The sequence below is a fragment of the Paraglaciecola sp. 25GB23A genome, assembly GCF_040012495.1.
In the GTDB taxonomy this organism is placed as follows: Bacteria; Pseudomonadota; Gammaproteobacteria; order Enterobacterales; family Alteromonadaceae; genus Paraglaciecola.
The window spans coordinates 1-115,343 of the sequence record NZ_JBDYKM010000007.1; the positions used below are offsets into that span (position 1 = coordinate 1).

Genomic DNA, 115,343 nt, shown 5'->3' on the forward strand with positions numbered 1-115,343 from the left:
CTGAAGCACCTCCTACAAAAGGCCTATCTTATTGAGACACCCATGGTAAATATTAAAAGCCTAAAAGCTGAATCGCCACCGAAGGCTGGGCTACAAAGAGACTGCGTGCACCGGGCAACGAAGATTAGATAATGTTTAGCTGGATCTTTTACCAAACAAAAAAGCCAATCTAATGATTGGCTTTTTTAATATTTAACAACTGCGATATTTAGGCATCAAAGGGGTGACGCAATATGATTGTTTCTTTGCGATCAGGGCCGGTTGAAATGATATCAATCGGGATGCCAGTGATTTCTTCTAAGCGTTTGACATAGTTTTTAGCCGCTTGCGGTAACTTGTCATAATCTGTTACGCCGAAAGAGTTTTCACTCCAGCCTGGCATTTCTTCATAGATGGGCGTGATGAGATCATAACCATCGGCAGCCATGGGCGGTACGTCTTTAACTGTGCCATCTGCCTGTTTATAGGCAATACAGATTTTTAGCGTTTCTAGGCCGTCTAATACGTCTAACTTGGTCAAACAGAAACCAGTAATCGAGTTAATTTGCACGGCGCGTTTCATTGCAACCGCATCAAACCAACCAGTGCGACGTTTGCGGCCAGTAGTGGCGCCAAACTCGTGGCCTTTTACACCTAAATGTTCGCCGACTTCGCAATCTAGTTCGGTAGGGAAAGGGCCTGAGCCTACACGGGTGGTATAAGCTTTAACTATGCCTAGCACATAATCCAGATGCAGAGGACCAAAACCAGCACCAGTGGCCACGCCACCAACTGTCGTATTTGACGATGTTACGTACGGATAAGTACCGTGATCGATGTCTAATAATGTGCCTTGGGCACCTTCAAACATAATGCAATCACCGCGTAAACGCGCTTGGTCAAGTATATCCGTAACATCAACCACCATAGCTTTTAATATATCGGCTACTGCTAGGGCGTTGGCTAAGACTTTCTCATAACTGACCGCTTCAACTTTGTAATAGTTGGTCAGTACAAAGTTATGGTACTCAAGAATGTCTTTGAGTTTGACGGCAAAGTCTTTTGCATTGAACAAATCGCCAACACGTAAACCACGACGAGATACTTTATCTTCGTATGCTGGGCCGATACCGCGACCTGTGGTGCCGATAGGCTTGTTACCACGGGCTTTTTCACGGGCTAAGTCGAGCTCTACGTGATAAGGCAAAATCAATGGGCAAGCTTCACTGATACGTAAACGTTCTTTAACCGGAACGCCCTTAGCTTCTAGCATTGCGGTTTCTTTTAATAAGGCTTCTGGGCTCAAAACCACGCCATTACCAATAACGCAGGTAACGTTTTCACGCAAAATACCAGATGGAATTAGATGTAATACGGTTTTTTCACCGTCAATTACTAAGGTGTGGCCCGCATTGTGTCCGCCTTGATAACGAACTACATAGCTTGCTTGATCGGTGAGTAAATCAACAACCTTACCTTTACCCTCATCACCCCATTGGGTGCCGAGTACAACAACATTTTTAGCCATGGATAGTAGGGAGTCAGAAAAATTAGGCGGGGATTCTAACAAAAAACAAGCAGTATCTAAATAGCAAAATCGAGGGAATTAGACGTAAAAATAACAAATCAGCCAAGAAGGTAATATAGGCAAACTACACCTATGGTTACCAGTGCCCCACCCATAGTGCGTAATTGGTTTGAGGGCTGCTGTGATAGTTGTTGAATAAACTGTTGCCACTTGTTGGGAAACAACATGGGACCTAATCCCTCAACAATTAAAACCAGTGCAAAAGCAGTGAGTAATGTATGGGCCAAGAGAGAAAACCTGTTGATGAAACGAATTTATGGTCACAGTGTACTCATATTTCTTAGATTAAAGAAAGATTGAAAAATTTCACACCCCTCTTTTGAGGATTAAATTGGTAAGCCTCCGTCCTGCCTAATAACAGAGCCATGTTGTCTTCGATTGACTTAATCTTCATTTGAGCATCGGTTATTTCCCCTTGGGCTTAGCAAAATTATGCATCACTCACTTAGAGAAAGGTCCATATAGTCTTGGGGTGAATGGGCAATTTCACTTAGTGAATAATAAATTGGGTAATGTTACACATTGGCACGACAGGTTAAGCTGCTTGATTAAATGAAAATAATTGTTAAGCGTTAATAGAGCGCGGTGAATTATGGGAAAGTGTGATGAAACAAAGCTTTAGTTTTTTTCGAAGTGGTGTCTTTGCTGTGATAATTAGTCTGTTTATGCAACAGGCTCAGGCTAACTTGGCAGATTTTCAAGGTGAAGATGGTTATCGCTTGTGGCTTAAATATGAGCTAGTAGACAACGTTCAGTTGCGAGCAAACTACACTAAACATCTGAGTACTGTTTATCTTGATACCAGCAGTGGTACCGGTAAAGTGATTCAGCAAGAGTTGCAACTGGCCTTACCAGCTTTATTGGGCACAGAAGTGCGTTTTACCGCTAAGCGAAGCCAAGCCAGTTTAGTGATCGCCCTGACGCCAACATTAAAAGTCGATCCGCTTAACGAAGGTTTTGCGATTAAAACCCAGCAAGGCCTTATCCGTATTTCAGCAGAAAATCCTGTGGGTTTGTTATATGGCACCTTTCATTTGCTAAGGCTTATGCAAACCGAACAGTCACTGGCTAAGCTCGACGTTGAGCAAAGCCCAAAAATTCAATTGCGCATGCTCAATCACTGGGATGATCTCGACCGCCATACTGAGCGGGGTTTTGCTGGCGAATCGATCTTTGATTGGCACAAACTACCGGATTATAAAGAGCAACGTTATTACGACTACGCCCGCGCAAATGCGTCTATTGGCATCAATGGTGTTGTACCTATTAACGTCAACTCTAATGCACTAATTTTAAGTCCGGCCTATTTGCACAAGGTGCAAGCCCTGGCTGATATCTTCCGCCCCTACGGCATCAAAGTGTATCTATCGATTAAGTTTAGTTCACCCCAACAACTTGATGGTTTACCTACCTCTGACCCCCTCGACCCTGATGTACAGCTGTGGTGGCAAAATAAGGCCGCGGAGATTTATCAACTTATCCCTGATTTTGGTGGCTTTTTAGTTAAGGCCAATTCCGAAGGACAGCCAGGACCAGGTGATTATGGCCGCACTCACGACCTAGGTGCAAATATGCTAGCCAAGGCTTTAAAACCCTATGGTGGCAATGTCCTATGGCGCGCTTTTGTGTATGCCCACGATTCAGAGTATGAACGCTCATTGCAGGCCTATAGCGAATTTGTGCCGCTTGATGGCAAGTTTGATAGTAATGTGAGTGTGCAAGTGAAAAACGGCCCTATTGATTTTCAACCGCGGGAGCCTTTTAGTCCACTCTTTGGTGCTATGCCAAAAACCTCTTTGGCGATGGAATTTCAAGTTACCCAAGAATACTTAGGTTTTAGTACTCATCTTGCCTATTTAGGCACGATGTATAAAGAAGTCCTCGATGCTGATACTCACACCCAGGATAAGGGGTCAACAGTCGCCAAAGTCATTGATGGTAGTTTGTCTAAAGCCCCACTGACAGTTATGGCAGGTGTTGCCAATATTGGTACTGACCGCAACTGGACAGGTCATATCTTTGGCCAAGCCAACTGGTACGTATTAGGTCGCTTAGCTTGGGATCATAACTTAGGTGCTGAGCAAATTGCTCAAGAATGGGTGGCCATGACCTTAACTCACGACGCTAAAGCCAGTGAGAAAATTGTGGCACTTATGATGCGGTCGCGAGAAAATATCGTGAATTACATGACCCCACTAGGCTTGCATCATTTAATGGATACCGGTCATCACTATGGCCCAGGACCATGGGTTGACAACTTAGGCCGAGCAGACTGGAACCCTACCTATTATCACCGCGCCGACGAGAATGGCATTGGTCTAGACCGTACCTCTAAGGGCACCAATGCGGTGTCGCAATATGCCCCTTACTGGCAAGCTATTTTTAATGATCCGCAAAAGACACCTGATAATTTACTATTATGGTTTCATCATCTGCCGTGGGACTACAAGATGCGTTCAGGTAAAACCTTGTGGTTGGAGCTAGTGGAACATTATTACTCCGGGGCGGCTGCAGTTGAGGCTATGCAAAACCAATGGCTGGCGCTGAAAAACAAAATTGAGCCCAACCAATTTAATCAAGTACGTATGGCTTTGGCAATTCAAGTAAAGGAGGCCAAGTGGTGGCGAGATGCTTGTATCTTATATTTCCAAACTTACTCAAAATTACCGATCCCTAAGGGATTCGAGCAGCCAAAGCATAGTTTGGAATATTACCAGTCATTGACATTCCCTTACGCACCAGGACAGGGGTGAAAAAGAGTACGTTTTGCCTGCTTGTTGGCTTTAATCATTTTCCATTTGCTTTATAGTAGAACTAATTTACTTCAATGTGTGTTGCAAGGATGCTATATGTTTAAAAAAGTAATATTTGGGAGCTTGTTAATCAGTTCTTTCAATTCAGTGGCAAACGTATCACTAGATCCTAACTTTACTTTGATGCAAGAGCGTGCGGGATTGAAGTTATTTGAACAGGGTAAATACCAAGAAGCTTTTGAAAAGTTGAGCGAACTTGCTGCATGGGGATATAAAGACTCCCAATATGTTTTAGCATTTCTGTTTTTTAAAGGCCAACATGTTGAGCAGTCTACTTTGATTGGTATGGGCTGGTTAGCGATGGCAGCTGAATCGGGGATAGAAGACTGGGTAAACTTGTTCGACAAGCTTTATTCAGCCGCTAGCAAGTCAGAGAAATTACGAATTGATAAAATAGTCGAAGATTACACAGCTAAATATGGCATGCAAGTACAGCGTGTTACCTGCAGTAAAACCCAAAAGCCCCCTTCCAAAAAGATAGTTATCGCTTGTGTGAAAGGTGATTATTTTGTTCACGATTATGCTATTGATCTAAACGAACAGACATTGTCCCTCTGAACAATATTCTGGACTGCTAAGCAATACCTTCATGCTGGCAATGTATTTTGGGCCGCTTAAATCATCTAGCTCACGCCCTTAGAAGTGCGTTTTTTGATTGAATAAAAACAGCAACAAGTACCCAAGGGCTCTCATCGCTGCATTTTTACCTATAACGCCAGTAACTTGGTTTTGACCTTTGCTTGGTAGGCGCTGTCATTCAGCAATACCGGGTCATACTCAGGACAATGTTTAATATCATCCTCACTTAAATGGCTGCTGATATTTTGCTCCAACCAGTTAATTGCGTCGATGTGTTTAGGGGCAATAAGTACCTTTTTACCACCGGGCAGAATCTGGTGTGTATCAACCACTATCAAAGGAATTTCCCAGTTTTCTGTATCTAAAATTACGTCGTGAATTTGACCAAAAGATCCGTCACTTGCCTTGATTGTGTAGCCTTGTAACTCATCAATAGATCTTAAATGATTACTTTTTGGCTTATCGGTTAGATCGGTTTTTTCTAACTCTTCTATCGCTATTGTTGGATTAATTTGCGAAAGGGCAGTGGGATGAGCGTATTCACCCCAAGCACCGGGTCCAGTCCAGTAATAGCCGTAACCAAAGTATTTATAATATAACTCTTCATAGGCACGTGACACGGTTTGATGTTCGTCAATTGAGGGGCTCTCTTTAACCTTCTTTTTAGTTAAATTCACCTCAATTTTTTCTTCTTCCATATCGATGTGGCGTAATGAAATAGGGGAAATCAGTACCTTTTCTCCGAGCGGTAACCATTTATGCGTGTCGACATACATATACCTCACCGTCCAAGCGCGGTCGTCAAATAGAAAATCTTTGTTGATACCAATATCACCATCCGTTGCGGCAATGGTAAATCGTTTAATATCGCGTAAACCTGCATACATAATTATTCTCCAAGGTCCGTTGTGTTGACTCTCTTTTCATTAATAACTGCAGCAAATTATAGACCAGTTACTGAAAGTCATTGTAAATAGGGCGTTCACTCAGACAGCAATGAATGAGTCCGTTCAGTAAAGTAAAAATTACCTACCTCAATGTAATATTTTCAAGTTAATCAAAAACGAGTATCTACCCTTATGATCCGTATTTACACTAAAACTGATTAAAAATTTAACTAATGATTGTTTTTATTAATTAAAGACATCGCCAAACTTCATTAGCTAGACAGTGGTAAAGGGTCTATAACTAGTCACTACATATTTGCCCAATGGCAATTCTACAGGAGTATAAGTTATGTCTAATGAAGGTAAGTGCCCCTTTAATCATGCCGCAGTAGGTGGCAGCACAAATAAGGATTGGTGGCCTAATCAGTTGCGATTAGATGTTTTGCACCAACATTCGGCTAAGTCAAATCCTATGGGTGAGAAATTTGACTATGCAGACGCTTTTAATCAACTGGATTTTCAAGCTCTAAAAAAAGATCTACATGCCTTGATGACAGATTCCCAAGACTGGTGGCCTGCCGATTTTGGCCACTACGGCCCATTTTTTATTCGCATGGCTTGGCATAGCGCCGGGACTTACCGCACAGGCGATGGGCGCGGAGGAGCGGGACGCGGACAACAACGCTTTGCACCTCTAAATAGCTGGCCTGATAATGTTAATTTAGACAAGGCCCGACGTTTACTTTGGCCAATCAAACAAAAGTACGGAAGTAAAATTTCATGGGCTGACTTGATGATCCTCACCGGTAATGTCGCACTTGAATCTATGGGTTTTAAAACCTTCGGATTTGCCGGTGGCCGAGCCGATACTTGGGAGCCAGAACAGGATGTCTATTGGGGCAGCGAAACTACATGGCTTGATGGTGATAAACGCTATTCCGGGGAACGTGAGCTCGAAGACCCCTTGGCTGCTGTGCAAATGGGACTTATTTATGTTAATCCCGAAGGGCCTGAAGGCAATCCTGATCCTTTGGCTGCTGCCAAAGACATTCGTGAAACATTTGCGCGTATGGCAATGAATGATGAAGAAACTGTCGCGCTGATTGCGGGAGGTCATACTTTTGGTAAAACTCACGGAGCCGGTGATGCGGCTTTAGTTGGCGTCGCGCCAGAAGCAGCTGGGCTGGCTCTGCAGGGGTTTGGGTGGGAAAGCCGTCATGGCACAGGTATAGCCGGCGATCAGATTGGTAGTGGTTTAGAAGTAACATGGACGCAAACTCCTACCCAGTGGAGCAATTACTATTTTGAAAATCTGTTTGCTTATGAATGGGAACTGACAAAAAGTCCAGCTGGAGCCCATCAGTGGCAGCCTAAAAATGGTGCCGGGGCAGGACAAATTCCTGATGCTTTTGATGCTTCAAAACGCAAAGTACCCACTATGTTAACCACTGATTTATCCTTACGTGTCGATCCTGCCTATGAAAAAATATCGCGACGTTTTTATGAAAATCCGCAACAGTTTGCCGATGTGTTTGCTCGTGCGTGGTACAAATTAACCCACCGTGATATGGGGCCAATAAGTCGTTATTTAGGTCCTGAAGTCCCAGAAGAGGAGCTTATTTGGCAAGATCCTATCCCAACTGTTGAGCATCCATTAATTGACCAACAGGATATTCAGGTGCTTAAAGCCAGCATTCTCGACTCAGACTTAAGTGTATCGCAACTTGTCTCAACTGCTTGGGCATCCGCGTCAACTTATCGCGGCTCAGACATGCGTGGCGGCGCCAACGGAGCTCGCATTCGTTTAGCTCCACAAAAAGACTGGGCAGTTAATCAACCCGACCAGCTCGCTAAGGTGCTACAAGTACTTGAAAGCATTCAAGCTAAATTTAATGCAGAACAAACATCTGCTAAACGTGTTTCATTGGCCGATATTATTGTATTGGCAGGCTGTACCGGTGTTGAGGTAGCAGCGCAGAACGCGGGGATTAAAGTGCTAGTGCCTTTTACGCCTGGACGTGCTGATACCACGCAAAAGCAGACCGATATTGAAGCTTTTGAGGTGTTAGAGCCCAAGGTAGATGGCTTTCGCAATTATTCACCCACCAAATATAGCGTTGCGGCCGAAAAACTGCTGGTGGATAGAGCGCAGCTATTAACCTTAAGCGCTCCAGAAATGACAGTATTGATAGGTGGCTTACGGGTATTAAATACCAATGTGGACCAGTCAACTAATGGTGTATTTACTCAACAAGTTGATGCCTTATCGAATGACTTTTTCATTAATCTTTTAGATATGGCAACAAAATGGAGTCCTGTATCGACAGAGGAAGACGAGTTTGTGGGAACAGACCGTAAAACTGGCATAGTTCGCTGGTCAGCCACTCGTGTCGATCTCATCTTCGGCTCTAACTCACATTTGCGCGCCTTAGCCGAGGTCTATGCAGCCAGTGATGCCAAAGAGCGCTTTGTTACCGACTTTGTAAAAGCGTGGGATAAGGTAATGAACTTGGACCGTTTTGATTTGGTTTAATGTTGATTAGTGACTTCATTTGCTTGATTTCTTAAACCCCAAGAAAACTATGTTTTCTTGGGGTTTATTTTTGTTAGTCGTTTTTTTGTACATAAGAAAGTCGATATTAAAATAGCCAATGTTTCTGCATCCTGGCTAATACCAATATCATGATGAGCGTTTTATGGGTAAGATTTGTATCAACATGCATCTTGAAATTTAAACAATTAAACTGAGCTAAAGGACGTTTATGAACTACGTACACATTGTTGCTGCCCTCGCCATTCTTCAGTATTTTTACTTTGGCATTATGGTGGGTCGAGCCAGAGGAAAATATGGTGTGGTTGCGCCGGCCACATCTGGCCATGAAATGTTTGACCGCGCCTTTCGCATACAGATGAATACTCTTGAACAGCTGGTTGGCTTTTTACCCGCCCTGCTCATTGCCAGTGCATATTGGCCCAATGCATACGTTGCGATAATCGGCGCTGTCTATATTGTGGGTCGGTTTATGTATCAAAAAACCTATCTAGCAGACCCCAAAAAACGTGGTCCAGGTTTTGGCTTAACAATATTACCCACCTTCATTTTATTGCTAGCGTCTATCGTCGGTGCAGTGCTGAACTGAGCTTAAGTATCTAGGAGCAGGCTCTGACCCTAAATACTGTTGGGAGATAAAAGGTGAGCGAGAGTGTCGAATGTATTGTAATCGGAGCTGGGGTTGTGGGCTTAGCGATTGCGCGTGAGCTCGCCAATAGAGGTCTCGAGACTATCGTTGTGGAACGTCACAGTGTCATTGGTTCTGAGACAAGTTCACGCAATAGTGAAGTGATCCATGCGGGCATCTATTATCCCTACTCTTCTCTAAAAGCACGTCTTTGTGTGATGGGTAAATCTTTATTGTACGACTACTGTGAGCATAAAAATATTAGCCATAGTCGTTGTGGTAAGTTAATTGTTGCCACGTCTGAAAAGCAGTTATCCATACTTAAAAATATTCAAAGTACAGCAAGGGCTAATGGCGTTAATGATCTAATCTTATTAAGCCAATCACAAAGTCTTGCAATGGAACCTCAATTACGAGCTTTGGGGGCCTTGCACTCTCCTTCTACTGGTATTATCGATAGTCACAGTTTTATGTTAAACCTGCAGGGCGATTTAGAAAGTGCCGGAGGCGTGGTCGCTTTTAACTCGCCGATTCTTTCTGGCGAATATAAAAACACTGAAATGAGCTTGAATATAGGTGGTGAACAGGCAATGACACTGACGGCTAAGTACGTCATAAATTGCGCAGGTTTAAGCGCTCAACATATCGCTCGGCAATTTAGTGGTTTAGCTTTAGCAAACATTCCGCCACTGCATTATGCGAAGGGTAACTATTATGCCTTACAGTGCAAAGCACCATTCAGTCGCTTAATCTACCCTGTGCCAGAGGAGGCGGGTTTAGGCATACATTACACCATGGATCTTGCTGGCTCAGGACGATTTGGCCCGGATGTCCAGTGGATAGACGATATTGATTATGCTGTAGATCCAAAAGGTGCTGAGCTTTTTTATGCACAAATCACTCGCTATTGGCCTGATATTAAACAAGGAGCTTTGATACCGGCATACTCTGGTATTCGGCCCAAACTAAGCAGCCAAGGAGAACCCGCAAAAGACTTTGTTATCCAAGATTATGCCGACCACGGAATAAAAGGTTTGGTGAATCTATTTGGTATAGAGTCACCAGGCTTAACTGCATCACTGGCTATTGCAGAGTATGTCGCCGCTTTGCTATTTGTTGATAACTCAGCCGCTTAATTCCCTAAATCTGACGGGTCAAACGAATCCTAAACAAGGTAGGCTTGAAGCGCTCTAGGCCACTCTAGTACAACAAGCTATACACTTTACGACGGTACTTTGATTTTAATGGGTCGCCGTCTGGTAAGGCATTAATCATATCTAAGGTAAGCTTTTTAGCATCGCCGAAGTTCAAGTCTTTGATAAGTACCGCTAGTGCCAATGCTAAAGCCTCTTCTACTTGATTAGCTTGATGCAGTTGTACGGCGAGTTTTACCTTAAGCTCGAGATTATCGGGATCAGCAGCTAATTGCTCTTGTAAGGCAATAATTTCCGGCGACTCTGCCGCTTGCTCGGCCAATTCAATTTTGCCCAAAATACTTTTATATAAGGCATCTTGATCAACTAAGCCGATGGTAGCTAAGAGGGTTTTAGCTTGACTGACCTGACCTAACTCCACTTGACAGTCAGCGAGAATGAGCTTGATATCAGCGCGCTTATTGTCAAGGTCTGAAGCTTGTTTGGCTAGTGTATAAGCCTGCTGATAGTTGCCTTCACTAATTAACTCATGGGCTTGCATAAGCATTTCGTCTTCTGCTTTTGGCAAGTGCTTACTGAGTAAATCAATGATTTGTGCTTCATTTTGTGGGCCAGCAAAGCCGTCTACAGGTTGGCCTTCTTTAACTAAAATAACCGTCGGTAGTCCACGTACACCAAATTGCTGAACTATTTCTGGTTGCGCCTGACAATCGACTCGCGCATGTAACAAGCTATCAGGATATCTTTTGGCGATGTTAGCTAAGACAGGAGCAATCTCTTGGCTGGGCGCATGGCCTTCAGCCCAAAATTCTATCATCACAAGTTTTTCTTGTGAGTCTTGTACTATAACCTGCTGAAAATTTTCTAAGGTGATGTTTATGCTGGTATTCATTCTTCGTCTCATCAAATTTGCTTGTTGCAATTGTTGGGGCAAGTTGCTGAAAAACAAGTTTGCACACCCGGTTGTGGCGCTGATTCTTAAAGATAACTAGCTGTCTATGTCTGATTTAACCCTTATTCTATGCCATATTGATAGGTGACAAGTGGCTTTTTATGCACAAATCACATTGGTAATGTAATTGATTTGTTGCTAATTTATGTCTCTTTGTAACGGATGCAAAAAAATTATGGAACTGCATGTTCTTAAGTTCGCGAAAATAATAGTATTGAGGCATGATATTGCTGAAGTCGTGATCGATGAAAATATCGTCATGAATCTAGCGATGGTGAACGAGTATCATAATTTTCTAATTAGTCATCTAAGCGCCCCCTTTTCTTTATTGATTAATAAAATCAATGAGTACAGCTATGAGTTTCAAGCCCAACTAGTCATTGGCAATCTGCCACAAATTCATGCTATGGCGGTTGTGAATTATACGCGTAGGTCAGAAATTACCACCCACCTATTAACCACCACAACACCGAGGAAAAAAGAATGGAATATATCTATCTTTAGCCAACGGTCTTTGGCGCTTGAGTGGTTGGAAAATGAGCAAGATAAAATAATCCAACAAAATGCGGTGTTAAGTCCAAACGAACAGATTGAGAGAATGCAATGAGTCAAAAATATGCGAGTTTTTCCGAGTTTTATCCCTACTACTTGTCTGAACATCAAAACCTGAGCTGTCGCCGTTTACATTTTGTTGGTTCATTGCTGATCATCATAGTGAGTCTTTATGCTGTTTTCTCTCAGCAATTGGCTTGGTTATGGCTATTGCCTATACTTGGATACGGTTTTGCTTGGGTGGGGCATTTCTTTTTCGAACATAATAAACCCGCTACATTTACTTATCCTTTTTATAGCTTTTTAGGAGATTGGGTTATGTTTAAAGATATATTGATCGGCCGTATTCGTTTATAGGGATTATGTTTTTAAACACTGGCGTTTCCTTTTATTAACTAAATTTTATCATTCACTCCGCGTAAAACGCCTTTTCTGATGTTGTCAACCGCTTTTGCTTAAAAAAAGTACAAATTTGTTGTGGATCTAGCCTTTCCAAGACGTTCAAAAACTCGTAAACTTGCGCCCCTTTTTGAGCAATGGACGTTTTTTGCACAACTTTGTGATTAGGTAATGATGCAGATTGGTCCTTATGTATTAGACAACAACTTGATTTTAGCACCAATGGCAGGTGTTACAGATCGACCTTTTAGACAACTTTGCAAGCGCCTAGGTGCAGGTTTAGTTGTTTCAGAAATGTTGTCTTCAAATCCGCAGGTATGGGAACGAGATAAGTCCAAACATCGCATGGATCATAGCGGTGAAATTGGAATTAGAGCGGTGCAAATTGCAGGGGCAGATCCTGAATTGATGGCGCAAGCCGCACAACTAAACGTCAGTAATGGCGCGCAAATTGTGGATATCAATATGGGCTGTCCGGCGAAAAAGGTAAATAAAAAATTAGCGGGTTCTGCTTTATTGCAATACCCAGCCTTGGTTGAACAAATTATCAAGGCGGTGGTTAACGCAGTAGATGTGCCGGTTACCTTAAAAATACGTACAGGTTGGGATATTGAGAACCGGAATGGAATCGCAATTGCCAAAATTGCCCAGGACAACGGTATTCAGTCTTTGGCGGTGCATGGTCGCACCCGGGCTTGCATGTATAAAGGCGACGCCGAATACGACACCATTAAGGCCATCAAGCAGGCTGTGTCGATACCGGTGGTTGCTAACGGAGATATCACAGACGTGCACAAAGCCAAGCGCGTACTGGAATATACCCAAGCAGACGCGTTAATGATCGGTCGCGGGGCCCAAGGAAATCCTTGGATATTTCGTGAGATCTTGCACTATCTGCAAACTGGCCAAATGTTAGCTGCTCCCAGTATTGGTGAGGTGAGTAGCATATTGCTAGAGCATGTTGCCAATGTTCATCAGTTTTATGGTGAATATTCGGGAGCGAGAATTGCTCGTAAGCATGTTGGTTGGTATTTAGCTGAGCACGATAAAGAACGAGAGTTCCGTGCAAAGTTCAACACCATTGAAAATGCTTCACAGCAACTAGATGTATTAAACCAGTATTTTGAAACCATGAATATGGCATCAATTTACTTCGACAGATTGGCAGATGAAACTGTAATTTCACAGAATTCGCCTGCTGCTTAATGATGACTAACTAAAAGAGCACGATGTATATGTTCGAACAAAATGTAACTTCTCCGTTTACCACTACGGTAACTACACCTTCACAAACTCAGGCACAAAAACCGCTACGTGATTCAGTTAAGCAAGCGGTCAATAAATATCTAAAGCAATTAGATAACACTAACATCGAAAACTTGTATGAGTTGGTTTTGGCTGAAGTTGAAGCGCCATTATTAGAGGAAATCATGACCTTTACGCGCGGCAATCAAACTCGTGCTTCAACCATGTTGGGCATCAACCGCGGCACATTACGTAAGCTTTTAAAGCAATACGGCATGAACTAAGCAAATTTTCTGTAAAGGAGCACCATAGGGTGCTCTTTTTATTTGTGCTATTGGCTTATAATTCCAGCTTCAAACCCAAGTTTTTCTCAAATCACGCAAAATGTTGCCTTTAATAGTGGACTAAGTATGCAAAACACAACGACCGCAAACCCCATACGTCGCGCTTTGTTAAGCGTCTCTGATAAAACCGGCATTCTTGAATTGGCTCAGTTTCTTGCCTCTCAAGGTGTTGAATTAATTTCAACTGGTGGTACTGCTAAGTTACTTAGCAGTCATGGTTTAAAGGTTATTGAAGCCTCTGATTACACAGGACATCCTGAGATAATGGATGGCCGGGTTAAAACTCTTCACCCCAAAATCCACGGCGGTATCTTGGCCCGTCGTGGACAAGATGATGCAGTCATGGCTGCCAACAATATCCAGCCCATCGATTTAGTTGTGGTGAATTTGTATCCCTTTGCGGCAACCGTTGCGAATGATGATTGTAGCCTAGAGGATGCGATTGAAAATATCGATATCGGTGGTCCAACTATGGTACGCGCTGCGGCTAAAAACCATAATGCGGTGACTATCGTGGTCAATCCCGCCAATTATACCCGAGTGATGGCTGAGATGACTTCAGGGCAAAATTGTGTGAGCCATGCCACTCGATTTGATTTAGCCATTGCGGCCTTTGAACACACTGCTGAATACGACGGTATGATTGCTAACTACTTTGGTGCCATGATTGAATCAAATGAATGTGAAGACGATTGTGGGCATCATCACAGTGAATTCCCGCGTACTTTCAATATGCAGTTAAGTAAAAAGCAGGATTTACGTTATGGTGAAAACAGCCATCAAAACGCTGCATTTTATGTTGAAAATACCATTCAAGAAGCCTCGGTAGCTACCGCGACGCAGTTGCAAGGTAAAGAGTTGTCGTTCAATAATATTGCCGATACTGATGCTGCCTTAGAGTGTGTCAAAGAATTCGCTGAGCCCGCTTGTGTCATTGTTAAACATGCTAATCCTTGTGGTGTCGCCTTAGGTGACAACATTCTTGCGGCCTATAACCGTGCATATCAGACCGATCCTACTTCTGCCTTTGGTGGCATTATTGCTTTTAACCGTGAGCTAGATGCAGCAACCGCGCAAGCCATTGTCGATCGTCAATTTGTGGAAGTGATCATTGCACCGAGTGTTAGTGATGAAGCCATAGCAGTGGTTGCGGCTAAGAAAAATGTACGTCTATTAGCTTGTGGTGATTGGCAAGGCCAGCTCACTGATGGTTATGATTTCAAACGCGTGAACGGTGGCTTGTTAGTGCAAGAACGTGATTTTGGCATGGTTGAAGTAGAAGACTTGCAGGTTGTGACTAAGGTCAAACCCACAGAGGCTCAAGTTAAAGACTTGATGTTTACCTGGAAAGTGGCGAAGTATGTTAAATCGAACGCTATTGTATATTGCAAAGACGGTATGACTGTTGGCGTCGGTGCGGGTCAAATGAGCCGAGTGTACTCAGCCAAAATTGCCGGCATTAAAGCTGCTGATGAAGGTTTAGTTGTGCCAGGTTCAGTCATGGCTTCAGATGCATTCTTCCCTTTCCGCGATGGCATTGATGCCGCCGCGGCGGCCGGTATTTCAGCTATTATCCAGCCTGGTGGTTCTATGCGTGATCAAGAGGTGATTGATGCGGCTGATGAACATGGCATTGCCATGGTCTTTACCGGTATGCGTCACTTCAAACATTAATAAAAAGTTGTATTTGCTAATTTACGGGGTCAATTGACTCCGTTTTTAGTTACGTCTTGAGTTAATAGTCGTTACAATCACAAGTGAACTTTAATAAACCAAATGGTGAAATATGTTGATGCATACTTTAGTACGTTCTATACAAAAATCATTAAAAGTCCTTGTTTGTACCTCCGTTCTTAGTTCCTCTTTTGTTTTTGCTGACGCTTTACAAGATGCTGTAGGTTCTGATGCACGTTCTTCAGCGGAACGTTTACGTGATGAATATCGCCATCCACAACAAACCTTACGTTTTTTCGACATTCAGCCTGATATGGCGGTGGCTGAAATCTCACCAGGTGGTGGTTGGTACAGCAATATATTAGCGCCATTATTAAAAGACCAAGGCACTTATTATGCCGCTCATTTTTACGTGGAAGAAGGCGGTTCTGACTATTACAAGAAGTCGCTAGACGCTTTTAAACAGAAAGTCGCTTCTAATGACAATTTTAGCAAAGTTGCAGTCACTGCATTTCATCCTACTAAAGCCTTAGATTTTGCTCCAGCAGGCAGTCTTGATCGCGTGCTTACGTTTAGAAACGTGCATAACTGGTATATGGGTGATGGCCAAACTGGCATCGACAGCGCATTTGCAAGTTTCTTTACTGCTTTAAAGCCCGGTGGTGTATTAGGCGTGGTTGAGCATTCTTTGCCAGAAACCTATGACGATGAGTTTCAAAAGCAATCAGGTTATATGAAACAGTCTTTTGTTGTTGCTGCTGCGCAAAAAGCCGGTTTTATCCTTATTGCCAGCAGTGATGTGAATGCCAATCCTTTGGATAGCAGCAATCATGAAAAAGGCGTGTGGACTTTACCTCCTAGCTTACGTTTAGGTGATAAAGATCAGGCTAAGTATCTCGCTATCGGTGAGAGCAACCGCATGACTTTAAAATTTATTAAACCTACTACCAAGTAAGAACCACAACACATGAATGTATTAATCATCGGCGGCGGTGGTCGCGAACATGCTTTAGGCTGGAAGGTCGCGCAGTCAGACAAAGTCAAACACGTGTTTATTGCCCCAGGTAATGCGGGTACGGCACTAGAAGCTGGTTTATCTAACGTTAATATTGCGGTAGAAGATATTCAAGGCTTAGTGGAATTTGCTCAGCAAAAGCATATTGAACTGACGATTGTTGGCCCAGAAGTGCCTTTAGTATTAGGGGTGGTTGATGCATTTCAAGCTGCTGGTTTAGCTATCTTTGGGCCTACTCAAGCGGCTGCTCAGCTGGAGGGCTCAAAAGCTTTTACTAAAGACTTTTTAGCGCGCCATGCTATTCCCTCTGCTGATTATCAAAACTTTACTGAGGTTGAACCGGCCCTTGCCTATGTTAGAGGCAAAGGAGCACCTATCGTCATTAAAGCGGATGGTTTAGCGGCGGGTAAAGGTGTCATTGTGGCCATGACTTTAGCCGAAGCCGAAGACGCGATACGCGATATGTTAGCGGGCAATGCGTTTGGTGAAGCGGGCAGCCGCGTGGTGATTGAAGAGTTTTTAGATGGCGAAGAAGCCAGCTTTATCGTAATGGTTGACGGTAAAAATGTCTTAGCTTTTGCTACTAGCCAAGATCATAAACGGGTGGGTAATGGCGATAGTGGTCCCAATACTGGCGGAATGGGGGCGTATTCGCCTGCGCCGGTGGTGAGTCCTGAAATTCACCAACGTGTTATGGAGCAAGTAATTTATCCAACAGTGAAGGGCATGGCTGCTGAGGGTAATACCTATGTGGGCTTTTTGTATGCAGGTTTAATGATCATGGCTGATGGCACGCCTAAAGTGATTGAATACAATTGCCGCTTTGGTGATCCAGAAACTCAACCGATCATGATGCGTTTGCAGTCGGACTTAGTCGTGCTCATCGAACATGCCTTAGCAGGCTCTTTAGATAAAGCCACTGCAGAGTTTGACCCACGCCCAGCAGTAGGTGTGGTACTTGCCGCTGGTGGTTACCCTGGAAGTTATGCTAAAGGTGATATCATAAGCGGTCTTAGTTTAGGCAATAGTGATGCTAAGGTATTCCACGCAGGTACTAAAGACATTGATGGTCAAGTAACAACTAATGGCGGCCGTGTACTATGCGCTACTGCCTTAGGTAACTCAGTCACCGAAGCACAACGTAACGCTTATGAGTTAGTCAAACATATCTCGTGGAATGGCATGTTCTACCGCGATGATATTGCCTATCGAGCTATCGCCCGCGAATCCTAATAAAGTCGTAAATAAAATATAAGTTTTAAAAAAGCGCTTAGGCGCTTTTTTTATTTCATAACAATGAAAATTAGCTTTATTAAGGTCTTTATTCATTATTTGACTACTATGTGTAGTGATAGCCCTATTTCTGAGAGTTGTGTTTTATGGCGCTACAAACCTTAAAAGCCCAAATACGTTCAAAAATGTTTTTTGATCTTGTATTACTTTGCGCCATTTTTATTGGCTCTTTCATATTGCTTTCTTACTTTGATGCGCTTGAATGGCTACTTAAAATATCTCGTCAACATGCCTATATGGACTTAGACGTAGTGGTCAGTGCTTTAGTCGTACTGTGTTTCTTGTTCGGAATATTTTCATATCGGCGCTGGCAAGATGTAAGAAAGCTGTCGCTTTACTGTGAAGAGTTATCCATGATAGATCCGATTACTATGCTGCCTAATCGACGGGTTATTTCGCGTTTATTGGAAGAAGTACGCGAAGGTAAAACCAAGCAAAATTGTTTCCCCTTATCATTGATTTTAATTGATATCGAAGGCTTAAAAGCTATCCAGGCTCAATTTGGCAATGCGGTTGTTGAACAATCTATTCATGAGTTGGTGTATCGCTTTAGCCTCTTGCTGGTTTCCGAGCAATTGATTAGTTACCGTAATACCAGCCAGTGTTTTGTATTTTGTCCTGAATTCGATAGCCTACAGGCTGAAATCTTGTGTCAAAAGCTGACTGAAGTAGAGCTAAAAGGCAGGCAAAACACCTTACAAATGCTGAACATAAAACTTGTTAGCGTCACCTTGAATCAAGCTCAAGAAATTGATTGGGCATTAGAAAAACTAGAAGACTTGTTATACGAAAAGCATTTAAAAGACCAACATCGGCAAGAATAAACAATTCTGTTTTATTATCGGTTGCCCACACCTCTAGCACACTCAAATACATTTTTTTCATTAAGAGGCTAATACTACGCGATTACGACCACTTTCTTTGGCTAAATACAAGGCTTGATCGGCCCGTTTGAGGCAGTCAGAAAAATTTTCATTTTCAAGACTTTGTGCCACACCAACGGAAGCTGTAATCTTATGTTTTAAAAGCTCAGATAAATCATTGCTTAATTTTATGCGTAATTTTTCTGCTAATATTTTGGCCCCTTTTTCATTGGTATTAGGCAGAATAATAACAAACTCTTCTCCCCCCCAACGTGCAGCTAAATCTTTCTGACGTATGACATCCTGCATAATTTTACTACCTTGGGCCAAGACTAAATCGCCTGCATCGTGACCAAGAGTATCATTGAGTCGTTTAAAGTGGTCAAAGTCGATTAACATCACAGTGAAGTGTTCGGAATTTTCCCGTTGTTCAGTATTAATATGTTTGAAGGCTTCCATTAATCCCCGGCGATTAAGGAGCAGGGTTAATGGATCCTGATTGGCTTGTACAGAAAAGGTTTGCATATCTCTACTGTCTTTAATAAAACGAACGTAGGTTAGATAATTCTGACATAGGGCAAATGATAATAATCCCAATCCTGCCATGGAACCTGTGTTGATAATGCGCAAGCTAAACAGGATATCGTTGATCGATAGGGCGAATAGTAGTAACGAGCCAAGTGCCATTAGGCGTGCACCGGTACGACCTCGATATGCGGCTACAAAGATCATACATAAGCCGTAGAGCAATACACATAATGCAAAATACTGAAAATAAAGCATAAATTTAGAAAAGATGACGGGACTGGTAACGATTGTACTGATGCTAAATAAGCCACTTATTACACAGATAAACATAACGGGCCAACGTCGATATTCATTAGGGTAACTTAAATAAAAGTAACTGGTGATCAAAGGGATGGCGAGGTAAAAAGTAAGAAAATTGAGTCTTATCGCTGTATTAAAACTGAGCGAGATGGCCTCGGTGATATACAGTATTTGGCTCGTCTCTACTTCTCGCAAACCCAAGCAAATACAACTGAGTGCCAATAAAAATGGCAGAAGGTCGCTAGGGCGTAAAGCGAAGTGAAACAAACTCAATACCGCCATTGTAAAAAATATTGAAGCAATTGTGACACTTCGGATTATCTTTTTAAGTTGTGCTTGCGACTGTATGTCGGCGCTGGCTAACTTGATCGGAAACCACTGCCCACTCCAGGCCAAATGATAATTTGATACCTGTAATACAATGTCCAGCTGCCCCTCTGGTGCACTGAAAGTTACAATTTTGGGAGAATACTCAGGCCTTGAGTTTTGCATGTTGCTTGCAACTTGGCCTGCTTGATCAATGAGTTGTTGATTAACATATAAACGGTAGGCTGTGCCTATGACAGGAACTGAAAGGGCAAGTAGCTCCTTATTTGGCGCAAGTTCCACTCGCAAGCGATAAGTCGCAAACCCTGCTGCACTCATGGTTTCACCAAAATAAGTTTGGTTTTCCCATGAGGAAGGTGTTTTTAATAGCGTGTGTGGGGCATCAATATCAGTAGCAAAATTATCTGATAACACTAACTGTTGCCAGTAAAATTCCCATTCTCCTGACAGCGGGATCGGCTGACTATTCGTTATGTCTAGTGTCTTTAAATCTAATTTTCCATTGATGGCGACTTTCTGTTCTTGATAAAAAGTTGTATCAACTTCGGCCACCACACTCACTAGCAAAATAAATAAACACAGGCCCAACAAGGCGACTGAGATAAGCGGTAATGTTTTGGTTTTATTGGCCATTTTGGGCCAACTACCCTGAGTGTTGTTTTTACCGCTGGAAATAATTGACTCGTCCTCCAAACTGACTATTAAAAAAATCTAGAAATTAACACGACTATATTTATTACACCAATAGCTTGATTATACAGTCTGGATGATATCAACGCTGATATTTTTGGCTCATCTACTCTTTGCTCTTACCTTTTGGCTCCTCTGACCCAGACCAGACCTTACTAAGCAAATGCATAGCAGTGGCAACGCGGTTAATCGGTCTGATTAAATCGCTAGTATCGGACTGTTGCATATCCAGTTTAATCGCCTCTAAACTTGCGGATATGTGGCCCAATTGTATTACTGCTTGTGTGGTCGGGTCACCGTCAATGCTTAATTGTTTTTTGCCACTAAAAGTACTACAAATATGCTGCCAACGCTGTCGCTGTTGATCTGTCATGACGCCCCGCAATATTGCGAGTTTCAGCAAGTTTTCTTCTGCGCCAGACGTCAGTGTTTGGGCTTCGCCGGTATAGTGATCAGCAATTAACTGCATCAGCTCTGCCTGGTTCATCACAGCTGAGACTTTTTCCGCCATTTTGTTCATGTTGCGATAACTGCCTTGCAGTTTAAAGGGCGGCTCTTGGCGGTAGTCTTCGGCGGTGGCGGCAGATTTGATGTATTCCAAGTTGACGTTGAGAATAACGTCTTGAATCACCAGTAAGTGTTTTAACACACTGACTATTTCATTGATTTCAGCACCGCTATACGCGTGACTCAATTCGTTAGTCGCCACTTGGTCACCTTGTGCCATAGCGATAAATTTATACACGTCTTGCATATCACGCAGCGCTAAAGGCGCTAACACTCCGTTAGAGGTCAAGGCGTTTTCGATATAACTCAGGGCGAACTGCTCTTCTTTGTCGCCGAGTACATCGCCTAGGTTATAAATATCGGCTCGGTTCGCCAGCATGTCGGGCACTTTAAAGACATCGCCTGATTCCGTGTAAGGGTTACCGGCCATCACCACACTAAACTTTTTACCGCGCATATCATAGGTTTTACTCTGGCCTTTCCAAACGCCTTCAATCCGCCGTGTGCCATCACACAGGGCAATAAATTTTTGTAAAAACTCTGGATGAGTATGCTGAATATCATCTAAATACAACATGACATTACTGCCCATTTCTAGCCCAAGATTAAGTTTTTCAAGTTCTTGTTTGGCTGTAGCATTGGGCGCATTGGCAGGGTCAAGAGACATAACATCATGGCCTAATGAGGGACAGTTAATTTTCATAAACACCAAACCTAAGCGGTCAGCCACGTATTCCATTAAAGTCGTTTTACCGTAACCTGGTGGTGAAATAAGCAGCAATAAACCCATTAAATCTGTGCGTTTATTGTCACCTAATGCGCCCATTTGTTTGGCTAAATTATCGCCAATAATGGGTAAGTACACCTCATTGATCAAACGGTTGCGCACAAATGAGCTCAGCGGTTTAGCTTTAAAACTTTCAAGCTGCAGTTCATGTTTACTGCTCGACATCACTTGCTGACGAATGTGATGATATTGTTTAAAGGCCTTGACCTCAACTTGCTGATAGCGAGCTAAACGTTGAATAAACTCATCCAGTGACAAAGATAATAGACCGTTGTGGATAGTATGATGTTCGCTGAGTAAGCCACTTACTTCTACGTCTAAACTTACTTTGCTGCCGCGATTTTCTAACTTGTGCTGGCAAATGATTAGCGCAGCGGCTTCAGGTAAATAATGCTGGGCTTGGGCCAGGGTGCTGTCGCCTAACATGGCGCTAAGCCACGCTTGGCATAAACTCCATTGTTCATTAAGACCTAATACATTGTCTTGTTGGGCATCGGCTTTTTCTATCTGTTGATTAAACTGGCTTATTGCTGTGCCGAAGTCGCGGGTGTGGCCAAGCTCTTCTAAGGCTTTGACAAATTTGCGCTGCAGGGCAGTGGCACTTTGACTGCTAATAAAGGCAAACTTGGCTAAGGCTAGCTCTGCACTCAAATAGTGAGCACTTTGACTTATTTCTCCTGGGGCAAAGGGCAAGCAAAAACGTTGTACAAAAGCAGCAATGTGCAGTGCTAGGTTTTGCTGTAATTGCGTAAAACCTTGCTGGCTATTAAAGGCGTTGGCTAACAGTTGCGCGCTAAAAGCATGACTTTGCCAAATTTGTTGTTGGGCTTGGCTGATATCAGCATAAGCCCAAAACAACATAGCGATAGCCCGTGCCTGTGGGTCAAAACGTAAGAGGTCTGCTTGTTCATGCACACCCAACAAGGCTTGCAGTATTTTAACGACATCATGGTCGTGTACGCCTTTTTGATAACCTTCTTGATAGCGAGAGGTCATATACGAGCGTACTAGTTTTTCCAGCTCACTGGTTTGATTAACCATGGCATAGAGTTGAGGCAAGTTAAGGCCATTTTGTTGCTGTTCGGCATCTTGAATGATACAAAAAGCGAGATATTCAATGCGACTAACCTGTTTGTTTTCTGAGACTAAAGCTTGTTGCCAGTAAGGCTTCAATTCGTTTAATTGGGGATGCTCCAGTTGTTCAAAAAAGTCGGTACCGACTAAGTGTCGATACAAACCATCATCTTTGGGCAATAATGTGAGCTCTAAGCCTTGAGAATTAACGCTGAATTTATGTTTACCTAGCTTGATAACTTTGCCGCCATCTTCAAATATATCTTGCTTGTCTCGTTGACCACGAATGCCTGCTTCTTTAGCCGCCTTAAGTTGGGCTTCAAGATCATCGGCTTTGACTTGATCGTTCAGTGCACGCAGTTGAGCGACCAAATCATTCAATTTCAGAATCATCGGGTCAGAGGCAAAGTAGGTATTAAGCTCGTCAAGTTGGCTAAAACTTAAGGCGCGCTTTTTAACCCCAGTGATGATGCGCTGGGCGGCGCCAAATAGGTTTTGTGCGCGGCGTTGTTGCTCTTCTATTAAACTTTGTTTACGACTTGCAAAGGCGCTGTGTAGCTCTTCGCGTTTATCCATGATGTCACTAAGAAACTGATCATATTCGCTAAATTTAGATTCCAGCTCTTCTAACTGAATACTCAAACGGGATAACTGTTCATCTGCCTTTTCGGGGCTATCAGCCATTGCTAAGGCGCTGCTAATACTTTGGGAAAATAGACGAAATTGCGCGGCAAATTCGGCACTGGCTTCACCCGACCCAAGCTGCTTTAAACGCTGTTTACCTTGGGCTTTGACTTGATTGAGTTTGGCATAGATTTCAGAGATGTCGTCCAGAATTTGGGTGCGCACTGTAGCATCGTCTACTTTCAAACCATTAAGAATATCGGTGAGTAAATCTAGCCCTGCCGATAAGGTGTCCAAGGTTTGATTAATCGGCTTGACATCTACCACTAAGGTGACTTGGGCAATGGTATTCTCTAGGGTAGCGATGTTGTCATGATAGGGCTGCAGTGCTTGGTCGCTGGCTAAAAACGTAACGGTGGTATGACTCAGTTGCTCGAAGTGCTCGGTGACTTCTTTGTCTAATTGCTCTAGACGCTCTTTATCAATATAACGCTGTTCTTTAAGGCTGATTAAATGGCCCCGTTGCTGGCGTAGCGCAGTTAAACAGGCCACGTATTGCTCTGGGGTATGCCAATCACTGACCCGAATGCTATCGACCACTTCTTGTTGTTTTTGCTCAGCTTTAGTAAGAGCGCTATTAGCTTGCTGGCGAATTTGCAGCACTTTTTCAAATTCATCAATCACCAATTCTGCGGTGTTGGTGATGTCTTTAACGATCGCGCCCATTTCGCTAAATACACTTTCGCTTAACCAATAATAACTATCAAACAACAGCCGACAGGTTTTAATTAAATCTTCATACACTTGGCGGCTTGGATTGGGATTAATAATATAGCGATGCACCGCACTGAGTTCAGCAATACCTCTTACTAACTCTTTATTACCTATGCGACCATAAACACTGTCTGTGGTGGGCTGTTTGGCGGCAAACTCAGGACTAAAATACGGGGTTTGCCAAATTTGCATCGGATGCACCCGAGTGGCTTCTTTTTCGGCTTGGAATACCACCATAGTGCCGTCGTCAAATACACTATATCCGTGGGCGTAGATGGGGTTTTGTAACTCTTTGCGGATCAGGTTGTAAGAATACAAACCACTTAAACCGGATTCAGCCTCATGAAAAATGTACAGCACGTCTTCACCATTAGGTGAGCGCACGCTGCGTCTAAATTTAAGACCTTCAATTTCATCGGGAAAAGATTTTGTTTCGCCATTTTGTAAATAATAACCACCGGGGAAAATAATGCCGTGGTCTTCGGGCAATGACACACATGCCAGACCAATAGCATCTATGCGCTTAACTGACTTACTACGAGAGTTAAACACTAAATAGCGATAGTTTTTCTCACGGTAGGGCAATATTTTAAATAAAATAAGGCTGCCCACTTGGGCATATTGAATATCGGCATCGGCTAAACTTTGGGTGCGGTCTTCTACCGGTTCGTTATAAATTCCTAAGCCATCTTCAGTATTGTTTTCAACTTTGATGGTCAGTGAGCCACCGATGGTTTCAACAAACGCCATATCAAGCACGTTGATATGTGGATGCTGACCACTTACATGTTGTTCGCGTTCAGCTTTTTGCCAGGTGAAATCGTGTGATGCTGCTTTTTTTAAGGCACGTTCGCCGCGATTATCAATATAACTGGCGCTGCCATCTTTATTGACACGCCATTGAAATACTCGGGTGTCTTCAAGTTTACGGCCAATCTGAAACACCGCAAACAAGGTTTGCCCTTGGACTTTAAGTTGCAGTAAGCGGGCTTCTTTGTAGTAAACGTATAGTTCGTTAAATTCTTTTTGAAAGTTGCTGTCAGCTAAAAAGGTGCCGGCGGTGTCACGGGGATTTAGCTCAAAACCACTGTCGGTTTTACTTAAACGATACAAACCAAAAACGTCGCTGATCTGCGTTTCTTTTTTTAAGCCGATAAAAACGTTATATCCAAACAGTATACTGTCACCCACCGGCACTATGTCACGGGCGATACAGTTGTTTTCGGTACGCACTCGTACTCGGCCTGATACCTCTAGTTTGGTTTGGCCAAATTCGGCGATACGTTGCTGGTTGTGCTGGTCTAGTTGTTGTTTAAGACTGCTCGCTTGGTGGCTTAAGCGCTGACGAATAACGTCATAAGCGCCTCCCCCGGCGACGGCCTGATCAACTTGAGTTTGCTCTGAAGCCATTATTGATTCCTTGTCAATCAACGGGCGGCTAATGGCCGCCAAATCGAGAGAACACTGTTATTTTTTGGGGTTCAGAGCGCCGCTAATAATGTCTAATAATTGCGGATTTGATTGACCTTCTTTTAATAACTTAGCCACCAGTGCGGTAATCGCGGTGTCTTTGACACTGCCGCTGGCATTGCCAAAACCGGCCACCAATTCTTTGGCATCATCGACAAAACTGGCATCGCCGTTTAAGTGATCTTTAAAAGCCGTTTGCAAGGTTTGGCTTTTGTTCATGGTGCCATCAATGGCTTTACCCACCGAAATAGACTTAACAAAACTGTCTAGGTAGCTGCTATCACCGCTGACAATATCAATTTTAGCGGCTTTAAGGGCAGCAGATAAGACCATGGCTTGTTCTTTAGCAATGTCTACATTAGTGCGGATAGACTCCATGATTTCAGCATGGCTATTATCGAGCTGCATTCTGAACTCTTCATGCGCGCGCTGCTGCTCAGACATAGTACTCATGGCAGCAAACTTCGCTGTCATACCCTCGGCTTCGGCCGCGGCTTTTTTGGCTGTGACTTGGGCTTCAGCGACACCGGTTTTTTCGACTGCATCTGCCATAGCTTCTTGCACGCGAACTTGGGCCATGCCTTCTTGTTCTTTGGCTAGGGCTTGCGCTTCCATTACTCTTGCAGCAGCAAGACCTGCAGCGGCTTCAAGTGCCTCTTTACCTTCGGCTTCTTTACGTTGACCCATAGCGCGTTTTTCAGCTACATCCAAATCAGCGGCAGCATCAATACCTTTTTGTTTGGCAATATGACTGGCCGATTTTTCAGCGGCTTCGGCGGCTTTAATATCTTTGACTAGGGCTTCTTCGGCCTCCGCTTCAGCGGCGATGACTTTGGCTTTTCTGTGGCGTTCGGCGTCTGAGACCATACGCAATTCGTTAATTTCTTCTTCACGCTGAGCCACGGTTTTATCAACTTCGATGCGCGAACGAATCACATCGGCAATTTCACGTTTTTCATGTTCAAGCAGCTTTTCATTGGCAATACGCTGCAATGAGGCTTCTTTTTCACGGTCAATTATTTCTAATTCACGGGCGCGTATCACCCGTTCTTCTTCAATTGCTACGGCACGTAAACGGTTGTTTTGCGCCACTTCTACTTCGCGTTGTTTGTTTTGCTCTTGTACTTCTATTTCTTGGGCGGCGCTTACGCGCGCTTGTTCTGATTTGAGCTTTTCTTCGTGTTGTACGCGCTCAGTTTCGGCCGTTTCGCGGGCAATAACGGTTTCGATTTCGCGTTTTTGTTTGGCTTCGGCATCCGCTTGCTGGCGTTCAAGTTCAAGCACGGCTTCGCGGGTTTCCACGTCTTTGCGCTTTATTTTCATTTCTTCATCACGGCGAAACACGTTAGTTTGAATGTGTTGTTCGGCGGTCAGTTCGGTTATTTTGCGGATACCTTGAGAATCAAGGATGTTGTTCGGATCAAGTTTTTCAATCGGGGTTTGTTCAAGGTAATCAATCGCCACATCTTCAAGCACATAGCCATTTAAATCGGTGCCGATGTTGTCGATAATCATATCGCGAAATTTGTCACGCTTTGCGTATAAGTCTTCAAAATCCAGTGACTTGCCTACGGTTTTTAAGGCCTCTGAAAACTTGGCGCTAAATAAATCTTCTAGCGTGGCAATGTTAGAGGCTCGCTCACAACCAATGGCTTGGGCTACTTTGAGCACATCATCGCGGTTTTTATTGACCTTAACAAAAAAGCCTACCTTAATATCTGCGCGAATATTATCGCGACAGATCAACCCTTCAGAGCCACTGCGGTCTACTTCAATAGCTTTAAGCGAGATATCCATGATTTCCATTTTATGGAATACCGGAATAACCACTGAACCCGTGAAGGTCACCTTGGGTTCTTCGCGCATGGTATTAACGATCATGGCACGACCTTGCTCTACTTTTTTGTAGAGTTTGGCCATCATTAAGATGGCGGCCATAATAAATATAAAAATACCAACTGCGAGTGACAACCAAAAAATTAGGTCGGTGGGCTCAGTCATTGGGTAGCTCCTGCTTCAAGGTTAGATAAGATAATAATTAAGAGACTGATGACATGGCCATCAATTCGGTTTCGCTTACAACAGAATAACAATCTTGTTCAAGCAGGTAGTCAATTAGCACGATTTTGCTGCCTTTGCTCATGGTATTGGGGCTAGCTGAGCGTACCGTTAGCACCATGCCATCAGGTGTAATAGCTTGGCCAAAATGCTCGTTGACGGTCAGGGTTGTTAAGGTGCAAATGGTGCCAATAAGTTCATTTTTTGCAAGGCCTTCATGAGTGGCGAAAAAACGCCGCAAAGGTCTAATACACAAAGCGCTTAGTGGTAGGGCAATTATTATGGCAAAAGCCGCTACTACCGCGCCTTGAGCGGTAGCAGTGAGTACACCGTCAAATAGCGGCGCGGCATATTTACGGGCTAGATAAGTAAAACTAAAGGCGTAGATATCGATGAGCGTGAGAGAAACGGTTAAAGGTACGCCGTTTAAGCCGAGGGTTTCTAGCCAAGACGTGCCGGTCGCGTTGGCATCGCTACCGCTATCACTGTCTGTGCCAAAATCGAGAATATCCAAATCCAATAAACCCGCAAAGGCCATCAACCACAATAAGGTCAGTACAATCAGAGGAATAGTAAATATAACAGTGGGGAAGCTAAATACTTCATTTAAAAAAAGGTCCATTTACACAACTCCATTACAACTTGGCAAAAGATACGACTTATTGAGGCGTACAGAAAATTACTCATTCGTTAGTGTTTTGTCAATCATTCCCTGTCACTAAGTCGCATGTCTTAGCTTATAAAAGCGTAATAATTTACTTACTTAAGTGGTCACCCAGATGAGTAAAATAGTAATTTTATTCGATAAAGGGCCTTAGGGTATTGACCCTTTGCCTTAGCTTGCTTATAACTGATGTCCGTTTCGTGACTAAGAATATTCCATGTCAGTAAAACATCCCATTATTGCGATAACTGGCTCCTCTGGAGCCGGTACCACATCTACTACACATGCTATTCGGCATATTTTCCGTAATTTGTCGGTTAATGCTGCGACAGTAGAGGGAGATAGTTTTCACCGTTTTACTCGTCCAGAAATGGAAGTAGAAATCCGCAAGGCCCAAGAGCAAGGGCGCCATATAAGTTATTTTGGTCCCCGTGCTAACGATTTTGAAATGTTGGAAACCCTGTTTAAAGAATACGGTGAAACAGGCAAAGGTAAACACCGTCAATATTTGCATACTTTTGATGAAGCGGTACCCTTTAACCAAATGCCCGGTACCTTTACTCCGTGGCAAGATTTGCCTGAAAAAACCGATTTATTGTTTTATGAAGGACTGCATGGCGGCGTAGCTAATGAAGATGTGGATGTGGCCAAACACGTAGACCTATTAGTGGGTACTGTGCCGATTGTTAATTTGGAGTGGATCCAAAAAATTGTGCGAGATACCACCGAACGAGGCCACTCCCGTGAAGCGGTCATGAGCAGCATCGTGCGTAGTCTTGACGATTATTTTAAATATATCACCCCGCAGTTTTCTCTTACCCACGTTAATTTTCAGCGGGTGCCAACGGTAGATACCTCAAACCCCTTCAGTGCGCGCGAAATACCCAGCCAAGATGAAAGTTTTGTGGTGGTGCGTTTTCGCCGTGAAATGAAAAATGTAGATTATCCCTACTTACTGCAGATGATCGACGGCTCGTTTATGTCGCGTATCAATACTTTAGTGGTGCCAGGTGGCAAAATGACCCTAGCCATGGAGCTGATTATTACGCCCCTACTGGAAGAAATACTTGATAAAAAGCGTCGAGCCGGCTTCCAAATGGACTGGGTGTCTGAAAAATAAGACTAACAAGTAAAGGGTAAACATGCATAAAACAACTCACTATCGTTGGGGCATTATAGGTTGTGGCGATGTATGTGAAGTCAAAAGTGCGCCTGCTTACCAGCAAGTCGAGGGCTTTGAACTGCTGGCTGTCATGTCGCGTTCATTGGCCAAAGCGCAAGATTTTGCTAAGCGCCATGGCGTGCCTAAGGCCTATGACAATGCGCAAGCTTTGATCAATGACCCTGACATTAATGCCGTTTATATTGCTACCCCGCCTGATAGTCATCATCAATATGCCTTACAAGTCGCGCAAGCCGGTAAAGTGTGTTGTGTAGAAAAGCCCATGGCTTTGGACTTTCAACAATGTGTGGAAATGCAGCAGGCTTTCGAGCAGCAAGGTTTGCCATTGTTTGTGGCTTACTATCGGCGTTCATTACCTACTTTTAGGCAAATTAAACAATGGCTTGTCGATCAAGAAATAGGCCAGGTTAGGCATATTGATTGGCAGTATATAAGGCCTCCCAGCGATATTGATGTGGCCAAAACAGCCAATTGGCGCACGCAAAAAGAGGTGGCCAAGGCCGGCTACTTTGAAGATATCGCCAGTCACGGTATCGATCTCATGACTTTTCTATTGGGCAAGGTGAAACAAGCCCAAGGGGTAGCGAGTAATCAACAAGGTTTGTATTCGGCCTACGACGCCGTTGCGGCCAGTTTACTGTTTGAAAATGGTGTGACGGGTACAGGACATTGGAATTTTGCGGCCAGTAGTCATGTGGATAAAATGCTAATTATCGGACAGCACGGCCAAATTAGCTTTAGTGTTTTTGATGAGACGCCTGCAGAATTAACCACTGCCGAAAAGTGCATCACTCAAGCTATGCTCAAACCTACGCCTATTCAAGGTGACTTTGTGCACGCTATGGCTGACCACTTAGCAGGTAAAGCTGAGCACCCTTCAATGGCACAAAGTGGTGCTCATACTAATTGGGTGATGAACGAGATTTTATCGCAAGCTGTATAAGTAGTTTTAGTCACTAGCGTTATGGTTTATGGGTTTGTTTAATAAGCGGCTAAAAATCAAATTGATCATTTTCGTTTGTTCGCTTAAATGATTCTCTCCGATATTATTGGTGCTGCGTTCGGCTTCAATATTGATATAGCGAATTCCCAGTTTCTGGGCGTAAACGGATAACGAACCATCATCTTCTTCAGGATCACTGACTACTTTGGGGTGTTGCAATACCGCATTCCAACCCGCTTGTTGCAGAATGCTGAAATCAGATTTTTCAGTAACAAAAAATAAATCATCTTCGTCACCCTGCCCCTCATTTACGGCTATGAGAAATTGGGCACCTGCACTGAGTTTATGTTGATAGCGTTTAATAGAAATATCACCGATACCATGATTATTATCCCCTTGATAACCTTGCGTATTGTTATGAATAGCCACCCAAGTTCGCGAAGGGTCGGCGCCTCCTAGTGTTTTTATAATGAGCTGGGCTAACGCTTTCGAGCGGCGCATGGCGCGGTGAAAAACATAAGTATTGGTGCGTAGTTTGGGATTAAGTTTAATGATATTTTTGCGCCTGCCTTGTTCGGTAAAGATGCGATTTGGATCAATCTTTACGCGAAATGGCTCAACATCAATATGTATCAAACGTTTGCCGTCTTGGCGCAAAATAACAAAGACGCCACCATGTTGTTGAATTTTCTGAATAACATAGTCGTTGGCCACATTTTCATTTTCATGAGGGGCAAAAAACGCCCAGTTCGGGTTGGTAGAGGTTTGGCCAATCACTTCAAGCTTGATATTAGCTTGCTCGGGAAGGGCAATAATTTGACTAAAGATGAGAAAAATTAAATTCATGTAGCCTAAGTTTAGGCATAAATAGCCTGATTGTTTGAGCTTAAAATAACAAACAAGAGCCACTCATACAAAAATAATTATTCACGAAGATAATCATTGTTAGAATAATGTAGTTAAAAAGCATGATTGTTTATAACAGTTTGCTAAGTTCGGATTTATCGCTTCTTTTGATAGTGTGATTACGGGCTTAAATGACAAACTTTGTAACAATCCAAATTAGCGTGTTACAGAGGGAAGCTTTTGAAATGCGCGGCTTTAACATATAGTGCAACTATTGTAGTTAAATGGACATGTATTATGGGTCAAGAAACCACCAAAATTCTCGTTGTTGATGATGATATGCGCTTACGTAGCTTACTCGAGCGTTATTTGGTTGAACAAGGATATCAGGTTAGGGCCGCAGCCAACTCTGAGCAGATGGACCGCTATCTCGAACGTGAAAATTTTCATTTGATGGTGCTTGATTTAATGTTACCCGGTGAAGACGGCTTATCAATTTGTCGTCGTTTACGCCAAAAAGATAACCAAATACCTATTATTATGTTGACTGCAAAAGGCGATGAGGTTGACCGTATCATCGGCCTAGAAATGGGGGCAGACGATTACCTACCTAAACCTTTTAATCCACGTGAGTTGTTAGCCAGAGCAAAAGCCGTGCTGCGACGTAAAACGACTGAAGCCCCCGGCGCGCCATCGTTAGAAGAGCAAATTGTAAAATTTGGTAAGTACTCACTTAACCTTGGAACCCGTGAAATGAGTGCAGAAGGTATACCCATGACCTTAACCAGTGGTGAGTTTGCGGTATTAAAGTCCTTAGTCACTCATCCGAGGGAGCCGCTATCTCGCGATAAATTGATGAATCTTGCTCGCGGCCGAGATTACAGCGCGCTTGAGCGTAGTATTGATGTGCAAGTGTCGCGTCTGCGTCGTATGTTAGAAGAAGACCCCGCCAACCCGCGCTATATCCAAACAGTATGGGGTTTAGGTTATGTGTTTGTGCCCGATGGTGGTCAAAGCACCTAACACAAAAGAATTGAGTCAGTGAGACTGCTTCCTAAAAGTGCCTTTGGGCAAACCGTTTTGTTGATCGGTATGTTGTTACTGATCAACCAGATTGTGTCCTATTTGTCGGTTACTTATTATTTTATTCGTCCCAGTTATCAGCAAATTAATAATTTGTTGGCCACCCAAATCAAACTGGTATTTATCGAAGACAGAAATCACTTTGACCCCGAACTGAATAGGCGTTTTTATGCGGCAACCGGTATCCGAGTTTTCACAGAGCGCCAAGCGCTGGCACAAGGCTTAGATCAAGCGATTTATTATCAATTTCTGTCGAGTCAGATGTCACAGCGTTTGGGTGGGGAAGCAGAAGTGCGCATCACCCCCGGTGAGCCTTATTTATTTTGGATTAAACCGCCACAAAACCCTAAATTATGGATCACCATACCTATGATAGGCGTAGGTGAGGCGGATATTTCGCCCCTGACTATTTATCTACTTGTCATTGGTATTCTTAGTGTGGCGGGTGGCTGGATTTTTGTGCGACGCCTCAATCGACCTCTTAAAGCACTGCAAGAAGCAGCATTGCTGGTGGGTAAAGGCAGAGTGCCTGAACCCCTTGAACAAGAAGGCTCGACCGAGTTAATGGCTGTTACCCAAGCCTTTAATCAAATGGCCAAGGGCATTAAACAATTGGAAGATGACAGGGCGCTATTAACCGCCGGTATTTCTCATGATTTACGTACGCCACTCACACGTATTCGCCTTGCCACTGAAATGTTGCCTGACACTCAAGACTGGATCAAAGAAGGCATCGTGCATGATATTGAAGACATGAATGAAATCATTGACCAATTTATTGATTATGTGCGCCAAGATCAGCAAGAAAAACTGCAAGAAGGCGATATCAACGGTCTCATTAATGAAGCAGTGCAGGCGCGAAATATTGAAGAAGACCATAATATTAAATTAAATCTAGCCCCTTTGCCTTGGTGTATGATCCGGCGTGTTGCCTTAAAGCGCGTGTTAGATAATCTCATTGAAAATGCTTTTCGTTATGGTAGTAACGATATTGAAATCACCTCATATTATAATAAAAAAGAACAACTACTGTGTTTTGCCATTCGTGACTTTGGGCCTGGTATTCCAGAACATCAAATGGAGCGTTTGTTTGCGCCTTTTGCCCAAGGAGACGTGGCTCGCGGTAGCTTGGGGTCTGGTTTAGGATTAGCCATTATTAAGCGCATTGTTGAAATGCATTCAGGCAAAGTGGTGCTGTCTAACCACCCACAAGGTGGGCTTGTCGCCACAGTCAGTATTGCTTATCAGCCTGTGGGTTTAAACTAGTACCACAAGAATAAATTGTATCCCTAGCCCCAATCCGCAAACGTAGCATTGTCTTAGCAGCTCATTCAGAAGATCTGGTTTTGCGTCATTAATAACTAAAAAAGACAGTTGATCTTAGTGATGCTCAACTGTCTTTCTAACACATAATCTACCCATGGTACTGTGTATCAATGCCCATAAGTAATTGCTTATGGGCAGGGACATTATTAGCTTTTAAGATCACTGCGACGTAAATCAAGGGTGTAAAGTGGTGGCTGCGAGGCAGGTAGTTCTTGGACCACTGCGACTGAACCAACTAAAGAACTCCTATCTACTAACCTTTCGGCAACCCGTTCTCGACCATCTTTGTCGTTGCTTGCTAAGCCATCATATTTTTCGCCAAGTAACTTCCAGTTTACATAGTCAAAGGCGTGTACCACTTTGTTTGTCGCTTCCTCAATAATTAAAATATTGAGTGGCGAATGCGCCGTGATGTGGGGTTGTAAGCCCCAAAAATTATTAAACAATCTATAACGAATACCTGCTACTGCAGCTTCATTATTGACTTGCTGAAGAGGCAAGCGAATACCATTCACACTGACGATTAAACCAGCAGTTGCTAAGTCTCCCTCGGCTAACATTTCCAAACGGTCAGTTGTACTGTCAACAACTCGGCCTGTACCTTCGTGCTCACCCATTACTGGCCAAGGTTCAATGGCATGGCGCAAGGTCCATTTAATCGCCCCAGTAGTAAATTGAGTAACAAGTGGAAAGCGAAAATCGAGTTGTGCTTCAAAGATATCTTTGTCGAAAGAGAAGCCATGCTGGTTAAGATAGGCAATTACAGCATGCAAATCTTCACGTAAAAAATACGGTAACATAAACTTGTCATGCAAGGCTTCACGCCAGTCAATGAGTGTGGAGGTAAAAGGCTTTTCTGCGAAGCAAGCCGTTAGAGAGCGCAGCAGTACATTAGCCGCCAATAAGGGTTCAGCCTCTGGCACCATCTCAAATGCGCGAAATTCGATTAAACCGCTTCTGCCATTCGAAGTATTGATATTATAAAACTTATCAACGCTCAATTCAGCCCGGTGGGTGTTGCCATTCCAGTCCATGAGCAGATTACGCAACAGTGCATCTATCATCGATGGATCACCTGGTTGGCTCATCGCTTCTATTGCTCTGAGGGTAATCTCAAGTTCATAGGGTAATTCATAGGCACTTTCATCTATTCGGGGGGCCTGACTAGAAGGCCCAATAAATAAGCCGCTAAATGCAAATGAAAGTGCAGGGTGTTGTTGTAAAAACCGCAGAAAGCTACTAAGTAAAGTAGGGCGGTCGATAAAAGGGTTATGTTCTAAGTCTGGCCCGCCAAGTACGATATGTGCGCCTCCGCCAGTACTGACCTTGCGGCCGCTGAGTTGGTACTTGTGAGCACGCATTCCAATAGATTCTGCACTTTTGAATAAGCCACGAATAAAGCGTTCGAAGTCTGGCCAATTATCGGCTGGCGGCAAGTTAACTTCGAGTACACCAGGATCAGAGGTCAATGCCATGGATTCTAAATCTTCGTCCCGCGGTGGTGTATATCCCTCTAGTCGAATTGGCGGTAAGTTGAGCTTTAGAGCCAACTGCTCAACTGCTCTAACAAGCTCGGCAAAACACTTAAAGCTTGGCAACGGTGGTAAAAAAACAATTAACTCGCCGTCTCTAAGTTCAACTGACAGCCCACGGCGAATTGCGCCTTCAGGTAAACGATGCAATGGCAAACGCAGGCCTACAGGACTATCACCGGGGAACAGCGTCAGGTCGTCGCCATCAGGCAGGTTCCATTCACCGGTAGACCAAATTTTGTCGTCATGATCAAGGGGTAAAACCCAGCCAGCAGGCTCAAAGAATGACTGCCATTTTTCACCGATATCATCAGGTAAGGGACGAGAAATAAAGGCCCGTTTACTGCGACTAAAACGCGGTAATAAGTTTGTCGTTTCATCTGAGCCAATGGATCTGAGTTTAGCGTCGAGGTCTTCATAGGCTGGCAAACTAGTGTCCTTAAGCCCAAGGCTCGCGGCCAGTTCAGCAATAAACTGCTTGGGCATCGCCGGATCACCCTCAGCAATCGTGTCTTGCCCCAAGCGTAAGCGACTTAGGTCATTCCATAGTGGTTCTGCGCTGCGAGATTTATAAATACCTATCTGCCAACGAGGTAACGGCTCACCTGGGTAATGTTTGCCAAATGATTGCAGCACAACCGCACCTTTAAATTTTGTAGAGGCCAATTCGTGCGCAAGTTTTCGGGCGTATTTGAGCTTTTCTGGACCCAAGGCGGCCAAATTCCACTCTGGTGCAGTAGTATCGTATGGCACAAATGTTGGTTCACCGCCCTGAGTTAAGATTAACTTCTGTGCGGCTAATTTAGCGTCGGCGATGCCGCCTTGAATATTTATATTATTTTTCACTTTAATTACCATTAGTAGTTATGACTCAATGACTCGAGCATCAATACACACGCTCATGTCTTTAAATAGTGAGGCCTCACCTAGATAACTACCTCGAATAGGTGTTGCCTGGTCTGGACTTCGGGTTCTCGCAACAGGCACGTGTAGACTCGCTGCGAGAATGCCGCTGGTAGGATCAAATCCTTTCCAGCCAGCCCCCGGCAGGTAGATTTCTGTCCATGCATGTGTGGCGTTGGCTGCAATTTCACTCTCTTCTTGCTCAAGGTTACACAAATAACCACTGACATATCGCGCGGCTAGGCCCATATGCTTAGCCGCTTCCATCAATAATAATGCAAAGTCTCGGCAACATCCCGTGCCTAAACTCAAGGTCTCAGCAGGACTCTGAAACCCCGGTTCTTCTCGGCGACCATAGGCGAAGTTTGCCGCAATAAATTCGTTCAGCGTCAGCAGAAATTTGAGAGTCTTAGCCCTACCAAAGGGATCGAGAAAGGTCTGTAACCATTGCCCAATAGCAGTGTGATCTTGTGGATACTGACGAATTAAGAAGGGGGCTAAATCAACCAGATCTTCGCCGCGATAATCGAAGGGAAGATCATTTGTATAAATAGCAAGAGAGAAGTTGAATGGGTTGATATTGAACTGTTCAACCGTATATTCAGAAATTATGCGCAGTTCGTCGGTTTTACTTGTGAAATGTAAATTAGCCACCGAGTTATTGAATATGTCGTGCTCCCAACTCAGGCTATTGTGTGGATAAACCTCAAGTTTTTCAGAACGGATCTGCAGACCATGACTTTCCACAGGCCGCAGCATAAGCTGATGGTTAGTCAGTTCGACAGGGCGGTGATAGCGATAAATATTGACATGGGTTATTTTTAATTTCATAAACCATGATAAATGAATTTTGCACGGTATAGAAGATATTGCCCCCTCGCGTAGCCAAAATTTTAAGGGTTTTATGCGCCACGAGTTGAACCGCTTATGAACTCAGGCTCCGCGCCAGTAAAGACCAAGCTAAAAAAACGAGTCCTCAGCTAGCTTGGGTTAAATCGCTTTTGCCAAAACACGAATTGTTTTATAAACCTCGCCTACAACTCATCAATATTCAAATTTTTCCTATTTTGATTATTTTGTTTGTTCGAGCGTCTTAATGATAATTGTCACTTACATCTTAAAAATCAGGTAACTTAAATGTCCATATTACTTGCAATTGTTTAAATATTAGTTAGTTTGTTATAGATACTGCAAGTAGAAAGCTTAGAGTAAATAAGGCTGCTACATCATAGGAAGTTATGTTTATAAGGAAGGTCGCTCAATGTCTGTAAAAATTACTCACTACGCTCAACCGATTACGACTAACGTTAAAACCTTTATTGAAGCGAGCTTTATAGAGTTTTTTATTGGCCTTATTTGTGCGGCTTTTGCCTATTTTACTTATGATGAAGCTCTGGTTTTATTTGTGTCTACTGGTCTTATAGCTGTTGTTTGTTTCTTTCTGACTATCTACAACATTTACGGCGTTATTCAAGATTTAAGATTTCAAAAACAGCATCAAAATTTGCAAGACAAGGAAATTAGCGACGAATAACTGGGCTGGTCATTCGGCTCGATTAGTTGAAAGTTACCTAACCCACTATAAGAATGGGCTTATTGATACTATAAGAACTGATCCGTAGCACTTAAATATCAGTTTGATAATAAGCGCCACACTAATTCTAGACTTTGCCATTCCGAAGCCACTAAAAAAAGCCATTGGGCACATGGGCGCCCAGCCGCCAAAGTCACAATAAGCAAACTGCGCATAATATGGGCATTTCAGTGAACCTAAGCCCGCAGGTCTGCTGCTTCCGGTTAGTCGCCGGCTATTAAGCTATTATTTTCCAGGGTGATATTTACGTTCTGAATTTTTTTCAATATCTTGCTGATAAAAATATACATCGCGTAATTTACCCGCAGCATACAGCGCAGCTTGATCATTAAAGTGTGGGCTAGCAGGGTCGCCACTTTGCCCACCCGCTGTAATGGCCTTGGCTTTTATTTTATCGCCAAACTCAACGACAGCGACAAAACTGTTGCCGCGAGTACCATATATCCGCTTGGTATCATTGAATGTACGTTGGCCATATGCGGCTAACGAGCCCCAACGCGCAGACGTAAAGCCAACAGGAATACTCGGTGCGGCATCATCAAATGGTTGGACAATGTCACCTGTTAGGCGCTGAAATCTGTTTATCTCACCCCATGGCGTCTGTGCACTACCAAAATCGGCGATTAACTTTGCTTTGGCTTCAGATAGTGATGTTACACCGATTTGAGCGGTATATTCGGCCACATATTCGTCGAAACTTAGGCCTCGATTACTGGCATCCGTTTGTGCGGTTTGATTCTCGGCGGCTTTACGACGCAGTTCTTGGCCCCAAAATATAGCTAATGATGTTGCTGTAGAGCTCTCGTTAAAGCGATGATCCCACGCTTTGAGAAGTGCTATTTGCGCAGTCAGATCACTAACAGGTGCCGCGTCATAAGCCTTGTATAAAACAGGCAGTAAGACATCAAAAGCAGTTAAATGACTGTCGTAGGCGGCAGCGGCCAAACTATCGATGGTAAAGTCTTTTTTACCATCGAGCACTTCAATCGCGTGGATACCGCGATAATTCTCGGGGTAATTTTCCATATAGGCTGGGTAGTCTTCTGCCTTTGGGCTATGTTGCGGCCCTGCCATCATCCATGGCCAATTATTAGTGTTGTTAAGATAGCCACTTTGGGGATTATGCCCACTAACTGTCTCTTCGAGTGTATGTAATCCTTGCCAATCTGTCGCAGGATTACTGCCATCGACCGGTTTTTTCCAATCAAATGATGGGTCACGGCGAGGGATGAAATTACTATGAAAATACGCAATATTCCCTGCTGAGTCAGCAAACAGCGTGTTGTTTGAGGAATTTGTATTGAAGCGCATATTGGCTTGATAGTCTGTATAATTGCTCGTCTTGGTGCGGCCAAAGGACTGCTGTAGCGCGTCAATAGGATTTTGCATTAAGGCGACGCTCACCCATTTACCATCGAGTTCGCGAACAATAGGGCCGTGATGGCTGTAGAACACAGTCATTGTCTTCGACTGTTGTCCATCTTTAGTTTTATAGGGCACAGTAATTTGTTTTTCTCTTAGCTTTTTCCATGTATCACCATGTTTGTAAAAATAGCCATCTTTACGTTTTTCAATGGTTTCTAGATATTCGTCAATGAAATCCGCCCCGCTAGATGTATGCATCCAACCTGCGTTTTCGTTGAAGCCCTGATAGATAAAAAACTGCCCCCAAGTGACCGCTCCATAAGCATTCAATCCTTCATCGCTTTGCATATGAACTTCAGCGCGAAAGTAAAATGATGTATGTGGATTGATAAGGAGTAAGGCGTGACCGTTTTTAGTATTCTGAGGGGCAATCGCAATGCCATTAGAGCCTTGCGGTTCAACGTTAGGGTCTTGAGTCAATTGAGCTAGAGTTAAATCGGATTTGCCTTTGCTATAAAAACTTTCAAGACTTTTTATATTAATACTTTCAATGTCACCACCAATACTACCTTCTGTGAAAGTTAGTGCCATCCAAGGCTCAAATTTCTTGAGCACTTTAGGCTTTACATTAGGGTGAGTGTAAAGGTAATAGTTAAGACCATCCGCCCAAGCATTCATTAGTTTTTGCAGGTAAACGGGGCTTTCGCTATATTTTTTTTGGATATCAGTAGGGTCGATATATAACTTCATGCGTAGGTCGCGATATATCTCGCTTTCACCCTCTGATTCAGCCAAACGGCCCATGGCGTTTAGATAATTCACTTCGATACGGTTGAAGTCATCCTCTGCCTGCGCGTATATCATGCCAAACACTGCATCGGCGTCAGTTTTACCGTACACATGAGGAATACCCCAGGTGTCACGGGTTATAGTGACTTGACCAGCCTGTTCTTGCCAGCGAGCGACATCGCTACTACTTGCAAGGGAAGAAAAACTGGAAAATACGCAGGCTATTAATAGCAGAAACAATTTCATCAAGACCGACCTTTTTTGATTTTAGCCACTATATCTGTCGCTATTCTGACTGTAAAGACCTCATGTAAACTACTAAAAAGTAAGCCTTATTTAGCAAATGCGCTGGGGAATTATATTTATTAGATTGGTCAATCACTATTGAGCCCAAGTTTACATATTTTAGGATAAACAAGATTACAAGCAATTGCGCCTCGTATATTTTTGCGCAACTATGGTCTTTTCCTTTATACCGAGTAAAAATAATGAAAAATCTTCTGAATGTATTGTTGCTTGCTTTGGTTTTGCCAATAAATGTAATTGCTGAGGAGCATGTAAGCGGTCCGAGCACGCGAGAAATGGAACGTATTAATTGGATGGAGTTTCAGGAATGGATCCCCAATAAAATAAACACAGTATTACTTCCCACTGGCACGTTAGAGGCTCATGGTGTTGCGAATAATGGCGCAGACAATACCGCGCCATTTGCAATTTCTAACACTATCGCACAGCGCATCAATTCTATGGTCGCGCCTACTTTGGCATATGGCATGACAGGCAGTTTAGCGGCTTATCCTGGCGCCTTTCAAATGAGCGCTGAGGTTTACAAACCTTTTGTTAAAGAAATTCTACAAGGACTAGTTAAAAACAAATTCAAAACCATCATTATTATCAATGGCCACGGCGGTGGACAAACAGCGGTACTAAAAGAAGTGGCGGCTGAAATTGCCAATGAATATGGCGTCAGAACGCTAGTCATAAATTGGTGGTCATTTGCGGCTGATATTACTCAAGAAGTATTCGGCGAAAATGGTGGTCACGCAGGGTGGAACGAAAACGCATTTATTCAAGCTATTGACCCGTCACTTATCCAACAAGAGCGCTACAGTGATGACTTAGCTACTGCGTCTGCGCAAAACGGGAGTTGGTCAGCAACACCTTTTCCTTCATCAATTATTCTTTACCAAGAAGGTGAGGGATACATAAAATTTGACCAACAAAAAGCCGATGAGTACTTTAAGAAAGTTACCGATAAAATGGCCTCATTCATCATTGAGATAAAAACAAAGTGGGATAAAGCAGGTTTGTAACTTTAATCATTAATTCGATTAATCATCATGACGTCAAAAAAGCATAAAAATGAAACCCGCAAAATGCGGGTCTCACCTGATAAGTTTTAATATTAAAACGAGCACACAGGCCAGCCCATTGCTACTGATGTTTATTCGTGCAAGTTAAGAGCTTTTTTGATCGCTGTAACCAAATGTGCCTGCATGAATGGTTTCAACGTCTATCGCATCAAAACTGTATTCTGCATGGCAATATTGGCAGTTCATTTTTACCAAGCCGTCTTCAGCCACAATCGACAAGAGCTCCTCTTTACTGACAGCCGCTAATGCCGCGGCCGTGCGGTCGCGACTACAACTGCATTTAAATACCACGGGTGTTGGCGTAAATACTTCAGCATTTTCCTGATGATATAAGCGATACAATACATCTTGAGCCGGCAGATTAAATAACTCTTCATCCTTTATGGTGTCAGTCAGTTTACTCAAATGTTCAAAGTCGGTATCTGCTGCGTCGGTGGCTGCACTGCTAGTGGGCAAAATTTGTAAAAACATGCCACAGGCCTTAGGCACAGCAGGACTTAGTTGGGTGCGAATAAGCACTTTAGTCGCAAGCTGTTCTGATTGCGCAAAGTAAGTTTCGATACACTCTGCCAAGGTGGGTTGGTCTAGCGCCACTATTCCTTGGTAACGTTGGCCTTCTTCAGGGGTAATGGTGATGACCATCACGCCTTTGGGTAGTAACTCACTGAAACTAGTGGGCAGTTCTGTAAGTGTTTCATCCCAGCGGGCAACACCACGTAATTGTTGATTGTGTGTACCGTTAATGACTGCGTAACTAATGGGCCCATCACCTTGCAACTGAATAGCTATATCACCCTCAAATTTCAAGGTGGCGGTGAGTAAACTAGCAGCGACCATCAGTTCACCCAATAATTGTTGGATAACCGGTGGATAGGGATAAGAGTTAAGGATGCCGGCAAACGTTTCTTCTAAACGCACCATCTCGCCACGCACATTGCCTTCGTTAAATAAATATCGGTGTAATTGGTCAAATGCCATCGTTGTTACCTTAATTGTTGTACCTGTTGAAGCAAGGGTCAAAAAGAGACTTATTGTTGCTTAAATTGAATGATTTGGCGTCGTTGTTTTTTATCTGGGCGGTGGTCGGGTTTTGGACTATAAAAGGCGTTTAAACGTCGCGCTTCAGCGGTTTTTTCTCTTAAGGCTGCACTTTCTGAGGTTTCCTGATACATCAATTTTGCCAAGGGCGCGCCAAGGCGTTGTCCTTTGACTTGTAAAACGGTGATTTCCAGTAAGTCATGGCCTAAGGGAACTTTAATTATCGCGCCTAGCTCTACAATACGGCTAGGTTTGCAACGCTGTGTGTTGTAATGTACTTTACCGCCAGCAACAGCATCACGGGCAAGGCCACGGGTCTTAAAAAAACGCGCAGCCCACAGCCATTTGTCTAGGCGGATATCATCAGGCACTGCTCGCCCTTGTGAATCAAGTTGTTGGGGCATAGCGACTATTTAACCAAGTGAGTATTGTAATTTTTTTGTAACCTTTACTTAATACAGTTGTGACCCTTCCCGCTAGTCGTTATGATTGGCAGGTATCGTTTTTTTCAAGGTCCCACCGAGAGACAATGACAGTCGTAAATTATAACGTTAATCACCTCTGGCTCCAACTGGTCAAATACCAACGCAGCATAAATATGTTGTTAGTATTGGTATTAAGCCTGTTTTTGTTGGCCTATGGCGCAGAAATTACCTGGCGCTTGTTGCCTACTCCGCACAGCAACAATATGCAATCTGCTGGCAATCAGTCGGTTGTAGTGGCAACTGTCAGCAAAAATGCCAAATTGGATTTATCCGGTGTCAAAAAGTTAAATCTATTCGGTGACTTAGCCGCCCCCACTCAAGTGGTAAAAGAAGTCACAGAAGCGCCCGTTACCCGCTTGAATTTAACGTTGACCGGTGTGGTCTCAAGTTCAGATATAGAAGCTGGCGCAGCGATTATTGAAAATCGTAATCAACAACAAACTTACGGTCTAGGCGAAAAAATTGACGGCACTAATGCAACGTTGGCCGAAGTGTATGTTGACCGCGTGATCATTAAAAATGGTCAAAGTAAAGAAACTCTAATGTTAGATGGAGTTGATTACAGTAAACCAAATCAACAAGTTATTGCCCCAGTGCGCGATACCTCGAACTCGCCTAATAACGATGGCGAAGAGCGCAGAACCTTATCATCTGAGGCCGTGCAAGCCACTCGAGAACTGCAACAAGCGCCCGCCAACTTCACCGATTTTATTAATATCACTCCCCATCGACCTGAGGGAGAGTTACTAGGTTACAAGGTCGCACCCGGTAAAAAGGCCAGTTTATTCAAAGCAGCCGGTTTACAAGCAGGTGATGTAATTACTAATTTAAACGGCTTAGACTTGACGGATACGCAACAATCTCTCGAAGCCATGAACGCTATACGACAAGCCGAATTTATTGAAATGACTATCGATCGTAATGGCGAATTATTGACTATTTATCTGGATTTACCCGCAGGGGATGAGGAAGCTGTAGAATGATGTTTAATAGGCGCACCCGTGGAATAAATAAAGTAGTGATAGCGATTAGTGCTGCTTTCTTGGCTATGTCTACTATGTTGGCTGCGGCCGATTACTCTCCTAATTTCAAAAATACTGAAATCAGTGAGTTTATCAATATTGTAGGTAAAAACCTGCAAAAGACTATCATTGTTGACCCTAATGTTCGGGGTAAAATTACCGTTCGCTCTTACGATCTACTGACCGAAGAGCAGTATTACCAATTTTTCCTAAACGTACTGCAAGTCTATGACTTTGCTGTAGTTGAAATGCCCAGTGGCATTATCAAAGTGGTTCGAGCTAAAGACGCTAAGACGTCAAACATACCCGTGGTCGAAGGTGAAGCGTTTAACGGCGACGAAATTATTACTCGGGTAGTGCCTTTGTATAACGTACCTGTGCGTGAACTTGCGCCCATTTTGCGTCAATTGAGTGATTCGGCAGGTGCCGGCAGTGTGGTGGGACATGATGCATCAAACGTAATGATGTTAACTGGCCGCGCAGCCGCAGTGAACCGTTTAGTTGAAATTATTGAACGTGTTGACCGCGCGGGTGATGAAGAAGTTGAAATCGTAAAATTGAAGTTTGCTTCAGCCTCAGAAATGGTTCGCATTATTGACAGTATTAACAAATCTCAAGGTGCTGCCGGAAACGCCGGTGGCAAGTCTGCCCCGCGCGTAGTGGCTGATGACCGCACCAATAGCATTATGGTCAGCGGTGATACTAAAGCCCGTGCCCGTTTAATCAATTTAATTGAGCGGATGGACCAAGAACTCGAAACCAGCGGTAATACCCGAGTGATTTTTCTCAATTATTCCAAAGCCGCTGATTTAGTCAAAGTATTACAAGGGGTAAGTGCCAGTATTCAGGCCGAAGAACAAGGTGCCGCTAAAAGCAAGAGTGGTAAAAATCGCGAAGTTAGCATCGACTCCCATGAAGATTCTAATGCTTTAGTGATCACGGCTGAACCTGACATGATGCGCTCCTTAGAAACAGTGATTCGTCAACTGGATATTCGCCGTGCTCAAGTGCAAGTTGAAGCCATAATTGTTGAAATATTTGAAGGTGATGGCACAACATTAGGTGTGCAACTAGGTAGTGAAAAGTATGGTGTGCAGCAATTTACTAACGGAGTTGTTGGCATTGGCTCATTGGCTGTGGGTGTTAACCAAGCGCGAGATAGAACAATCGTCGATACCATTACTACTACGTCCAATGGTGATACAGTCGTTGTACCAACTGAAAAAACTCAATTAGGTGATTTCACATCTTTAGCTTCATTGTTAGGGGGCGTAAATGGCTTGTTAACTGGCGTAGTCAAAGGTGGCTGGGCCGCAGTAGTCCAAGCAGTGAGCACAGATACCAACTCAAATGTATTGGCTACTCCCCATTTAACCACGCTAGATAACGAAGAAGCATTTTTTATTGTGGGTCAAGAGGTGCCGATTATTACCGGCTCCACTACTGGCTCGGGCAACTCAAATCCTTTCCAATCAGTAGACCGTAAAGAAGTGGGTATCAAGCTGAAGGTGACCCCACAAATTAACGAAGGTGATGCAGTACAACTTACCATTGAGCAGGAAGTCTCGAGCTTAAGTGGCGCCACCTCGGTTGACGTATTAATCAATAAACGTGAAATTAAAACCACTGTCATTGTGGATGATGGCGGCACCATCGTGCTGGGTGGTTTAATTGATGAAGACGTGCAAGAAAGCGTGTCAAAAGTACCTTTACTAGGTGATATTCCCTTTATTGGTAATTTATTTAAGTCGACCACCACCAGCAAACGTAAACGTAATCTGATGGTATTTATCCGGCCGACTATTGTGCGTGATGGTTTCACCATGAACGAAATCAGCAAGCGTAAATACAATTATATCCGAGCTGAGCAGTTAAAGCGTCAGTCTGAAGGTATTCCTTTGATGCCCTTCCAAGAGGGGCCTGCCTTGCCGGAGTGGGATGATACACTCGTTTTGCCACCTAGCTTTGAAGAATACATTGAGACCAAAGGTGAGGATAAAGACTGAGATGGAGACGACTCACCTCAGCGCCGTTGATGCCGAAGAACAAGCTTTGATTGAAGCAGGCACTGATATAGACGCGCCCGTTGACGAACCCGAGCATAAACAGTTGGCCTTTAGTTTTGCTAAACGCCATCAAGTGCTGTTGGATACGGGCGAAACACCAGCTGTGCTTTATCATACCTCTGAGACTAAAATAGCCGTATTTGCCGAAGTGCGGCGCTTTTTGGGGGCTGAATTTCGTTTACTTGAAATCGAAATTGCACGTTTTGAAACCTTGCTAACCCAAGCCTTCCAGCGCGACTCTTCAGCGGCTAAACAGCTTATGGAAGATATTGGTAACGAAAGCGACTTGTTTAGTTTGGCCGAAGACTTGCCCGATACGGAAGATTTACTTGAAAGTGAAGATGACGCACCGATTATCAAATTGATCAATGCCATGTTAGGTGAAGCGATCAAAGAAGGCGCGTCAGATATTCACATTGAAACCTTTGAAACTCAGCTTTTAGTGCGTTTTCGGGTTGACGGAGTATTACGAGAAATTCTCAAGCCAAACCGTAAAATGGCTTCGATGTTGGTGTCGCGTATTAAAGTTATGTCGCGCATGGATATTGCTGAAAAGCGGGTGCCACAAGATGGCCGTATCACTCTGCGTATTGCTGGTCGTGCTGTCGATGTGCGGGTATCCACCATGCCTTCTAGTCATGGCGAGCGAGTTGTATTGCGTTTATTAGATAAAAACAACGTGCGCCTTAACCTACTCGATTTAGGTATGACCAAAGATAATCGCGCGCATTTTTCTGAACTGATACGAAAACCTCACGGCATTATTTTAGTGACTGGGCCAACCGGTTCGGGTAAATCAACCACTTTGTATGCAGGTTTAAGCGAAATAAATTCTAAAGATCGTAATATTCTCACAGTAGAAGACCCCATTGAATTTGACTTACAAGGTATCGGTCAGACCCAAGTTAATCCCAAGGTTGATATGACTTTTGCTCGAGGCTTGCGCGCTATATTACGTCAAGATCCTGATGTGGTAATGGTCGGTGAAATACGCGATCTCGAAACCGCACAAATTGGCGTGCAAGCCAGTTTAACCGGTCACTTAGTCATGTCTACATTGCATACCAATACTGCCGCTGGCGCTATTACGCGCCTCGAAGACATGGGTATTGAACCCTTTTTGCTATCCTCGAGTTTGTTAGGGGTATTATCCCAACGATTAGTGCGTACCCTGTGTGACCATTGTAAAGTTGGCCATCACCCCACCGAGCAAGAATGTCAAATCTTAGGGGTAAAACCGAAAAAACCCGATGATATTATGATTTATTCACCTAAGGGTTGCGCTGCGTGCAACCAAACGGGCTATCGCGGTCGAACGGGTATTCACGAGTTGATAATAGTCGATGAAGGGATCAGAGAAATAATTCACAGCGGCCATGGTGAACAAGCGATTGAAAAATATGTACGTAAGACTACTCCCAGTATTCGTGAAGATGGCTGTGATAAAGTTTTGCTGGGTACGACCTCTCTTGAAGAAGTGCTACGTGTAACACGGGAAGACTAAATGGCCGCTTTTGCTTATAAGGCCATGGATAAAAGTGGCAAAAATAAATCTGGGGTATTAGAAGGCGACAACGCCAGACAAGTGCGTCAGCAGTTGCGTGAACAACAGCTTATTCCTATGGAAGTGAGCCAAGTCGCTGAAAAAGAACGCCAGTCACAGCAAGGTTTACAACTGTTTAAAGCCAAAATATCTGCTTCTGATCTAGCCTTGTTAACCCGTCAATTAGCCACTTTGGTGGAAGCTGCACTCACCATTGAAGAAGCCTTATTGGCGGTGGCTGAGCAATGTGAAAAGCCGCGACAAAAAAACATGATGATGGCCGTGCGCTCAAAAGTTGTTGAAGGGCACACCTTGGCAGATGCAATGGCAGAGTTTCCCCATGTATTCGATACTCTCTATCGTGCCATGGTGGCAGCAGGTGAAAAGTCAGGCCATCTGGATACCGTATTAAATCGTTTGGCCGACTATACCGAAAAACGTCAACAAACCCGCAGCCAAATTACTCAAGCCTTGGTATACCCCATGATCATGTTGTTTTTTGCCTTTGGCATCGTGATTTTATTATTAACTATCGTGGTGCCTAAAATTGTTGGGCAGTTTCAAACCATGGGGCAAGAATTGCCTACCATTACGCAAATATTAATTAATGTCAGTGAATTTTTACAAGATTATGGTTTGGTCTTGGCTGCCGTCATTGTTACTGTTATTGCGATTACTGTGCGAGTCTTGCAACAGCCGGTCATGAAAAAACGTTATCATGCATTTATTCTGACTTTGCCCCTATTAGGCAAGGTTTCTAAGGGTTTAAATACTGCACGTTTTGCTCGCACCCTAAGTATATTGTCATCTAGCGCGGTGCCATTGTTAGAGGGTATGCGTATTTCTAGTGATGTATTAGAGAACTTATATATCAAAGATGCGGTCAAAACGGCATCTCTGCATGTAAAAGAAGGTTCAAGTTTACGTGCGGCTTTAGAACAAACTAAAATTTTTCCACCCATGATGATGCACATGATTGCTTCGGGTGAGCGCAGTGGTGAGTTACAACAGATGCTTGGCCGCGCAGCCGACAACCAAGACCGTCAGTTTGAGTCTTTGGTTAGTGTGTCATTAAAAGTGTTTGAGCCTATGCTCATTGTATCCATGGCAGGGATCGTCCTATTTATTGTATTGGCAATACTGCAACCCATTCTGGCTTTAAATAATATGGTGAATTTATGAATAAACGTAGCAAACAACAGGGTTTTAGCTTAATTGAAGTGATGGTGGTGTTATTAATCATCGGCATCATGGCAGGCCTTATCGCGCCATCAATTTTAGGCAACCAAGCCACCGCCCAAATCAAAAAAGCCGCGGTGGATATTCAGCAGTTGGAAAGCTCGTTGGAGTTGTACAAACTCAAAACCAATACCTTTCCCACCACTGAGCAGGGCTTAGAGGCCTTGGTTACTGCCCCGACTATTGATCCTGTGCCACGTAATTATCAAGAAGGTGGGTTTATTAAACGTTTACCTGAAGATCCTTGGGGCAACCCTTATCAATTATTGAGTCCTGGTGAATTAGGTGTTATCGATATTTTTTCTTTTGGTCCCGACGGTCAGCCGGGTACAGACGATGATATTGGTAACTGGAATTTAAACGATTACTTATAAATGTATAGTGACGACCAGTGAGCAGTTATCCTCAAGCCCAAGCTGAAAATATGACTAATCACCCAAGTCGTCGAGCATTTTATACTCTTGGTTTTACCTTACTTGAAGTTATGCTGGTTCTGGTGATTATGGGGCTTGCTGCCAGTGCCATCGTCATGAATTACGGTGGCGCTAACCATCTCGATGATGTTAAAAAACAAAGCCAACGTTTTGAAGTAGTGTTCAATATGGCTTCAGATTTTGCCGTGTTAAATCAACAAACCCTCGGCTTACGGATTGAAGCTGACAAAAATACCTATCATTTTTTACGTCTTGACGACGAACAACAATGGCAGTTGTTGACTGAAGACCCCACCTTTGCTGAGTTTACTTTGCCAGAAGAAATGACATTGGCGCTAAAACTCGATGACCTACCCTGGGATACTGACGACAACTTGTTTGATAACAAAGTGTTTGACGAAGAGCTTTCGGTGTCTAACGATGGCGTTGATATTGGTCAAGAAGAAGAGAAAAAACCTAAGCCACCGCAGGTATTAGTATTGTCGAGTGGTGATATAACGCCTTTCTCTTTGGTCTTCGGCTTCGAACCTGAATTTGGTCGTGAGCAAGCCGTGTATTTTCGTATTAATGGGGAAGACTCGATACCTTTGACCCGTGAAGGGCCTCTTGATGCGCCCTAATTTATCCCTAAAACAGCAAGGAATGACCTTGCTTGAAGTAATGGTGGCACTGTTAATCTTTGCCGTCACGGGCAGCGCTATCCTCAAGGCTTCCGGTGATCATTTAAGTGGTGTGCGAATTATTCAAGAGATAACCTTTGCTACTTGGGTAGCCAATAATCGCTTGACCGCTTTGCAACTAGAAAAAACATGGCCACCTAAAAATAACGCCAAAGGTTCACAAGAAATGGCGGGCAGTACCTGGTATTGGTTACAAACAGTCGAAAAAACAGTTGATGAAGATTTAATATTGGTCGAAGTTTCAGTCAGTACTGAAGCAGACAGCAAAAATTCAGTTACCTCCGTCAGTACTTATTTAGCGAAAAAAGCCCAACCATGACTCGCGTAAGTTATCCACAAAACCAAGGTTTTACCTTGCTAGAGATTCTTGTTGCTATGGCGATTTTTACCATAATCGGCCTTGCCAGCTCGGGTTTACTGAGCAGTGTATTGGATAACGACAAAGCCTCAAGTGAGCGTTTTGCCGAACTTGAAAAATTACAAAGAGCCATGTTAACTATCGAGCGTGATGTGCTACAAGCCATGCCCAGAGCGGTGAGAATAAATGGTGAGTTAAATGAAATTGTTATGCGCGGTGGTGAAGACGAACTTGGCGGCAGTGCCGACAGTTTAGGTTTTGTGCATGGAGGTTGGCATAATCCACAATATATGTTGCCCCGCTCTACCTTGCAGTTAGTTGGTTATCGCTTGCAGGACAACAAGTTACAGCGCCTTTATGGTAATTATCTCGACAACGTAATCGGCTATGAGCCGAAAACTAAAGATATTCTGGAAGGGGTGAGTAATTTTCAGGTGGAATTTTTAATTAACGCCAATGAGGACAGCGAATGGCAGGAATCTTATACCGGTGTGGTTTTGCCCACAGCCATTGCGATTACCTTGACTACCGATGCCTTTGGTGAAATACGCCGTGAATTTTTGTTGGCTGGTCAAGGATGAAGTTAGCTTCAAAACAGCAAGGTGTCGCGCTGATTATGGTCTTGTTGATCGTGGCGATAGTCAGTGTATTAGCCACTGAAATGGGCGCTCGATTGCAGTTACAGGTAAAACGCGCCAGTAATATTAAAGAGAATAATCAGGCTTATTGGTATGCGGTAGGTGCAGAACAATTTGCCAAAAAATCTATCAGCAAATTAATAGAAAACAGCAAAGGTGTTATTCATTTAGATCCCTTATGGTCAGATGAATTTGTGTTTCCTATTGAAGGCGGTGGCATTGAAGCTCAATTGTTTGATATGCAGGCGTGTTTTAATTTAAATGGATTAAAAGATAAGGCAAGCACCACCAGCAATGCCTTTACTCGCTCACCTGAGTTAAGCGAACGGTTAAGTGCTTTTTATCGTTTATTAGAACAGGTAGAGCCTGAGATCCCCTCATTTGAGCGTGAAACCGTGCGTGACTCTCTGGCTGATTGGTTGGACTCTGATGATAATATGAGTCAATTAGGGGCGGAAGATAGCACCTATGAAAGTCTGCAATTTCCATACATGGCAGCCAATAATTATATGGCAGATATAAGTGAATTACGTTTAGTTAATGGTGTGCAGCAAGCGTGGTTAAAAACTTTGATGCAGTGGGTGTGTGTATTACCAGCCGAGAATATATTCTTATTGAATGTGAATACCGTAACAGAAGAAAATGCCGCCATTTTGGCGTCGATGGCGAACTTAAGTATAAGTGATGCCAAGTCGATTATTGCCAGTCGCCCCCCTGACGGGTTTCAAAATGCCGCCGATTTTTTAGCCCTGACTCAGGTGACAGCCGCAAATTTAACGGATGAGCAAAAGGCTTGGTTTACCGTAACGACGGATTATTTTATGTTAAGCAGTAAGACCAGTTACAATAACGCCTCGTTTGCCATGCAAACCCTGTTTAAAGTGGAAAACAACCAAGTCAGCGTAAAAAAACGTCAGTTTGGTATACAGTAATGAATAAGATAACATCAGCATGGCAACGATCAAGCAAGCTGGGCATTGCCCAACAAGGGCTGTCCCACAGTTGGCTGTCCCACAAAGGTGAAAATTAGTATGGAACAATTAGTCGTTCGTCTTGGTGCTTATGCCCACGAATCTGTGCATTGGATAGTCTGGTCGAGTCAGCAGAATGAAATTATTGCCTCTGGCATATTAGACAACGCAGCCGAGTTGCAAAGTTTAAGTGAGCGTGCCGGACGTCGGCCCATTACTGCCTTGGTGCCCACCAGTGACGTATTGTTAAAGTGGGTTGAGTTACCGCCCAAAGCAGGCCGTAAAGCCTTGTCAGCCATCCCTTACATGCTGGAAGATGAAATCAGTGGCGACATTAACCAACAATTTTTTGCCTTAGGCCCGCAAAAAGCTAATTTGCAAGCGGTGGCTATTGTTAATAAAGACAAACTAAAGCTGTGGCTGGAAATGATTAAGCAAGCGGGTTTGGTTTGCGATCAATTAGTACCTGATGTATTGGCCATCCCACAAGCGCAAGATGGCTGGGCAGTATTGGAGTTAGGCCAACAATTATTAGTTAGACAAGACGAATGGGCAGGTCTACAAGGTGAAAAAGAATGGTTAATGCCAGCACTGGGTTTGCATGCACGGCAATATAAAAACACTCACGAGCAAGCATTAAGTGTGGATAACTATTCTGATAGCCAGTTCGACCAAGCGAGTGAAATTGACTCACGCAGCATGCCATTAGAACTGCCGATGAAAGTGCTGGCCAGCGGCGTTGCTGCGACTAAGTTTAACTTGCTGCAAGGCGAGTTTAAAATTAAAACCTCCAAAAGCGCTGGTTTGAAACAATGGCGTATTGCTGCGGTGTTGGCCACGATTGCCTTGTTCACCAGTGTGGTGGATAAGGTGGTAGAGCAGCAACATATTCAAACTCAATTAGCAGAGCTTAAAAGCCAAATTGACAGCGAATATCGCCGAGCCTTTCCTACTGCAGGTGCTTATCGTGATGTACGCGCTACCATGGAAAGTAAAATGAAAGTCTTGGAGCAAGGTGGTGGCGGTGCGTCAATGTTAGTGATGTTGAACCAGTTATCCGCTGCGTTTTCCGATTCAAATATAAAACCTCAATCTTTGCGTTTTGATGCTACTCGTGGCGAATTACGCATGCAAGTGGTTGCCAATGACTTTGAGTCCTTAGAACAATTTAAACGCTTAGCTCAAGCCCAAGGTTTTGTGGTTGAACAAGGCGCCATCAATAACAAAGATAATCAAGTTATCGGTTCGTTGGCGGTAAGGAGTTAAGATGAACAAGCTAAAAGCCTATTATGTACAACTGAGTGATCGCGAACAGCGTTTGGTTTTACTTTCAGCGGTGCTATTGGTCATCGCGGTATTTTATTGGGGACTTTGGTCGCCATTAAGTCAATCGGTAGAACGCGGACAAACTGCACTAAGTAGTCAGCAAGAGTTATTATTGTGGGTACAAAAAAATGCTAACCGTGCCAAGCAATTACAAGGCAGTGTCGGTCAAAATGCCCGTTTTACTGGCTCGTTAGCGCAAGAAGTGAATCAAAGTGCTAGTCGCCTGAACATTACTATCTCGCGCATGCAGCCGCAAGGTGACGAATTACAAGTGTGGGTTGACCAAGTTCCTTTCAATGATGTATTGAGTTGGTTGCAAAGTATGGAAACCAAAGGCGTGGTTATTCTGGATGTAGATGTGGCCGAAACATCCGCTCCTGGCCAGATTAAAATTCGTCGTTTGAAATTAGGTAAAGCATGAAAAAACAGTTAGCTTGGGTTGCGTTTGGATTGGTGTTTTATTTCCTTTTTTTGCTTATCAAATTACCTGCGTCACAAGTGTTAAGCCGCTTGAGTTTGCCACCTGATGTCGATCTCCAAGGCGTGAGCGGCACCATTTGGCAAGGCCGGGCCATTGCTGCCTCAGTCCATGGTTTGCCCCTGCAAAATGTGAGTTGGTCGCTGGCTGTGCTACCTCTAGTACTGGGACATATTAGTGCAGACGTGCAAGCGGGTAATATGCGCAACAGTGACGAAGTGTCTTTCTCTGGTGGTCTGAACTTAAGCGAGGGACAAATTCAATTAGATCAGGTGCAAGCTTACTTACCCACTAACCTTATGGTGTCCTTATTACCTCTTCCCTTTCCTGTTAAAGCTGAAGGGCGCTTTAAAATCCAATTTGACGAATTAGAATATACCGATGCCTGCCAAACCTTAGTGGGCTCTGGCCAATGGTTAAACGCTAAAGTAGCGGGTTTAAATGGCATGATTGACCTAGGTGTATTTAATGCCGATATGACATGTACAGATAATAATGTGGTCGTAACGGTTAAAGAGCCCAATCGTTTTGGCTTAAGTGCAGAAGCGGTAATTCAAGCTAATCTCAAATACGCTATCACAGGGCGTTTTAAACCCGAGTCAGACCTTCCTGAAGAAGTCCATCAAGCCGCACAGTTTTTTGGCAACAAAGATGGACAGGGGTATTATAGTATTAAGTTGTAAATACGCGTTTCGAACTGTTAGTCAACGGTAATTCTAAAAGCCTTAAAAGATATTTCACCACAGAGCGCTTTGCTGCACAGAGGCTGCGCACACCGAGAACAGCAATATCATTTGAAGTTAAGAAAAAAACTTCGAAGCTAACATGGCTGTCCTGATAGGGCCCTGCTATTGAGACACCCATCGTAAATCTAAAGCCTAAAAAAATTTCACCACAGAGCGCTGCGCTGCACAGAGGCTGCGCGCACCGAGAACAGCAATATCATTTGATGCTAAGAAAGAAGCTAACATGGCTGTCCTGATAGGGGCCGAGCACACTATTGAGACACCCATGGTAAATCTAAAGCCAAAAAAATTCACCACAGAGCGCTGCGCTACACAGAGGCTGCGCGCAAGGAGAACAGCAAAATCATATGGTGTTAACAGCACACTATTGAGACACCCATGGTAAATATAAAGTCCAAAAGATATTTCACCACAGAGCGCTGTGCTGCACAGAGGCTGCGCGCACCGAGAAAAAAATCATTTGATGCTAAGAAAGAAGCTAACATGGCTGTCCTGATAGGGGCCGAGCAAACTATTGAGACACCCATGGTAAATATAAAGTCCAAAAGATATTTCACCATAGAGCGCTGTGCTGCACAGAGGCTGCGCGCACCGAGAAAAAAATCATTTGATGCTAAGAAAGAAGCTAACATGGCTGTCCTGATAGGGGCCGAGCACACTATTGAGACACCCATGGTAAATCTAAAGCCAAAAAAATTCACCACAGAGCGCTGCGCTACACAGAGGCTGCGCGCAAGGAGAACAGCAAAATCATATGGTGTTAACAGCACACTATTGAGACACCCATGGTAAATATAAAGTCCAAAAGATATTTCACCACAGAGGGTGCGCGCACGGAGAAAAGTAAACTATTTGATTTTAAGAAAAAGCGAGTCTGATACTAATTTTACTTACTCAATACTTATCATCTAAAGCAATGTCTATTTTGGTTTTTATTCTGTGCACCTAATGTTGCTCTGTGGTCCGCTATGGCTTAAATGCTTTGGCTTTTTGTTCGCGGCTAAATTACAACGGTTACCGCCCTACAATAGACATCTGCTGTTGTAGCTACCTTCTGCGGGGCTTTGGTTTATCTATGATTTAAATGCTTTGGCGAGTGTGTTGTATCTATTTGTTTGCCCCTCACATCTCGTCTTCACCAGCTGGGTTTTATGCACTGAAAAAACGCCAGATTGCTTCTGCCCACACGACGGTGAGTAGGGTTAATGCAATAAATACCACTGAGGAACCAATGTCTTTGGCGCGACCTATTAAAATATGGTGTTCGAGTGTAATTGCATCGGCTAGCGCTTCGATGGCTGAGTTAATTAACTCGGCAAAGAGTACTAGCATCAAACTTGCAAACAACAACAGCCAGTGATTACGCGAGTCACATAATACAAATGTTAGGGGCAGCATCACTGCAACCATTAGCAGTTCTTGTCTAAATGCTGACTCGCACTTCCAGGCGGCCATAAAGCCAAAATAAGAGCAACGCGTAGCTTTGATAATTCGACTCAAGCCACTGCCATTAGGTTTGTTTACTGCTGCTGTCATTTAAAAATCGCTTTTGTTATCTCGTTACGTGCCACTAGAAACTTTGCTTAACTTGTAAGCGCCATTCCAATGTATTGATATTTTCTGAAGAGCTTAGCGGTTTAACGACATCTAAATGTATTACATTTTTATGGCTAGAGCGACTTGAATATAATCTTGCTCCGACTCCAATACTGCTCAACACTTGATCACTTTCATTTAATTGACCATCGTCTCCACCCCAAGCACGTCCTATATCAAAAAAGCCGGCAAAGCCTACGTTGAGTAACTTATACACGTTGTAACCGGTGTAAAACCGCGCTTCGAGTGTGCCTGATACACTATGGTCACCATGTTGGTATTGCAGCGGGTAGCCGCGAACGCCTGTTTCATCACCAATTGATACGGGTAAATCTAAATAAGGGTTCTGTTCGCTTTGGGCTGAAATGCGTGAATACAGACCTAAGAATTCATTGTAACGTTTGAAATATTCTGTACTGGCAGAGAGACGAAAGTGATCGCCATTAACCTGATTAAACACACTTTCTGCGTTGGCTGTAAAGAGCAGTAAACCATTATCGACTTGCCAGCCTTTATTTATATTCGCATCTACATGATAGGCTAAACCAGATTGCCCCGGATTCTGGGCAAAATCGACTCCAAATTTCGCTTCGTAGTGCCAGCCCAAATTAATATCTTCTGGCTGTTCAATTAAATAAATATCTGACATCACACGATAATCACGCTGCAATGATTCAAAGCCAAGCCATACATATTGGAACTGTCTGTCAAGGGGCAGAATGTCGAGGGAACTTGGCTTATCAAAAACCGGTGAAAACAAAAACTCTTCATCCACTAGGCCCACTTTGAACCGTTGGCTGCGAAGTACATCGGAATTAATTTGCCAGCCTGTGGCTATTTCATAGCGGTGGCTTTGGCTGGCAAAGGTATTTCGTATACTGCCATTTTGATAGATATCAACTTCTTCATCATCGCGCAGATAGCTGGCAAAATACATTCTTTCGGTGCGCGCATGATAAAAAGGCCGATCGAATTCTAGATGCAACAAGTTGCCATCATCATTGTCTAAGTAATCAAACATTAAACTGGAATAAGGCATTAAAAAGGGCGTGGCTGACTTGAGTGTTAATTGATAACCCGTGCGTTGTTCGTCCATGTTGTACTTGAAGCGGGTTTGTATACCAAGGCCCAGTAAATTATCTTCTTTAAGCCCAATTGAAAATTTATTCTGCCCGCCTTTACGCCCAAAACTTACGGTGGGGATCATCGACCAATTGTCCCAAGTTTGTACCTCAATCGCTGGTGGTTCATCAATATCGCAATTGGCCACATACCGTACTTTGGCATCCCGCACGTAGCTTTGTTGGCGAATGATACGTTCGGCTTCAGCAAGATCATTGTAGCCAACACTATCACCAACTAAAAATGGCAAACGTTCAGCGATGACATCGTCTTTAGTATTGATATGTAACCAATTTGCAAAGCGATGTAAGGCAATAGTTTCAGGATCGTTTTCATCAAATATGGGGTGAGTAATGATGTTTAGTTTTTCAACTTTAACTTTGGTTGGAGCACTATCGTCTTCACTCTCTTGGTCTTGGGGTGTTGGGCAAGTTTTAATTTCTTCTGCCTGCAAGCCATAGCTAGTTAGGCAAAATAAAGCGACAATTAGCCTACTTTTCATACTTATCTTCCTAACCAGTTTAAGGTCTTGAATGATGATAATTTTGACGGCTGTATATGTTTTGAACCGGTTTCAACTAGGCTAAACAAACGGTTAAAACCAAGCCATAAACCCAAACAACTGTACCAACATAACAAGGCGGTTGTTAAGTCATGTGATAAGAAGTGTGCACCGCGTAATTGTTGAGCGATTCCAAATAAACCGCCCACTAACAAAGCGGGTATCAACCAATAAAAACTGGGTGTTTTAGCTTTATCGGCAAACCAAATTTTTAAACAAAAATACATGCTAAACAAAGCGTAACCGCCAGAAGCATGCCCTGCAGGAAAACATTGCGGGCCTGCTTCGCGGCTAGAAAATAACTGATGTAAATATAAATAGGCTTGAGTTCCGCCAAATCCTTTTACGTCCCATGGGCAAGGTAACATGGTGATTTGCTTTAGACCTGAAATTAATAGGATAGACATTAAACTGGCACTAAAGGCGTAAAGCAGGGCAATGCGTTGGGTTTTACCAAACCAATTAGAGTTAAAGCTTATAACGATGAATATCAACAAACCGACTAACCATACACCCACAAGGGTACGGCCACTTTTGTGTAATACTTTTTCTAACAACCAACTATCGCGCCAATTCCAACCTTGATTAAGATTATATATTTGACTGGCCAGCCACGTGTCAGCGCCACTATATTGCAAAACGATGATAGCTAAAAAACCGTAAAGTGCAGGAGTGTACCAAGTTAAGTGACGCAAAATTAAACCTTATTATCAAGACTTCTGTGCTAAGAGTAATATTGCTGGCTTAAGTCATTCTTAACATTTTTTTAAACAAGGCTATTTAGCAAAAAATTAACTAGGCATCGTTTATATTTAAGTGATGAGGCACTTTGACTATTGAAACCTGATGAGTTTGGCATCATGTTGACTAGGCAAATTAGCAATTCTCATTACAGGAACGTTCTATGTACTACGATCTTACCGTTGTTCAATTTAGTAAAATGCTCAAAAACCTCAGTGCTATTCTCGAAAAAACTGAAAGTTTTGCTGCCATGAAGAAAGTCGAGATGTCGGTATTGCTGAACAGTCGCTTGTCGGTTGACCAATTTAACCTAACGCGTCAGGTTCAAATTGCCTGTGATATTGCCAAATTGGGTGTCGCCCGCTTAACAGGTAAAGAAGCACCAAAACATGAAGATAATGAAACAACTGTAGCGGAACTACAAAGCCGTATTCAGTCAGTGTTAGCCTATTTGGCTACATTTTCACCAGCAGACTTTGCAGAAACAGCAAGCCGTTCTATTTCTCAACCACGCTGGGAAGGTAAATACTTAACTGGGCATGAGTTTGCGCTTGAGTGGGCTATTCCCAATGTGTATTTTCATATAACCACGGCTTACGCTATTTTGCGCCATGTCGGTGTTGATGTTGGTAAAAAGGATTATTTAGGCGAGATGCCGTTTAAGTCTTAAATAATCCAAGCTCTGGTTAAATAGGATGGCGCCAATATTACAGCGGTATTGGCGCCTGTCGCGGAAATTTTTTAGCTACATATTATGGCTGTTAACCAAGGTCAAGTTTATGGAAGAACTAGGTGAGGGAGTACTGAGGGCAATACTGAGATTCATACGCACGGTATTAATCGAGGGTATCTGTGAATTTTTACTTTATTGGACAGGCCGATTGTTTTTATTGCTTTTTACCCTTGGTCGCTATCCAAGAGATAGGCAAACTGAAGAGCATGAAGGGCGAATTATGTTTGTTGGTTTTTTAGTTATAGTTGCCTTGGTTATCATTATATCCTTATTTGTCTGATGTAATTAAAAGCTACAAGTCATGCGTTTCAGGGCTTTAATCTATTCAGAATAGCGATAAAAACTCACTCTATGCCTTTCAAGGCTGGTACTATGCTGTTCTAATCGTTTAGGTAAGAAAACCATGTCTAATTCAAAAACTGGCTCAGGTAGTTACGACCAAGTATTTGCCCAGCAGCAAGACTACATAGCCAAACGCGCATCAGGTTATCGTGAGCAAGCGCTTAAAATATACCCTTGGATTTGTGGAAGATGTCGGCGCGAATTTACCCGCAGAAATCTCTCAGAATTAACCGTTCATCACGTCGACCATAATCATAGCAATAATCCTACTGATGGTAGCAATTGGGAATTATTGTGTTTGTATTGTCACGATGAAGAGCACAGCAAGTTTGAAAACTTAGTACGGTATGGCAGCACTGAAGAGACTGAAATTAAAACCAGCACCTATAATCCCTTTGCCGATTTAAAAGAGCGCATGACGCAAAAAAAGTAAACTACCGGAGTTAGACTCTCTATGAATATGGCACTAATTTTGTGGGGACTGCTGTTTAGCTCAATTGGTTTTGTTTATTTCGTCTACGGTAAAAAACGACAAAATTTGGTCATTCGTTACACAGGTGTTGCCCTTATCGTGTTCCCCTATTTCATAAAGACTCCAGCCATGTTAGTGCTCATTGGCTTGCTACTCATGGCACTGCCAAAAATAGCCAGTCGATATTATTGATCTAGCTTTACAGCAGACGGCCCTATCAGGACAGCCATGTTAGCTTCGAAGTTTTTTATTAACTTGAAATGATATTGCTGTTCTCGGTATGCCTAGCCTCTGTGCAGCGCAGCGCTCTGTAGTGAAATATTTTTAGGTTTTAGATTTACGATGGGTGTCTCAATAGGTTTGCTATCAGGACAGCCATATTAGCTTCGAAGTTTTTTTCTTAACTTGAAATGATATTGCTGTTCTCGGTGTGCGTAGCCTCTGTGCAGCGCAGCGCTCTGTGGTGAAATATTTTTAGGTTTTAGATTTACGATGGGTGTCTCAATAGGGTATAAATAATTAAAAAGTGAAAGTCATATATGAGTTTTTCCGCGTTAGCCTTAGATAAAGTCCTCAGTGATGCCGTTAAGGCATTAGGGTACGAAAGTCCGACACCAATACAACAACAAGCAATTCCTGCCATTCTTGAGGGTAGAGATATTATGGCTGGTGCCCAAACAGGTACCGGAAAAACGGCGGCATTTGCCTTACCCATCCTACAACAGTTAATTAAATATACTGAAGCTTCACGCCCTATCCGTGCATTGGTGCTAACGCCCACTCGAGAACTGGCGCAGCAGGTGTATAAAAGTTTTGTCAGGTACGCCGAAAATACTGAACTGAACGTCGCGGTTGCATACGGCGGCGTGAGTATTAATCCGCAAATATCAACCATTGAGAAAGGTGTAGATATTTTGGTCGCAACACCCGGGCGATTGTTAGATCATATCGCTAAAGGAAGTGTCGATTTAAGCCAACTGCAGACCATTGTGTTTGATGAAGCCGATCGCATGTTAGACATGGGATTTAAGGATGAAATTAACCGTATTTTAGTTCGCTTACCAAACAAACGACAGACCTTATTATTTTCAGCTACATTTGATGACGCAATTTTTAAATTGAGTAAGAGCTTGCTGAATGAGCCTTTGCTAATCGAAGTCAGTGAACGTAATGCTGCAGCTGCGCAAGTTGAACAACTGGTATACACGGTTGATAGAGATCGCAAACGAGAACTCACGTCTTTTTTGATAGGCTCAAAAAACTGGCAGCAAGTATTAATCTTTACCAGAACTAAGCAAACAGCCGATGCCCTAGCCAAAGAAATGTGTAAGGACGGTATTCAAACCGACTCGATTCATGGCGATAAATCACAAGGAGCCAGAGAGAGAGCATTGGCAGAATTTAAACAAGGTAAAATCAGAGCACTAGTGGCAACTGATGTAGCCGCTAGGGGCATTGATATCATTGATTTGAAATACGTAATCAATTACGAGTTACCCTATGTTGCCGAAGATTATATTCATCGTATTGGCCGAACAGGCCGCGCTGGAAATGCTGGCTTAGCAATCTCATTGATGAGTCCGAATGAAGAAGGGCTGTTAGAAGCGGTTGAAAAAGTGCTCGACAGCGTATTGTTGCAACAATGGCTACCGGGTTACGAACCCGATCTGTCGAAACAAAACCAAGCAGCTAAAAGGAGTAGCAAAGGTAAACAAAAACAACAAGCCAGAAACAAAGCCCTTGGGATTAAGCCGACGAAAAAGCGAAGGTGATGGTTACCATGCTAGATTAAACCAAGTCATTGTTTAACTCGATAATTGCCATTGCCAAGCAGATAACCCGCATCTTCAATAAAACGATTAAGCTAATTATTCCGCAGTTGTGTTTTTACAACTCGACATATCTTTTGCTAGTTCAGTAATAAATTGTCCATTCTTACCGTGATAGCGATAAACCATAACGACACCTAACTCGACAAAGCTAGCTAGGCCTTTATTTTCACATAATGGTCCGATCACGGCTTCTTCGATTAGAGGATCAAACATCTTCACATCAAGTTGCTCAGCGGTATAGTTCACCATTGTATTGTTATAAATCACATAGTTTTTAAACGTTGCTGCTGAATCAAGTCTTGTCTCTTCATCCAGCAATTGAGGACTCTGCGCGTTTATCTCTAACGCCGCCTTGGTTAATTCAATTGATAGTGCCCTTTCAAAATCGGTTTGAGCGGCGTTACAAACCAAGGGAGATAAAAGGAAAGTGCCTAAAATACATTTTACTAATTTCATATGGTTAAAATCCTTATATAAAGAAATTCAATGAGTCACAACACACACGGTATAAACATGCGAAATTGCGTGCTTTTTGCGGAGTAGACTTTTACCCTGCTTCTCGTCATTATTCTTATAAACATTTTTGGCTAAATTCGCAAAATATAATGACTAGAACTATTGAAATGTTGCTGCCCTAAAAGGCTTAGATTTTTACTATGGGGGAATATGAAAAAATTATCCGTATTTATCCTGTTATCTTTATTATTGTTTGCATGCAGCAAACAGATACCTGAACATAAATTCTCTTATGTTGGGGAGTGGCAAAGCAAAGAAATGTATTTGTTAATTCTTGCTGATGGCACTGTTTCATATAGGCGCTTACAAAATGGCGGTACAACGTCCATAAATGCTCCATTAAAAGAGTTTGTAGGAGATGACTTTATTGTCGGTCTCGCCTTTTTCACCACTACATTTAAGGTCACAAAAGCCCCTTATCAAATAGAAGGCCAATGGTTTATTGTGGTTGACGGTATTAAGTTAAGTAAATCTATTGAGGAGCTTTAGGGTAAAACTAGTTCATGTATTAAACCAAGGTTCGTCGCCGCTCTTTATCGATTTACTAAGCTGAACTCATTTGTAATGAACTTAAGTATGAGAAGTCGTGTTAACAATACTTGTGATGGGTGTCTCAATAGTTTCGGCAAAAGTTAGTTACTGGAAACAATTGAATGTTGTTATTTCGCTAAATTTTCACTATTTTCCTATTCAAATTAAGTCATTCATCAATGCCCTCGAATTTACTCGATCAGCGTGTAAATATTTCATGCATTAGCAGTGCAGTTTATTTTAATCAGTTTTAATCGGATTTTTATTTTCATAACACACTGTTTTTATTGATAATTACATTGCTTGAACTATTGTGGAACGGACTATGCTCTTCTAAAGCTAGGTATATAAGTCAGGGCTATTTTGCGCCTGACGATAATGTTTGTAGCATCAAACAGGAGTATTTAATGTCAAACGAACTTAAAAATAGATTGTGGAAAATAATGCATGAACAGGGTTCTGTGATGGTTGGACTCAGTAAAAACGATGAACATAGCGAACCTATGCATGCTCAAGTTGATGAAGATATTGCCAATAATCTTTGGATATTTACCACCAAGGACAATAGGGTAGCCGAAGGTGGCAGCAGTACGCTGCAATTTGTGGCCAAAAATCACGATATTTTTGCTTGTCTACGTGGTCAGTTAATTGAAGAAAAAGATAAGACTATGCTAGATAAATTTTGGTCATCAGGGGTGGAAGCTTGGTATGAAAACGGTAAAACTGACAAAAATCTACTACTGATGCGTTTTGAACTAGAAAGTGCCGAAATTTGGACTCAAGAACCCAGTATAACGGGGATGTTGAAACTCTCAACAGGGGCAAAAGTATCTGCCAGTGAATTAGGTGAACATACTTTAGCTTAACGCAAAGCCACTGCAATACGAACAGGTGTAGAAAAGTACACCTGTTTTCTTTACTTTCTAATACGACAAAGAAGTTTGTTAATCTCACAGCAAAATTTATTCTTTCGTAGGAGCGGCTTTAGCCGCGATCTTTTCAAAAGCAAAAGCAAAAGCAAAAAAATGCGTTGTGCATACCGCCATAATTCTGTGCGACTAATTAGGATGCTGAATAATGTATAGCTCGTAGCTGAATAACATCGGTTACCGACCTCTCCTACAACAAGCCCTCAACATCTGTGCCTAACAACAGTTCATCCACTAATGCTTGATGTTGCTCATTAACTTGCTCTTTAAGTGCACGTACAAAATCCATTGAGGTGGCTGGCGTTTGTGGGTAAGCGTGTTGTTGCCATAGCTGCCTTAAAGATGCCGTGATCACTTCATCACCTAATTTGTCACGTAAGATGGCAAATACTAAGGTGGCTCGGGAATATAAGTCATGGTTTTCTGTACCATCAACTAAAGCTTGGTTTTGCTCTGTGCTGTGCATGATGGCAACTTTATATCGTTGGCGTTCATAATTAACTAGCGCTTGCATGGCTTCTTTTCCGTCATGTTGTTCAATGAGAACTAATTCAACATATTTAGCTAAGGACTCCACTAAAAACGCGCTATCTTCTAAGGCCCCATTGCCAAGGTCGTGCCCAAACCATTGGTGGGCTGTTTCGTGCACAGTGCGCCGGTAACGTTGGTCAAAACCAGCATCTTCGGAGGGCTGCGCTCGAAAGCCCACTCTATAATTGATCATCATCATCTGCGGCAGCGCATAACCTGTTGGACCGATATTGGGCATGGCAATTAAATTTAAGCGGCTGGCCCGATAAGGCGCAATATAGGTGGTCATCCAGTTGAGGGTATCTTGCATGGCTTGTAAATTGACTTGTGTGGCGGCAGAATCTTCTGGGCTATATACGCTCAATAAGGTTGAAGTTGTCTGTCTTTCGCTCTTATGTTTGGGTACCGAGAACCACACCGGGTCGTTGCGAATTGCTCCTTTGGTTTTATATTCAGCATAGTTACGGCCGTCTTTTTGCCACTGTTTTAGCAGCTCACCTTGAGCTAAGGGTACTTGCTCTGCATTGGTAGATATTATTGAATGTATACCAACCCAGTCATAGTTTATTTGGGTTGGTTGTGAAGGTTTAGGCTCAGCAAATAAACGGGAAGGCTTAACCAAATTGAAAGGTGCTAAGCCGTATTCTTGACGAAGTTGTGCATTGCGCAGTTGATATTGAGGCTGAAATCCCACTGTGGGTAACATTGCTATGCCGCGTAAATAACTGAAAGTCGGTTTAATCAACTGATGCATTACCGCCGGCCAAAGTCGTGGCTGTTTGAAGGTGAATTGGGTAGATAAGCGTAGCTGTTCACCCGGTTTAATCGCGGTCTTTAAGTCCACCATATATTGGCCGAGTTGCACATCATAGTGTTGAGTATGAGGCAGAGAGAGTTCAAGTTTATCAAGGGGCGTGGCTAGGTTATGGCCAATAAGCAAGGTATCGATAGCGTCTGCAGATTGGTTTTCTAAAGTGTAAGTGAGGATAAAGTTCGCCTCACCTTTTCGTGGAAAGATAGCAACTTCAGCATCGATATGTTTAACAGCCGGCTGCGCTACTGCGGCCCAACTGGCGTATTGTTGTTCGTAGTCAGCGCGCCACTGCTCTCGCATATCAGAGCTCATTAAGGGTCTTTCGCTACTTATGTTGTTATGCAGGTTAATGCCTATTGCAAGAGTTAGTATTAACAAGCTTGCAGCAGGTAAATTTAGCTGCCAGCGCCTATGGTTGATAAAACTATTTGTACGATGAGACCAAAGTGCGGCTAGCCATAATAGAGTGACTGTCACTGAAATCCAAAATGTCATGAAGGGCCAATATAGCGATATACTTTGTTCCAATCCCCAAAATGCATCAGCGGGTTGCAATGGTGAAGCGCCTATATTCCAGAGGGTATGGGTGAGACCCAGTGCACCACTGAGAGGGGTATACTTCATGACTAACACAGCAATACACCAGCCCACTGCCACTAGGGGCGAGCGACAAATAGTGTGCAAGGCAGTGAATATTGCACCGAGTAACAACAACGACAACGCCACCATGCTAAGTTGAGTGAGATAAGGCATCAGCTGGATTTGACTGTCGGCCAAGGTTTCGGCCATTAAACTGGCGAAAACAGTGAGCAACATTAAGAGTAAAATTAAAACACTTAAGGCTATAACGTGGCTTAACATTAAAATGCCTGAACGCACCGGCGCAGCTGAGATTAATTCAGCCATTGCCGCCTGTCGGTTACGCCAACACAGTTGCCATGACCAAAACAACACCAAAAAACAGCCCATGAGTGGCAGTACATCATCGGAAATACGATTCAGGGCATCGAGACTAGTGGGCTTTAATACTGACATTGGCTCTACGTAGTTAATACCAGACAGCACTTCATTAAACATCAGTAAGCTCCAGCCGAACAAAATAAATTGGCTCAAACGCTGTTTAACTAAAGTGGTTAACGACATATAACTTAATTGCAGTAATTGTTTTCCTGCTTTGGGGGCAATGTTAACAGGCTGGTAAGGATTAGCCGTTTGCGATACTAGTTCTCGTTTATTTGGGGGCTGAACGGGGCAGGCTGAGCTCGGTTTTAGTTTGAGGCTGATGTTAAATAAACCGGCAGCGAGGAGACAATAGAACAAACGGTTAAGATAAAAAATCACATCACCATACAATTTTGGCTCGGCGTTTTGATAGTAAGCTAACAGTGCGGTGTTACCAAAGGGATCGAGCATTCGCATGCTTTCAAATAGCCACTGATTACTTATAGAGCTGCCAGCTAACATCGGAGAGCCTGTCATGCTAGCAAGCACTAAATATGCAAGCCAAAGAGTGCAAAAAAAGGCGTATAGCACCACATTAGAGGCAAAACCTTGGGCTAAGCAGCACGCCAATGCGCTAAAGAAAGCACATGCGGGTAAGGCCATCAATGCAAAGTCCCAGAGGGTTAAACCCAGTAAAACTCCTTGAAAACCATAGTTCTGGCTTAATATAAACCACATAATCAAAAAGCTGATTAACATCTGCCCTGCACATACTACAAACAAGCTTAGCCAGCGCACAAACAAACGTCGAGTTGGGCTCTGCGGTGTCACTAATATGAGTTCAGCCATGTCGTTTGCTTGGTCGCGCAAAAATATTAATGGCGCTAATGCGCCAATGAGCAAGGGTAAACTCATCATCAACAAGGTCATGTGTAAGGCTTGCAGGCGTTTATCGGCCAAGGTGTCTAAGCCACCAATACCTATCGCAAACAAATAAGCCACTAGGGGCAAAATAATCCAAGCCAGCCAAAAAAGTGGTTGGCGCACCAGGTAGCGCCCTTCATTAATCAGTAACATTAGCGTCGCCCTTTTGTGATAATTCATAAAAGTAACGGTCTTGCAGATTGGCTTCTACCAACACGGCTTCGGCACAAGGTTGTTGGTGTGCCATGATGCGGTAGAGGGGTAAACCAAAACGATAGCTTTCACTTAATATGTGGTGTACCTCGCTTGGACGAACAGAACTTTGCCAAACACGCCCTTGCAGGTGAGTGAGTAAATTTTGCACCGCACCACTTTCAACAATTTGGCCTTCGTTAATCAGTGCCACAAAGGGGCAGAGATTTTCGACGTCTTCCACAATATGCGTCGACAGTAAAATCAACTTGTCTTGGCTGATACTGACCAATAAGGCATGTAAGCGCTGACGTTCGGCGGGGTCGAGCCCAGCAGTAGGTTCGTCCATGATCAATAAACTAGGATCGCCCAATAAGGCTTGGGCAATACCAAAACGTTGACGCATACCGCCGGAAAAGGTGGCAACTGATTTATTGGCAACAGAGGCTAGATTTGTTAACTCAAGTAAGGCAGATATTTGTTTTTTTAGTTGGGCTTTGTCGTTGATGCCTTTTAATATGGCCATGTGCTGCAATAAGGCATAACAACTCATGTGCGGATATACACCAAAATATTGTGGTAAATAACCTAATTGCTGACGCAAGGCCATGGGGTCTTTAAGCACATCAATATTGCCAAATTTAATGGCACCTTTGTCGGGTGTTTGAAGACAGGCTAAGGTGCGCATCAGGCTTGATTTTCCCGCACCATTGGGACCTAGTAAACCCACCATGCCAGACGGTAATTGCAGATTAATGTCGCGCAGTGCTTGTTTACCATCGGTGTAGGTAAGGGATAGTTGATGTATAGTCAGCATGACGTATTCCTATAAAAAATTCATCTCTACCCTAGTCATTACAAAGATGCGCAACAAGCTGGCAGTGACAAAAGGGGTGATTAATATGATGAAAATTCAGAATTGCAAAGCAAGCTGCGTAAATTTACTTTTGTCAGTAAAAACGGTAGTTTCGTCATCCATTAGCTGACTAAAACACCGGTGTCGGTCAGGCTATGTTGAAACAAGTTCAGGACGGCATCATGCAAATTCGCTGGCAACAAGGCTTACAGCACCGCTTCTATCAACGTATATCGTTGATAGTTGAAAACCAATTGGCGCTATTAGCGGCATTATTATTAGAAACTTCCATACGACATTTTGTACACTCCAGTCAAACAGGGGGAGAATTTATCTCCACTTTTTTACAATTGTTGATTGAGAGTTCGCCGCTCTTACTTTGCCATTATTTTGCCTATCAACTCCAAGGTAAACAGGCTGTTTTATTGTGGTGTTGCGGATTTTTGTTATACCCCTTGATGATTTTTAGCTTAAGTGAAGACCCTTTACCTAATACAGAATGGACCTTATTTGGCATACAACTATGGGTTTTTTTGCTGTTTGCAAGCAGCGGTTACGGCCTAAGTAGGCTGTTGGCCAAACGACATAACACCAGATCAATGCAAGTCATATCGCGATTACTTTCCTTAAACTCGGTGATATTGATGTTGTTAATTGGCTGGGCTGTGTTATCGGCAGGCATTTTTGCCTCGACCGATGATCCCTTGCGTAATCAACCCATTAAAGCGGTTATTGACAGCGAAACAGTGATTGTAAACTTTGACTATTTTGTCAGTTATTTGTGGCAGTTTTTAGTTATGGGCAGCCTAATGTTGTCTATTTATTGGCTTAATCGCTATGTTTTGATTCGCCGTGTTTTAGCCCGCAGCGGGGTGTTTGCTTACGTCGCCGCTTGCCTAATTTGTACTATTGTCATGACCCCCATCTTGGCTTCTGTGGTGTTGTGCTTACCTATGAATATTGCCGAATTTACCTTTTTGCCTTCGCAAGACTACAACATATTTTCGCCTATAAACTTTCGTTATTGTTTTGTCTTATTGGCGGTTAGTACCCCAATTATTTTAGCTTTTGAACGTCAACAACAAGATAAAGCCCTGGCTGAAATTGCCCAGCGCCAAAGTCAAACCGAGCTGCAACTGTTGCAACAGCAGGTAAATCCGCACTTTTTATTTAATACCTTAAATAATTTGTATGCTTTGACCCTAATGGGCTCCAAAAATGCCCCTACTTTGGTAATGCAGTTGGCTAACTTACTGCGTTACACGGTTTATGAAGGACAAAATCACCGCGTAAGTCTGGCGCAAGAAATCCAGTATATTCAGGATTTTTTAGCTTTACAGACAATTCGTAGTGGCGATAAATGCCAGCTCACGGTGCGTTATCCTGAACAGGCGGAATGCTGGTCTATTGCCCCCTTATTACTGATTATCTTGGTAGAAAACGCCTTCAAACATGGGGTTGAACCGAGTCAGTCTGCTTGTACAATTAATTTAGATATACAAGTCAGTGCGGGAACTTTGTTGGTGAAATGTGAAAACAGCTTGCCAAAAACCTGCAGTAAACGTTCACCCGGTATTGGTTTAGAAAACCTAAAACGTCGTTTAAGCTTGCTTTACGCAGGTAAATACCGCTTAACTAGCAAGCAACGCAACGATGTATGGCTCAGTGAATTAAGTTTGGAATTGGAACCTTGTTAAACACCTTAATTATCGACGACGAACCTTTAGCTCATGATGTGATTAAGCACCATTTTCAAGATCAGCTTGACTTTAAGACTGTCGGCAACTGCTATAACGCAACGCAAGCACTACGTTATTTGGCTAATCATCAAGTTGACTTATTGATCTTAGACATCAATATGCCAGCCTTAAGCGGTATTGAGCTATTGAAGGTATTGGTCAATCGTCCACAAGTGATCATTATAAGTGCCTACCAAGAATATGCTCTTGAAGGTTATGAACTAGACATCACTGACTATTTGTTAAAACCAGTGAGCCTACAGCGTTTTTTACTCGCTTTAGACAAGGTGCGCCGACGATTAGTAAAGCAGCCGCCGAGTATCTCAAACTACATTGTGCTAAAAGTTGATCGTGAAAGGCGCAAATTTAGTTTTGCTGATATTACCTTAATTGAAGCTTACGGAAATTATCTAAAAGTCTGGCAAGGTCAACAAGTGACGTTGGTCAGTAGCACTTTAAAGCAGTGTCTAGAGCAACTTCCACATTCGCAATTTGTGCAAGTACATAAGTCTTTTGTGGTGAATAAAAAACATGTCATCGCACTAGACAATGATTATGTGCGCCTGAGCAATGACACAGCAATAAAGCTGGGAAAATCGTTTAAGGATGGATTACATGACTTATTGTAGAACTTGCCTGCTGATATAATATTTTTTATTTGAAAAGCATAAAAAATAAACAATTTGCTTAAAATAAATATAGCTATTTAAGGGCGTCTGAAATTCAATATGCGCGGCAAATAAAGGTTTGATCTTTACTTGTCAGTTGAAAGGAATGTTCACAACGGCGCAAATCTTTGTGAATGAAAAATATAATAAAGTTTACGCAGTACAACATCAAATAGACACGCGTAACTTAGTTTAAAGGAAACTAATTCAGTGAAAAAAGTCGTCTTATTAATTAGCTTGTTTGCCATGTTGTCAGCTTGTGTAAGTACCAAAAATATAAAAATAAGTGCGGTTGATATTAAGCAGCTAAATCCTAATAACCTGGCGATAACTACTAGAGATAAGCCAGATTTTGCTGCTATGACAGCGGGAAAGGCTATGTTTGCTATGTTGGGCGCGGCGGCCATGATTGCAGCAGGTAATGATATAGTGAAAGAAAATGAAATTGATGACCCTGCCCGCTATATTCAGGCCGAGTTAGCAAAGGCATTAAATGCAAGTTATGGCTTTACACTGAGTGACAAGGCTCCAGTCACCGTGAAAACCGACAAGCCTGCCAAAATTACTGCAGCTTTTCCAGAATCGGATTTAGTGTTAGATGTTGAAACAATAAATTGGAGTTTTGCCTATTTCCCCACGGATTGGGATAACTATCGCGTGATTTATAGTGTTAAGTTGCGACTGTTTAATACTAAAACAAACACCATTGTGGCCGAAGGCTTTTGCTCTCGCGTTCCAGAGGAAGACGCCAGCGCACCTTCTTATGACGAACTATTAGTCAATAAAGCAGCAAAATTAAAAGAAGAGCTTAAAATCGCTGCAGACCAATGTATTGGCGAACTAAAAACAAAAGTGTTTAGTATTTAAGCGTAAATTTTTTCATTGGTAGTAGCGCAATATTGCGCTACTACCAATTTAAACACTCCCCTGTTTTTCAATGACCAATATTCTCGCTTCGCCTTGTGGGTGGGCAAAATGTTCAGTTCCTACTGTTGCATGGAAAATATCACCAGTTTGTAGCGTTGCACAGTGCTCGTTGCCTTCGCGACGGTAGTACATATCTACAATACCGCTTAATACCACAAATACTTCTTCCCCATCATTAACATGCCATTTGTAGGGTTGATCTGTCCAATGCAAGCGAGTGCTAATGCCATTCATGTTGGCAATGTCAAGGCCTCCCCATGCTTCGGGACTGGTATATGTCTTACTTCTAATAATTTGCATTTTTTCGGTTTAGTCAAAAACAGGATATAAGCTAAATACGATAAGGCTTATTTTACCTATTTGCCAGAGTTCGTATCGACAATTTATTGCTATTACTCTGGGCAATAGCTAATAGAGTGTCAGACCAAGGCGGTGTTATTGACTTTGAGGATAAGCGGCCATAAGCAGCAAAAATGGAATTTTTGTGCTTATAACTGCATTGTATTAACCGTCGATGGCTTGGGTAGTGCCATCGCTGTAATACGTCACCATTGAGGTGACTAAATCATATTGATTTAAATACTTTGCGATAGTAGTAAAAGTAGCTGTGGCAACTTTGCCTTTGTGATCTTTGGTGGTGATGTCGTCTTGGAATATCGAGCCTAACATTAACTTGAAACCGCTGGTGTGAACGCGCTGCGGTGTAAAATAGGCACTAGCATTGGTTTTTAACTTGCTTACGTCAGTGGTTTGGTAAATAGCCGCGTTAAGCAAGTCTAAGGTATATTCAGTACAGTTTTGAAACTGTGAATTTAAAGGGTTCGACAACACTGAATAGCGTTCGTTGTGTAATAACTTGTCTTTGCCGCTACTAATTAATTCAATTAAACGGGTTTGAATTTCTTGAGTGGGAATAATGATCCCTGCTTTTAAGTCATAAGCCCCCCAGAAAAAATCAACTGGGTAGTCGGTGATTAGTTGACTTTTTTCTAACTCACCGTCTTTTTGATATAGGTTGTGTATGGCATAACCTTGGATCACTTCGCCACTGTCTAAGGTAATATCTGAATAAATAGCAACGGCGGTATGGGTAAACTTAATGCCTTTGGGTAAGTCTTTTTCAGGGCGACCTACTCTGGCAATAATAAAAGCGCGAGCGCCTTGTGCAGCGGCATACTTTTCAACATCTTTGGCAAAACTAACAATCTGCTGCGGTTCATGACTGGGTGCTTGATTCGCCTTACTGCCTGCTGCGGCTAGTGGTGACATAGTTGTCACCACTAAACCCGCAAACATCATGAGATGTTTGATATTCATAACTTACTCCTTGTTCTCAAGGTCGGTTTTGTTGGTTTGGTTATTTTGAATGATGATGATTTGATTAGGCGCAGGATCAGCCGTTACTGTCTTTTCGCTTATCACTAAAGGCCCGTCATGAGCATGACTGCTTTTGATCTTATTACCTGATTCGGCAATAGCACTGCCGGTAACTAAACTTGTTCCACCGACTACGATAAGCGGAGCGGCTACCACCACACTGGCAACCTTGGCAGTTGATACAAGGCCTTCAGTTACGGCTAGTACACTATGTTTGCTCGCCTGAGCGCTGTGATTAACTGATCCCTCAGCATGTAAAATAAAGGTAGTACAAGAAAGGCTAAGAACCACTAGGGTGTTGATCAATTTCATGGGTATTCCTTATTAAGTTGCGTCTCAAATAAGACCTACCCACCATATTCCTTGGTAGCACTACTGTAAACGTGCTTGAAATATGTATACTAAAGCAACACCAGAAGTATAGTAATCCAATACTAAAGAGATGATATGAGTCAAATTAGCCAAATTCGTAACACCCTTAAACAGTTGCTTCGAGAGCAACAGCTTACCTATAAAGACATAGCAGAAAAGCTAGAAATGAGTGAAGCCAACATCAAACGCATATTCTCAACTAATACTTTTACCTTGGAACGCTTAGAAAAAATTTGTGAGATATTACAAATGAGTTTGTCGGACTTGTTTATTATTGCGCAAAAACAAACTCAGCAATTAAGTCAATTGACTAAAGAACAAGAGCTTGAGTTACTCGCTGATAGCAAACTATTGCTGGTGGCGGTATGTGTAAGAGATGCTTGGACCTTTGCTGAAATTATTGACTACTACGCAATTGATAAACACGAATGCATTCGTTTGCTTGCGCGACTTGATCGCTTAAAAATAATCACTCTGTTGCCCAATAATCTTTTTAAGTCGCTTATTGCCCAAGATTTTAGATGGATCCCTGGGGGGCCATTAGAGAAATTTATGGAGCAAGAAGTGATGGTGAAGTTTATGGCGCCAAAGAAAGAAGAACCTTGGACCTTTCGTTTTTATTTACGTGGGCGATATTCACAAACCTCTATCGACATTATTCAGCGCAAGCTCAATCAACTAACAAAAGAGGCAGCGGTGCTTAACCAAGAAGATGCAGAGCTACCTTTACACCAGCGTCAGCATTTTGGCTTGCTGATGGCGATGCGACCTTGGGAGCCTTCGTTATTTGAAAATTTGCGCAGAGCCAATAGTCATTAAAAAAGCACCAAACTAAGACTATACAAGTCTTCAAATGCCGATAATATAAATGGGCATAAAAGTATGCGGTACTGTATGGCTGCGATAACGCAGCCTTTTATTCAATAAGGATGTTCATGAACCTCGCGATAAAATTTCTTTCAGTCATACCAATACTTTTTTCACCCACGGTGCAAAAGCACAAGACTCCTTTACCTTCGGCCTTGGCTTGGGTACAGCGTATAGTGGTCTTGGCGCAAATATTGGTTTGTTGTCTGATCTAGACATGAAATATATTTCAGTTGGCTGTTTACGCTATACCGCAGGCAACGCGACTTGTGGCGCTGGACTTGGCTGGATAAAAACAGATTTGTTTGATACAAGTTCTAATAAACATGGTTTAGGTGTTTATATAGGTGCCGTAGGCACTGAAAACTCTTTTTATAGTTCTGAAATTATTAACGGAGTTGGGCTGGGGTATTATTACTTTTTTAATGGGATCGCTGACCCTGGGTTTAACCTAGGTTTTACTTTAGTCGCAGGTAAAGGTGATAATAGTTCCGGTGGTGGAGCCTTGTTTCAAGTGGGCTATCAATTTTAGTCCACGTTTGTTTGTCGCTCCATTTGCTTTGTTGTTGGGCTTTAAATTATTCCTGAAGCACTTAATTTGTTATAACGTATGGCTAAGCTCCTAAGTTTTGGCCACAGGTAAGCAAAATATGCAAACGCGCTTGTTCTCTATTTTATTGATTGTTATTTCTGTAGTGACGCTTTTTTCAAGCCCTGCTTACTCTGCGCCTACGGATTTCTTTGCTCAGGTAGTCGCTAATACCGACGGCAGTTTATTTGAAGCAGATAATCCCGATTCAGTTAGCATCGAAACCAACTTAATTTGGCAAGACATGCAAAATAACTGGCAGCTTTTTTTGCAAAAATTACCCATGATAGGTTTAGGCTTAGTCATTTTTATTCTGATATTTTTATTAGCTCGTCCATTATCAGAATTATTAGTCAGGCCAATTTCCTTTGTCAGTACCAGCCAACTTATTCGATTGGTCACCCGTCGTTTGATCAGCATTCTATTTATCTTATTTGGCTTTTATCTATTTTTACGTTTTGCCGGTTTAAGTGAATTTGCCGTCGCTGTGTTATCAGGTACAGGCGTTATTGGTTTAATCATAGGATTTGCTTTTAAAGACATCGCAGAAAACTTTATTTCTAGTCTGTTACTGAGTATTCAAAAGCCATTCAAAATTGACGATGTCATTGAAGTAGAAGGGCGCATTGGTGTGGTTAAACAAGTCACTGCGAGGGCAACTACCTTGGTGGATTTTGATGGTGATCATATTCAAATACCTAATGCCACGGTATACAAAAACATTATTCGTAACCTCACGGCTAACCCCAAATCACGTGGTAAGTTTGTTATTGGCATCGGTTACGAATCAAGCATTGTTGAGTCACAAAAAATTGCTTTAGCAGTGCTTAGCAACACAGAAGCTGTACTGCAAGATCCCGAACCTCAAGTATTAGTTGATGTGCTTGCCTCATCAACCGTCAATTTAAAGGTCTATTTTTGGATCAATACTCACAATCATAGCTTGCTAAAAGTCTCATCATTTTTAATGCGCACCATTATGCGTGAATTTGAAAAACACGGTATTAGTATGCCAGACGATGCGCGCGAAATTATCTTTCCGCAAGGTATTGTTGTGCATCAAGCACAGCCACCAACACTCTCTGCAGACCATGAGCCCAAAGTTAAATACGAAAAAATTGTCGACGACTCTGCCTTAGATTTGCAAGATGATGAGCAAGATGCTGACCTAGCCAGTGACGCTGACGATATACGCCAACAGGCCAAAGAAGCCCGTGACCCTGAAAAAGGCCAGAATATACTGTGATTAAAGCTGCAATGAGTGGCCAAATTACCACAATTACCCTCACATTTTCGATTAAGAATAGTAGTTCTTGACTAAAAATCTAATTTAATCAGCGATAATCGGAAATCTGTCTATATCTGATTTTTATAAGTATGTTATTGAAATTTCATCATTAAATTTATTGTGAATGTTTATTCTTTATTTTTAATGCCCTCGGGGCTTAAATCAAACGGCCTTTTGTTCCGTTTTATTGGTGAGTTGTCAAAGCCAAGCTAGGCCATAACTTATGGACAATAGAATTAACAGCACTATGGGCAGTTTCAACAAGCGATAACCGGCAAATAAGATAACAACCGCTAATACATCACTCAGCTGATTGATGCCGTGACTGACGACCGGATTCACCCATGCACTTAACAATAAACCCACTACCGCGGCATTGATGGCTGCCATAGCCCCTGCGATTGAAACTCGGGCTGACAACATGGCCCACTGCTGATGCAGTGCATACATCAATAACAAACCGGGTAAAAATAGGCTAAACGTTGCAATGGTCGCGCCAAATAGAGGGCTAGTCGGCAACAGCTGGGCACCCAAATAAGTGGCAAGAGTAAACATTGGTCCGGGCACACCTTGTGCTGCGGCATAACCAAATAAGAATTGTTCTGTGTTGAGTGAGGCTTCAATATTTTGTTGTAGCAGTGGCAACACCACATGACCTCCGCCAAAAACAAGACTACCACTTTGATAAAAGTTGGCCGCTAAACTGAGTATCGGACTATCAGTAGCGCCATAGTTAGCCTGAATAAAAATGCTGGCGATAAATAATAAGGCAAAAATAAACAGGGCCAGCCACGTTTTATGATAACTGCGGGTTTGATGGCTTACTTGAGTGGAGTTGACAAAATATTGATGGCCGAAAAAACCGATCAATCCAGCAGTAAACAAGAGTATAAATTGTAGGTAGATAGTACTGAAGCTGATGAGCAGCAACGCGCTAATTAGCGTAATACAGCGCGTGTACCACGATTGACAAAACTGTTTGGCCATGGTCAATACCGCATCTGCGACCACAACAACTGCCAATAGCAGTAAACCTTGTATCACACTGGGCATCCACCCGGCGGAAGTGGGTGATTGCATATAATGGGCTAAGCCATACATCAGGCAAAACGAAGGCAAGGTAAACCCTAAAAATGCTGCCATACCGCCAGCTAATCCACCACGGTGTAGGCCAATAGCAAAACCAACTTGACTGGAGCCTGGGCCAGGTAAAAACTGACTCACCGCGACGAGTTTGCCGTAGTCGTCTTGGCTGAGCCAATGTAAACGCTCAACAAAGGTCTTTTGAAAATAGCCTATATGCGCTGCCGGGCCACCGAAACTGATGCAGCCCAACGCCAAAAAACGCCAAAATATGCTCAGAGTATCGCGCAGTAAATTCATCAACTTATCTATAAAACAGCTTAGCGCCTATTTTGGCTGACATTCTAACATTAGCCAAGCTTGCGCAGGAATAATGGCATCACTCAGTTCGGCATAGGATTTACCACTAATAACATCGCTAAATAAACAATTATCCGGCGAAAGTTCGAAATAGCGTTCAGCATCGATGGGCATGGCCTCGGTATTTTTACTTAAAAACACCCAAAGTTGTTTGCCTTGCTCAGGTGCTTTATTGCGCCGTACAAAGCTATAAATCCCATTTTGTGGGAAAAAATGAGTCATAGTGCCCGAGGATAAAAGAGCATTATTTCTACGATAATTTAATAAGGTCTTAAGTAATGCCTGTGCTTGTTTTTGCTGCTTATTTAAACCTTCACCGGTAAATGCATTCTGACTATCGCCGGGCCAGCCGCCAGGGAAGTCACTGCGCACTAGTCCGTCATCTCGCTGCTTGGGACTTTGCATCAACACTTCAGTACCATAAAAAAACTGTGGTATACGCGGCAAAGTTGTCATCAATACCATGGCCTTGGCAAATTTAGCATAGTCATCGTCGAGCAAAGAAAAGAGTCTGGCGGTGTCATGGTTACCTTCAAATAATACGAGTTTGTCGGGTGCTGGGTAATTACCGTCGTTTGCCAAAGACTGATAAAGTTTAATCCAGCCCTCATCCCAACTTTCGTCTTCATTCAGGGCTGCTAAAAGTGCGTAGTAAGTAGGAAAATCCATCATGCTTGGCATGCTACCCACATAGCCGTCTATATTTTGTTTACCCTGCTGCCAATACGATACGATCAGCGGATTTGCGCTCCATTCTTCTCCGACCATGGTGAAGTTAGGATACTCAGCAAGAATACGTTTTGCCCATTGACTAAGAAAGGTTTTGTCAGCATAGCTGTAGGTATCTTCACGAATACCAGAAAGCCCCGCGTATTCTATCCACCAAATACTGTTTTGAATCAGATAATTAGCCAGTAGGGCGTGTTTTTGATTCAAATCAGGCATGGTTGGAACAAACCATCCACTGACAAAGGCGGTTTTATCAATATTAGAGGTGTAAGGGTCTTGCACGGTATTACGCGCATGATTGGTGGGCGTGAATACGCCCTTATTGTTTATCCAGTTAGCATCTGGTAAGTCTTTCATCCACCAGTGGTCTAGGCCTATATGATTAAGTACGATATCTTTAATCACACCGATGCCTCTGGTTTTCGCATCTTGAACAAAGTCGCGATAATCCTGATTGCTGCCAAAACGCGGATCAATATGATAAAGGTCAGTAGCAGCATAGCCATGATAGGAATAACGTTGGCCATTGTTTTCAGTCAGCGGCGTTGACCATATCTGAGTAAAGCCCATATCTTGAATATAAGGCAAGGCTTTAACTAAACCTTCAATATCACCACCATGGCGCCCACTTGGCTCACTGCGTTGTGGCAACTCGAGAGTGTCGGTTGATGCATCATTATTTGGATTGCCATTGACGAATCTGTCGGGTACCACTAAATAGATAGCATCACTTTGATTGAAACCTTGGCGCTGCGCAGAGCCGACCTCACGACTTTTTAACTCATAAACATAGTCAAAAGAGAGCCCCGTGGGCATTGGGCTAAACCGCAAGTTAAGTTGCCCAGGTATGGTTTGTTTTGCGATATTTAGGCTTACAAATAAGTAATTAGGATTGTCTACCACTTCCGTTTTAATAACGCTAACCCCAGGGTAGTCAACACTGACTTTACTGTGGCTGATATTCTCACCATACACTAACAATTGAACCTCGGGATTCGCCATGCCAGTCCACCAAAATAGTGGTTCTACTCGCTCAATAGAAGCGGCGTGTGCAACGGCACTCAAACTGAAAATAACAAAGTAAAAAGTCGTCTTAATTGAACGTAAAGCGTAGGCAGATTTATTCGCCATGCTGACTCCTGAGATGAATTATTTTTTATCACCACATTGTATGCACTGAAACAGTGAAAGGCGAACTACTGCAAACGTATGTTGTGAAATGAATAAGCTATTTGCATTCTGACGTTGAAATTGAGGTTTGAGTATTATTCGACAATAAATTGTACTTGGTTGGATTTTATCTGGGCAACTGATGCTTGCCAACTGCCACTATGCAAACAAGTCATTCTAAAGCTGGACAGATCAAATAATACAATCGCCTGTACTCAAAATCTTTGCTAGCCAATTGTCATGTTGATTTTCAGATAAAATAGCAGGTTCGAACACTCATGTTTGACCATATTGAAGCACCAAGACTTAGGCAAAAATGCATCCTCGCTATAACCGCTTATTTACACAGTCAAAACAACACTTGCGATAAACTGCAATATCTTGGAATTTATCCGGTTTTGCATCGCAAAAACTCTAATTGTAAATAAAATTTACCTGTACAAGGCCTTAAAGCCCGTGCTAAAAAAGCTAGGTGCAAAAATCTGCAAGGCAGCCGTATTTAGCAACCACGATTAAAAACGGAACGTTTACAGAGATTAATATTGTTATATTACAAGGAAGGTTTGTGTTTAGAATTCTATTATTTATATTAGCGCTTTTATTGGTCATGAGTTGTGCTACCAAACAGGTAGAGACTGAATCGTCATTATTTAGTTACATAGAAAATGATCAAAGTTTAATTGAGTTGCTCATCCAACAAGGCTCAAATGCTAACAAACAACACTGGGTAAGCTTTATGGTTGATTGCAAAACTGAGGCGCAAGTTGTTGAAATAATAGAAAAAGCAAAAGTAGTTGGCTTTGAAGATGGTTACATATCTTATTCTGCAAAACGTAAACTTTGGTCTTCATCTTTAAGTGCTCCGATGAAATTAAATTTAATTGAAATTTCTGCGTATAGAGCAAAATTAATGCCCTTAATACCCACCAACACGTGTGATGGGGTTGGTTGGGGCGCTTCAGTCGTCAAGTAACTTAACAAGCCATTTAGGCAGAACTTTTAACAGTTGGCTATGTTCCGCTTAATTTGGAGTTAACGTCACATGAATTCTGAAAATATGTGTATGCAGGAAGTCTTTAAAAGAATTAAGAAACTTTTATACGGTATTAATTACGAAGTTAGCTTCTTTCTATATGGACCGGAGGATTCAGATCTAAGTTTGATTGAGGTGTTAAAGAGGCAAGTCTCCGGTAAATGTGAATTAACAGGCGTAGTGCAAAGTTCTGCTAAAGAGGCGATTGATGACATTTCTGAAAAAGTACTCTATGAAGGAAGCACTGGTTCAGGCCCCTTGAAAATTGAGTCGAAGAAGAAAGAATTAACTAGTTTACTAAATGAGTTTTTCAATTTTATTAGCTTTGAAGAAGCAGAAATTGTTTGTGAGTTCGGACTTAGGCAAGGCCATCCTGCATATCCTGTTTTTTGGGATTTTGCTTACGACATCCACTCTCAAAATCGGAGGTGGATACTAATTGGCTCAAGTAGTGACTAGCTATAACTAGCCCATGAACTACTGGCTAAAACACCGCTACGCGGAAAGCGCTGGACTCATAATCACTGGCGCGTATATTCTCCGGTTATGGAATCGTTAAAGTAGCTTGAGGCTGACTAATGCACGGATATAAGAAACATACTAGTCTGCGGCCTTTTTTTAGGTTCCTTTTAGGCGGCCTAATCACATATTTCATTTTTATAGTTTTAAATGCAGGTTTGAAGAATATTTACGATCTTATTGAAAGCGTTTGGTATTTAGTTTTTTGTTCTATTGGCATATTGTTCTTCGGATACTTAAGTTTATTTGGTCGAGCTCCAAGGCTAATGGTTAAAATATGCCTAAGAATGAACATAGCGGAAAGGAAAATGTGGAAAAAGTTAAAAATGAAATACTCGAAATGAATTGTTATTTTGCCAACTGTAACTCTAACAAGCTGCTAAAGTTTGCAGCAAAAAACGCTGCGGGACAGTTACTCGCTGGCTCCGCCAAAACCACTCGCAACAGCTCCTTAGCAGAGCGTTATATGCCAAAACATGAGTTTAGAAAAGAACCGATAAAGCTATTCTTATGAAGAATTACAAATTCTCGCTGTACAATTTGGTTATTGCAGTGGTTATTTTAGTTTGGGGGTTGAGTGATCCTCAATATGATGATGGTAGTTACGGCTCCCTATATTTTTTTGTGCTGCCGTTTTTTGCATTTATATTTGTCGGGTCAGGTGAGTTGTTAAACCAAATTAATTCCGAGATATTACCAACGATTCATATGGTTTTGACTTTCGTAATTGGTATGTTGTTTAGCTTGGCAATTGATGTTTTATTTCGGTCGATAAAACAGAGGATGAATCATGGCAAATAACAATATGATGAAGATGGGTTTGTCACAAGAGCGGTGCCAAATCGCTTATGCAAAGTGTTATGTTTATCTGGTAAGTTTATGAAATTGGAACTCGGGAAAAGTTATAAATACGGATTTTTCATTTTACTTGTTACGTGGGCACTATTTTCATTTTTGCCCTTTCCAAATACGCCAGACAATCCTGCTTTTTTAGGATTTTCTTTAACAATCTTAATAATGGTGATTTATCAGGCTTATTCTGGAGTCGCTATTGATAGGTCTTGGGTAGCCAGTATTTCTTGGCGTCAAAACAAAAAGGAATTTTTTGCTATTTTAATAGGCCAAACTTTAATCGCTATTTTTGCCGCTGTACAAGCGTACTAATAAGCATGGATAAACATAACAAAAACATTATTTCGCTCGCAAGCTCGCTGGAACTTCGTGCAGTATAGCCAGCAAGTAATTACCCTATATGTGAAGCGTTAAATACCTAAGGACAGATTCGGTGAAATTAAAGTGTTCGGTGAAATTGCAACTTTTAATGCTAAGCCCTATCTACCCGATATCATTCAACTTAATTATGATGTCAATATTCTATTCTGGTATGCAACTAGACCGCATTACTAATCTAACGTTAGCTGTAATTGGTGGCTCATTGGTTATTGTTTTGGTTGGTCTTTTGCTACCAAGAAACAAGTTAATTTTATGGAGTGTATTTTGTGTTTTGTCACATTTAGCATATTGGTATCTTTTATCTCCATTTGTTAAAGGCACTGGAAATTACCTTGGGGATTTTGGGGCATGGTATGGTTTAATTTTGTCCGTTCTTGTACCTATTATTTTGAGCTGGTGCGCACAACGGTATTTAACAAGGCGCCCAAGCAGCGACGCGCAAACAACGCGCGGCATGTATAAAAAGCGTTAGCTACTAGGTTGATATGAAAGCAATATTAATAAGAGGTGTACTGTTTTTTATATTTGTTGTAGGTGGCTCATACCTGTTTGAAGTTTCATATTTAGGAGCTGCAATTTTGTTGACTGTTGTGTGTTTTCTGGGGGCGGTAGTTACAGAAGGCGAGTATATGCCGGGTGAGATCGATAATCCTGATGGCACTGAATTGCATCCTTACAAGTTATTGGCTGGTATTGCTGTAACCTTGGTTTTATTGATATTACTTGCTTATCTTTTTCCTTATTTAAACGAGTTTGGTGTATATGGTAGCTAACAAAAACATAATGGCGGGAATTTTACTCGCTGAAAACACTCATAAAATCCCCTGCTTGGGGCGTTGAAGCTTAGAAAAAGGTCGAAGCCAAAAAACTATCGTGTTTTGAGTTAAATCTATTTACTGTTTAATGGTTTAAGCTGTCAAGACATCAAGTAGCAACGGGTTTTAAAAGGTTATTTTGACCGATTTTGTTGTTTAATTTTAAGTCGAGGGTTTTTCTGCACCCTCGTTAGGTATTTGAAGGGAACATGGAACGTATAAATCACAATATAAGTTTTCTTTTAATTTCTGCCGTTTTCGCGGTCGGAATTGTTAGCTTTGGAGCTTACTTTATCTTGGCTCCATTTGAAGAAATTCAACGAGAATTTGATGCACAACTGCCATTATGGATTTCTTGGGTTTTCCCATCTTTTCGTTTTTGGTGGCTTATGCCTTTTGCATTGTTGATTGTGTTTGCTTGCTCACTCAATTCAAAAATAAAAAACACCCTAATATTCAACCAATTTTCTGTTCGTGCATCTATTGCAGGCTTTCTTGCTTCGGTCATACTCATTGTTTTTTCAGTTGCCGCTATATACTGGCCTGTGATGCAAAGCACCTAATAAAAACATCATGGTAGGAATTTTATTCGCTGAAAATGTGCACCTAAAATCTCCACATGCAAAGCTTTATATTGCAATGAAAGCATGACTATCTTTTTCTATACCAAGATTGATGAATATGGAGAATTTTCTAACTTCTCGAAGCATGGTATCGAATTAGACAATGTCTGGTGGCCTTCAGTTGAGCATTATTTTCAAGCTCAAAAGTTTGAGAATGCTGATTATCGAGAAAAAATCAGAACAGCTTATACTTCCAAACAGGCTGCTGAACTAGGCAGAAGTAGAAGTGTTCCTTTGCGCAGTGATTGGGAAGTTGTGAAAGATGAAATAATGTATCAGGCAGTTTTACATAAGTTTAAAACTCATGCTTCATTAGCTGAATTACTTCTTTCGACTGGTAAACAAGATATCGTTGAAAATGCGCCAGGAGACTATTACTGGGGTTGCGGTAAAGACGGCAGTGGCTTGAATAAGTTGGGTAATATACTTGTCAAAGTTCGGGCACAAATTGCAATATAACAAATTCATAATGGTGGGAATATTAATTTAATGTTTAGAGCTTCAGTGTTAGTAGTGCTACTTACTGTCCTTTCGGGTTGTGACTTTGAGGTTCCAGGAGCGGATCAGAAATTTGGCACTCAGAATTTTGTTTCAGCAGTATCAATTATTGAATTACACAGACTTAGGAATGGGTCATATCCATTAACATTGAAAGATCTTGAATTCCTGGGTGATTGGGATGGTATTTGGTTGTCTGCTGTACGCTACGAAAGAAATGCAGAGGGGTACAATCTATTTTTGGAGCGTGGTTGGGCTGGTAAACCAACCTTAGTGTTTCCGGAAAAATTTAAACAAGGCCTTGGCATTCTGGAAACAAATGTAAAATGGTCGAGTGAAAATTAAACATAACAATTTTATTTGATGCGATATCAGCCAAGGAGTAAGGTTTGAGTTTTGAAAAGCTACCACTACATGATGCTATTCTGCAGCAGATTACGATTGATTGGGAAAACTCGGTAACAACATTTAACTTGCTGGGATTCTTGAAAGTATCAAAACTTGCATCACCATGCAGTCTCAAATTTAACGGTGTTACGGATTTTCGATGCCCCAGAAATAATGATTGGGGCTTGTCAAATTTGATACTCGATTCTTCCTTTACGAATGGCGAGTACCATATACAAATGCAAAGTGGCGACACTATTTCAATAAAGGCAAACGGCTAAGAGTTTAAGTAGATTAGCTCATTGCGAGTTTATTAAGTTTGCCCAGCAGCTTGGGCATGGGCGCTTAAACTGCAAACGGCCCATACATAATTGTTAAGTGCCATTATGAATATCAAATTACAAACTAATACCGAAGACCCTAAATTAGAATTTCTCATTATTGAAAAATATGATGACCAATCTGGTTTTGGATCAACAATAAGTGTTGTATCAAATGGCTTTTCTTCGAAAGTATTCGCTACTTTTGAGCAATGGCCAATGAGTGAATTTATTAGCCAGCTTCAAGTCTGTAACAATTATTTGTCTGGTTCTGCCACTCTGAAACCTCAATGGGACAATTGGTTTATAACCTTTACCGTCAAGCCTAATGGTCACGTAGTTGTCAATGGCTTACTTTGCGCATACGAGCAAGAGTTAAAGTTTGAATTTACAACCGACCAAACGTGTTTAAATAGTCTCATTAAAGATTTTCAATTATGGGGCAATTAAAAACTCTAAAACGTATTAACTGACTAACAAGTGGTGCTAAAAAAACACCGGTTGAGGGTATTGGCAAACCAGAGCCCTTAAAAGATGACCTCTGAGGCTTTTGCTCACGTCGGAGAGACGATACAACTAGACCGGTTTATGAAGTAGACAACCCTAGATTAACTATTATCTCTTGTGATTATCATCACTAGTGGTAAATGTAGCTAGCAAAGTGTTCAACTCCGACTCAGTAATGCTTTACCTGCTTTGCAAATATACGCAATATAACCGCCAGCATGACTAAGGCGGCTAACGCATGTTAGTCCAATTAAGGAGGGTTGATGAAATCAAAAAAAATATTGTGGAAAGTTACAGCGTTTTTGATCGTGTGTTTTTTGTTATCAAATCCAGAGTTATTTTCTTTAGCATTATTTATTGATGCGATTGGAATTGAAATATTTGTAATACTTTTAGAGGTGCAAATCATTGCAATTGGAGGGTATTATTTTCGAGTGTGGTTTAAACCTGTAATTAAACCTTTTTATATGTTTATTATTAAACATGACCCTTATTTTTTCATCCCAACGAGAACGATAGTAAAAGAGTGTCCGGCACTTTGTTTTCATGCAGTACCGTTCCTAGTTGCAACAATTGTTGGCATTTCACTAACTAAATATCTAAGTTGAGCTTAAATATGGCTAACAAGGAAGCTACTGCAAATGATGGAACCTGTAAGGCGAATAAAAGATATCGATTATAAAGAATTAGTTGGCACGGTCAGATATGACTATCCGAAAGCTCTTTGGAATTTAGGTATGCTTTTCACCGGTATTTTATTGGCCCCATTTACCTTTTCACTTGAAGCTCTTGCGCTGTTCACTATTTCTACCTATCTATCATTATTGGTCGGTCATAGCGTTGGGATGCACAGAATGATGATACATAGAACTTTCGATTGTCCTAGACTAATTCAAAACTTACTTATTTATATCGGTGTACTGGTTGGAATGTCTGGTCCATTTGGCATTATTAGAATTCATGACATTAGAGATTGGGCGCAAAGAAAATCAGAATGCCCTGCGTTTTTTTCACACACTGAGAGTTATTTTAAAGACCTTTGGTGGCAACTTACTTCAAGATTTGAGTTTGAACGTCCACCGGAGGTTCAGATTGAATTCAAGTTTGCAAAAGATAAGTTTATTGTCTTTCTCGAAAAATCATGGCGATGGCATCAACTTATGTTGGCCCTTATTTTGTTTACAATTGGTGGCGTCAGTTTTGTAGTTTGGGGTGTCTGTTTGAGAATAGGTGTAAGCGTTGTTGGGCATTGGAGTATTACATATTTCTGTCACAATCCGGGGCCGGGTAAATGGAGAGTTAAGGGTGCAGGTGTGCAAGCTTCAAATATTTCCGGATTAGGATTGCTAACATATGGTGAATGTTGGCATAACAATCATCATGCATTTCCTGAGTCCGCTAAAATTGGTTTAGAAAAAGGGCAGGTAGATCCAGCATGGTGGTTTATCGTTTTACTAAGTAAGTTAGGTATCGCCAGTAATATTAGAACTCCACGACCTATGGATGAAAGAGAAGATCTGTATCATGTTAGCGTACAAAAACTTAAAGCTGACATAAATAAAGAGCAATTTTAGCCAATTCAATAAGTGGTAGGAGGCTTAGTGTTAAACCCAGATTTTCCCGTAGTTGAGGGTAAATATCAATTTACTAAATTTTGGAATATTACACTTCCTTCGCAGTTTAATCGAAGAATAGAAGATCAAGATATCGTCATCTGGAAACCAGGATTTACTATTTATCTTGCAGTATGGAATAACGATAGAAACCTTTCTCGCGATGATTTATTTGCTGACGTTATAAAAGATATAGCGATTGAAGCATTTGATATCAATTTAAAGAAGCACGAAAAAGTGACATTGTTTTCATATAGATTGAATGAAAATATGGGCGATCAGCGAGCAGCAGCTTTATATTGCTATGCAGTTTCAGCTGATGATTTTGTGCAATCAGTGATGTACTTCGACAATGAAAATGATGTCGAATTTGCAGTTAAAATTTGGGAGTCATTCAAGTTTGAAATCGCCTCTTAACAAATTGGGCAATGTTACTTTATTTCAACCAAAGGAGTCGTATTAATGAAATATCTATTAGTGACCGTTTTTCTTTTTTTAAACGGTTGCTCTAGCATTATCGAGCATGAGTCAAAAATACAAGTCGGACAAAGTTCTTCTTATTGCAATCAATTAAGAATGCAATGTTCAGCTAACCCAGGAGATATTGTCGGCTCAAATGGGCAATACGCCGAATGGCAAAATATAGATGGGTCTATTGGTTGTTCATGTAACACTCAATAGCGAGCTAGTGAGTATCAACACATAGTGCTTCAATGCAATTTTCGGCAAGGCGTGGAGAGTTTATTAATGTCTGTTATAACGCAGTGGTACTGCCCTCAATTCGCAGTCCCCGTTTCGTCTGCACATGCTGCCGCTAGTTACCTATGAAACTTAAACGTGTAATTTACGAGCTGTTTGAAATTGATTTTTGCTCGCTTTGCGGGCAAGCAGATTCTGCAGAGCATGAAATAGATCGTGAAATTTACTTGGAATTTGAAACGGGGGAAAAATTCTATTTTTCTTGGTGTAATGAGCCAGAGCAATATTGCATTGGGTTCAAACCTGAAAGGTTCAACAAAAACGAACCTGAGTGTGTTATCGATGCGAGTAGCTGGCAAGTTTGGCATGAGCTTATCGGGCAGGAAATATCCTTTATGTTTACTGATGAGTCACATCAGATTTTAGAGCTAAAAAGTCTATCGTCATCGGTGTATTTATCAAGCCAAGAAAGAGGTTCTTGGGGCGCTGACGTATTACATATATCTAAAGGCTTGCCGCTCATTATTCATAAACAAAGCTCTCAAACAGTCAAATAACAGCGGGCTGTTGTTTGTGTCCCATTCACTTTTGCCAACTATTACTCGACCCTTAAGGTCGTGTCATTTTCACTCCGCGCTTGGCAAGGTTAAAATAACCTTCCTAGAGGGTATTAAGTCTGTGAACTTACCTTTTAGAAGGTTGATGATTTGAAGCCAGCACTACGTATACGCTGGGTAAAACCAATAAAGTAAATAGCGTACCCACCATCATGCCTGCGACTAGTATTATACCTATGCTATTGCGTGCTTCAGCTCCTGCACCAACGACTAAAACCAAAGGGAAATGACCTAGAACTGTGGCGGCTGTTGTCATCAATACCGGGCGTAAACGCGCTTGCGCGGCAAGTTGTACAGCTTCGAACTTATTCTTACCTTGTTCTTGCATTTTGTTGGCAAATTCGACGATTAAAATCCCATTTTTGGCGATGAGACCGACCAAGGTTATAAAGCCTACTTGTGAGTAAATGTTGATGGTGGTGAAGTCTAAAAAGGCAAACATTAAGGCGCCGGCCATGGCTAAGGGGACTGATCCAAGTAACACCACTAATGGGTCGCGAAAGCTATTAAATTGCACCGCTAAAACCAAAAATACAAACACTAAAGCAACAACTAACACTCCTTCTAAGGTATTACCTTCTAAACGAATTTGCCGCGACTCGCCGGCATAATCAATGCTGTATTCAGCCGGTAATAACTTAGATGCCGCCTCTTCTAAGGCACTTAGGCCTTGCTCTTTCGTGGTGCCTGGGATCACTTCACCATAAATTCTAAAAGCATTTTTTTGCTGAAATTTACTCAGTACTCGAGGCATAATTTCGGTTTCTAAACTCGCAATAGCGCTCAAGGGGATAAGCTCGTTAGCTGGCGTGCGGATTAACAGTGACAATATGGCATCAGGATTAATACGCGCACTATCATCTATCATTGGAATAACGCGGTAGGCTCGACCATCTTGATTGTAACGACTGACAAAATTACCCGATAACAGCACTTGAAGCTGGGCGCTAACACTGGCTAAATCCATGCCTAAGTCGGCGATAGCCTGCCGGTTTAGTTTAAAGCGGGCTTGCGGGTAGTCTAATTTAAGATCGGTTTCAGCAAATAAGAACTTGCCACTGGCTTGGGCTGCCGCGACCATCTGGTCGGCATAGCGTTTCATATCAGTGTAAGAATCTGTAGTGAGTACCGCCATTTCAACCGAAAAATTACCTGAAGTAGGTAAGGCTGATTCCATTACCGGAAACGCTTTTAAGCCTGGTACTTGTGACAAATTAGCAAAGGCTTGCCAAAACATGTCCTGCGTTTTTTGTGAACGATCGGCTGGGTCGACTAAGTCCAATCCCCCAAAAGCACCTGCGGGAGTAACGATTTGCCACATATATTTAGCACCATCGAGTTGTAGCATGGTGTCCACCACCGCATCCATATGTTGCATGGTGTACTCTAAAGAGGCCTCTGGTGCAGATTCAATCACCACATTAATGCTGTTTTGATCTTCGGTAGGCGCAAGTTCTTTGAGTGAAAACAAATAGAAGGGCACGTTTAGTAAAGCTAAAAATACCGCAACAAACAGTACTTGAGTTTTGTATTTGAGGGTGACGAGCAAAATCTTGTTATAAGCCTGGCCAATGCGCTCAAATACCCGATTGATAGCTTGAGTTAAACGACTCTCTTTTCCGCCTTCGGGGGAAGCATAAGCGCTCATAATCGGTGACAAGGTAATGGCCACAAAGCCAGAAATTAACACGGCGATGGCTAGGGTAAAGGCAAACTCTTTGAACAATGCACCAGTTAAGCCGGTTAACAAGCCAATAGGGGCATAAACTGCCGCTAAGGTTATGGTCATACTAATGATGGGTGCCAATAATTGGCGCGAACTGGTTAAGGCGGCTTCCATGCGACTCATGCCACTGCGCATGTAGCGGGCAACGTTTTCAACCACCACTATGGCATCATCCACCACTAAACCAACAGATAATACAATGGCCAATACAGTTAACAAGTTTAGACTAAAACCCATCAACGCCATGGTGCCGATAGCGCCTAAAATAGAGATGGGAATGGTAACTAGTGGCACCAGTGCGGTGCGAAACGAACCCATCATCGCGACGACGACGATGCCCACAAGTAAAATTGTTTCAGCCAGAGTTATGAATATTTCTTTTAAAGCACTGCGCATATACAAGGTGCCATCGTAACCATCGGTAATGCGCAAGCCATTGGGTAAAGTAGGGTTTATTTCTTCTAGCTTGGCATATAAGCTATCGCCGATTTCGATTTCGTTTGCGCCAGGCAAGGGCCACACTGAAATAAACAACACCGTGTCATGGCTAAAGCGAGCACTGGCTTCGCTTTCTTCTTCTCCAATTTCGATATCAGCGATATCAGATAATCTAATCTGGGCCCCATCGACATTTCTCACCACAAGCTGCTCAAAATCAGTGACCGTGGATAAAGACGTATCTGTCAGTAGCGGAATGCGTTGTTGATTGTTTTCACTCTGACCGACGGTAGCAATTAAGTTGTTGGCACGCAGAGCCAGCATGACTTCGTCGGCGGCAATATTAAATGCCGCTAATTTAGCTGGGTCGAGCCAAATTCGCATGGCAGGTGAGCGGCCGCCCTCTAGGCCAATTCGTTGTACTCCGGGGATAGACGCTAGAGCGGGTGAAACGCGACGAGATAAGTAGTCAGTGACATCCATACGCGACATCTCACTGTCGGCCTGATTGTAATTCACCACTAGATAAAAAATAGCAAAAGGACGGTCAGCCCGCACGACTTCGACTGAAGGATCTTCTGCTCCCTCGGGTAATTCGAAGCGAATTTGGTCCAGTTTCGCAGATAATTCAGCTAAAGCTTTAGTACTATCTTGATTGAGTTTCAACCAAACAGTGACTGAACTTAGTCCAGGTGTACTGCGTGATTCAACATAGTCAACGCCGGGCACCGAGCTTGCTACGCGTTCAATAGGCTCACTGATGAAACCCTGAATGACTTCGGCCGACGCCCCGACATAAGGCGTGGTTATCTGTAACGATGCACTGGTAATTTGTGGAAATTGCAGGATCGGAATATCAATAGCAGCACGTATGCCCACTAAGACGAGGACCAACGATAGTACAATGGCAAGAACCGGCTTTTTACAAAATATGTCCATCACTGAAGGGCGCTTGCCCAAAGCATGCTCTGGGTTTTCTTCTACTGGCCTTTGCTTAGTGTCATTTTCGGCCATTACAAAGGCTCCGCATTTGCAACATCACTAGCAAGGTTGACTAACATTCCCTCACGTAATTTAAACGAGCCCACTGTGGCGACTTGGTCGTTAGCATTGAGACCCGACAATACCACTATCTGCTTTTGATCATGTGAACCGACTACTACCGCCTGTCTTTTAGCACGCAATTTTCCATCTGCTGCTGTTGCCAAAACATAAACATACGTGCCAAAAGAATCATAACGAACGGCGGTGTTGGGCAGTCGTATCGCGCTTATTGGCTTTCCTACCGGCACCATGACCTTTACACTGGTGCCTGGTTTTAATTGGGCAGTTTGGTTATCCAGTTCGGCGCGAATGCGCAAATTGCGTGATGTACTCGAAATAACTGGGTCAATAGCCACTATATTTGCTTTGTGTTTGACGTCGGTCTGATTAATTGTGGCAATTTCGAGCTCGGTCAAGGGGCTCAATTGGTATTCAGATTGCGGCACTGAAAAATCGACCCATGCTTGGTCTAGTTTGCCGATTAACCGCGTTATTAGAGAGTTTGCTGTTAAAAAGCCACCCACTTCCAGCTCATGTAAACCGGTAATGCCAGTAAAGGGGGATACTAAGGTTTTCTTGGCAATAGTCGCCCTTAAGGCTCTGGCGTTGGCCTGTTTAATCGCTAATTGGGCCATGGCCTGATCAACTTGAGAACGACTTGACGCACGGGTTTCTACTAATTGAGTGAGTCGAGATACATCTAATTTGGCCAAGGCAATTTCAGCTTCGATTGCATCTAATTGGGCTTGTTCATTGATGCTGTCTAGGGTTAGAAGCACCTCGCCTTTTTGAATTTGGCCGCCTGAAGAAAAACCCACATAGGTAATAATACCTTCTAGTTCATTGCGGATATCGAGTGTTCGTGTTGCCTTTACTTCACCCATTACTTCTAAGGTGTCTTGCCAATCACTGGTCGTCACCGTCAAGGAAAAAACGGTTTCGCTTGGCTCAGGAAAAGACTCACCGAAGGCAATTGCCGCACTCACCTGAGTAAATTTTACGTAAGCCAGTAGTAAAAAAGTAACAACGCAAAAAATAATGGCGGCAATCCAGGGACGAAATTGCATCAGACTTCCTCTTTCTATCTTATTGTCTTGGATCAAAAAGTCTGACAGTAGCATAAGCCTTTTTGATGTTTGCATTCGCTAATGGATATGCTGGGCATAAGATTATACTGCTTGGAAAAGACAATAGTTCAACTCTTTTACATAAAATTCTGTGACCGCAGCGCAGATTAACAATTAGTTTATTCAATCTTGGATTGATAATTGCTGTTAGAGCTTGTTTTAGCCTGCTCGGCTTTGCCGGCCATTCAGGTGACACTGTCGGTCAGCAACGCAAAGCGGTAACAGAAATGCGTTCTCAGGTTTTGGACGAACTATTTGTATTAAAACCCAGTGTTGAACAGCAGATTATAAGTTCTGCAGTATTTGACAATACCAACGTCAACTTGTTGTTGGCGAGTTTTGGTGCTCAAGCAGATGCTGCAGTAAAAGCAGGTGATAAAGACGGTGCGGTTACAAGTGAGGTCACGGTCGATAATATGACAATTTATCAAATCACCAAAAATGGTTTAGCTCTGCAAGCAACGATAAGAGGCAGCAAATATTGGCCTGATGAACAGCTAAACAAAGTCAGCGCTAATTAAATAGAACTAATGGCACAGTAAAGCGGCTGACATTGTTGGCGCTGTTTTTTTAAGACAGCTAACTTCCCTTGAATATCTGTGCTTAGTCCGGCCCGGCATTAGTTGAATTTTTGCTACTGCTTAGCGGTGGTTTTAGTTTACAATCACCGCTGTTTTTGGCGAAGTTAGGTTGTTTTTGGCAGTTATGCATGTATTTATCGGTATTTTGTCCTCATTAGCTTATTTCTTTAACACCTTATTTTGGGTGACTCCGATATTAATTATGTCGGTTTTGAAAGTTATTCCGATTAAACCGTGGCGGACCTTTTTGTCTTATTTTTTAGACGGCTGTGCAACCGCATGGATCAGTATTAATAGCCTTAATCAAAATTTATTCTCGAGAACTGATTTTCATGTGTCTGGTGCTGAAGGTTTGACACAGCAAGATTGGTATTTAGTTATTGCTAATCATAGTTCTTGGGTTGATATTTTGGTGCTGCAGCGCGTTTTTAATCGCAAGATACCATTCTTAAAATTCTTTCTTAAACAAGAGCTTATTTGGGTGCCGTTTTTAGGGTTGGCGTGGTGGGCTCTCGATTTCCCATTCATGCGCCGTTACAGCAAAGCCTTTTTAGCTAAGCATCCCGAATTAAAAGGTAAAGATTTAGATGCAACCCGCAAAGCGTGTGAAAAATTTCGCTTCAAACCGGTCAGCATTATGAATTTTGTTGAAGGAACTCGATATACTAAAGAGAAAGCGGCTGCACAAAAAGCATCCTTCGAGTATCTACTTAATCCAAAAGCCGGCGGTATGGCCTATGTGCTGAGTGCTATGGGCGATAAGTTACATAAATTGTTGGATATCACGATACACTATCCAAACGGGACGCCCAGTTATTGGGATTTTGTGTGCGGCAAAGTGCGTAAAATAAACGTTCAAGTCAGTATATTCTCAATCGAAGAGTTGGTTAAAAACGAGACATTTGCTATGGACTATTTCGACAACCCTGAACAAAGAGAAAAATTTCAGCTTTGGCTTACCCAATTGTGGAAGCAAAAAGATCAAGAGCTTAAAAGATTAGCCATGAGCCAGATGTAGTATGTTACGTTTTTTACCGGTTTTTTTGTTGTTTCCCCTGCACTTATGTCTGCAGACTATTAATATTGCTTTTTGGAGCCTATTAATCATTCTATTTGGGCTGTTCAAGCTAGTCTTACCCGTCGCTGCTATTGTTAAGCCCATTAATGTGCTGATTAATTTTATGCTATTTGCCTTTGGTAAACTTAGTGTGAAGCTGATTAAATTGACTAACAAAGTGGAACTTGATTACCAGATTGATGGGACTCTAAGTAAAGAAGAATGGTATCTGATGATGCCTAATCATATTAGTTGGTTAGACATCGTCATTCTTACCGAATTTGCGGCTGATCGTATTCCTGCCCCCAAGTTTTTTTTGAAAAAAGAATTAATTTGGTTACCTTTTGTTGGTTTAGGGGCTTGGGCCTTAGATATGCCCTTTATGCGCCGTTACAGTAGTGCCTTTGTAGCAAAAAATCCCCACTTGAAAGGCAAGGATATTGAAACAACCAAGCAATCTTGTGAAAAATTTAAAAAAATGCCGACCACGGTGATTAATTTTGTTGAGGGTAGTCGTTTTACCCCTGATAAACACCGACAACGACAAAGTCCTTATCAATATCTATTGCCACCAAAAGCTGGCGGTATTGCCTTTACTCTTGCCGCTATGGGAGAGCTATTTACTAGCATTTTAGATGTTACCATCGTATATCCAAACGTTAAGGGCAGTGCGATGTTAGCCATGCTCGGTGGCAAACTAACAAAGATTGTTTTAAGAGTTAAAGTGTTGGAGATCAAAGAAGGAACGGTAGGTGATTACTTTAATAATGAGTCATTTAGAGCGGCGTTTCAGACTTGGCTAAATCAAGTGTGGCTTGAAAAAGATAAACTAATTTGTGATTTGGAAGATAAACCCAGTGAAAGCTAATGACATTATTACTCAAGCCGTGATCGATAGTTTTGCCTATTTTGGTTTGAAAATAAGCCAATCCGGATTGCTTTTTCAACTGAGTGCCTTGTTGGTTATTTTCTGTCTGGCTTGGATCAGTTTTAAACTGATGCGTATGTTATTGAGGGGCAATATTACTCAACTAGTATTGCGCACTAAAAATGTATTTGACGATGAGTTACACAAACACCACTTTTTTCGTCGCGCCAGTCATCTAGCGCCTGCGTTGCTTATTCATACTCTTTGTCCTTTATTTATTACCAAGCCCTATTTAGTCAACGTTATACAAAAAGTTGCGGTTATTTATGCTTTGGTGACCATGGTACGTATGGCCAGTGCCCTATTAAATACTATCGAAGATACTTACAACGCCTCTAACTTGGCGAAGAAAGCTCCCATTACCGGCTTTATTCAAGTAGGTAAGTTATTTGTTGTTATCGTCGCCTTAGTTTTGGTTATTTCGAGCGTTCTGGATAAATCACCACTGTTACTATTGTCTGGTTTGGGCGCAGTGACAGCAATATTGCTATTGTTGTTTAGAGATACAATTTTAGGTTTTGTTGCCGGGATACAAATTGCAGCTAACCGCATGGTTAATACGGGCGATTGGATTTCGATGCCAAAATTTGAAGCCGACGGTGAAGTACTGCAGGTAGGTTTGACCACGGTAAAAGTACAAAACTGGGATAAAACTATTACCACTATCCCAACTTACGCGCTTATCGCTGAACCCGTTAAGAATTGGCGCGGTATGAGTGAATCTGGTGGGCGCCGCATCAAACGTGCTATTAATATTGATGTACAAAGCGTGCAATTTTGCGATGAAGCAACATTAGAAGAATTTGCCAAAATTCGTTATATCAAAAGTTATATACAAAAGAAAAAAGACGAACTACAAGCCTTTAATAGCGAGCAAAAAATTGAGATCCAAGACTTAGTTAATAGTCGACGTTTAACGAATATCGGCACGCTACGGGCTTATATTCAAGCCTATTTAAGCAATCATCCGAAGCTCAACCAAGATATGACTTTGATGGTGCGGCAATTACCGCCCACTGAATTGGGTATGCCGTTAGAAATTTATTGCTTCAGTGCAGATAAAAATTGGGTGAATTACGAAGGTATACAAGCAGATATTTTTGATCATTTACTGGCGATATTGCCGGTATTCAAACTCAGAGCCTATCAACGTATGAGTGATAGGCCATAAGTTCCATTTTGCTCTTACTTGCTCAATTAGTGTCTTATTAGACGGTGGCTAATGCGTAGCTAAAGAGGGCACATAATACCAAACCAGTAAGGCCAAAAAAACCATACTCAACTTTGGTTTTCATTGATGCTGTGTTTGCAGGTTGAGCAAAAAAGCCCATGATAAAACTGCTCACACCTAGTACAAATGAAATCACGATTAACAAAAAAATCAGTGGTTCGACCCAATTACTCATTAAATTTACCCTTAAGACGCTACTGCCTATGATTGAGCTGCAAATTGTAAGCGATCTAAGCTATGGATGACAATTTTTTCCAAACATTTGCGCTTAAATCAATTTCAATATCTATTAGTATGTAGAGTTCGTCTATTCGACTAACAATTAGTCAATTATGCTAAGCAGATTAGCTAAGTATGAGGTGATGTGCTCATTTATTTGTTTAAGTTGTTGATTTTAATCAATATAAATAACTGGCCTAAGCTTTGCTGTAGTACTTATAGATAAATGAATAATCACTTCTGGAGAACTATATGCGCACTTTACTACTAGCTGGTTTACTCAGCTTAAATGCTAATTATGCTTTGGCAAATGACTGTGAAATTGAGTTTGAAGGTCATCTTCAATTAGAAAACCGTGTTTTAACAATTGAAACTGATGCATATAAAAAAATTGTCATCAATCAACAAAATCAATTGTTTGTGAATGGTGAAAAAATACTGCTATCTGCTTATCAGCAAAACTTAGTGTCTGACTATTATGCTGGGATCTATGCGGCCGCGCCACAAGCAGCGGCAATTGCTACTGATGCCATTAAATTAGCTAGTGTCACGGTTGGTGAAGTATTTTCTGAACTCTTAGGCCGCGACTCGGATGCTATCGATGGCTTAACGGACAAATTAGATGAATTGGGCGAGCATATACAAACGAATTTTTACTCGAGTAACGGTGAGATTCGTTTGAATTCCAAAGATTTTACAGAGGATAACTTTTTAGGCAATGACTGGGAAGATGAATTTGAGGAAGCAATCGAAGAGGTAGTATCAAATTCCATTGGTCATTTGCTGATTTCAATTGGTAGTGAAATACTGTTTAGTGGCGGTGATATGGACGCCTTTGAACGCAAAATGGAACGCTTTGGCCAAGATATTGAACAACGTGTTGATTTTCAAAGCAGTGAACTTGAGGCACGAGCCGATGCTCTGTGTATGAGTTTGGTATCGGTTGACCAAATAGAAGCAAAGTTACAAAGCTCTATTGATGAACTTGCTGAATTGAATGTCGTGCAAATTACAGCAAAACCTCAGGCCATGTGATAGCGTTATAGCTTATATTCTTGATTGGTATTGTGATGCGTATCGCTATAGTAGGCTGCGGTTGGTTAGGCCAACCGCTTGCCAAGCAATTAAAACAAAGTGGCCACTCTATAGTGGCCACTTGCCGTTCAGCACAAAAACGACAAGCGCTCGAACAACTAGGCTATTCAAGTCATGTTTATCAATTGGGTGATCTTTTATCAAGCGATGCACTCAAAGCCGTTTTTCAGTGCTCTTTACTGATATTAAATCTTCCACCTGGAGGGCGACATATTCAGCCTGATTTTTATATAGAGCATATGTGCCAGTTACTAAGTACAGCGCGTCAGCAAGGCGTATTACAGGTTATTTTTATCAGTACAACAGCGGTATATGGAGATATACAAGGCAGGGTAGTTGAAAGGACGCCGCTTGCGCCTGTAAGCGAATCAGGGCGAGCACATCAAATAATTGAGCAGCATGCGCGAGACGTCTTTGCTGGCAGTGCTTGTGTATTAAGATTAGCTGGACTGGTGGGGACAGATCGTCATCCTGCAAAGTATCTGGCAGCGAGAACAGACATCAGTCACGGTTCTCAGGTGGTAAACTTAGTGTATCAACAAGACGTAATCACTGCGATTGAAGCAATAATTGAGCAAGATAAATATGGAAATATATTTCACCTGTGTGCTCACGAGCACCCTACTCGACACGATTACTATAGATGGGCATGTGCAAAGTTAGGCTTAGACTTACCTGAGTTTGCGGTTGAAAACCATGAGCATCAGGGTAAGATCATTGATGCCCATTGGACGTGTGAGGCCTTAGGGCTAGAGTTGAGTTATGCCAGCCCCTATACAATGTTAGCTTAGCTATTGTAGTGATGCGGTGTCAGAAGTGCTTGTTTTGCATCGAGGATCCGCTGCCTGGACCCCTTTAATCATCTCCTGCGACAAAATCATCCCATTTGGCAAAGTAATTGGGTCGCAGCCGTGGTCTTGCTCGCAAATCATGTCCCACTCAGCACGGGCTTTAATATGACAAGCAAAACAATTTCCACCAAATTTATTCACTACTTCAAAGGCACCATGCACTTTGATTTCTGAACCTTTTTCACTCACTTCCAGTTCAAAAAACTCCCAATCTTTGGTCACTGCATTGTAGCCTTTTTCGCGCTTTACCATCACTTCAGTTGGCACCAACTGCACAACAGAGCCAACTGGATAGACGCCGCCATTTTCTGAATTAGCTACCTGTAAGGTGGCCTGCAGGTCACCTAATAAATTATCAACAAAGAAGCCCCGTACCGGCGTCATATCATCTAAGCATTTGAAGTCGTCCTTGCTTACTTCAACGGTTTGTGTGTGGGCCAACTGGCTGCTGAAGCTCAACAGTAGTAACAAAAAGGTGGGTAAACGATGTAATCTCATACTGACATATCCAACAATGATAAAGGAATAGTATTATTGATGGAGGTGGCTTGTACTAATTTAGTTGCTGAATTGCTATTAATAAGGCTACTGAATTAACAAGGCCAAGTTATTGACTCGGCCTTGTTGACATGGATAACAGCGTAACTGGCTTAACCTATTAATGCCTTGCCAAAAAACTTCAGGGCAACAGTATTCACAAAAATGGCCAGCAATATTAATGGAATAAATGTCCCTACAGAGAAGTTAACGTATTTTTCAGACCAACTGGCTTGGTAATTTGGCGCGCCCTTATCGAGTTCTGCATTGAACTTGGCCTTTTTCCAGCGATAAATAACAAAAATACAAATCAATAAACCATTGAGTGGCAAAATCGTATCGTAGAAAACATCAACAATGACGTCAAAAAGCGACTTGGTTTGGCCTGCATAATTGACAAAGTCAGTAAAAAAGCTTGCGATCCCAAAGGACATTGATGCGAGAACGGCCATCACCACTAACAATAATCCTAAGATGCCTAGTGCTTTTTTACGGCTGTATTGTTTTTCATCCATCAAGGCTGCAACCGGTACTTCAAAAATCGACACCAAAGAGGTAATTGCAGCGAAAAATACCAGTAAAAAGAACAGGCTAGCCACAATGCTGGCGCCTAAATAACCAATGGTTACTTGCAATGCCAAAAATATTTTAGGTAAAAAAGTAAATATCATACCGACGGAAGAGTCACTTAAATCCGCCGCATTTGTATCAGGATTAAACGAAAATATAGCAGGTAAAATCATCAAGCCGGCAATAAAAGCAACGGCGGTATCAGTCAAAGCCACCAGTTTGGCAGAGTTAGGTACGTCGGCCATGTTATCGATATAGGAGCCGTAGGTGATCATAATGCCCATACCCAGCGATAAAGAGAAAAATGCTTGTGATAACGCGGCACTGACTACCGATGCGTTTATTTTAGAAAAGTCTGGAACAAGATAATATTCAACTCCTGCCATGGCATTGTCTAAGGTCAATACAAAAATAACTAAGGCAATTAGCATGACAAAAAGAGCTGGCATCATTAATTTAGCCGCTTTTTCAATACCTTGTTTAACCCCACCTTGCAGGATTAAATACACTATAGCGACAACAGCGACCATATAGAAAAACAAGCTCGGCGCGTTTATAAAGTCGCCAAAGGTAACAGGGTCGGCAAGTACTGAAAGATTGCCTATTACAGATTGAAATAGATAACCAAAAAGCCAAACTGTAATTACCAGATAAAAGACAGCGATCATAAAAGGGGTAATAATTGACAGCCAACCCGCTAACTTCCAGTGTGTTTCACCATCAGATAAGGCATTGTATGCGCCGAGTGGATCCTTACGACTGTTCCGACCTACAGACATTTCTGCCATCATGACCGGCAAACAGATAAAAAACACAAACAAAGCATAAATAATCAAAAATGCGCCACCACCATTTTTAGTGGCTGCCACTGGAAAACCCACCATATTGCCGATACCAACGGCGGAGCCAGCAGCGGCTAGAATAAAGCCTAAGCGAGAGCCAAATTGTTCGCGAGGAGCACCCATGTTAAATCCTGTATTATTTTTATAGTTGGGCGCTGATGTTAACAGTACAAAATTAAAAAGTCTTTTGCGGAATGAATCGCGGCTAAAAAAATAAGCAAAAAAACTTTACAGTTGTTACCAGGGTATCGTTTTACCTTGCCAATCTAAGTAGTAAGGGCCGTTTTGTGCATGTAGGTCGTCGAGTTGTGACAGCAACTGTTGTGCGGTAAATTGGGCGGTAAACAGCTTCTCGGGTCGTACATTGTTCTGAAATGGTTTAGACAAGGCCGTATCTACCGTACCCGGATGATAACTCACTAGACAGACATTCTTAGCGCGGCGCTGCAGTTCAATTTGAGCGGTTTTAAGTAGCATATTCAAGGCTGCTTTCGATGCACGATAGCCGTACCAACCACCAAGCTGGTTATCACTGATGCTGCCGACTCTGGCACTCAGGAAAACCACCTTCGCTAAGTGTTGCCCCTTCACAATAGGTTCGAGAGCCTTCAACCAGAGCGCTGGGAGGATAGTGTTGACATGAAAATAGTGCTGAAGTTGCGCGGCATTAATATCTTCCAAACGCTTTTCAGGCTGGATAGCTCGTCCTGTTTGGTTTTTATCATGAAGAGTACCAATACAGCATATGACGGTGGAAAATGCTATTTGTGTTTGCGCCAACTCTTGGCAACAGGCCTGTATGTTTTGTTCGTTTTGCTCATTAATGATGTGGTATTTCACGCTTTCAATTGGCTGTTTAGGCACTGAACGTGATACGGCGTGCACTTGGCTATATTGCCCCCCATTGAGGAGTTCGTTAATAAAGGCTTCGCCAATACCACCAGAGGCGCCAATCACCAGAGCTTGTGGTTTATTATTCATCTGTTTTGCCTTTATTCGGTTGACAAGCATCACAGCTACTCGGGCCCTGCAAGCGCCGTTTACCGGTTAGCCAAAATGATAAAGTATAGCGATGACGGGCAAAACCCAAATAAGCTAGGTCAGCAAACCAACGAATTATTGGCCACCGCAGTGGTGCGTAAACCCATCCTTTACCGACTAATTTCCACGCTAAGTAAGTGACATCGAGACCGCTAATTAGACTGCCGTCGGGCAATTGTGCATGGATCCGCGCATTAAGTGCTGACCAGTTCAAGTGAGGATAGACGACGCTAAAAGAAGGTTCTTGAATATCGACAAAGTTAAGCTTAGCTTCTTTGTTGAGCTTTTTCAGGTGGTTCATTTCTGCCAAGCAAAGTGGGCAATAGCCGTCGTAAAAAACGGTTAACTGGGTATTCATTAGCGTAAGTCACTTAAATTACTGCAAATATACTATCAACTACGTTATCGCCAAGAATTAGATTCATCAAGCCAAAAAAAGAGTTTAATTGCTCACTGCTGCGGTTGATGTCTGGGCGCACAATACGGTTGTTCTATGCTTTTATTTTTCAGTGGGTCTTGAAGTAATACGCCTGCATAACTACATTGTGAAACCAGTCAGACTTTGGAGAAAACATAATGGCAAATATTCAACAGGCAACTTTAGCGGGTGGCTGTTTTTGGTGTATCGAATCCGCCTTCAATAGTGTTGAAGGGGTAGAGTCTGCGTTTTCTGGCTACGCAGGTGGTCAAAAGGCAAACCCCACTTATGAAGAGGTTTGTGCTGGCACCACTGGGCATGCTGAAGTGGTCAGAGTGAATTTTAACGCAGATAAAATTAGTTATCGTGATGTGTTGGAAGTTTTTTTTGCTTTGCATAATCCGACACAGATGAACCGTCAGGGAAGTGATGTCGGTACTCAATATCGTAGTGAAGTTTTTTATCATGATGCTGAGCAGAAGAAAACCGCAGAGCAAATTATTGATGAGATTGAGTTGGAAGAAATTTGGTCTAATCCAGTGGTAACTGAAATTACGCCCCTAAACAATTATTACCAAGCAGAAGATTATCACCAAGACTACTTCAGGCATAATCCGCAGAATCAATATTGTAATATGGTGGTTGCCCCCAAGCTTGCTAAATTTAAAAAGAAGTTTGCCAGCTTACTAAAAAGCGCAGACTAAATTTAAGCCGTTTGCCGTTTATCACGGAAATAAGCGGTTTTTAGCCGCTTATTTCTAAAACAACAACGCTATCCTCTTATTCGAACCAACTAGGCTGGATAGCTAAACTGAATAATAAGGGCGAATAATTTTCATAGTTTGTTTTGTTTTGCAGACAGAGTATGTTTTTAGGATAGGCTTCTTTCCATGGATCATTGATCATCCATACTGTTTGTCCTATTACCGCCACCCCTTCTATAGAGGCGTTATCCATTATTTCTGCATCACGGCAATTGTCGGTAGAGGTGCTCAATTGGGCATAAAACTCCAACGATATGATCCGCGTTTCTTTTTGACCTGTTAAATCAATCAGCCACAATTTGGAGTCGTTGCGAGCCGCGGCAATGAGATACTCTTTGCCTTGAGGTGTTTGGTAGTAGTCCATGCCGTTTATAGGGTGATTGCCTTTAGTAAATTTGGGTAACTTAAGTTGGGCATCTTGGACAGCAGCAAAATCTTCGCTTTGCCAAAAATCAGTGCTTATAGTGATCGAAAATACTCTAGCTTGTTTATGAGTGTCTCTTTCTAAACCTAAATAAAGAGTTCGATTTTGACCAAAGGCCATGGCTTCTATTCCATCATTAGGCGTATCGCCTATCTGCATTTGCTCAGTGAATTTCAAAGGACGAATGTGGGTGATGAGAGCCGTATTCTGGTCTTGTAATTCGAGTCGCACTAGCAGAAAAGGAAATTGAGTAGAGCTCGAATGGTGATAGGTTTGTTGGCACTGGGCGCTAAGTTCATCATCGTAGGTAGCGTCTTCGGTGACCATATACAGAATGTTGTCGTCAGCGGGATCGACCACCAATGACTCTAAGTCGGGATTACGACTAACATAACCGGCAAAACAATGACTTGTAAGCGTGTCGGATAACTGCAATTTTATACCGTTATCAGGCATTGTAGCGCTATCTGGATTTATGGTTCTGAGGCGTAAACGGTGGACTTCTAATGCACTTCTATCGCTTAGGGTCATCAATTCGTTGCGCCAATTCACTAACCCTGAGGTTTGTGGATCAAGCATCACTGTGCCGTCGGGCTCAGTTATCCATTTACCATAAACTGCTAGAACTGCATCTGGTTTTTTTAAAGGTTGCTCTACTGCCGTTGGTGAACAAGCCGCAAGTATGACAGTGGCTAAAACAGTAACAAGAATGAGTTTCATAATATTCCTAGCGTTGGGGTGAGACGACAAGCTGCACTATTTTTGTTTCAGTTAAGCGACGAACCAAAAACAAAAGGTTTATTTGCATTAATAAATTTTGCTGAGCATATTAATACCAATTCCATTAAATAACTACTCACTCAGAGTGCGTCCAGTGGTTTTAGGGCAAGGCGTCGCTATGCAGGAATGGTAATTCCCTTTCAAATATTGACAATACAGCTCTGAAGCCGCTGGGGCACTCCCTTCGGGCCAGTTTTAAACGAACATACTCTGCATTGCTCGAATTCGAAATAGCCAGCTATTACTTCATTTAAGCGCCTTAATTATGTCGGTTTACATTCTCGCTGAGTGCGCATTTACTTAATGGAATTGGTATAAAAGTCATTTTGCTTAAGGAATTTAATCTTGGCAGAAATTAAGCTTCGAACTATCTGTGACATACAATTAAGCAGGATGATGAGCGTTATTGAAAATGAGTCAGGCGTTTGAGGGTGAAATTATCACAACAAAACTGCTGCGGCATCCCAGCCGCATCAGCATGTGTAATACTATTTTGTAATAGGCTTTATACTGAATCCGTAACGATAATCACGCCACGGCAAAGTGTACTGGTATAAAGGTGAGGAGCCCCATGAATCTGTGCCTGCTACACCACGTTGTTTGTAATCGATATTGACAAAGATATGATCTTTTTTAGGCAAGTCGTGAGGATGAAGTCCTTTTTTCTCAAACTGGTCGTAATCTTGTACATCGTAAAATTGTGCACCAAAGCCTATTAGAGGTAAGCCATTAATCTGTATACCTTGTCCTTGCTTGTTAGTGAAGCTGACTTCACGCACATCACTGCGGTAGCCGTTTTCTTGTGGTCTGACATAGGGAAAGTATAAGTCATCTACTGACATGTTGTAGCGCCCTACAAAAGCTGAGGTTTTTCTATCCCAATAGTTTTCATGAGGACCCCGTCCAAACCAAGAAACTTGATCAAATTCAGCAGGAATTTGCATTAAATTACCAATACGCGGGAAAGCGGATTGAAATTTATGCGGCGCAGCATAAAACCACTGATCAACATCAACATTACCGTTACCCGACACCACATACGTAGATAAATAACGGCTTTCAACATCCGTTAAATAATGCTCTGTGCGGATTTCGATTTGTTGTTCGTTGAGTTTCTTCCAGCTAAATTTTTGCAGTTCACTATGTTGTCCAGCAAGCTGCCAAACTTTTGCTTTTGCAGGAAATTGTTCACCAAAATCATTATCAGTTGGCGCTCGCCAAAACTCTGGGCGTAACTGAGCAACTAACATGTCTTTGCTATCAACACGGTATTGGCTTAACCAGCCTGTTGATTTGTCAAACTCCACAGCCATTTCATGATTTTGTGAACTGGCAGAAATAAGTAATTGCGTTTCAGAGTCTTGTAAAACGATTTTGCCTTCGATGACTTGAGGTAAACTGTTTTTTGCTTTGCCTTTTAAACTTAACTGACTATTTGCAACTACAAAGTCAGCGGGCAATGCTTGCGTAGCTTTTTTGGTTTTCCAGTAAAAATTAACAAAATACTCGGTATTGGCTTGAGCCTTCAATTTTAAGGGCAAGCTCAGCATTGTTTGCTGTTGAGGAGCCACATTAACTGTGTCTACTTTACCCGATTCAATTAGCTCACCGTTGCCTTCAATACGCCATTCTAAATACACGTCAGTTAATGAGGTGAAATCACGTTTGTTTTTAACGATAACTTGGCCTTTGGATAAGTCGTCAGCTAGCACATCTATATATTGATATACTTTTTTAACTTCAAAAGCATGGGGGTTTGGGGTGCGATCGGCCGCCATCATGCCATTGGCACTAAAGTTCCCATCGTTGTATAAACCTTCGGCTTCCATATCACCGCCATAGGCTTTGTAAGTGCCACCATCAGCTGTTGGCATGGCAAAGGTTTGGTCAACCCAATCCCAGATAAAGCCACCTTGCAACAAAGGATATGCCTCAATTAGCTGCCAATAGTCAGCTAAATTTCCCATGGAATTTCCCATTGCATGTTCGTATTCACATAAAATGAGTGGCCGTTGATAGGGTAATTCTGCCTCAGTCAAGGCATAGTGTTTAAGCGTATCTATACTGGCATACATTTGACTGTACATATCGGTATGGCGGCGAGTTTGCGCTTGCTCTGACATCACTGGTGTAGCAGTTTTAGTTTTTAGCCAATCGTATAAGGCTTCAATGTTGGGGCCATCACCACTTTCGTTGCCAATCGACCAAATAACCACTGAGGCAACATTTTTATCGCGCTCGTACAAGTTTTCGACCCGAGATAAATAAGCCGCTGTCCATTCAGGCATGTTAACCATGTGTTTGGATGGATCATAAGAATGTCCTTGGTTAGACGCGCCTATTCCGTGAGACTCTATGTTCGCTTCATCCACCACGTACATACCGTATTCATCGGCGAGTTCATACCAATACGGATCATTAGGATAATGCGAGGTCCGCACCGCGTTGATGTTGTACTGCTTAAGTAATTCCATATCGTGACGCATGGATTCACGACTAATCACGTGGCCGGTGTATTCATCGTGCTCATGGCGATTAACCCCTTTAAATAACACAGGTTTACCGTTGATGAGTACATTGCCATTTTTCAGTTCGCTGCGCTTGAAACCAATACGCGATCTAATGACTTGTTGGATCTCACCTTGTTCATCCAATAAACGGATAGACAGCCCATAGAGGTTAGGTTGTTCGGCGTTCCACGGGCTAATATTATTGATAAGCTGGGTAAAACTAAGCTGTTGTTGTTGGCCTGCTTCCAGCTCGTCTAGGCCGAGTTTTTTACTCAATACGATTTTATTTTCAGCGTCATTAATATCAATCTGCAATTGATATCCTTGCTGGGCACTTGCGTCATCATTCTTAATCTGTGCACTAAACTTTAGGTCGCCAATTAAAAAGTTATCACTTAGGCCTGCATCAGCATGAAAATCGCGTAAATGAACCTTAGGAGTGGCGTAGAGATAAACATCTCGCTCAATACCACTCACGCGCCACATATCTTGTAATTCCAGATAGGTGCCGTCTGACCAACGATAGACTTCAAGAGCGATATGGTTTTTACCTGCCTGAACATAGTCGGTTATATCAAATTCTGCCGGACTTTTAGAGTCCTGTGAATAACCCACTTTATTACCGTTGACCCAAATATAAAACGCTGATTTAACAGCGCCAAAGTAGGCGAAAACTTGCTTGTTTTGCCAATCAGCAGGCAAGTCAAAATCACGTTTATAAGAGCCTGTAGGGTTATAATTATTGGCTACTTCGCCAGCAACAGGTTTATCGGTAAAATCTACGCGCATATTAACGTAATTAGGCGCACCGTAACCTTCGAGCTGCCAGTTGGCGGGCACTTTAATGTCTTTCCAGCTCGAAACGTCATAGTCGTTTTTATAAAAATCCATGGGGCGTTGCGTGGGGTCGGTTACGTAGTTGAATTTCCATAAGCCGTTTAAGTTGAGGTAATTGCTGTGTGCCCAAGGTTCGCTGACAAACTGACCTGGGTCTTTGAAAAAGCTATAAAAATGCGCGCGAGGAGGTAATTTATCAATCTGAAATACTTGGGGGTTTTGCCAATCATGCAAAGCGTCGCTAGAAGTCATTGTTTCAGTAGCCTTTTCATTTGTCTTTGAGGTAATTGCCTGTTCTGTGCAGGCTAATAGCGATAAAACGGCCGACAGTAGTAGGCCTAATTGAATTTTTTTCATTGAATTACGCATAATCATATTTAGTCGCTATCTGTTTGCGGTTAAGAATACTATTTATAGTATTAATTAGATCAGCATACTGTAACGAATATTTGGTTTTACATAAAGAGTCCTTGTTATTTAATTTTTACTTTTAACCCAAGAAAATTACAATTATGTTTATTGTTTTGCTCCTTTCAGGCACTTCAGCGTATTGATTTGGTATCACGTAATACTTTTAAGATCTTTGCCACTTAATCTGCCATTAACCTTTGAGCAATAGGCAGTAGAATGTTGTTGGACATTCATAAGCATTCGGTGAAAAGCCTTTAATTTAACTGATTGCCCTTTGTGTTGGTCATATGAAAGAGCAGTGATAAGATTAAGCACTGAGGGCATCAGCTCTTATCTAACTTTCAAGTAAGTACCTTATTTAATGACAATAACAACTAATGAAATCGGCTTGTTTTATGGCTCTAGCACCTGTTATACCGAAATGGCCGCCGAAAAAATTCAACAAAGACTGAATGAGTTACTCGCCCCTCGGCAGGTAAAGCTATTTAATATAAAAGACGTAGCATTAAAACAAGCTGAGCAGTTTACGACACTGATTTTTGGCATTTCAACCTGGGACTTTGGTGAATTGCAAGAAGATTGGGAGTCCAGTTGGGATGATATCGCAGAGTTAAACTTGCAAGATACAACTGTCGCGCTGTTTGGCTTAGGGGATCAATTGGGTTACGCAGACTGGTTTCAAGATGCATTGGGTTTGTTACACGATGAATTAGCCATTTTGGGCTGTCAATTTATTGGTTATTGGTTCAACCAGGGTTATGAGTTTAATCAGTCAAAGGCGCTTATTGCGGATGACGAATATTTTGTTGGTTTATGTTTAGATGATGAAAATCAATATGACTTGACGGATGACAGAATTGAACAGTGGTGCCAACAAGTCGTTGCAGAACTAGCAGAAATATAAATTCTAGTGTCAGAGCCTCGCCCTTCCCGTATACATCAACCTTATTACCGTAATGGCCCATCTCATCGAGACGGGGCAGATGTTAGCTTTTTAGATATTAAACGAATGTTTGGTTTTCGCACGATAACCATTGGTAGTTGGGTGAACAAGCAAGAACAACAAACTGCCGCAAACTTATTTTTTGATGCTTTGTGTGACTTAATGGATATTCTGGTAGTACCGGAACAGGTTATTTCTTTAAACGGCACATTGTCACTGGCGTTTGGCAGTGGTGGGCGTAAACACAGTAGTGCTCATTATGAGTCGAACACGCGTATTCTGGCTTTAGCAAAAAATGCTGGAGGAGGATCTTTGGCTCATGAATGGATGCATGCATTTGACCACTACATTTGTGATAAGTTATTTCTCACCAGCTCAACCAATGAATTTGCCTCAGCCGTTTGGCTTAGCGACCGGAGTATTCGGGCCCATGCTCTCAATACTAAGTTAGAACTATGTTATTCAGCCATTTTTTTATCGGCAGATGGTCGCGAACCCAATGACTACGTCAAGCGCAGTGCATTAGCCGATACACATTTAAATTGTTTTTATTATGCCCAGCCTCAAGAACTGGTGGCGAGAGCCTTTGAAGCGACGATACAAGATCAGAAAATCAAGAATGCTTTTTTAGTGCAAGGCACCAAGCAAAGTCCCGAAGCAAAGCTCGGAATTTATCCTCAGGATGAATTAAGACAAACTATTTCACACAAGCTACTGGATTATTTTTGTCATTTGGGGCACGCTATAAACAAATAAATACAACTTTATTTTTGATTTTTAGATTAATTCGTATTGAATTAATAGTGCCCTCAGGCAAAACTGTCTTTATACTAGGCAAATTCGAATTCAACTTATTGGCGATTAATACCGATGAAAAGAAAAAAACACGGCTCCGCAGACGACGAAGCAGCAATTGATATGACGCCCATGTTGGACATCGTGTTCATCATGCTTATCTTCTTTATCGTAACGACTTCTTTTGTGAAAGAGAAAGGTTTAGAAGTAAACCGTCCTAAAGATTCAAATACACCTCCACCACCATCCAATGTTAAGTCATTAGCTATTCGTGTAAATGAAGACGGCACAATAGTCGTAAATGGTCGTGAAGTAGATATTCGTCGTGTTGAAGCTAACATTCAAAGTTTCTTGGCTGAAAACAATCAAGACTCTGCTGCGGTGCAAGCCCATCCAAAAGCGAAACACGGTGTGGTAACAGAAGTTATCAACGAAGTGAAGAAAGCGGGTATCAATACTGTTTCGGTGTTGGTAGGTAAATAGACCGTACTATTCCATTAAATAAAAATTAAAAACGCCGCAATACTTGCGGCGTTTTTTTTTGCCAAAAAATTAGCTAATTCTGCGATCCTATTTATAGTTATTTATTATCCCTCATCAATAAAGCAGGTAACAATAATGAAGCGATCACTGCATGGCGTGCTAGACAACAAAACGACTATTGATATGACCCCAATGTTAGATATTGTATTTATTATGTTGATTTTTTTTATTGTGACTACGTCATTTAGCAAAGAGCTAGGCTTAAGCGTCATCAGACCGACAATTCCTGATCAAGCAATTCCAATAGCTCCAATGAAGTCTTTGTCTATTCGAATCAACGAAGATGGGTCCATTGTGGTCAATGGTAGAGAAGTAGATATTCAAAGGGTCGAAGCCAATATCCAAAGTTTCTTAGCTGAAAATATTCAGCACAGTGCAGCGGTTCAAGCCCACCCCAACGCTAAACATGGGACGGTTACTGCTGTAGTCAATGAAGTCAAAAAAGCAGGAATAGAGAGAGTGTCGCTGTTAGTTGCGGACTAATACTTTCAGTGTTAGTAAATTTTTTATGTAAAAACGCCGCAACTGATGCGGCGTTTTTGTAAGTGTTTTACTGCTGGCTTAACTGGCAGGTACTACTTTTATTCAAGGTCTAATGGTTCAGGCGACAATATAATACCTGTGCGATCAGCATAGATATGATCTTCCGGCAAAAAGGTGACACCGCCAAAATTTACCGCAATATCAACTTCGCCAATCTCTTGATCATCAGCACTAACAGGGATGGAGGCTATGGCATGAATACCAATATTAATTTCTTCAAGATCATCCACTTCGCGCACACTGCCGTAACACACAATGCCTTCCCAGCCGTTCTCATATGCTAACTGTGCTGCACTGGCATCGATTAATGCTCGACGCATAGAGCCGCCGCCATCGATTAATAGAACTTTACCCACTCCAGGGAAGGCCAAGGCTTTTAATACTAGCCCTTTGTCTTCAAAGCATTTTATCGTTGTGACTATGCCACCATATGAAGGGCGACCGCCAAAGCTAACGAACATGGGTTCAACCACGTCTACACTGTCAGCAAATAAATCACACAACGCAGAAGTATTGTATTCCATTTGAATTCCTCAGAGTGGCAATATTGAGTATCAGTATACTGGCACTAACAAGCAATGCCATAAAATAAAGACAAATCGTGCAGATTTTTCATGCTAAGAACTTTTTGTTAGTTTGCGTACAGAAGGTCATAAAGTTAGCCCAAATTGTTTTTCATTTGCACAAAATTTAACGCCACCGACAAATCTATAGCAAATAACTAACTTATCGCATAAAGCCGCTTTGTTTTTTGTCTAGCAAATGACATCATTAGTCATGCTTTTTTTATTGTTCAAATATTGATGCTTAAAAATTCAAAGTTACTTGTTTTACTCCTCATTAGCTTATTTGCTCTTAATGCGTGTGGGCAAAAAGGTCCTTTATACTTGCCTGATGAGCCAACAATGAATAAGTCAGAATCGTTACCGCCACCTAACCAACAGGAATCTCGTTGAGATGGATTATTTTAGTTATAAAGATCAGCAACTCTTTGCCGAAGACGCTTTACTCAGTGATATAGCTCAAAAATTCGGTACACCTTGTTATGTTTATTCTAAGGCGACTATTGAACGTCATTGGTTAGCATTTGATAAAGCGGCAGGAAAACATCCGCATTTGATTTGTTATGCCGTTAAAGCCAATTCTAATTTGGCCGTATTAAATATCATGGCGAAGTTGGGTTCTGGATTTGATATCGTTTCTGGTGGTGAGTTAAGCCGTGTTCTCAGAGCTGGCGGCGATCCAGCAAAAGTGGTGTTTTCTGGGGTGGGTAAAACGGAAGCTGAAATTGCCCTAGCCTTACAGCACAATATAAAGTGTTTTAACGTTGAGTCCTTACCTGAACTAGATAGAATTAACCAAGTTGCTGAGAGTATGGGCAAGATTGCCCCTATTTCTTTGCGGGTCAATCCTGATGTGGATGCAAAAACCCACCCTTACATTTCTACAGGTTTAAAAGACAATAAGTTTGGTGTTGAACGTCAACAAGCGGTTGCGGTTTATCAATATGCTGCCTCACTGAGTCATTTAAACATTATTGGTATGGACTGCCATATAGGTTCGCAGCTAACTGATCTCACACCTTTTGTTGATGCATTGGATATTATGCTGAGCCTGATTGATGAGCTTGCCTCTTTAGGTATTGAAATTGCGCACTTAGATATTGGTGGTGGACTGGGTGTTACCTACAAAGGAGAAACACCTCCTCATCCCGATCAATACGCACAAGCAATTGCACAGCGCATGCATGGCCGTGAATCATTGCAACTTATTTTTGAACCTGGCCGAGCCGTTGTAGCCAATGCTGGCGTATTGTTGACTAAGGTCGAGTTTATCAAGCAAGGAGCGGAGAAAAACTTCGCTATTGTTGATGCGGCGATGAATGATTTGATCAGGCCGGCTTTATACTCTGCTTGGCAGAATATTATTCCTTTAGTCATAAACCCGGCACGTCAGCCTGCCGTGTATGATGTTGTTGGACCCGTCTGTGAAACCAGTGACTTTTTAGGAAAAGAGCGTGAGCTCAGCATTGCTGCGGGCGACTTTCTAGCCGTCAGAAGTGCTGGTGCCTATGGCTTTGTCATGGCCTCGAATTATAACAGTCGTTGCAGAGCCGCTGAAATAATGGTGGATGGTGCTAACAGTTATGTGGTTAGAGAGCGAGAAACCATAGAACAATTGTTCGCCGGTGAGCACCTGCTAGCCTGATACACGACGATAAAATCTGACAGGCTGTAACGATGTCGGTCAGGTTTTTTTTGTCTCTTACTGATTAAAGACATAGTCAGGTATTGTGTGAAGTGATATAAATTGATCATGTTATCTAACTTCTCCAAAAAATGAGAATGTTAGAGTCCGCTTTTAGCTAAGTAGTAGAAATGCAAATCCAGTTTTCAAAAATGCATGGCTTAGGTAACGACTTTGTTGTTATTGATAACGTCACTCAAAATGTATTTTTCTCTAAAGAGAAAATTCAGCAATTGGCTGATCGCAATTTCGGCATTGGTTTTGACCAGTTGTTATTAGTCGAACCGCCATATGATCCTGAACAGGATTTTCACTATCGTATTTTTAATGCCGATGGCTCTGAAGTGTCGCAATGTGGTAATGGTGCTCGATGTTTTGCGCGTTTTGTAAAAATGAAAGGCTTAACCAATCGCAATAAAATCACCGTTAGCACCAAAGCGGGTAAAATGGTGTTGTATCTTGAAAAAGACGGCATGGTGACGGTCAATATGGGCGTGCCTAATTTTGATCCCGTACACATTCCTTTAAAAGCAAACAAACAAGAAAAGACCTACATTATACGTGCTGACGACCATACATTTTTTTGTGGCGCTGTTTCGATGGGAAATCCTCACTGTGTTTTATTAGTTGATGATGTTCAACTCGCTGATGTTGAAACATTTGGACCCTTGTTGGAACGCCATGAACGCTTCCCAGAGGGAGTTAATGTTGGATTTATGCAGATTATTAACCCTAGTCACGTTAAACTAAGGGTGTTTGAGCGAGGAGCTGGTGAAACTCTCGCTTGTGGCAGTGGAGCCTGTGCTGCAGTGGCGGTGGGGCAGTTGCAGAATCGCTTGAGTAAAGATGTTAGAGTGGATTTGCCAGGCGGCAGTTTAAGGATAAAATGGCCCGGAAAAGACAGTGTATTAAAAATGACCGGTGCAGCAGAACATATATTTGATGGAATAATAAACCTATGAGTGAAGTGATGGGACAGCAAAAAAATAACTTAGAACTCAATGATAACTTTGAGGATCATGATTCCGTAAGTGATTCACAGGTTGTTGATTATTTATTTGCCCATCCTGACTTTTTTGTTAAACATGCCCATCTTTTTGAAGAACTCGATATTCCTCATGCCCATAAAGGCAGCGTATCGCTGGTGGAATTGCAAAGTGAGCAACTGCGTAAAAAAGTAAGGTTGCTCAATTATAAGCTAAATCAACTTATCTCTATAGCCAGACAAAACGAACAAATTTATCGAGTCTATGCCGATTTAAATTTGCGTCTATTGGCAACGCAGAGCATGGAAGAGATGCAACTTGTATTAGAGGAAGTCATGCAAGAGCGCTTGCAACTCGAGTCGGTTGTGATTAAGCCTTTTATTGGGGCTTATGCCTTTCCAGAAATTCAGCGCCGTCTATTTGTTGAAAAACGTTTTCGACGGGATAAGTTCTTTTTCGGTCGTTTGAGTGAACATGAAAGAAAACTTCTATTTCCCCAACAAGAAGCTAATTCAGTCGCGCTATTGTTGCTGGGTGAATTAGGCGAATTGGGTATGTTAGCGGTGAGTAGCAAAGACCCTAGTCATTTTAATCCTGATATGGACACCTTGTTGATTACTCAATTACAGCAATTTCTTAGCATATTACTGCCAAAATTAATGAAGTATTAAAAGGTAGCAATTCCTACTGCTTACCTATCAATATGGTTTGGCATCACAGTCTTTAAGCACAAACGGGTCTAGAGTACCACTCGGCATAATACTAATTTTATAGAGCAAAAAATTGCTGAGGTTCTTGGGAAAGTGAAGTAATCTGCAATGCAGTGGCTGTATTACCCTTGTTTAATATGATCTTATTGCAGATATTTTTGTTCAAATGTGTCAACCAATCCTTCATTTTCCATCTGCTGCAGAACTCGATCGAAAGCCTTAACAAATTCGATATTCGTTGTTTGCTTAGATAACATAAAGTAAGCGGGTTCATTTGCAATAATGAGATTAGTAGCTGAAATTTTGTCTGCTAAGTCCATTGTTTTAAGTTCATACAACGCAGTCATTTTATCAGCAACCACACCGTCTATTCGACTCAAATTTAACATTTCCCATAAGGCCTTGCGGCTGGTATTTCTGATCACCAAATTCGAGAATTCTGGGCTGTCCAATAATTGGTCGTTTTTATATCCAGATGAAGCATTAAACTGTAAACCTAATCTGAATTTATATTTTTTGATATCTGCGAGTTGTTCAAATTGATACCTATTCAGGTCTCCTGTGCGAACAAATAATAGATTAGGGATCTGATGTTTTACTTGTGAATAGTGCGCGTAAACATTACGTTCAGGGCTATAGTAGGCATTGCTTAATATATCCAGCCGGCCTTTTTCTAATTCAAGTAAAGCCCTAGCCCAAGGAAGTTCCACCAGATTGAGGTGACAATTCAAGCGCTTAAAAGCTTCAGTCACCACGTCAATCGTGAATCCTGTCACTTGGTCTTTTGCCAATGGGTTGACAAAGGTGTAAGGCGCATCATCACTCCAGCGCAATGTCTTAACACAAGTGGCTTGGGCTTGAAAAATACCCAATGACGATAACAGCATTAGTAAACACTGATATGTATAATTGAATCTATATAAACTAGTTATACGCATAGTTTGCCTAATTTGGGTTCAAGGCCGAGTGAAGTTTACAATAATAAAATCGTTATAACCATTTGTTTACTTTAGGTTTTTCAAATACTCTAACTCAGAAGTTGCTAGGTAATAAGGCTGCTAGAACGATTGCTGAGTGATCAAGTATCAAGCTAGATTGGTATTAACTCAGCGGATTACTGATTTAATAACAAGCACAACCTGAAGTTTATACTGTCACTGGTATTGCACAAGCTAAGCGATTCAGTATTGTGTTATT

110 protein-coding genes and 1 pseudogene are annotated in these 115,343 nt (G+C 42.2%); 75 read left to right on the top strand and 36 right to left on the bottom strand.

The window, feature by feature from the left end:
• Positions 1-208: 208 nt before the first annotated feature.
• Together ABKW31_RS12135 and ABKW31_RS12140 are read right to left on the bottom strand one after the other, a co-directional pair.
• Positions 209-1,507 carry an adenylosuccinate synthase gene (locus ABKW31_RS12135; protein ID WP_348616645.1) on the bottom strand — a complete coding sequence of 433 codons (1,299 nt, stop codon included), beginning with the start codon at positions 1,505-1,507 and terminating at the stop codon, positions 209-211.
• 98 nt (positions 1,508-1,605) lie between these two features.
• On the bottom strand, positions 1,606-1,794 hold the full coding sequence (locus tag ABKW31_RS12140) for a DUF2065 family protein (protein ID WP_348616646.1): 189 nt from the start codon (positions 1,792-1,794) through the stop codon (positions 1,606-1,608).
• 378 nt (positions 1,795-2,172) lie between these two features.
• On the opposite strand from ABKW31_RS12140, the gene ABKW31_RS12145 reads away from it, so the two are divergent.
• Positions 2,173-4,320 (top strand): alpha-glucuronidase family glycosyl hydrolase, encoded by a 2,148-nt coding sequence (locus tag ABKW31_RS12145; RefSeq protein ID WP_348616647.1) that lies wholly within the window; start codon positions 2,173-2,175, stop codon positions 4,318-4,320.
• A 96-nt stretch (positions 4,321-4,416) separates the two neighbouring features.
• Positions 4,417-4,938, top strand: a complete 522-nt coding sequence (locus tag ABKW31_RS12150; protein WP_348616649.1) for a sel1 repeat family protein — start codon at positions 4,417-4,419, stop codon at positions 4,936-4,938.
• A gap of 149 nt (positions 4,939-5,087) precedes the next feature.
• Here the strand turns inward: ABKW31_RS12150 and ABKW31_RS12155 are convergent, their stop codons facing one another.
• The gene (locus ABKW31_RS12155) at positions 5,088-5,846 is read right to left on the bottom strand and encodes a PRC-barrel domain containing protein (protein ID WP_348616650.1); all 759 of its coding nucleotides are present in this window, start codon (positions 5,844-5,846) and stop codon (positions 5,088-5,090) included.
• A 349-nt stretch (positions 5,847-6,195) separates the two neighbouring features.
• On the opposite strand from ABKW31_RS12155, the gene katG reads away from it, so the two are divergent.
• The 3 genes from katG to ABKW31_RS12170 all read left to right on the top strand — a co-directional run bounded on the left by katG (position 6,196) and on the right by ABKW31_RS12170 (position 10,161).
• Positions 6,196-8,379: a catalase/peroxidase HPI gene (katG, locus tag ABKW31_RS12160; RefSeq protein WP_348616651.1), complete on the top strand. Its 2,184-nt coding sequence runs from the start codon at positions 6,196-6,198 to the stop codon at positions 8,377-8,379.
• 229 nt (positions 8,380-8,608) lie between these two features.
• Positions 8,609-8,986, top strand: a complete 378-nt coding sequence (locus ABKW31_RS12165; protein ID WP_348616653.1) for an MAPEG family protein — start codon at positions 8,609-8,611, stop codon at positions 8,984-8,986.
• Between the two features lie 53 nt (positions 8,987-9,039).
• On the top strand, positions 9,040-10,161 hold the full coding sequence (locus tag ABKW31_RS12170) for an NAD(P)/FAD-dependent oxidoreductase (RefSeq protein WP_348616655.1): 1,122 nt from the start codon (positions 9,040-9,042) through the stop codon (positions 10,159-10,161).
• A gap of 64 nt (positions 10,162-10,225) precedes the next feature.
• On the opposite strand, the gene ABKW31_RS12175 is transcribed toward ABKW31_RS12170, so the two are convergent.
• Positions 10,226-11,071 carry a tetratricopeptide repeat protein gene (locus ABKW31_RS12175; protein WP_348616656.1) on the bottom strand — a complete coding sequence of 282 codons (846 nt, stop codon included), beginning with the start codon at positions 11,069-11,071 and terminating at the stop codon, positions 10,226-10,228.
• Positions 11,072-11,306: 235 nt separating this feature from the next.
• On the opposite strand from ABKW31_RS12175, the gene ABKW31_RS12180 reads away from it, so the two are divergent.
• The 8 genes from ABKW31_RS12180 to ABKW31_RS12215 all read left to right on the top strand — a co-directional run bounded on the left by ABKW31_RS12180 (position 11,307) and on the right by ABKW31_RS12215 (position 18,477).
• Entirely contained in the window at positions 11,307-11,738 is a 432-nt protein-coding gene (locus tag ABKW31_RS12180; protein WP_348616657.1) for a hypothetical protein, read from the top strand.
• Positions 11,735-12,040, top strand: coding sequence for a DUF962 domain-containing protein (locus ABKW31_RS12185; RefSeq protein WP_348616659.1), 306 nt, complete (start codon positions 11,735-11,737; stop codon positions 12,038-12,040). Before ABKW31_RS12180 ends, ABKW31_RS12185 begins: the two co-directional genes overlap by 4 nt.
• Positions 12,041-12,256: 216 nt before the next feature.
• Positions 12,257-13,288 carry a tRNA dihydrouridine synthase DusB gene (gene dusB / locus ABKW31_RS12190; RefSeq protein ID WP_348616847.1) on the top strand — a complete coding sequence of 344 codons (1,032 nt, stop codon included), beginning with the start codon at positions 12,257-12,259 and terminating at the stop codon, positions 13,286-13,288.
• 29 nt (positions 13,289-13,317) lie between these two features.
• Entirely contained in the window at positions 13,318-13,611 is a 294-nt protein-coding gene (gene fis / locus ABKW31_RS12195) for a DNA-binding transcriptional regulator Fis (protein WP_348616661.1), read from the top strand.
• Positions 13,612-13,737: 126 nt separating this feature from the next.
• A complete protein-coding gene (gene purH, locus ABKW31_RS12200) occupies positions 13,738-15,345 on the top strand; it encodes a bifunctional phosphoribosylaminoimidazolecarboxamide formyltransferase/IMP cyclohydrolase (protein ID WP_348616662.1) in 1,608 nt (535 codons plus the stop codon).
• A 118-nt stretch (positions 15,346-15,463) separates the two neighbouring features.
• Positions 15,464-16,300 (top strand): methyltransferase, encoded by an 837-nt coding sequence (locus ABKW31_RS12205; RefSeq protein ID WP_348616849.1) that lies wholly within the window; start codon positions 15,464-15,466, stop codon positions 16,298-16,300.
• Positions 16,301-16,312: 12 nt separating this feature from the next.
• On the top strand, positions 16,313-17,593 hold the full coding sequence (purD, locus tag ABKW31_RS12210) for a phosphoribosylamine--glycine ligase (RefSeq protein WP_348616663.1): 1,281 nt from the start codon (positions 16,313-16,315) through the stop codon (positions 17,591-17,593).
• A gap of 146 nt (positions 17,594-17,739) precedes the next feature.
• Positions 17,740-18,477: a diguanylate cyclase gene (locus tag ABKW31_RS12215; protein WP_348616665.1), complete on the top strand. Its 738-nt coding sequence runs from the start codon at positions 17,740-17,742 to the stop codon at positions 18,475-18,477.
• A 60-nt stretch (positions 18,478-18,537) separates the two neighbouring features.
• On the opposite strand, the gene ABKW31_RS12220 is transcribed toward ABKW31_RS12215, so the two are convergent.
• The 4 genes from ABKW31_RS12220 to ABKW31_RS12235 form a co-directional block, all read right to left on the bottom strand.
• Positions 18,538-20,304 carry a diguanylate cyclase gene (locus ABKW31_RS12220; RefSeq protein ID WP_348616666.1) on the bottom strand — a complete coding sequence of 589 codons (1,767 nt, stop codon included), beginning with the start codon at positions 20,302-20,304 and terminating at the stop codon, positions 18,538-18,540.
• Between the two features lie 163 nt (positions 20,305-20,467).
• A complete protein-coding gene (locus ABKW31_RS12225) occupies positions 20,468-25,537 on the bottom strand; it encodes a DNA repair ATPase (RefSeq protein ID WP_348616668.1) in 5,070 nt (1,689 codons plus the stop codon).
• 57 nt (positions 25,538-25,594) lie between these two features.
• The gene (locus ABKW31_RS12230) at positions 25,595-27,598 is read right to left on the bottom strand and encodes a hypothetical protein (RefSeq protein ID WP_348616669.1); all 2,004 of its coding nucleotides are present in this window, start codon (positions 27,596-27,598) and stop codon (positions 25,595-25,597) included.
• 37 nt (positions 27,599-27,635) lie between these two features.
• The gene (locus ABKW31_RS12235) at positions 27,636-28,277 is read right to left on the bottom strand and encodes a hypothetical protein (RefSeq protein ID WP_348616670.1); all 642 of its coding nucleotides are present in this window, start codon (positions 28,275-28,277) and stop codon (positions 27,636-27,638) included.
• A gap of 259 nt (positions 28,278-28,536) precedes the next feature.
• Here ABKW31_RS12235 and ABKW31_RS12240 point away from each other — a divergent pair, with 259 nt between their 5' ends.
• Together ABKW31_RS12240 and ABKW31_RS12245 are read left to right on the top strand one after the other, a co-directional pair.
• Positions 28,537-29,439, top strand: coding sequence for a phosphoribulokinase (locus ABKW31_RS12240; RefSeq protein ID WP_348616672.1), 903 nt, complete (start codon positions 28,537-28,539; stop codon positions 29,437-29,439).
• 22 nt (positions 29,440-29,461) lie between these two features.
• Positions 29,462-30,445 carry a Gfo/Idh/MocA family oxidoreductase gene (locus tag ABKW31_RS12245; protein ID WP_348616673.1) on the top strand — a complete coding sequence of 328 codons (984 nt, stop codon included), beginning with the start codon at positions 29,462-29,464 and terminating at the stop codon, positions 30,443-30,445.
• A gap of 6 nt (positions 30,446-30,451) precedes the next feature.
• Here the strand turns inward: ABKW31_RS12245 and ABKW31_RS12250 are convergent, their stop codons facing one another.
• Positions 30,452-31,291 carry a hypothetical protein gene (locus ABKW31_RS12250; protein WP_348616674.1) on the bottom strand — a complete coding sequence of 280 codons (840 nt, stop codon included), beginning with the start codon at positions 31,289-31,291 and terminating at the stop codon, positions 30,452-30,454.
• A 297-nt stretch (positions 31,292-31,588) separates the two neighbouring features.
• Between ABKW31_RS12250 and ompR the strand changes: the two genes are divergently transcribed.
• Complete coding sequence (gene ompR, locus ABKW31_RS12255; RefSeq protein ID WP_348616676.1) at positions 31,589-32,314, top strand: two-component system response regulator OmpR; 726 nt, start codon at positions 31,589-31,591, stop codon at positions 32,312-32,314.
• Positions 32,315-32,332: 18 nt separating this feature from the next.
• Positions 32,333-33,640 carry a two-component system sensor histidine kinase EnvZ gene (gene envZ, locus ABKW31_RS12260; RefSeq protein WP_348616678.1) on the top strand — a complete coding sequence of 436 codons (1,308 nt, stop codon included), beginning with the start codon at positions 32,333-32,335 and terminating at the stop codon, positions 33,638-33,640.
• 206 nt (positions 33,641-33,846) lie between these two features.
• Here the strand turns inward: envZ and ABKW31_RS12265 are convergent, their stop codons facing one another.
• Positions 33,847-36,078: a transglutaminase family protein gene (locus tag ABKW31_RS12265; RefSeq protein WP_348616679.1), complete on the bottom strand. Its 2,232-nt coding sequence runs from the start codon at positions 36,076-36,078 to the stop codon at positions 33,847-33,849.
• A gap of 18 nt (positions 36,079-36,096) precedes the next feature.
• Positions 36,097-36,966, bottom strand: coding sequence for a transglutaminase family protein (locus ABKW31_RS12270; protein ID WP_348616680.1), 870 nt, complete (start codon positions 36,964-36,966; stop codon positions 36,097-36,099).
• A gap of 430 nt (positions 36,967-37,396) precedes the next feature.
• Here ABKW31_RS12270 and ABKW31_RS12275 point away from each other — a divergent pair, with 430 nt between their 5' ends.
• Positions 37,397-37,669 carry a hypothetical protein gene (locus ABKW31_RS12275; RefSeq protein WP_348616682.1) on the top strand — a complete coding sequence of 91 codons (273 nt, stop codon included), beginning with the start codon at positions 37,397-37,399 and terminating at the stop codon, positions 37,667-37,669.
• Between the two features lie 285 nt (positions 37,670-37,954).
• On the opposite strand, the gene ABKW31_RS12280 is transcribed toward ABKW31_RS12275, so the two are convergent.
• Positions 37,955-40,129, bottom strand: coding sequence for a penicillin acylase family protein (locus tag ABKW31_RS12280; RefSeq protein WP_348616683.1), 2,175 nt, complete (start codon positions 40,127-40,129; stop codon positions 37,955-37,957).
• Positions 40,130-40,371: 242 nt separating this feature from the next.
• Here ABKW31_RS12280 and ABKW31_RS12285 point away from each other — a divergent pair, with 242 nt between their 5' ends.
• Positions 40,372-41,196 (top strand): creatininase family protein, encoded by an 825-nt coding sequence (locus tag ABKW31_RS12285; protein ID WP_348616684.1) that lies wholly within the window; start codon positions 40,372-40,374, stop codon positions 41,194-41,196.
• 144 nt (positions 41,197-41,340) lie between these two features.
• Here the strand turns inward: ABKW31_RS12285 and hslO are convergent, their stop codons facing one another.
• Together hslO and hslR are read right to left on the bottom strand one after the other, a co-directional pair.
• The gene (gene hslO / locus ABKW31_RS12290; RefSeq protein WP_348616685.1) at positions 41,341-42,234 is read right to left on the bottom strand and encodes an Hsp33 family molecular chaperone HslO; all 894 of its coding nucleotides are present in this window, start codon (positions 42,232-42,234) and stop codon (positions 41,341-41,343) included.
• Positions 42,235-42,284: 50 nt separating this feature from the next.
• The gene (hslR, locus tag ABKW31_RS12295; protein ID WP_348616687.1) at positions 42,285-42,698 is read right to left on the bottom strand and encodes a ribosome-associated heat shock protein Hsp15; all 414 of its coding nucleotides are present in this window, start codon (positions 42,696-42,698) and stop codon (positions 42,285-42,287) included.
• A gap of 194 nt (positions 42,699-42,892) precedes the next feature.
• On the opposite strand from hslR, the gene gspC reads away from it, so the two are divergent.
• The 13 genes from gspC to ABKW31_RS12360 all read left to right on the top strand — a co-directional run bounded on the left by gspC (position 42,893) and on the right by ABKW31_RS12360 (position 55,072).
• Entirely contained in the window at positions 42,893-43,762 is an 870-nt protein-coding gene (gene gspC, locus ABKW31_RS12300) for a type II secretion system protein GspC (protein WP_348616688.1), read from the top strand.
• On the top strand, positions 43,759-45,807 hold the full coding sequence (gene gspD, locus ABKW31_RS12305) for a type II secretion system secretin GspD (protein ID WP_348616690.1): 2,049 nt from the start codon (positions 43,759-43,761) through the stop codon (positions 45,805-45,807). The genes gspC and gspD overlap by 4 nt, the downstream gene beginning before the upstream one ends.
• A gap of 1 nt (position 45,808) precedes the next feature.
• Positions 45,809-47,371 (top strand): type II secretion system ATPase GspE, encoded by a 1,563-nt coding sequence (gene gspE / locus ABKW31_RS12310; protein WP_348616692.1) that lies wholly within the window; start codon positions 45,809-45,811, stop codon positions 47,369-47,371.
• On the top strand, positions 47,372-48,592 hold the full coding sequence (gspF, locus tag ABKW31_RS12315; protein WP_348616694.1) for a type II secretion system inner membrane protein GspF: 1,221 nt from the start codon (positions 47,372-47,374) through the stop codon (positions 48,590-48,592).
• Entirely contained in the window at positions 48,589-49,023 is a 435-nt protein-coding gene (gspG, locus tag ABKW31_RS12320; RefSeq protein WP_348616695.1) for a type II secretion system major pseudopilin GspG, read from the top strand. Before gspF ends, gspG begins: the two co-directional genes overlap by 4 nt.
• Positions 49,024-49,073: 50 nt before the next feature.
• Complete coding sequence (gene gspH, locus ABKW31_RS12325) at positions 49,074-49,703, top strand: type II secretion system minor pseudopilin GspH (protein ID WP_348616851.1); 630 nt, start codon at positions 49,074-49,076, stop codon at positions 49,701-49,703.
• Positions 49,693-50,082 (top strand): type II secretion system minor pseudopilin GspI, encoded by a 390-nt coding sequence (gspI, locus tag ABKW31_RS12330; RefSeq protein ID WP_348616697.1) that lies wholly within the window; start codon positions 49,693-49,695, stop codon positions 50,080-50,082. Before gspH ends, gspI begins: the two co-directional genes overlap by 11 nt.
• Entirely contained in the window at positions 50,079-50,702 is a 624-nt protein-coding gene (gspJ, locus tag ABKW31_RS12335) for a type II secretion system minor pseudopilin GspJ (protein WP_348616698.1), read from the top strand. The genes gspI and gspJ overlap by 4 nt, the downstream gene beginning before the upstream one ends.
• Complete coding sequence (gspK, locus tag ABKW31_RS12340) at positions 50,699-51,691, top strand: type II secretion system minor pseudopilin GspK (RefSeq protein WP_348616700.1); 993 nt, start codon at positions 50,699-50,701, stop codon at positions 51,689-51,691. The genes gspJ and gspK overlap by 4 nt, the downstream gene beginning before the upstream one ends.
• 99 nt (positions 51,692-51,790) lie before the next feature.
• Positions 51,791-52,996: a type II secretion system protein GspL gene (gene gspL / locus ABKW31_RS12345; protein WP_348616701.1), complete on the top strand. Its 1,206-nt coding sequence runs from the start codon at positions 51,791-51,793 to the stop codon at positions 52,994-52,996.
• Between the two features lies 1 nt (position 52,997).
• On the top strand, positions 52,998-53,477 hold the full coding sequence (locus tag ABKW31_RS12350; protein WP_348616703.1) for a type II secretion system protein M: 480 nt from the start codon (positions 52,998-53,000) through the stop codon (positions 53,475-53,477).
• Positions 53,474-54,217, top strand: coding sequence for a type II secretion system protein N (locus ABKW31_RS12355; RefSeq protein ID WP_348616704.1), 744 nt, complete (start codon positions 53,474-53,476; stop codon positions 54,215-54,217). The genes ABKW31_RS12350 and ABKW31_RS12355 overlap by 4 nt, the downstream gene beginning before the upstream one ends.
• 441 nt (positions 54,218-54,658) lie before the next feature.
• Positions 54,659-55,072 carry a hypothetical protein gene (locus ABKW31_RS12360; RefSeq protein WP_348616706.1) on the top strand — a complete coding sequence of 138 codons (414 nt, stop codon included), beginning with the start codon at positions 54,659-54,661 and terminating at the stop codon, positions 55,070-55,072.
• A gap of 357 nt (positions 55,073-55,429) precedes the next feature.
• On the opposite strand, the gene ABKW31_RS12365 is transcribed toward ABKW31_RS12360, so the two are convergent.
• Genes ABKW31_RS12365 through ABKW31_RS12375 form a run of 3 tightly spaced genes read right to left on the bottom strand, consistent with a single transcriptional unit; the run spans position 55,430 to position 58,255 of the window.
• The gene (locus ABKW31_RS12365; protein ID WP_348616707.1) at positions 55,430-55,816 is read right to left on the bottom strand and encodes a diacylglycerol kinase; all 387 of its coding nucleotides are present in this window, start codon (positions 55,814-55,816) and stop codon (positions 55,430-55,432) included.
• A gap of 34 nt (positions 55,817-55,850) precedes the next feature.
• The gene (locus tag ABKW31_RS12370; protein ID WP_348616709.1) at positions 55,851-57,500 is read right to left on the bottom strand and encodes an outer membrane protein assembly factor; all 1,650 of its coding nucleotides are present in this window, start codon (positions 57,498-57,500) and stop codon (positions 55,851-55,853) included.
• A 2-nt stretch (positions 57,501-57,502) separates the two neighbouring features.
• Positions 57,503-58,255, bottom strand: coding sequence for a phosphatase PAP2 family protein (locus tag ABKW31_RS12375; protein ID WP_348616711.1), 753 nt, complete (start codon positions 58,253-58,255; stop codon positions 57,503-57,505).
• A 209-nt stretch (positions 58,256-58,464) separates the two neighbouring features.
• On the opposite strand from ABKW31_RS12375, the gene ABKW31_RS12380 reads away from it, so the two are divergent.
• The 5 genes from ABKW31_RS12380 to ABKW31_RS12400 all read left to right on the top strand — a co-directional run bounded on the left by ABKW31_RS12380 (position 58,465) and on the right by ABKW31_RS12400 (position 61,620).
• Complete coding sequence (locus tag ABKW31_RS12380; protein WP_348616713.1) at positions 58,465-58,971, top strand: DUF1993 domain-containing protein; 507 nt, start codon at positions 58,465-58,467, stop codon at positions 58,969-58,971.
• A 109-nt stretch (positions 58,972-59,080) separates the two neighbouring features.
• On the top strand, positions 59,081-59,314 hold the full coding sequence (locus tag ABKW31_RS12385) for a hypothetical protein (protein WP_348616715.1): 234 nt from the start codon (positions 59,081-59,083) through the stop codon (positions 59,312-59,314).
• A 123-nt stretch (positions 59,315-59,437) separates the two neighbouring features.
• Positions 59,438-59,809 carry a YajD family HNH nuclease gene (locus ABKW31_RS12390; protein WP_348616716.1) on the top strand — a complete coding sequence of 124 codons (372 nt, stop codon included), beginning with the start codon at positions 59,438-59,440 and terminating at the stop codon, positions 59,807-59,809.
• A gap of 21 nt (positions 59,810-59,830) precedes the next feature.
• Positions 59,831-60,040, top strand: a complete 210-nt coding sequence (locus tag ABKW31_RS12395; protein WP_348616718.1) for a hypothetical protein — start codon at positions 59,831-59,833, stop codon at positions 60,038-60,040.
• A gap of 347 nt (positions 60,041-60,387) precedes the next feature.
• The gene (locus ABKW31_RS12400) at positions 60,388-61,620 is read left to right on the top strand and encodes a DEAD/DEAH box helicase (protein ID WP_348616720.1); all 1,233 of its coding nucleotides are present in this window, start codon (positions 60,388-60,390) and stop codon (positions 61,618-61,620) included.
• Positions 61,621-61,716: 96 nt separating this feature from the next.
• Here the strand turns inward: ABKW31_RS12400 and ABKW31_RS12405 are convergent, their stop codons facing one another.
• Positions 61,717-62,136, bottom strand: a complete 420-nt coding sequence (locus ABKW31_RS12405) for a hypothetical protein (RefSeq protein WP_348616722.1) — start codon at positions 62,134-62,136, stop codon at positions 61,717-61,719.
• A gap of 210 nt (positions 62,137-62,346) precedes the next feature.
• Between ABKW31_RS12405 and ABKW31_RS12410 the strand changes: the two genes are divergently transcribed.
• Both ABKW31_RS12410 and ABKW31_RS12415 read left to right on the top strand, forming a co-directional pair.
• Positions 62,347-62,685 (top strand): hypothetical protein, encoded by a 339-nt coding sequence (locus tag ABKW31_RS12410; RefSeq protein ID WP_348616724.1) that lies wholly within the window; start codon positions 62,347-62,349, stop codon positions 62,683-62,685.
• Positions 62,686-63,134: 449 nt separating this feature from the next.
• The gene (locus ABKW31_RS12415; protein WP_348616725.1) at positions 63,135-63,593 is read left to right on the top strand and encodes a pyridoxamine 5'-phosphate oxidase family protein; all 459 of its coding nucleotides are present in this window, start codon (positions 63,135-63,137) and stop codon (positions 63,591-63,593) included.
• A 253-nt stretch (positions 63,594-63,846) separates the two neighbouring features.
• On the opposite strand, the gene ABKW31_RS12420 is transcribed toward ABKW31_RS12415, so the two are convergent.
• Together ABKW31_RS12420 and ABKW31_RS12425 are read right to left on the bottom strand one after the other, a co-directional pair.
• Positions 63,847-67,020: a M1 family aminopeptidase gene (locus ABKW31_RS12420; protein WP_348616727.1), complete on the bottom strand. Its 3,174-nt coding sequence runs from the start codon at positions 67,018-67,020 to the stop codon at positions 63,847-63,849.
• Complete coding sequence (locus ABKW31_RS12425; RefSeq protein WP_348616728.1) at positions 67,007-67,876, bottom strand: ABC transporter ATP-binding protein; 870 nt, start codon at positions 67,874-67,876, stop codon at positions 67,007-67,009. Before ABKW31_RS12425 ends, ABKW31_RS12420 begins: the two co-directional genes overlap by 14 nt.
• 194 nt (positions 67,877-68,070) lie before the next feature.
• Here ABKW31_RS12425 and ABKW31_RS12430 point away from each other — a divergent pair, with 194 nt between their 5' ends.
• The 3 genes from ABKW31_RS12430 (at position 68,071) to ABKW31_RS12440 (ending at position 71,189) form a co-directional block, all read left to right on the top strand.
• The gene (locus ABKW31_RS12430; protein WP_348616730.1) at positions 68,071-69,612 is read left to right on the top strand and encodes a histidine kinase; all 1,542 of its coding nucleotides are present in this window, start codon (positions 68,071-68,073) and stop codon (positions 69,610-69,612) included.
• Positions 69,606-70,283 (top strand): LytTR family DNA-binding domain-containing protein, encoded by a 678-nt coding sequence (locus ABKW31_RS12435; RefSeq protein WP_348616732.1) that lies wholly within the window; start codon positions 69,606-69,608, stop codon positions 70,281-70,283. Before ABKW31_RS12430 ends, ABKW31_RS12435 begins: the two co-directional genes overlap by 7 nt.
• A gap of 249 nt (positions 70,284-70,532) precedes the next feature.
• Entirely contained in the window at positions 70,533-71,189 is a 657-nt protein-coding gene (locus ABKW31_RS12440) for a hypothetical protein (RefSeq protein ID WP_348616733.1), read from the top strand.
• A gap of 48 nt (positions 71,190-71,237) precedes the next feature.
• Here ABKW31_RS12440 and ABKW31_RS12445 read toward each other — a convergent pair whose 3' ends face one another.
• From ABKW31_RS12445 to ABKW31_RS12455, 3 genes are all read right to left on the bottom strand, one after another.
• Positions 71,238-71,549: a cupin gene (locus ABKW31_RS12445; protein ID WP_348616735.1), complete on the bottom strand. Its 312-nt coding sequence runs from the start codon at positions 71,547-71,549 to the stop codon at positions 71,238-71,240.
• A 204-nt stretch (positions 71,550-71,753) separates the two neighbouring features.
• A complete protein-coding gene (locus ABKW31_RS12450; protein WP_348616737.1) occupies positions 71,754-72,566 on the bottom strand; it encodes a DUF2145 domain-containing protein in 813 nt (270 codons plus the stop codon).
• 3 nt (positions 72,567-72,569) lie between these two features.
• Complete coding sequence (locus tag ABKW31_RS12455; protein ID WP_348616738.1) at positions 72,570-72,938, bottom strand: hypothetical protein; 369 nt, start codon at positions 72,936-72,938, stop codon at positions 72,570-72,572.
• 135 nt (positions 72,939-73,073) lie between these two features.
• Between ABKW31_RS12455 and ABKW31_RS12460 the strand changes: the two genes are divergently transcribed.
• The 3 genes from ABKW31_RS12460 to ABKW31_RS12470 all read left to right on the top strand — a co-directional run bounded on the left by ABKW31_RS12460 (position 73,074) and on the right by ABKW31_RS12470 (position 75,700).
• Entirely contained in the window at positions 73,074-73,817 is a 744-nt protein-coding gene (locus tag ABKW31_RS12460) for a helix-turn-helix transcriptional regulator (RefSeq protein WP_348616740.1), read from the top strand.
• 208 nt (positions 73,818-74,025) lie between these two features.
• On the top strand, positions 74,026-74,397 hold the full coding sequence (locus ABKW31_RS12465) for a hypothetical protein (protein ID WP_348616742.1): 372 nt from the start codon (positions 74,026-74,028) through the stop codon (positions 74,395-74,397).
• 301 nt (positions 74,398-74,698) lie between these two features.
• Positions 74,699-75,700: a mechanosensitive ion channel family protein gene (locus ABKW31_RS12470; RefSeq protein WP_348616853.1), complete on the top strand. Its 1,002-nt coding sequence runs from the start codon at positions 74,699-74,701 to the stop codon at positions 75,698-75,700.
• Between the two features lie 240 nt (positions 75,701-75,940).
• Here the strand turns inward: ABKW31_RS12470 and chrA are convergent, their stop codons facing one another.
• A complete protein-coding gene (chrA, locus tag ABKW31_RS12475; protein WP_348616743.1) occupies positions 75,941-77,125 on the bottom strand; it encodes a chromate efflux transporter in 1,185 nt (394 codons plus the stop codon).
• Between the two features lie 27 nt (positions 77,126-77,152).
• Entirely contained in the window at positions 77,153-79,045 is a 1,893-nt protein-coding gene (locus ABKW31_RS12480) for a glycoside hydrolase family 13 protein (RefSeq protein WP_348616745.1), read from the bottom strand.
• Positions 79,046-79,556: 511 nt separating this feature from the next.
• Here ABKW31_RS12480 and ABKW31_RS12485 point away from each other — a divergent pair.
• From ABKW31_RS12485 to ABKW31_RS12560, 16 genes and pseudogenes are all read left to right on the top strand, one after another.
• Positions 79,557-80,057: a ribonuclease E inhibitor RraB gene (locus ABKW31_RS12485; RefSeq protein ID WP_348616747.1), complete on the top strand. Its 501-nt coding sequence runs from the start codon at positions 79,557-79,559 to the stop codon at positions 80,055-80,057.
• A 69-nt stretch (positions 80,058-80,126) separates the two neighbouring features.
• Positions 80,127-80,576, top strand: a complete 450-nt coding sequence (locus ABKW31_RS12490) for a hypothetical protein (RefSeq protein WP_348616748.1) — start codon at positions 80,127-80,129, stop codon at positions 80,574-80,576.
• A gap of 337 nt (positions 80,577-80,913) precedes the next feature.
• Complete coding sequence (locus ABKW31_RS12495) at positions 80,914-81,150, top strand: hypothetical protein (protein ID WP_348616750.1); 237 nt, start codon at positions 80,914-80,916, stop codon at positions 81,148-81,150.
• A gap of 365 nt (positions 81,151-81,515) precedes the next feature.
• Positions 81,516-81,800, top strand: coding sequence for a hypothetical protein (locus ABKW31_RS12500; protein ID WP_348616752.1), 285 nt, complete (start codon positions 81,516-81,518; stop codon positions 81,798-81,800).
• A 554-nt stretch (positions 81,801-82,354) separates the two neighbouring features.
• The gene (locus ABKW31_RS12505; protein WP_348616754.1) at positions 82,355-82,642 is read left to right on the top strand and encodes a hypothetical protein; all 288 of its coding nucleotides are present in this window, start codon (positions 82,355-82,357) and stop codon (positions 82,640-82,642) included.
• A 251-nt stretch (positions 82,643-82,893) separates the two neighbouring features.
• Entirely contained in the window at positions 82,894-83,247 is a 354-nt protein-coding gene (locus ABKW31_RS12510) for a hypothetical protein (RefSeq protein WP_348616755.1), read from the top strand.
• A gap of 84 nt (positions 83,248-83,331) precedes the next feature.
• Positions 83,332-83,766, top strand: a complete 435-nt coding sequence (locus ABKW31_RS12515; protein WP_348616756.1) for an NADAR family protein — start codon at positions 83,332-83,334, stop codon at positions 83,764-83,766.
• Positions 83,767-83,796: 30 nt separating this feature from the next.
• Complete coding sequence (locus ABKW31_RS12520; RefSeq protein WP_348616757.1) at positions 83,797-84,150, top strand: hypothetical protein; 354 nt, start codon at positions 83,797-83,799, stop codon at positions 84,148-84,150.
• A 44-nt stretch (positions 84,151-84,194) separates the two neighbouring features.
• Positions 84,195-84,473, top strand: a complete 279-nt coding sequence (locus ABKW31_RS12525) for a hypothetical protein (protein ID WP_348616758.1) — start codon at positions 84,195-84,197, stop codon at positions 84,471-84,473.
• 105 nt (positions 84,474-84,578) lie between these two features.
• The gene (locus ABKW31_RS12530) at positions 84,579-84,962 is read left to right on the top strand and encodes a hypothetical protein (RefSeq protein WP_348616760.1); all 384 of its coding nucleotides are present in this window, start codon (positions 84,579-84,581) and stop codon (positions 84,960-84,962) included.
• Positions 84,962-85,153: pseudogene (locus ABKW31_RS12535) on the top strand (Txe/YoeB family addiction module toxin); the annotation flags it as partial. The gene ABKW31_RS12530 and the pseudogene ABKW31_RS12535, both read left to right, overlap by 1 nt.
• A gap of 129 nt (positions 85,154-85,282) precedes the next feature.
• Positions 85,283-85,627 (top strand): hypothetical protein, encoded by a 345-nt coding sequence (locus ABKW31_RS12540; RefSeq protein ID WP_348616761.1) that lies wholly within the window; start codon positions 85,283-85,285, stop codon positions 85,625-85,627.
• Positions 85,628-85,660: 33 nt separating this feature from the next.
• Positions 85,661-86,593, top strand: a complete 933-nt coding sequence (locus ABKW31_RS12545; RefSeq protein WP_348616763.1) for an acyl-CoA desaturase — start codon at positions 85,661-85,663, stop codon at positions 86,591-86,593.
• A gap of 27 nt (positions 86,594-86,620) precedes the next feature.
• Complete coding sequence (locus tag ABKW31_RS12550; RefSeq protein WP_348616764.1) at positions 86,621-87,049, top strand: hypothetical protein; 429 nt, start codon at positions 86,621-86,623, stop codon at positions 87,047-87,049.
• Positions 87,050-87,094: 45 nt separating this feature from the next.
• Positions 87,095-87,313, top strand: coding sequence for a hypothetical protein (locus ABKW31_RS12555; RefSeq protein WP_348616765.1), 219 nt, complete (start codon positions 87,095-87,097; stop codon positions 87,311-87,313).
• A 143-nt stretch (positions 87,314-87,456) separates the two neighbouring features.
• Positions 87,457-87,888, top strand: coding sequence for a hypothetical protein (locus ABKW31_RS12560; RefSeq protein WP_348616768.1), 432 nt, complete (start codon positions 87,457-87,459; stop codon positions 87,886-87,888).
• Positions 87,889-88,015: 127 nt separating this feature from the next.
• Here ABKW31_RS12560 and ABKW31_RS12565 read toward each other — a convergent pair whose 3' ends face one another.
• Both ABKW31_RS12565 and ABKW31_RS12570 read right to left on the bottom strand, forming a co-directional pair.
• Positions 88,016-91,051 carry an efflux RND transporter permease subunit gene (locus tag ABKW31_RS12565; protein ID WP_348616855.1) on the bottom strand — a complete coding sequence of 1,012 codons (3,036 nt, stop codon included), beginning with the start codon at positions 91,049-91,051 and terminating at the stop codon, positions 88,016-88,018.
• A 74-nt stretch (positions 91,052-91,125) separates the two neighbouring features.
• Positions 91,126-92,223, bottom strand: a complete 1,098-nt coding sequence (locus tag ABKW31_RS12570) for an efflux RND transporter periplasmic adaptor subunit (protein ID WP_348616769.1) — start codon at positions 92,221-92,223, stop codon at positions 91,126-91,128.
• A 194-nt stretch (positions 92,224-92,417) separates the two neighbouring features.
• On the opposite strand from ABKW31_RS12570, the gene ABKW31_RS12575 reads away from it, so the two are divergent.
• From ABKW31_RS12575 to ABKW31_RS12590, 4 genes are all read left to right on the top strand, one after another.
• On the top strand, positions 92,418-92,804 hold the full coding sequence (locus tag ABKW31_RS12575; RefSeq protein ID WP_348616770.1) for a hypothetical protein: 387 nt from the start codon (positions 92,418-92,420) through the stop codon (positions 92,802-92,804).
• A gap of 184 nt (positions 92,805-92,988) precedes the next feature.
• Positions 92,989-93,882, top strand: coding sequence for an acyltransferase (locus tag ABKW31_RS12580; protein ID WP_348616856.1), 894 nt, complete (start codon positions 92,989-92,991; stop codon positions 93,880-93,882).
• 1 nt (position 93,883) lies between these two features.
• A complete protein-coding gene (locus tag ABKW31_RS12585) occupies positions 93,884-94,789 on the top strand; it encodes an acyltransferase (protein ID WP_348616771.1) in 906 nt (301 codons plus the stop codon).
• Complete coding sequence (locus ABKW31_RS12590; RefSeq protein ID WP_348616773.1) at positions 94,779-96,020, top strand: mechanosensitive ion channel domain-containing protein; 1,242 nt, start codon at positions 94,779-94,781, stop codon at positions 96,018-96,020. The genes ABKW31_RS12585 and ABKW31_RS12590 overlap by 11 nt, the downstream gene beginning before the upstream one ends.
• Positions 96,021-96,057: 37 nt before the next feature.
• On the opposite strand, the gene ABKW31_RS12595 is transcribed toward ABKW31_RS12590, so the two are convergent.
• On the bottom strand, positions 96,058-96,255 hold the full coding sequence (locus tag ABKW31_RS12595; protein ID WP_348616775.1) for a hypothetical protein: 198 nt from the start codon (positions 96,253-96,255) through the stop codon (positions 96,058-96,060).
• Between the two features lie 296 nt (positions 96,256-96,551).
• On the opposite strand from ABKW31_RS12595, the gene ABKW31_RS12600 reads away from it, so the two are divergent.
• Both ABKW31_RS12600 and ABKW31_RS12605 read left to right on the top strand, forming a co-directional pair.
• Complete coding sequence (locus tag ABKW31_RS12600) at positions 96,552-97,334, top strand: DUF2884 family protein (protein ID WP_348616776.1); 783 nt, start codon at positions 96,552-96,554, stop codon at positions 97,332-97,334.
• Between the two features lie 35 nt (positions 97,335-97,369).
• Positions 97,370-98,185, top strand: coding sequence for an SDR family oxidoreductase (locus ABKW31_RS12605; RefSeq protein WP_348616778.1), 816 nt, complete (start codon positions 97,370-97,372; stop codon positions 98,183-98,185).
• Here the strand turns inward: ABKW31_RS12605 and ABKW31_RS12610 are convergent, their stop codons facing one another.
• The 4 genes from ABKW31_RS12610 to ABKW31_RS12625 form a co-directional block, all read right to left on the bottom strand.
• Positions 98,186-98,743: a hypothetical protein gene (locus tag ABKW31_RS12610; RefSeq protein ID WP_348616779.1), complete on the bottom strand. Its 558-nt coding sequence runs from the start codon at positions 98,741-98,743 to the stop codon at positions 98,186-98,188.
• Positions 98,744-98,895: 152 nt separating this feature from the next.
• Positions 98,896-100,317 carry a sodium-dependent transporter gene (locus ABKW31_RS12615; protein WP_348616781.1) on the bottom strand — a complete coding sequence of 474 codons (1,422 nt, stop codon included), beginning with the start codon at positions 100,315-100,317 and terminating at the stop codon, positions 98,896-98,898.
• A 114-nt stretch (positions 100,318-100,431) separates the two neighbouring features.
• Positions 100,432-101,175 carry an SDR family NAD(P)-dependent oxidoreductase gene (locus ABKW31_RS12620; RefSeq protein WP_348616783.1) on the bottom strand — a complete coding sequence of 248 codons (744 nt, stop codon included), beginning with the start codon at positions 101,173-101,175 and terminating at the stop codon, positions 100,432-100,434.
• Positions 101,168-101,593, bottom strand: a complete 426-nt coding sequence (locus tag ABKW31_RS12625) for a DUF393 domain-containing protein (RefSeq protein WP_348616784.1) — start codon at positions 101,591-101,593, stop codon at positions 101,168-101,170. The genes ABKW31_RS12620 and ABKW31_RS12625 overlap by 8 nt, the downstream gene beginning before the upstream one ends.
• A gap of 218 nt (positions 101,594-101,811) precedes the next feature.
• Between ABKW31_RS12625 and msrA the strand changes: the two genes are divergently transcribed.
• Positions 101,812-102,357, top strand: coding sequence for a peptide-methionine (S)-S-oxide reductase MsrA (gene msrA, locus ABKW31_RS12630; RefSeq protein ID WP_348616786.1), 546 nt, complete (start codon positions 101,812-101,814; stop codon positions 102,355-102,357).
• Between the two features lie 76 nt (positions 102,358-102,433).
• Here the strand turns inward: msrA and ABKW31_RS12635 are convergent, their stop codons facing one another.
• The gene (locus tag ABKW31_RS12635; RefSeq protein ID WP_348616787.1) at positions 102,434-103,561 is read right to left on the bottom strand and encodes a hypothetical protein; all 1,128 of its coding nucleotides are present in this window, start codon (positions 103,559-103,561) and stop codon (positions 102,434-102,436) included.
• Between the two features lie 548 nt (positions 103,562-104,109).
• Positions 104,110-107,325, bottom strand: coding sequence for a glycoside hydrolase family 2 TIM barrel-domain containing protein (locus tag ABKW31_RS12640; protein WP_348616789.1), 3,216 nt, complete (start codon positions 107,323-107,325; stop codon positions 104,110-104,112).
• Between the two features lie 415 nt (positions 107,326-107,740).
• Here ABKW31_RS12640 and fldB point away from each other — a divergent pair, with 415 nt between their 5' ends.
• The 4 genes from fldB (at position 107,741) to ABKW31_RS12660 (ending at position 110,143) form a co-directional block, all read left to right on the top strand.
• On the top strand, positions 107,741-108,283 hold the full coding sequence (fldB, locus tag ABKW31_RS12645) for a flavodoxin FldB (protein WP_348616790.1): 543 nt from the start codon (positions 107,741-107,743) through the stop codon (positions 108,281-108,283).
• Positions 108,284-108,289: 6 nt separating this feature from the next.
• Positions 108,290-109,078, top strand: coding sequence for a CLCA_X family protein (locus tag ABKW31_RS12650; protein WP_348616791.1), 789 nt, complete (start codon positions 108,290-108,292; stop codon positions 109,076-109,078).
• 114 nt (positions 109,079-109,192) lie between these two features.
• The gene (locus ABKW31_RS12655; RefSeq protein WP_348616793.1) at positions 109,193-109,600 is read left to right on the top strand and encodes a biopolymer transporter ExbD; all 408 of its coding nucleotides are present in this window, start codon (positions 109,193-109,195) and stop codon (positions 109,598-109,600) included.
• A 135-nt stretch (positions 109,601-109,735) separates the two neighbouring features.
• Positions 109,736-110,143 carry a biopolymer transporter ExbD gene (locus tag ABKW31_RS12660; RefSeq protein WP_348616795.1) on the top strand — a complete coding sequence of 136 codons (408 nt, stop codon included), beginning with the start codon at positions 109,736-109,738 and terminating at the stop codon, positions 110,141-110,143.
• A gap of 98 nt (positions 110,144-110,241) precedes the next feature.
• On the opposite strand, the gene rraA is transcribed toward ABKW31_RS12660, so the two are convergent.
• Complete coding sequence (gene rraA, locus ABKW31_RS12665; protein ID WP_348616797.1) at positions 110,242-110,727, bottom strand: ribonuclease E activity regulator RraA; 486 nt, start codon at positions 110,725-110,727, stop codon at positions 110,242-110,244.
• A 433-nt stretch (positions 110,728-111,160) separates the two neighbouring features.
• On the opposite strand from rraA, the gene lysA reads away from it, so the two are divergent.
• The 3 genes from lysA (at position 111,161) to ABKW31_RS12680 (ending at position 114,107) form a co-directional block, all read left to right on the top strand.
• Positions 111,161-112,411 (top strand): diaminopimelate decarboxylase, encoded by a 1,251-nt coding sequence (lysA, locus tag ABKW31_RS12670; protein ID WP_348616799.1) that lies wholly within the window; start codon positions 111,161-111,163, stop codon positions 112,409-112,411.
• A gap of 170 nt (positions 112,412-112,581) precedes the next feature.
• Complete coding sequence (dapF, locus tag ABKW31_RS12675) at positions 112,582-113,412, top strand: diaminopimelate epimerase (protein ID WP_348616801.1); 831 nt, start codon at positions 112,582-112,584, stop codon at positions 113,410-113,412.
• Positions 113,409-114,107, top strand: a complete 699-nt coding sequence (locus ABKW31_RS12680) for a DUF484 family protein (protein ID WP_348616803.1) — start codon at positions 113,409-113,411, stop codon at positions 114,105-114,107. The genes dapF and ABKW31_RS12680 overlap by 4 nt, the downstream gene beginning before the upstream one ends.
• A 182-nt stretch (positions 114,108-114,289) precedes the next feature.
• Here ABKW31_RS12680 and ABKW31_RS12685 read toward each other — a convergent pair whose 3' ends face one another.
• The gene (locus ABKW31_RS12685; RefSeq protein ID WP_348616805.1) at positions 114,290-115,033 is read right to left on the bottom strand and encodes a transporter substrate-binding domain-containing protein; all 744 of its coding nucleotides are present in this window, start codon (positions 115,031-115,033) and stop codon (positions 114,290-114,292) included.
• Between the last annotated feature and the right edge of the window lie 310 nt (positions 115,034-115,343).

Excerpts from the sequence above, each read along its gene's own strand:
- ABKW31_RS12565 (WP_348616855.1), bottom strand. The coding sequence starts at position 91,051 with ATGGACATATTTTGTAAAAAGCCGGTTCTTGCCATTGTACTATCGTTG.
- gspI (WP_348616697.1), top strand. The coding sequence starts at position 49,693 with ATGCGCCCTAATTTATCCCTAAAACAGCAAGGAATGACCTTGCTTGAA.
- ABKW31_RS12510 (WP_348616755.1), top strand. The coding sequence starts at position 82,894 with ATGGAACGTATAAATCACAATATAAGTTTTCTTTTAATTTCTGCCGTT.
- ABKW31_RS12420 (WP_348616727.1), bottom strand. The coding sequence starts at position 67,020 with ATGTTACTGATTAATGAAGGGCGCTACCTGGTGCGCCAACCACTTTTT.
- ABKW31_RS12625 (WP_348616784.1), bottom strand. The coding sequence starts at position 101,593 with ATGAATACCCAGTTAACCGTTTTTTACGACGGCTATTGCCCACTTTGC.
- gspF (WP_348616694.1), top strand. The coding sequence starts at position 47,372 with ATGGCCGCTTTTGCTTATAAGGCCATGGATAAAAGTGGCAAAAATAAA.
- ABKW31_RS12655 (WP_348616793.1), top strand. The coding sequence starts at position 109,193 with ATGAAAAGAAAAAAACACGGCTCCGCAGACGACGAAGCAGCAATTGAT.
- ABKW31_RS12515 (WP_348616756.1), top strand. The coding sequence starts at position 83,332 with ATGACTATCTTTTTCTATACCAAGATTGATGAATATGGAGAATTTTCT.
- ABKW31_RS12555 (WP_348616765.1), top strand. The coding sequence starts at position 87,095 with ATGAAATATCTATTAGTGACCGTTTTTCTTTTTTTAAACGGTTGCTCT.
- gspC (WP_348616688.1), top strand. The coding sequence starts at position 42,893 with ATGTTGTTAGTATTGGTATTAAGCCTGTTTTTGTTGGCCTATGGCGCA.
- ABKW31_RS12270 (WP_348616680.1), bottom strand. The coding sequence starts at position 36,966 with ATGAAATTAAAAATAACCCATGTCAATATTTATCGCTATCACCGCCCT.
- ABKW31_RS12580 (WP_348616856.1), top strand. The coding sequence starts at position 92,989 with ATGCATGTATTTATCGGTATTTTGTCCTCATTAGCTTATTTCTTTAAC.
- ABKW31_RS12225 (WP_348616668.1), bottom strand. The coding sequence starts at position 25,537 with ATGGCTTCAGAGCAAACTCAAGTTGATCAGGCCGTCGCCGGGGGAGGC.
- ABKW31_RS12595 (WP_348616775.1), bottom strand. The coding sequence starts at position 96,255 with ATGAGTAATTGGGTCGAACCACTGATTTTTTTGTTAATCGTGATTTCA.
- ABKW31_RS12495 (WP_348616750.1), top strand. The coding sequence starts at position 80,914 with ATGCCTAAGAATGAACATAGCGGAAAGGAAAATGTGGAAAAAGTTAAA.
- gspG (WP_348616695.1), top strand. The coding sequence starts at position 48,589 with ATGAATAAACGTAGCAAACAACAGGGTTTTAGCTTAATTGAAGTGATG.
- ABKW31_RS12180 (WP_348616657.1), top strand. The coding sequence starts at position 11,307 with ATGGAACTGCATGTTCTTAAGTTCGCGAAAATAATAGTATTGAGGCAT.
- ABKW31_RS12280 (WP_348616683.1), bottom strand. The coding sequence starts at position 40,129 with ATGAAATTGTTTCTGCTATTAATAGCCTGCGTATTTTCCAGTTTTTCT.
- ABKW31_RS12490 (WP_348616748.1), top strand. The coding sequence starts at position 80,127 with ATGAATTCTGAAAATATGTGTATGCAGGAAGTCTTTAAAAGAATTAAG.
- gspD (WP_348616690.1), top strand. The coding sequence starts at position 43,759 with ATGATGTTTAATAGGCGCACCCGTGGAATAAATAAAGTAGTGATAGCG.
- ABKW31_RS12445 (WP_348616735.1), bottom strand. The coding sequence starts at position 71,549 with ATGCAAATTATTAGAAGTAAGACATATACCAGTCCCGAAGCATGGGGA.
- purH (WP_348616662.1), top strand. The coding sequence starts at position 13,738 with ATGCAAAACACAACGACCGCAAACCCCATACGTCGCGCTTTGTTAAGC.
- ABKW31_RS12605 (WP_348616778.1), top strand. The coding sequence starts at position 97,370 with ATGCGTATCGCTATAGTAGGCTGCGGTTGGTTAGGCCAACCGCTTGCC.
- katG (WP_348616651.1), top strand. The coding sequence starts at position 6,196 with ATGTCTAATGAAGGTAAGTGCCCCTTTAATCATGCCGCAGTAGGTGGC.
- ABKW31_RS12365 (WP_348616707.1), bottom strand. The coding sequence starts at position 55,816 with ATGACAGCAGCAGTAAACAAACCTAATGGCAGTGGCTTGAGTCGAATT.
- ABKW31_RS12455 (WP_348616738.1), bottom strand. The coding sequence starts at position 72,938 with ATGAAATTGATCAACACCCTAGTGGTTCTTAGCCTTTCTTGTACTACC.
- ABKW31_RS12500 (WP_348616752.1), top strand. The coding sequence starts at position 81,516 with ATGAAATTGGAACTCGGGAAAAGTTATAAATACGGATTTTTCATTTTA.
- ABKW31_RS12350 (WP_348616703.1), top strand. The coding sequence starts at position 52,998 with ATGAACAAGCTAAAAGCCTATTATGTACAACTGAGTGATCGCGAACAG.
- ABKW31_RS12155 (WP_348616650.1), bottom strand. The coding sequence starts at position 5,846 with ATGTATGCAGGTTTACGCGATATTAAACGATTTACCATTGCCGCAACG.
- msrA (WP_348616786.1), top strand. The coding sequence starts at position 101,812 with ATGGCAAATATTCAACAGGCAACTTTAGCGGGTGGCTGTTTTTGGTGT.
- ABKW31_RS12230 (WP_348616669.1), bottom strand. The coding sequence starts at position 27,598 with ATGACTGAGCCCACCGACCTAATTTTTTGGTTGTCACTCGCAGTTGGT.
- gspK (WP_348616700.1), top strand. The coding sequence starts at position 50,699 with ATGAAGTTAGCTTCAAAACAGCAAGGTGTCGCGCTGATTATGGTCTTG.
- ABKW31_RS12635 (WP_348616787.1), bottom strand. The coding sequence starts at position 103,561 with ATGAAACTCATTCTTGTTACTGTTTTAGCCACTGTCATACTTGCGGCT.
- ABKW31_RS12620 (WP_348616783.1), bottom strand. The coding sequence starts at position 101,175 with ATGAATAATAAACCACAAGCTCTGGTGATTGGCGCCTCTGGTGGTATT.
- ABKW31_RS12405 (WP_348616722.1), bottom strand. The coding sequence starts at position 62,136 with ATGAAATTAGTAAAATGTATTTTAGGCACTTTCCTTTTATCTCCCTTG.
- ABKW31_RS12275 (WP_348616682.1), top strand. The coding sequence starts at position 37,397 with ATGTCTGTAAAAATTACTCACTACGCTCAACCGATTACGACTAACGTT.
- purD (WP_348616663.1), top strand. The coding sequence starts at position 16,313 with ATGAATGTATTAATCATCGGCGGCGGTGGTCGCGAACATGCTTTAGGC.
- ABKW31_RS12615 (WP_348616781.1), bottom strand. The coding sequence starts at position 100,317 with ATGGGTGCTCCTCGCGAACAATTTGGCTCTCGCTTAGGCTTTATTCTA.
- ABKW31_RS12380 (WP_348616713.1), top strand. The coding sequence starts at position 58,465 with ATGTACTACGATCTTACCGTTGTTCAATTTAGTAAAATGCTCAAAAAC.
- ABKW31_RS12145 (WP_348616647.1), top strand. The coding sequence starts at position 2,173 with ATGAAACAAAGCTTTAGTTTTTTTCGAAGTGGTGTCTTTGCTGTGATA.
- ABKW31_RS12400 (WP_348616720.1), top strand. The coding sequence starts at position 60,388 with ATGAGTTTTTCCGCGTTAGCCTTAGATAAAGTCCTCAGTGATGCCGTT.
- ABKW31_RS12545 (WP_348616763.1), top strand. The coding sequence starts at position 85,661 with ATGATGGAACCTGTAAGGCGAATAAAAGATATCGATTATAAAGAATTA.
- ABKW31_RS12570 (WP_348616769.1), bottom strand. The coding sequence starts at position 92,223 with ATGCAATTTCGTCCCTGGATTGCCGCCATTATTTTTTGCGTTGTTACT.
- ABKW31_RS12175 (WP_348616656.1), bottom strand. The coding sequence starts at position 11,071 with ATGAATACCAGCATAAACATCACCTTAGAAAATTTTCAGCAGGTTATA.
- ompR (WP_348616676.1), top strand. The coding sequence starts at position 31,589 with ATGGGTCAAGAAACCACCAAAATTCTCGTTGTTGATGATGATATGCGC.
- ABKW31_RS12480 (WP_348616745.1), bottom strand. The coding sequence starts at position 79,045 with ATGGCGAATAAATCTGCCTACGCTTTACGTTCAATTAAGACGACTTTT.
- ABKW31_RS12245 (WP_348616673.1), top strand. The coding sequence starts at position 29,462 with ATGCATAAAACAACTCACTATCGTTGGGGCATTATAGGTTGTGGCGAT.
- dapF (WP_348616801.1), top strand. The coding sequence starts at position 112,582 with ATGCAAATCCAGTTTTCAAAAATGCATGGCTTAGGTAACGACTTTGTT.
- ABKW31_RS12685 (WP_348616805.1), bottom strand. The coding sequence starts at position 115,033 with ATGCTGTTATCGTCATTGGGTATTTTTCAAGCCCAAGCCACTTGTGTT.
- gspL (WP_348616701.1), top strand. The coding sequence starts at position 51,791 with ATGGAACAATTAGTCGTTCGTCTTGGTGCTTATGCCCACGAATCTGTG.
- ABKW31_RS12600 (WP_348616776.1), top strand. The coding sequence starts at position 96,552 with ATGCGCACTTTACTACTAGCTGGTTTACTCAGCTTAAATGCTAATTAT.
- ABKW31_RS12470 (WP_348616853.1), top strand. The coding sequence starts at position 74,699 with ATGCAAAATAACTGGCAGCTTTTTTTGCAAAAATTACCCATGATAGGT.
- ABKW31_RS12460 (WP_348616740.1), top strand. The coding sequence starts at position 73,074 with ATGAGTCAAATTAGCCAAATTCGTAACACCCTTAAACAGTTGCTTCGA.
- ABKW31_RS12135 (WP_348616645.1), bottom strand. The coding sequence starts at position 1,507 with ATGGCTAAAAATGTTGTTGTACTCGGCACCCAATGGGGTGATGAGGGT.
- ABKW31_RS12540 (WP_348616761.1), top strand. The coding sequence starts at position 85,283 with ATGAAATCAAAAAAAATATTGTGGAAAGTTACAGCGTTTTTGATCGTG.
- hslO (WP_348616685.1), bottom strand. The coding sequence starts at position 42,234 with ATGGCATTTGACCAATTACACCGATATTTATTTAACGAAGGCAATGTG.
- ABKW31_RS12680 (WP_348616803.1), top strand. The coding sequence starts at position 113,409 with ATGAGTGAAGTGATGGGACAGCAAAAAAATAACTTAGAACTCAATGAT.
- ABKW31_RS12390 (WP_348616716.1), top strand. The coding sequence starts at position 59,438 with ATGTCTAATTCAAAAACTGGCTCAGGTAGTTACGACCAAGTATTTGCC.
- hslR (WP_348616687.1), bottom strand. The coding sequence starts at position 42,698 with ATGCCCCAACAACTTGATTCACAAGGGCGAGCAGTGCCTGATGATATC.
- rraA (WP_348616797.1), bottom strand. The coding sequence starts at position 110,727 with ATGGAATACAATACTTCTGCGTTGTGTGATTTATTTGCTGACAGTGTA.
- ABKW31_RS12610 (WP_348616779.1), bottom strand. The coding sequence starts at position 98,743 with ATGAGATTACATCGTTTACCCACCTTTTTGTTACTACTGTTGAGCTTC.
- gspH (WP_348616851.1), top strand. The coding sequence starts at position 49,074 with ATGACTAATCACCCAAGTCGTCGAGCATTTTATACTCTTGGTTTTACC.
- ABKW31_RS12425 (WP_348616728.1), bottom strand. The coding sequence starts at position 67,876 with ATGCTGACTATACATCAACTATCCCTTACCTACACCGATGGTAAACAA.
- ABKW31_RS12450 (WP_348616737.1), bottom strand. The coding sequence starts at position 72,566 with ATGAATATCAAACATCTCATGATGTTTGCGGGTTTAGTGGTGACAACT.
- ABKW31_RS12240 (WP_348616672.1), top strand. The coding sequence starts at position 28,537 with ATGTCAGTAAAACATCCCATTATTGCGATAACTGGCTCCTCTGGAGCC.
- ABKW31_RS12215 (WP_348616665.1), top strand. The coding sequence starts at position 17,740 with ATGGCGCTACAAACCTTAAAAGCCCAAATACGTTCAAAAATGTTTTTT.
- fldB (WP_348616790.1), top strand. The coding sequence starts at position 107,741 with ATGACAATAACAACTAATGAAATCGGCTTGTTTTATGGCTCTAGCACC.
- ABKW31_RS12250 (WP_348616674.1), bottom strand. The coding sequence starts at position 31,291 with ATGAATTTAATTTTTCTCATCTTTAGTCAAATTATTGCCCTTCCCGAG.
- ABKW31_RS12520 (WP_348616757.1), top strand. The coding sequence starts at position 83,797 with ATGTTTAGAGCTTCAGTGTTAGTAGTGCTACTTACTGTCCTTTCGGGT.
- ABKW31_RS12410 (WP_348616724.1), top strand. The coding sequence starts at position 62,347 with ATGAAAAAATTATCCGTATTTATCCTGTTATCTTTATTATTGTTTGCA.
- ABKW31_RS12150 (WP_348616649.1), top strand. The coding sequence starts at position 4,417 with ATGTTTAAAAAAGTAATATTTGGGAGCTTGTTAATCAGTTCTTTCAAT.
- ABKW31_RS12360 (WP_348616706.1), top strand. The coding sequence starts at position 54,659 with ATGGTAAATATAAAGTCCAAAAGATATTTCACCACAGAGCGCTGTGCT.
- ABKW31_RS12395 (WP_348616718.1), top strand. The coding sequence starts at position 59,831 with ATGAATATGGCACTAATTTTGTGGGGACTGCTGTTTAGCTCAATTGGT.
- ABKW31_RS12505 (WP_348616754.1), top strand. The coding sequence starts at position 82,355 with ATGAAAGCAATATTAATAAGAGGTGTACTGTTTTTTATATTTGTTGTA.
- ABKW31_RS12660 (WP_348616795.1), top strand. The coding sequence starts at position 109,736 with ATGAAGCGATCACTGCATGGCGTGCTAGACAACAAAACGACTATTGAT.
- fis (WP_348616661.1), top strand. The coding sequence starts at position 13,318 with ATGTTCGAACAAAATGTAACTTCTCCGTTTACCACTACGGTAACTACA.
- ABKW31_RS12560 (WP_348616768.1), top strand. The coding sequence starts at position 87,457 with ATGAAACTTAAACGTGTAATTTACGAGCTGTTTGAAATTGATTTTTGC.
- ABKW31_RS12585 (WP_348616771.1), top strand. The coding sequence starts at position 93,884 with ATGTTACGTTTTTTACCGGTTTTTTTGTTGTTTCCCCTGCACTTATGT.
- ABKW31_RS12415 (WP_348616725.1), top strand. The coding sequence starts at position 63,135 with ATGTCAAACGAACTTAAAAATAGATTGTGGAAAATAATGCATGAACAG.
- ABKW31_RS12205 (WP_348616849.1), top strand. The coding sequence starts at position 15,464 with ATGCATACTTTAGTACGTTCTATACAAAAATCATTAAAAGTCCTTGTT.
- ABKW31_RS12185 (WP_348616659.1), top strand. The coding sequence starts at position 11,735 with ATGAGTCAAAAATATGCGAGTTTTTCCGAGTTTTATCCCTACTACTTG.
- ABKW31_RS12430 (WP_348616730.1), top strand. The coding sequence starts at position 68,071 with ATGTTGAAACAAGTTCAGGACGGCATCATGCAAATTCGCTGGCAACAA.
- ABKW31_RS12235 (WP_348616670.1), bottom strand. The coding sequence starts at position 28,277 with ATGGACCTTTTTTTAAATGAAGTATTTAGCTTCCCCACTGTTATATTT.
- ABKW31_RS12530 (WP_348616760.1), top strand. The coding sequence starts at position 84,579 with ATGAATATCAAATTACAAACTAATACCGAAGACCCTAAATTAGAATTT.
- ABKW31_RS12220 (WP_348616666.1), bottom strand. The coding sequence starts at position 20,304 with ATGGCCAATAAAACCAAAACATTACCGCTTATCTCAGTCGCCTTGTTG.
- ABKW31_RS12165 (WP_348616653.1), top strand. The coding sequence starts at position 8,609 with ATGAACTACGTACACATTGTTGCTGCCCTCGCCATTCTTCAGTATTTT.
- dusB (WP_348616847.1), top strand. The coding sequence starts at position 12,257 with ATGCAGATTGGTCCTTATGTATTAGACAACAACTTGATTTTAGCACCA.
- ABKW31_RS12640 (WP_348616789.1), bottom strand. The coding sequence starts at position 107,325 with ATGAAAAAAATTCAATTAGGCCTACTACTGTCGGCCGTTTTATCGCTA.
- chrA (WP_348616743.1), bottom strand. The coding sequence starts at position 77,125 with ATGAATTTACTGCGCGATACTCTGAGCATATTTTGGCGTTTTTTGGCG.
- ABKW31_RS12285 (WP_348616684.1), top strand. The coding sequence starts at position 40,372 with ATGAAAAATCTTCTGAATGTATTGTTGCTTGCTTTGGTTTTGCCAATA.
- ABKW31_RS12385 (WP_348616715.1), top strand. The coding sequence starts at position 59,081 with ATGGAAGAACTAGGTGAGGGAGTACTGAGGGCAATACTGAGATTCATA.
- gspE (WP_348616692.1), top strand. The coding sequence starts at position 45,809 with ATGGAGACGACTCACCTCAGCGCCGTTGATGCCGAAGAACAAGCTTTG.
- lysA (WP_348616799.1), top strand. The coding sequence starts at position 111,161 with ATGGATTATTTTAGTTATAAAGATCAGCAACTCTTTGCCGAAGACGCT.
- ABKW31_RS12370 (WP_348616709.1), bottom strand. The coding sequence starts at position 57,500 with ATGAAAAGTAGGCTAATTGTCGCTTTATTTTGCCTAACTAGCTATGGC.
- gspJ (WP_348616698.1), top strand. The coding sequence starts at position 50,079 with ATGACTCGCGTAAGTTATCCACAAAACCAAGGTTTTACCTTGCTAGAG.
- ABKW31_RS12355 (WP_348616704.1), top strand. The coding sequence starts at position 53,474 with ATGAAAAAACAGTTAGCTTGGGTTGCGTTTGGATTGGTGTTTTATTTC.